The sequence below is a fragment of the Streptomyces sp. CBMA123 genome, assembly GCF_014596465.1.
GTDB lineage: Bacteria > Actinomycetota > Actinomycetes > Streptomycetales > Streptomycetaceae > Kitasatospora.
On the sequence record NZ_MECK01000024.1, the window covers coordinates 1 to 82,011 of the forward strand.

The window sequence follows — 82,011 nt, forward strand, 5'->3', positions numbered from 1 at the left end:
ACCGTCGCCGAACTCTGGCGCGCCGACGCGGCGCCGGCCGCGAGCGTGGCCGCCGCCTACCGGGCGCGCCGGGAGGCGCTGCTGACGGAACTGGCGGCGCGCGGCATCGAGGCGCACGGGGCGAGCGGGCTGAACGTCTGGGTGCCGGTGCCCGACGAGACCTCGGTGCTGGCGGCGCTGGTGCAGCGCGGCTGGGTGGCGGCGCCCGGGGCGCGGTTCCGGATCCAGTCGCCGCCCGGGCTGCGGTTCACCGTCGCCCGCCTCGACCGTGCGGGCGCGACGGAACTGGCCGACGATCTTGCCGCGGTGCTGGGAACGGGCGGGGCCGACTCCCGGCTGGTCTGAACCCGTCGGTAACAAAGCGGGAAACCTGCTGCACGTACCTAGCGGTAACCAGCGCGGCCATGTCATCTTCCTTGCGCCACCGGCCGGCGGCCTTCCCTCACCTACGCGTCCTCCCGCCCCCAAACCGCGGGAAGACCGAGCCGCAGGAGTTCCGCCGTGCCCGAAAACGGTTCGAGCGTCACCAGCAGCACCCCTCGACTCGGCCGACGGCTGCTCACCGCAGCCGCCGCCCTGCCGCTGACCCTGGCCGGACTGGCCCTCGCCACCCCCGCCTCGGCGGCCCCGGCCGCCGTTCCCAGCGGGCCGACCGCCAGCGTCACGCTCGGCGACAGCTACATCTCCGGCGAGGCCGGCCGGTGGAAGGGCAACTCCGCCGACTCCAGCGCGAGTCGGACCGGCACCGACCGGGCCTGGAACGGCAGTTCGTACGACCCCTCGCTGGTCTACGGCCCGACGGCGGCGAGCGGGTGCGACCGCTCCGACGTCTCCGAGGTGCTCGGCGCCCAGGGCATCGCGCAGAAGCAGATCAACCTGGCCTGCTCGGGCGCCGTCACCGGCAACATCTTCCGCGCCTCCAACGGCGGGCAGTCCCTGAAGGGCGAGGCTCCGCAGGCCGACCAGCTCGCCACCGTGGCGGCCCAGAACAACGTCAAGCTGATCACGCTGTCGATCGGCGGCAACGACCTCGGCTTCTCCAGTGTCATCTCGAACTGCGTCCAGGACTACCTGGTCTGGTACTCCTACTGCCACGACTCGCAGCAGTCGGCGATCGACTCGAAGATGCCCGCCGCGATGGCCGGGGTCGGCAAGGCGATCGACGAGATCCGGGCCGTCATGACCAACGCGGGCTATGCGCGGACCGACTACCGGCTGGTGCTGCAGTCGTACCCCTCGCCGATCCCGCGCAGCGCCGAGATGCGCTACCCGGAGAGCGGCTGGAGCCGCTCGGACACCGGCGGCTGCCCGTTCTGGGACGGGGACGCCGACTGGGCGCGCGACTCGATGGTGCCGCAGATCTCCAAGGCGCTGGCGGGAGTCGCGGCGTCCAAGGGGGCGCAGTTCCTGGACCTCTCCAACATGCTGCAGGGCCGTGAGGTGTGCTCCACCTCCGCGCAGCAGCCGACCGCGGGCTCCGGCCCGTCCGCGACCACCAGCGAATGGGCGCGCTTCCTGGACGGTGGCCTCAACACCACCCAGGGCGTGCTGCAGGAGTCGATGCACCCCAACTACTACGGGCAGCAGGCGCTCGGCGCCTGTCTGAGCCGGCTGTGGGCCCGGCCGACGGGCAACTACGCGTGCGACAACACGGCCGGGCAGGACGCGAGCGGGATGTACCTGACGGCGGAGTGAGGCGGACGTGCCGCCGCCCCTGGCCCGGGTGGGCGAGGGGCGGCGGTGCGGCTCGGGACGGCCTCCGGGGCGGCCCTGGGCTCAGCCCTGGCTCAGCTCTCGGCTCAGCCCTTGGCGAGCAGGGACTGAGCGTGGGCCCGTACCTGATCCTTCGTCAGATAGGCGTCGGTGTACTCGAAGTCCTGCAGCCGGGCGGGCTGGCGGGCCAGGAAGCCGGTGCGGACGAAGTCGTCCCCGGCGGTCGCGTTGAGCAGCCAGTTCGCGCTCACCCGGAACTTCGCCGCATTGGTCCGCATCGCCATCAGGTGGTAGCCGCGGGCCACCAACTGGGCGGGCACGCCACGCAGTTCGATACCGACCGGCTTGGACACCGCGTCCTTGCCGCCGAGGTCGACCACCAGGCCCAAGTCCTTGTGGTAGTACGGCTCCAGGGGCTGGTTGCGGAGCGAGGCGATCACGTTGTCGGCCACCGCGCGGCCCTGACGGGCCGAGTGCTGGGCGGTCGGCGGGCACACCGCGCCGTCGCCCTTGGCCAGGTCGGGAACGGCGGCCGCGTCACCGAGCGCGAACACGCCCTCGAACTGCGGCACCCGCATCTCCGCCGTCACCGCCAGCCGGCCGCGGACCGTCTCCGCGTCCAGGGTGCCGATCAGCGGGCTCGCGGCCACGCCGGCGGTCCAGATCAGGGTGCGGCAGGGGAGCACCCGGCCGTCGGTGAACTTGACCGACTCGGCGCCGACTTCGGCCACCGAGACCCCCAGTGACACGTCGATGCCGCGGTCGCGCAGCACCTCCAGGGCGGCGGTGCCGAGCGCGTCGCCGAGCTCGGGCATCAGCTTGGGGGCGATGTCGATCAGGTGCCACTTGATCTGGCGGGCGTCCAGCCGGGGGTAGCGGCGGGCGGCCGCGGTGGTCAGGCGCTGCAGGCAGGCGGCCGTCTCGGTGCCCGCGTAGCCGCCGCCGACCACCACGAACTGCAGCCGGGACTCGCGCTCCCGCTGGTCCAAGGTCGCTGAGGCGAGGTCGAGTTGGGCGATCACGTGGTCGCGGACGTAGGCCGCCTCGGCGAGCGTCTTCATGCCGCGGGCGTAATCGGTGAGCCCGGGGATGTCGAAGGTGCGGGTGACGCTGCCGGGGGCGAGCACCAGGACGTCGTACTTCTGCGCGACCACCTCGTCGGTGATCTTGCGGACGACGCACACCCGGGAGGCCGGGTCCACGCCGATGGCGCCGCCCGGGACGATGTGGGTGCGGCGCAGGCTCCGGCGCAGGGAGACCGCGACGGACTGGGGGGTGAGGACGCCCGCGGCGACGTGCGGGAGGAGGGGGAGGTAGAGCTGGTAGCTGAACGGCGTGACCAGCGTGATCTCGGCCTCCGACGGCGAGAGCTTGCGTTCGAGGCGGCGGGCGCACTCCAGGCCTGCGAAGCCGCCGCCCACGATCAGGATCCGAGGTCGTTCCATCGCTCATCCCTTTGCCGTACAGGTCGTACCGGAAGGCCCCCATTACTGTCCGCCACACTCGCACGGAGCAGCGGGGGCTGCCACCGGGGTGGGGCGGTGGGGGGAGGAGGGGAAGGAGAGGGTCGTGGGGTGGGGTTCGGGGCGGGTCGGGTTCGGTGGCGCGGGTTCGGTGGGTCGGGTTCGGCGGCGCGTGCGGAGACGAGCCGTCGGGGGTGTGGAGGCCGGGTGCGTACGGGGGTGGGTGGGGCACCGATAAGCTGTCGGGCGTGCTCCCCGAGGTGACGGCGGTCCGGTATGTGACCCCACTGCGAGAAGGCGGCTCGATGCCGGGCCTGGTCGAGGCCGACGACCGGCGGCTGTACGCGCTGAAATGGGTCGGCGCGGCGCAGGGCCGCAAGGCCCTGGTGGCGGAGGTGCTGGCCGGGGAGCTGGGGCGGCGGCTCGGGCTGCCGGTGCCGGAGCTGGTGACCATCGACCTGGATCCGGTGCTCGCGCGCAGCGAGCCGGACCACCAGGTGCAGGACCAGATCCGGGCCAGCGGCGGGACCAACCTCGGGATGGCCTTCGTCAGCGGCGCGCTCAACTTCGACCCGCTCTGCTTCGAGGTGGACCCCGAACTGGCTGGGCAGGTGCTCTGGTTCGACGCGTTGATCGGCAATGTCGACCGCTCCTGGCGCAACCCCAACCTGCTGGTGGCGACCGGCGGGCTGCGGCTGATCGACCACGGTGCCAGCCTGATCTTCCATCACAACTGGGCCGGCGCCGCCGCCTGGGTGCGCCGCCCGTACGACGCGTCCGACCATGCGCTGCTGCGCGCCCGGCCGGATCTGGCGGCGGCGGACAAGGCGCTCGCGCCGCTCGCGGAGGCGGCGATCGAGGCGGCGGTGGCGCGGATCCCCGAGGTGTGGCTGCTGGACGAGTTCGGCTTCGACTCGCCCGAGGACGTGCGCGCCGCGTACCGCTCCCAGCTGACCGAGCGACTGGCCGGTCCGCGTGACTGGCTGCCGGAGGTGCCCGCATGACCGAGCCGCTGTCCGCCGCGCTGCCGGCCGTCGTGGAACTGCACGACTACGAGTACGCCGTGATCCGGGCGGTGCCGCGGGTGGAGCGCGGTGAGTGCGTGAACGTCGGGGTGCTGCTGTACTGCCGGCAGCACGCGCACCTGGCCGCGCGCACCCACCTGGACCAGGCCCGGCTGCTGGCGCTGGACCCGGTGGCGGACGTGCAGGGGGTGCGGCGGGCGCTTCAGGGGATCGAGGCGGTCTGCCTGGGCGGCCCGGCGGCCGGTCCGGCGGCCTCGGACAGCCCCGGGCAGCGGTTCCGCTGGCTGACCGCGCCGCGCAGCGCGATCGTCCAGCCGGGGCCGGTGCACACCGGGCTGACCGCGGACCCGGAGGTCGAGCTGCGGCGGCTGTTCGACCAGCTGGTGCTCTGACCGTCCCCCGATCGGCGGTACCGTGAGGCGGCTCGCCGACGGTTGCCGTGGTCAAAGCTTGAGTTACTGAAGCACTCGGCCGTACGCTGACCCCATGGGTTCGACCTCGACGACGACCGTACCGACCAACGCCGAGCTGATGGAGGCGTTGGCCGCCGTCGGTGCCGCGTACTTCCAGGACTTCGCGGCGGCCGCGGCCCGGCACGGGCTGTCCTCCTCCCAGGCCAAGGCGCTGGGCTCGGTGCAGGAACCGGTCCCGATGCGGGCACTGGCCGGGCGCCTGGGCTGCGACGCGTCGAACGTGACCGGGATCGTGGACCGGCTGGAGACGCTGGGCCTCGCCAACCGGGAGGCGGCGGCCGGTGACCGCCGGGTGAAGATCGTGGTGATCACGGCCGAGGGCCGGGAGATCCTCAACCGCATCCGCGGCGAGATGGCCCGCACCCACCAGGCCTTCGAGGCGATGACCGACGAGCAGCGGATCGCCCTGCACTCGATCTGCGGGCAGGTCCTGCCGGTGCTGGCCGGCCGTTCCGGCGGCGCGCAGCAGTAGCGGCCGACAGGGGCGCAGCAGTAGCGGCCGGCCGGCGCGCTCGGCGCGCGTCGGCGAGTCCCGGGGGCAGCGACCGGTGGTGCGGCGGGGCGCGCAGGTGGCGCGGATGAGGGTGACGGACAGGTCCCCATCCGCCGACGTTCGGCGTGACCTCGGCTGTTAGGCTTGCGAAGCGTGAGCGCGAAGCCCCAGATCCCCAATGTCCTGGCCTCCCGGTACGCCTCGGCGACCCTGGCCCAGCTGTGGTCCCCCGAGCACAAGGTGGTCCTCGAGCGCCACCTGTGGCTCGCCGTCCTGAAGGCCCAGCAGGACCTCGGTGTCGAGGTTCCGGCGAACGCCGTCGCCGACTACGAGCGGGTGATCGACCAGGTCGACCTCGGCTCGATCGCCGCCCGTGAGCGGATCACCCGCCACGACGTGAAGGCCCGGATCGAGGAGTTCAGCGACCTCGCCGGCCACGAGCAGATCCACAAGGGAATGACCTCCCGGGACCTGACCGAGAACGTCGAGCAGCTGCAGATCCGCCAGTCCCTGGAGCACGTCCGGGACCGTACGGTCGCCGTGCTGGTGCGCCTGGCCGACCTGGCCGCCCAGAACTCCGAGCTGGTCATGGCCGGCCGCTCGCACAACGTGGCCGCGCAGGCCACCACCCTGGGCAAGCGCTTCGCGTCGATCGCCGACGAGCTGCTGGTCGCCTTCCGCCGCCTGGAGGAGCTGATCGCCCGCTACCCGCTGCGCGGGATCAAGGGCCCGGTCGGCACCGCCCAGGACATGCTGGACCTGCTCGGCGGCGACACCGGGAAGCTGGCCGAGCTGGAGCGCCGGGTCGCCGGCCACCTCGGCTTCGACCACGTGCTCACCAGCGTCGGCCAGGTCTACCCGCGCTCGCTGGACTTCGAGGTGCTCACTGCCCTCGTCCAGCTGGCCGCCGCGCCGTCCAGCCTGGCCAAGACCATCCGTCTGATGGCCGGCCACGAGCTGGTGACGGAGGGCTTCAAGGAGGGTCAGGTCGGCTCCTCCGCGATGCCGCACAAGATGAACACCCGCTCCTGCGAGCGCGTCAACGGCCTGGCCGTGATCCTGCGCGGCTACGCCTCGATGACCGGCGAGCTGGCCGGCGACCAGTGGAACGAGGGCGACGTCTCCTGCTCGGTGGTGCGCCGGGTCGCGCTGCCGGACGCCTTCTTCGCCTTCGACGGCCTGCTGGAGACCTTCCTCACCGTCCTGGACGAGTTCGGCGCCTTCCCCGCCGTGATCGAGGCCGAGCTGGACCGCTACCTGCCGTTCCTGGCCACCACCAAGGTGCTGATGGGCTCGGTGCGCGCGGGCGTCGGCCGGGAGACCGCCCACGAGGTCATCAAGGAGCACGCCGTCGCCTCCGCGCTGGCGATGCGCGCGGGCGCCCGGGAGAACGAGCTGCTGGACCGGCTCGCCGCCGACGAGCGGATCCCGCTGGACCGGGCCGCGCTGGACGCGCTGCTGGGCGACCGGCTGTCCTTCACCGGTGCGGCCGGGGCGCAGGTCGCCGAGGTCGTCCGCCAGGTGGCGGCCGTGGCGGCGGCCTACCCGGAGGCGGCCAAGTACGCGCCCGGCGACATCCTCTGACGCGCCGCTGAATTGACGTCGCGTCAGCTCTCGGCCGAGGGCCCCGCCGCCGTTCCGGTGGTGGGGCCCTCGGGCGTCCGGGGGCGGCCCGGGTCGAACGGCGGGGTGGTGGTGGCGCAGGGCCAGTCGCAGTTCGGCTCGGCCACCGGGTGCTCCTCCTCCGGTGCGAGCACGTTGCCCCGGATGGTGGTGAAGGCGATCAGCGCGCCGGTGGCCAGCAGGCCCGCGCAGATCAGCATCGCGGTGTGGAAGGCGGAGTCCACCGAGGACGGCACCCGGTAGGCGTCGCCGCTCAGCCCGGCCAGGGCCGGCAGCGCGGCCACCGCGAGCAGGCCGGCCGCGCGGGCGGCGGCGTTGTTGACGCCGCTGGCGATGCCCGCGTGCCGCACCTCGACGGCGGCCAGCACGGTCGCGGTCAGCGGTGCGACCAGCAGGGTCATCCCCGAGCCCATCACCGCGACGGCGGGCAGCACGTCCACCCAGTAGGAGGAGCCGGGGCCGATGCGCAGCATCAGCAGCACCCCGGCGGCGCACAGCAGCGGGCCGACGGTGAGCGGGAGGCGCGGGCCGATCCGCTTGCCGAGGCGACCGGCGCGCGCGGACAGGGTCAGCATCAGCACCGTGATGGGCACCAGGGCGAAGCCGGAGACCAGCGGGGAGAACCCGGAGACGATCTGAAGCTGCACCACCAGCAGGAAGAACACCCCGCTGAACGCCGCGTAGACGCAGAGGGTGACCAGGTTCACGGCGGTGAACAGCCGGGAGGAGAACAGTCCGAGCGGCAGCATCGGATAGGGCGAGCGCCGCTCGACGGTCACGAAGGCGGCGCCCAGCAGCAGGCCGATCGCGCCGGTGACCCAGACGGCGGGGGACAGGCCCTCCCCGGCGGCGGTGAGCGCGTAGGTGATCGCGCCGAGGGCGAGCGCGGCGAGCAGCGCGCCGGGCACGTCGAAGCGGCCGGTCGCGGACTCGTCCCGGCTCTCCGGGACGTAACGGGAGGTCACCGCGATGACGGCGGCGGCCAGCGGCAGGTTCAGCAGGAAGATCCAGCGCCAGCCGGGGCCGTCCACCAGCCAGCCGCCGAGGAAGGGGCCGACGGCCGCCGACACCCCGCCCAGGCCGGACCACAGGCCCACCGCCGCCGAGCGGTCGTCCGGGTGGAAGACGGCCTGGAGCATGGCGAGCGAGCCCGGGGTGAGCAGCGCCCCGCCGATGCCCTGGACGGCGCGGGCGGCGATCAGCACGTGGATGGTCGGGGCGGCGGCGCAGGCCGCGGACGCGGCGGCGAACCAGACCACGCCGATGAGGAAGACCCGGCGCCGCCCGTAGCGGTCGCCGAGGGCGCCGCCGAGCAGGATCAGGCCCGCCAGGGTGAGCAGATAGGCGTTCAGGGTCCATTGCAGGGAGGCGAGGGAGGCGCCGAGGTCGGCGCCGATCCGGGGGAGGGCGACGTTCACCACGGTGCCGTCGAGCATCGCCATGCTGGAGCCGAGCACCGTTGCCAGGAGAACCCAGCGACCCTGCGCGGTGCCCAGGCGCAGAGTTCCTGCTTGAGAGGTGGCCACCGGCTGATCCTGCGCCCGCCGGGGTGTACGTGACAAGGGTCACCGGGTGGTGTGTCGGCCCGTGGCGGTTCGTGACCGGACGATCGCGCAGGGGTGGCCTGGTCGGCGCAGGGTGCTGGATCAGTGGCGCGGAGTGAATGGATTGTGCACGTACGGTGCAGCGGATCATTCGGAGGGTGACCACTGCGCCGGGATTGGTTGCCGATTCAAGAGATCGACATTGCTTCACCTGAACGGATGAGTTTTAGTTCAGCGACCGCCCGGCCAGCCCGGACGGATCCACCGGGTGGAACGCCGAGTCCTGCCGCTGCCCGGTGGCTCGCACCGAACTCTGTACGGCAGGAGCGGGGGACCCACAGGTAAGTCGCCGGACCGGAGTTCGCGCCTTTTCAGGGCGTGGACGACCAGGACCGGCTTGGGGTGAAGCCGCGCATGCGGCCGGGCAACTCCAGCCCGAACCCGACAGCTCACCTCGCAGGCGTCGGAGAGGAAAATTCCATGCCTGCACAGGCTCGTCGTATCGCCCTGCCCCGTGCCGCCCGGATCGGCATCGCCACCGCCGTCACCGGCGCCTCGTTCGTCCTGCCGCTCGTGACCGCGATGGGCGCCCAGGCGGACACCTCCCCGGCTGCTCCGGCCGCCTCGACCGCTTCGGTCGCCTCGGTCGCTTCGCAGGACGCCGCTCCGGCCGCCGGGCACCAGAGCTACCGCGTCATCAGTGGCGACACCCTCTCGAAGATCGCCGACATCAAGGACGTCCAGGGCGGCTGGCACGCGCTGTACGAGCAGAACCGCTCGGTGGTCGGGGCCAACCCGAACCTGATCTTCCCGGGCCAGCAGCTGGCCCTCGTGGGCCACGCGGCTGACGCCGCGAAGCCCGCCGCGCCCGCCGCCCCGGCGAAGCCGGCCGCTGCTCCGGCCACCCAGGACGCCTCCGCCGCCGCGGACACCCAGGTGCAGGTCCAGACCGAGGCCGCCAAGCCGGGCGCCCAGCTGCAGACCCAGGTGCAGACCGCCGCCCCGGCCCAGGCCGTCACCGCCGCCCCGGTCGCCGTCACCACCGGTTTCGTCGCCCCGCTCGCCAACCCGGTGCTGGGCGAGGCCTACGGCGTGGCCGGCTCGATGTGGGCCTCCGGCCACCACACCGGCCAGGACTTCATCGCCTCCACCGGCACCCCGCTGCGCGCCGTCGCCAAGGGTGTCGTGGTGAAGGCCGCCAACGACGGCGCCTACGGCAACGAGGTCGAGATCAAGCTCGCCGACGGCAAGTACGCGCAGTACGCGCACCTGTCCTCGATCGGCGTGAAGGTCGGCCAGAGCGTCACCACCGGCCAGCAGCTGGGCCTCTCCGGTGCGACCGGCAATGTGACCGGCCCGCACCTGCACTTCGAGATCCGCACCGGTCCGGAGTACGGCTCGGACATCGACCCGGTCGCCTACCTGCGGGCGCACGGCGTCGCGCTCTGATCCCTGGTCCCTTCCACGGGACCGTGTGAACCACCGCTGATGCGGGGCGAATCGACCGCCCGGGATGGTCATGTCGGGTGACCGCTCGACCGGGTGATCGCCGCAGCAGTGGACCTGGGCGCGGGACACGCCCACGGCCGGCCCGGCCGCACGGGACAAGCTCTCGTGCGGCCGGGCCGGCCACCGCCGTTTCCGGTCCGTGGCGGTGTTCGGGGCCTCGAACGCGCCGTCAACCCGTTGGCTTCGTCGGATCATCAGCCGTACTCCGGGGCGGCCGTCGGCGCGCGATCCTGTCGGTCAGTCAGTGCCCGGCCGGTTCGGCGGGCGGCAGTGTCCGGGTGGACGAGGAGGCCGGATGACCGTCCGGAGCGGGGACGCGGTCGGTTCCGCCGGTGAGCGGGCCGGGCCGGGCGGGGTCGACCGGCTGAAGGCGGACTCGGTCGGCCTGGCGGGCGTGGTGTTCATGGCGGTCGCCACCGCGGCCCCGATCACCGCGATGACCGGGAACCTGCCGATCGTCATCGGGCAGGGCAACGGGCTCGGCGCGCCGGCCGCGTACGTCCTGGCGACCGCGGTGCTCACGGTGTTCTCGGTCGGGTACGTGGCGATGGCCCGGCACATCACGGCGGCCGGGGCGTTCTACGGCTACGTCTCGCACGGGCTCGGCCGGGTGGTCGGGATGGCCTCGGGGATGCTCGCGCTGCTGGCCTACATGATCTTCGAGGCCTCGGTCATCGGCTTCTTCGCGTACTCGCTGCGCGGGCTGGTCCGGTCGCAGCTGGGCGTGGACCTCGGCTGGGGCTGGTACGCGGTGCTCGGGATGACGGCGATCGGGGTGATGGCCTGGTTCGACCTGCATCTGACGGCGAAGGTGCTCGGGGTGGCGCTGGTGCTGGAGCTGGTGGTGCTGGGCGCGGTCTCGCTGGCCGTGCTGGTCTCCGGTGGCGGGCCGGACGGGATCGTCGGCGAGGCCGTGAACCCGTTGAACGGGCTCAGGGGAGCGGGGAGTTCGGGACCGGCGGCGGCCGGGTTGGGACTGTTCTTCGCGTTCTGCTCCTGGGTCGGCTTCGAGTCGACGGCGATGTACGGCGAGGAGTCGCGGGACCCGAAGCGGGTGGTGCCGCGGGCCACCATGGTGTCGGTGATCGGGATCGGGCTGTTCTACGTCTTCGTGTCCTGGATGATCCTGTCCGGCAACGGAGTCGAGCACGCGATCGCGGTGGCGAGCGGGGCGGTGCCGGGCAAGGACGGGAACAGCCTGTTCCTCGATCCGCTCGGCGCACACCTGGGCAGCTGGGCGGTCACGGTGTTCCAATGGCTGGTCGTCACCGGCTCGTTCGCCTGTGCGATGGCCTTCCACCAGTGCGCCGCACGGTACTTGTACGCGATCGGGCGGGAGGGGCTGCTGCACCCGGCGCTCGGCCGGACCCATCCGCGGCACGGTTCGCCGTACGTCGCCTCGGTCGCGCAGTCGGTGATCGCGGCCGGGCTGGTGTTGGCGTTCCTGGCGGCGGGGATGGACCCGTACGTCCATCTGTACACGCTGCTGGCGCTGTTGGGGACGATGGCGATCCTGGTGGTGCAGACGCTGTGCTCCTTCGCGGTGGTGGGGTACTTCCACGTGCAGGGCCGGCACCCGGAGACCGCGCACTGGTGCCGGACGCTGCTCGCGCCGCTGGCCGGCGGGGTGGCGATGGGCGCGGTGGTGGCGCTGCTGGTGGTCAACCGGGGTGCGGCGGCGGGGGCGGCGGCGGGCACCCTGCTGTTCCGGCTGACCCCGTACCTGGTGATCGGGGTGTTCCTGGGCGGGATCGGGACGGCGCTGGTGCTGCGGCGCCGGCGGCCGGAGCTGTACGCGCGGATGGGGCGGATCGTGCTGGAGGACGCGGCGGAGCGGTGAGCGGTCAGCGCCGGCGGGCGGGCAGGCCGTGCTCGGCGGCGGTGAGCAGCTCGTGCATCCGGTGGCCGAAGTCCTCGGTGTCGTCGGCGGGTTGGGGGAAGACCAGGCGGACGTCGCGGTGGCCGTGCGAGTGGTCCAGGCGCAGCACCAGGCCGTGGCGGTCCAGGGCGAGCGGGCGGACGGCCGGCCGGTGGGTGAGCAGGGCCGGGTCGAGCAGGCGGGTGAGCAGGTCGAGGGCGTCGGCGTGGTCGTCGGCCAGGTGGGTGAGCAGGGCGGCCTCGTGCCGGGCCAGCGGGTCGGGGGTGGCGAGGGTGAGCTCGGCGGCGGTGAGCGCGTTGGTGCCGTACGGGGTGGCGAGGACGGCGTGGGCGACGTCGACGCGCAGGTGGACGCCGAGGCCGTCGTCGGTGAGGTGGGCCAGGTGCAGCCGGCCGGCCAGGGTGAGCCGGGCGCGGATCCGGTCGCGGACGGCGACGGGGGAGACGTCGGTGACGTCGAGCACGACGGCCAGGCCGTCGCTGGCGCCGGCGGCGGCCGCGGTGAGCGGGGCGTCGAGCGGGACGCGCAGGCGCAGCCGGGAGCCGTGGACGGAGACCGGGGTGTCCAGCTCGTGGTGCTCGCCGAGGGCGCGCACGGTGAGTGAGGAGGTCGCGCTGAGCAGGCTGTGGACCCGGTCGGCGGTGGTGGGCTCCTCGGGCACCTGGGCGTCGCCGGTGGGCAGGCTCATGGACGGACCTCCTGTTAGTTAGGTGAGCCTAACCTAATGTCCGGGTGGGGGTGTGGCAAGTGCGGCGAGGGCCCGGACGCGCGGTGGCGTCCGGGCCCCGGGGGCGTTGGCGGTGGGTCAGGAGACGACGGCCTGGGCGTCGATCTCCACCAGCATCGGCTCCTGCGGCAGTTCGACGAAGACGGTGGTCCGGCAGGGCTTCACGCCGCCCGGCTCGATGTTCTCGTCGATGAACTCGGCGTAGACCTCGTTCATCAGCGGGAAGTCGGCGCGCTTGGTGAGGTAGACGTGGAACATCACCACGTCCTCGATGGTGGCGCCGCCGGCCTCGACGATGGCCTTGACGTTCTCCAGCGTGCGGCGGGTCTGGGCCTTCACATCGCCGTGGTGGAGGTACTCGCCGGTGGCCGGGTCCTGCGGGCCCTGGCCGGAGACCTGCAGGATCGGGCCCTTGCGGACGCCCTGGGAGAACATCCAGGCGGGGGCCGGGGCGCCGTCGGTGCGGATCTCGAGCTTGTCGGAGTCCATGGGGTTCCTTACGTGCGGTTGGTGACTGTCCGTCAGGATTGTTCGGGGCGGCCGCAGTCGGCCGAAACGGCGCGGGCGGTGGCGAGCAGCTGCGGCAGGAGGTCCAGCACCTGCTCGTACGGGAGGAGGACGTCCGGGACGGAGATCGACGCGGCGGCGACGACCCGGCCGCTGGCGTCCCGGATCGGGGCGGCCACGCAGTTGATGAAGGCCTCGTGCTCGGCGTGGTCCTGCGCCCAGCCCTGGGCGGCGACCTTCTCCAGCTCGGCGAGCAGCGCCTCGGGGGTGGTGAGGGTGCGTTCGGTGTGCGGGGTGAAGTCGATCCCGGCCACCACCCGGCGGCGTTCCGGCAGCGGGAGGTCGGCCAGCAGCACCTTGGAGACGGCGGCGCTGTGCAGGGCCGCGCGCAGCCCGATCCGGGAGTACATCCTGACCGGGTGACGGGAGTCGAACTTGTCGATGTAGACCACCTCGCCGCCCTCGTACGCCGCCAGGTGCACGGTCTGGCCGGTGGCGGAGTTCAGCTCGGCGAGGTGCGGGGCGGCGATCCGGCGGATGCCGCGCTGCTCCAGGGCGAGGCCGGAGAGGGCGAACAGGCCCGCGCCGAGGTGGTAGCGGTAGGCCGCGTCGCGGTAGACGAACCGTTCCTCCTCCAGACTCTGGAGCAGCCGCAGCACGGTGGTCTTGTGCACGCCGAGGACCTCGGCCAGCTGGTCGAGGGAGCGCTCGCCCTCGCCGAGCTGGGCGAGGATGCGCAGGGCGCGGGTGACGGTCTGGCTCATCGGGCTCGGGCTCCGGTCGGGTGGCTGGGGTTGACGCTCATTCGGCCCGGGCCGGGGCGGCGGGCAGGGCGGGGGAAGTGGGCAGGGCGGGGGCGGCGGGCAGGGTCGGCGAAGTGGGCAGGGCCGGGGAGGTGATGGCGGCGGCGGTGACCCGGGTGGCGGCCCAGTCGGCGGGCGAGGCGTCGAGCAGGGCGGTCACCACCGGGGCGGGCGGCAGGTCGGCCTGGTCGCCGTGGGCGGTCAGGGCGCAGGCCGCGGCCAGGTGGCCGAGCCGCAGCCGGCGACGCTGGTCCAGGCCGTGGAGGGTGCCGGCCAGGTAGCCGGCCGCGAAGGCGTCGCCCGCACCCGTGGCCTCGACCACCTCGACGGCCAGAGCCGGTTCGGCGATCACCGTGCCGTCCCGCTCCAGTGCGGTGACCAGCCGGGCGGCGTCCTTGACCACCACGGTGGCGGGGGACGGGAAGCGGCGGCGCAGCGCGGCCGGCTCGTCGGTGCCGAAGGCGGCCTGGGCCTCGTCGGCGCCGAGCAGCAGCAGGTCGGCGGCGTCCAGCAGAGGCGGCAGCACGGCCGGGTCGCGGTCCCGCCAGAGCCCGGGGCGCCAGTTGAGGTCGAAGCTGACCAGCCGCCCGGGGCGTCGGTCGGCGAGCAGGGCACGCAGCAGGGCCAGGCACTCGTCGGAGAGCGCGGCGGTGATGCCGGACAGGTGGAGCAGCCGGGCGCCCGCCAGCAGCCGGGCGGCGGCCGGGTCGGTGAGCAGGGCGGGGGAGAGTGCGGCGGCCGCGGAGCCGCGCCGGTGGTAGTGCAGGCGGCTGCGGCCGGGGCCGAGGTCGTGCCGGTGGCCGGTGGCGCCGCCGACCTCCTTCAGGTAGAGACCGGTCGGGCGGTGCGGGTCGACGGTCACGCCGGAGACGTCCACGCCGCGGGCGGCGACCTCGGCGAGCAGGCGGCGGCCGAAGCCGTCGTCGCCGACCCGGCTGATCCAGGCCGTCGGCACGCCGAGGCCGGCCAGTGCCCCGGCCACGTTGGACTCCGCGCCGCCGACGGACAGCCGGAAGGTGTCCACGGCCTCCAGTGGCCCCGGGCGGTCGGGCAGCAGGACGGCCATCGACTCGCCCACGCACACGGCCGTCGGGGGAGGACCGGGGCGGGCCGGCCCCGGGGTGTCCTGTGGCGGCATCTGCTGGGCTCCTCGTCTGCGGCGGTCCGGTGGCGTGCGGGCCGGCCGGGTCCGACCGCCAGTCGGTTCCGTTGACCGTGATCCGGCGCCGATGCTAGAACCGTGGTGCCAACATGTGCAACCCTCGTTGCACATGTTGCAATATGGTGGATGGAGGAAGACGGTGGAGCAGACCTTCGCAGACGGTGGCGACCTCGGGAGCGGTGCCTTCGCTCGTGGCGGTGCCCGCGCGAGCAGCGTGACCTTCGCGAGCCGCGTGACCGGGCCGGGGATCAACGAAGGAGCGGTGGCCGCCCTGGCCGACGAGACCCTCGACTGGCGGTTCAAGGCCGCCCCACCGGAGAGCTGGGGGCACACCGTCCGCGACTGGCTCGCCACCGGGCCCACCCTCTCCGACCTCGGCACCCCGCTGCTCACCCTCGACGCCGCGGCGCTCGACCACAACGTCCGCACCATGGCCCGCTGGTGCGCCGAGGCGGGCGTCGCGCTCACCCCGCACGGCAAGACCACCATGGCGCCCGAACTCTGGCAGGCCCAGCTCGCCGCCGGCAGCCACGGCATCACCCTCGCCAATCTGCCGCAGGTACGGGTCGCCCGAGCCTTCGGCGTCCAGCGGATCCTGCTCGCCAACACCCTGCTCGACCCGGCCGGACTGGCCTGGCTCGCCGCCGAACTGGCCGCCGACCCTGACTTCGCCTTCCTCTGCTGGACCGACTCCACCGAGGGCGTACGGCAGATGGACGAGGCGCTGCGCGCCGCCGGAGCCGAGCGGCCGGTCGAGGTGCTGATCGAACTCGGCGGCCCGGGCGGGCGGACCGGCGCGCGGGGCGTGGACGCGGCCGTCGAGGTCGCCGCCGCCGTACTGCGCGCCCCCACCCTGCGGCTCGCCGGCGTCGGCGGGTACGAGGGCGCCCTCGCGCACGACGCCACCGCCGAGGGGCTGGCCACCGTACGCGGCTACCTGAAGGCCCTCGGCGAGCTGCACGGACGGCTCGCCACGGCCTACCCGGACGGTGCGCCGCCGGTGGTGTCGGCCGGCGGCAGCGCCTACTTCGACCTGGTGGTCGAGGAGTTGGCCGCGCTGCCGGAGGCGCTGGTGGTGCTGCGTTCGGGTGCGTACATCGCCCACGACGACGGGTTCTACCGGGGCATCTCGCCGCTCGTCCGGGGCGCCGGGCAGGCCCCCTTCCGCGGCGCGCTGCACGGCTGGGCCCGGGTTGCCTCCCGGCCGGAGCCCCAACTGGCCCTGCTGGACGCGGGCAAGCGCGACCTGCCCTTCGACGAGGGCCTGCCCGAGCCGCAACTGGTGCGCGGGGGAGCGGCGTTGACGGGCACGTCGGCCCGGATCACCGCGCTCAACGACCAGCATGCCTTCCTCCGTGACGCGGGCGACCTCGCACCGCTCGGCGCGGTGCTGCGGCTCGGCGTCTCCCACCCGTGCACGGCCTTCGACAAGTGGACGGCGCTTCCCGTGCTGGACTCGGCGGACGCGGCCGAGCCGAAGGTGACCGGGCTGGTCAGGACGTTCTTCTGATGACGGACGCGGCGAGAGCGGCCGGCCGGGCAGTTGTCGCCAAGGGAGCAGCCGTCGTGAAGGGCGCAACCGTCCTCAAGGGGGCGACTGTCGTCGACGGGACCGGCGCCGGCCGCTACCGGGCGGACGTGCGGATCGCCGACGGCCTGATCACCGAGATCGGTGCGGGCCTCGGCGGGGCCTCGGAGGTGGACGCCGACGGACTGGTGCTCGCCCCCGGCTTCATCGACATGCACGCCCACTCCGACCTCGCCCTGCTGCTCGAACCCGAACACCCGGCCAAGGTCACCCAGGGTGTCACCTGCGAGGTCCTCGGCCAGGACGGCCTCTCCTACGCCCCGGTGGACGACACCACCCTGCCCGCGCTGCGCCGCCAACTGGCGGGCTGGAACGGCGATCCGGCGGACCTCGACTGGGACTGGCGCGACGTCGCCGGCTACCTGGACCGGATCGACCGCACCCGGGTCGCCGTCAACGCCTGCTACCTGGTGCCGCACGGCTCGCTGCGGATGCTCGCCATGGGCTGGGACGACCGCCCGCCCACCCCGGCCGAACTCGACCGGATGCGGCAGGTGTTGGCGCGGAGCCTGCTGCAGGGGGCGGTCGGGATGTCCAGCGGCCTCAGCTACACCCCCGGGATGTACGCGGACACCGCCGAACTGGTCGAGCTGTGCACCGTGGTGGCGGCCTACGGCGGATTCCACGCGCCACACCAACGGTCCTACGGGCAGGGTGCGTTGGAGGGCTACGCGGAGATGGTGGAGATCGCCCGGCGGTCCGGCTGCGCGCTGCACCTGACCCACGCCACGATGAACTTCGGCGTCAACCGCGGCCGGGTCGGCGAGTTCCTGGAGCTGGTCGACCAGGCGCTCGCGGACGGCGTGGACCTCACCCTGGACAGCTACCCCTACCTGCCCGGCTCCACCACCCTGGCCGCCCTGCTGCCGAGTTGGGCCACCGAGGGCGGGCCGGCCGCGACGCTGGCCCGGCTCGCCGACCCGGGCGCCCGGGAGCGGATCCGGTACGCGATGGAGGAGCAGGGCAGCGACGGCTGCCACGGCGTGGTCGCCGACTGGGCGACCATCCAGATCTCCGGCGTCCGCTCGGCGGAGCTGGCGCGGGCGGTCGGCCGGACGGTCGCCGAACTCGCCGCCGAGCGGGGGACCGGCGGGGCGGAGGTCTTCCTCGACCTGCTGCGCCGGGACGAGTTGGGCACCACCATCCTCCAGCACGTCGGCCACGAGGAGAACGTCCGGGCGGTGATGCGCCACCGCGCCCACACCGTCGGCAGCGACGGACTGCTGGTCGGGGCCCGTCCGCACCCGCGCGCCTGGGGCACCTTCCCGCGCTACCTCGGCCACTACAGCCGGGAGTTGGGCGTACTCACGCTGGAGGAGGCCATCGCCCGGATGACCGGTCGGCCCGCCGCCCGGCTGGGACTGGACCGGCGCGGCCGGATCGCCCCCGGGTACCACGCCGACCTGGTGCTCCTCGACCCCGGGCGGATCCGGGACGCCGCCACCTTCGAGCAGCCCCGGCTGCCCGCCGAGGGGATCGAGTACGTGTACGTCAACGGCACCGCCGTCGTCCGACAGGGACGCACCACCGGCGCCCGCCCCGGGCGTGCCCTGCGCCGCACCGACCGAGGAACTCTGGCCCCATGAGCGATCTTTCCGAGCTGTGGAACGACCCGGTGATCGCGGTGGTCCGCGCACCCCGGATCCCGGACGCCGCCGCGCTGTGCGCAGCCCTCGCGGAGGGCGGCATCGGCTTCACCGAATTCACCTACACCACACCGGATGTGACGGCCCATCTGATACGGGCCTCGGCGGCCGGCTGGCGGGTCGGGGTCGGGACGGTACTGACCGCCGAGCAGGCCGAGCGCGGGATCGACGCCGGGGCGTCCTTCCTGGTCACCCCGGGCTGCCGGCCCGAGGTCGCGGAGGCCGGGCGGGCCCGCGGGGTGCCGGTGGTGCTGGGGGCCCTCACCCCGACCGAGGTGGCCCGGGCGGTCGACCTGGGCGCGGCCGCCGTCAAGATCTTCCCGGCCCGGTCGTTCGGCCCCGGCTACTTCAAGGACCTGCGCGGCCCGTACCCGGACGTGCCGTTGGTGGCCTCGGGCGGGGTGAACGCGGGCAACGCGGCCGAGTTCCTGGCGCAGGGGGCGCTCGCGGTGTGCGCGGGGACGGACGTGGTGCCGCCGGCGGCGGTGGAGGCGGGGGACTGGGCGGAGATCACCCGGCGGGCGCGGGTGTTCACCCGGGCCTGTGCGGCGGGGGTGTCGTAACGGGGGTTCGGCGGGTTCGGGTGGCTCGGCGGGTTCGGGTGGCGCGGGTCCGGCGGTGGTTCCGTGAAGGAGCGACGGGGGCGTGGTCGGTGGTGCGGCGCGCGGGTCCGGCGGTGGTTCCGTGACGGTGTGAGGCGGGCTGTCGGGACGGCCGGGATTGGACGAGAATCGGTGGCACCCGGCTCACCCCGGCCCCTCGGCTCTCGGCCCGCGCGGCCCCCGGACCCGGCAGGAGGACCCACCCCATGACCTCGACCCGCCCCGGCCCCGACTGGCTGGCCGACGCCGTCCTGTACCAGATCTACCCGCAGTCCTTCGCGGACTCCGACGGCGACGGCATCGGCGACTTCGCCGGCATCACCGAGCACCTCGACCACCTCTCCTGGCTGGGCGTGGACACCGTCTGGCTCAACCCCTGCTTCGCCTCGCCGTTCCGCGACGCCGGGTACGACATCACCGACTACCTCACCCCCGCCCCGCGCTACGGCCGCACCGAGGACCTGGTCGCGCTGGTCGAGGCCGCCCGCCGCAAGGGCATCCGGATCCTGCTGGACCTGGTCGCCGGGCACACCTCCGACCGCCACCCCTGGTTCCTGGCCTCCGCCGAGGACCCGGCCGACCAGCGCTACATCTGGTCGGACCGCCCGGTGGACGGCTTCGTCGCCTCGCCCGGAAGCCGCCCGGGCTGGTACCGGCCGAACTTCTTCGACTGCCAGCCCGCCCTGAACTTCGGCTACGCACAAGGCAGTTCGGCGGAGCCGTGGCGTCAGCCGGTGGACGCCGAAGGCCCGCGCGCCAACCGGGCGGCGCTGCGCGACATCATGGCGCACTGGCTGGGCCTCGGCGTGGCCGGCTTCCGGGTGGACATGGCGTACTCGCTGGTCAAGGACGACCCGGGCCGGGTCGAGACCGCCAAGCTCTGGACCGAGCTGCGCGACTGGCTGGACCGCACCCACCCCGAGGCCGCGCTGTTCGCCGAGTGGGGCGACCCGGCCGCCGCCGTCGCGGCCGGATTCCACGCGGACTTCTTCCTGCACTTCGGCGGGGACGACCACGGCCTCGCGCTGCGCTCGCTGTGGAACAACGACGGCGGGACGGTGGAGGAGTTCTGGCGGCAGGGCCCGTGCTACTTCGAGGCCGAGGGGCGCGGCACCCCGCAGACCTTCCTGGACGCCTGGCGCTCCGCCGCCGAACTCACCGAGGGCAACGGGCACATCGTGCTGCCCACCGCCAACCACGACTTCTCCCGGCTCGCCACCGGGCCGCGCTCCGGCGCGCAACTCGCCCCCGCCTTCGCCTTCCTGCTCACCTGGCCGACCCTGCCCGCGGTGTACTATGGCGACGAGATCGGCCTGCGCTACCTGCCCGGGCTGCCGGACGTCGAGGGCAGTGTGCTGGGGCCGCGCTTCAACCGGGCGGGTTCGCGGACCCCGATGCAGTGGACGCCGGGCCCTTCGGCCGGGTTCTCCACCGCCGCGCCCGAGCGGTACTACCTGCCGCTGGACCCGGACCCGCGGCGCCCGGACGTGCTCTCCCAGCGGGCCGATCCGACCTCGCTGCTGCACACCGTCCGACGGCTGATCGCGCTGCGGCGCGCCCACCCCGGGCTGGGTGCGTCGGGCGGGGTGGAGGTGCGGAACGCCGGGTACCCGCTGGTGTACACCCGGTCCGGGCGGTACCTGGTGGCGGTGAACCCGCGCCGGGAGCCGGGGGTCGTCCGGCTGTCGGAAGGCTTCGGCGGTGCGGGCGGCGGTGCCGGCGGGGGTGCTGTGCGGCCGCTGGAGGTGCAGGGCGTGCGGGTGGTGGACGGCGAGCTGCGGGCGGACGGCTTCTCGTACGGCGTGTTCGAGCTGGGCTGAGCCCGGGGTCCGTGGCCCGGGGTCCGTGGCCCGGGGCTCCGGGTCAGGGGGCCGACGGGGTGTCGGCGGCCGGGGCGGGCTAGGGGTGGCCCGGCTTCCGAATCCTGTCAGATGGTTGTAAGCTACATCCATAGATGGTTGCATTTACCACCTGCATTGGTTGTATCTGCCACCTGGTAGGGAAGAACATCGGAGGACGGTACGAACGCCATGAGCACACCCCAGACCCCCGCCGCAGCGCCCACCCTGGGGCACTCGCTCAAGCACCTCGCCGTCCACCTGCTCACCCCGCTGCTGATGTGCCTCGGCATGGCGCTCGCCTACCAGGGCGCCTTCCACCAGCCGGAGCCCCACCACCTCAAGGTCGCCGTCGTCGGGTCCGGCCCCCAGGTCCAGGGCCTGGCGCAGACCATCCAGGGCAAGGCCGGCGACGCGCTGGACGTCCGGACCGTCGCCGACCGCCCCGCCGCCGAGCGACTGCTGCGCGACCGCGACCTGGTCGGCGCCTTCGTCCCGGACGCCAGGAACCCCGAACTGATCGTGGCCAAGGGCAACTCGGACACCTCGGTGGTCGCCGCCACGGCGGTGTTCACCAACGTCACCGACCGGCAGGGCGTCCCGCTGCACGTCACCGACCTCACCACCCCCGCCAAGGGCGACCCGACCGGCCAGGGCCTGTTCTTCCTGCTGGTCGCGCTGAGCATCGGCTCCTACGCCAGCGTCGCGGTGATCGGCGCCGCCGGCGCCGGGCTGAGCATGCGGATCCGGGCCCTGGTGGGCGTGGCCGTCTCGCTGGTGGTCAGCGTGATCGGGATCGCCACCGCCGGACCGCTCTTCCACGTCGTCGACCACGACTACGCCGCGATCTGGGCGCTCGGCTGGCTCTACTCCGCGGGCATCGTCCTGATCGGCATCGGGCTGCACAGCTTCCTGAAGAAGTGGACCACGCTCGCCCTGATGGTGCTGTTCGTGATGCTCAACTTCACCTCCTCCGGCGGCATTTACCGGCCCGAGTTGCAGAACGGCTTCTTCGGGGCCCTGCACGGCTTCTGGACCGGCGCCGGCTACCTGGAGGGCGCGCGCAGCATCATGTACTTCGACGGCGGCGCCGGCCTCGGCGGGCACGTGCTGACCCTGGTGGTCTGGCTGCTGCTGGGCGGGGCGGCCCTGGTAGCCGCGGCGCTGTACGAGGGCCGCGGGCGCCGAGCGGTGGAGAGGCCGGCCGAGGCCGAGGAGGAGATGGAGGAGGCGGTCGCGGTCTGAGGACCGTACGCCCGAAAGGACTTCACCCGGTGCGAGGGCATCGGAACCGGGTGGGGATCGGCGGCCCGCGCCCGGCCTTGGACAAGCCGGGCGCGGGCCCTTGTCCGCCGGTCAGCCCCGCTCCCGGCGAGCGGGCGGCCGGGTGAAGCAGCAGTCGCCGCAGAGCCCCGCGCCCGGTCCGGTTCGGTAGTAGAGGCAGCAACTGGTCCGCCGGAGCGTGGCTCCGCGCGGGCCGTCGAGCAGGGTGCCCGAACCCGCCAGCGGCGGACGCGCCAGCAACCGGGCGACCAACTCCGTTGCCCGGCCCGGCACTTGGGCGTCCAGCACCCGCAGCGTCCCGGCCAGCGCGGAGGCCTCGTTGCCGCGCAGCAGGCGCGCCGAGAGCGGCACGGCGGCGCGCACTGCTGCTGCCAAGGGCTCCAACCAGCCGATCATGACGGCCTCGTGGAGCTGGTCGACGAGCTCGCCGGGATCGGGGCGGGCCGGCTCCGGCGGCGTCCAGAGGTCGATCGGTCCCTGGTCAGGGATCCGCACCCAGGCGTGCTCCAGGGTCGGGACCGTCCCCAGCAGGACGGCCGAGCCGATGCCCACCGACCAGAACCGGGCGGCCAGCCCGAGGTGCAGGATCGAGGCGGCGACCCGGAGCTCGGCCGTGCCCAGCCGCCGCGCCACCACCCGCACCCGGGGCGCGAGCGGCGCGTCCGGCCCGGTACCGTACAGCTCCGGCAGTGGACGGAAGCCGGGCGGCGGGGTGCCGGTGGCGTCGCTGTCGAGGGCGAAGTACGGGCCCACGGCGGCGAGTCGGCCGTAGTCGGGCCGGGGCTGCTCGGTCTGATCGGACGCGGGGTTCAACGGCCCTCCCCGGTAAGGTCGTTGAACCCCGCGCCGGCTTCGGTCGACCGGAGTGCGGTCGGGTGGGCCAGGGCCGCTCTTTCGGGCCCTGCGTCCGGCGCGATCCCACAGAGCGGGCCTATGGCCGGGTGGGCGGGGCGCATCGGGGCCTCCGGGGGGTTCGGGGGAACGGGCGGGCGGTGACACCCCGGCCCGGTCGGGAGCCCGGAAGGCCCTGGTCGGGCGGTGGTCAGCCGCGCACGGTGAAGTCGCCACTGGTCGTGCGGATGAACGGTACCGTGCCCTGGCGGTCCGAGACCGGGGCGCCGAAGAAGCCCCAGACCCAGCCGACCCGGTCCCCGTGCCGGCCGTCGTCCTCGACCGAGAGCGCGACCTTCTGGCCGACCACCGGCCGGCCCGGGAACCACGGCACCTCGCCCTTGGTGACGACCCCGGTGGCGATCGCCTCCCGGCCGCCGACGGCCAGGCAGGTGATGTCCCCCTCGAAGTCGGCGACCAGCCGACCGTCGGTGTGCACATGGCGGACGTGGAAGTGGCCGCGGGTGGTGCCCGGGTCGGTGGTGTGGTCGGCGCGGGCGTCGACCGTGAGCTGGACCGGGTCTCCCGTGAAGCCGTCGAAGGCGGCGGTGAGGACCGTCCCAGCGTTCCCGCGCAGGACCACCGGACCGAAGCCGTCGGCGGAGGCCGGTGCCGCGGCGGTCGCCGGGGCGGCGGTGGCGACCGTCGCCGCCAGGAGGCAGAGCGCGGCAGCGGCGGTGGCGAGACGGCGGGTCATGGCGGTTCGGCCTCCTGGGCTGGGGTTTCCGGCGGTCGGTTGTCCCGGCGGGTGGTTGTCCTGGTGAGCGGTGGTTCCGACAGCATCGAGTCTGGCCCGCCAGGGCGGGGCAAACCTCCCGCTGGGGAGGGGAGTTGCCTCCTCCCGGGGGAGGAGTACCGCCTCCCCCGGGAGAGCGGCCCGTAGGCTCGGCGGTGTGCGCACCGACTCCCTGCGCACCGACTCCCTGCGCACCGACTCCCTGCGCACCGACTCCCTGCGCACCGACCCCCTGCCCGACCTGCCCTGCCCCGGCCTGCTCCGCCCCGACCGGGCGGTAGCGACGACCCGTACCCCCGGGCGTTCAGCGGGACGGGCGGAGCGCTGGTTTGAACGCGTTGCGGTCGAGGCCGCGTTCGCCGACCGGTCGGGCGCACCGCGGGCCGAGCCCGCGCGGGGTGGTGGGCGTGGTCAGTGCCCCCGGCCGCCGCCGCGCAGGCCCCGCGGGCGGGTCATGGTGGAGCCAGGGCCGAACTGCGGCCGGACGTCGCACCGGTGGACATCCGGAGGCCGCGACGGCCCGGTCCGGCGGGGAACGAGCGCGTCCACGGAGTCGAGGGGATGCTCCGTGGACGCGCGGAACCTGCGAGGCGGGGGTGGCCTCCGGACGTCACGTCCTCCGGCCGGTAGTTCGATCGTCGACCGAGGTAGTACCAGCGGCAGACCCTGATCCGTCTCGACCTGTCGCCACTGCCTCCTGCGGTCGAACTTCCTTCAGCTGCCTCGCAGGTCCACCTCCCATCATGCGCCTCCCACGGCGTGTGCACCAGGGGTGAACGGTCCGAATTCGGGCAAATCTCGCACGTCGGAGTCGACGGGCCTTACGGTTTCGGCCACCCGTCGACGAAGCTCAGTGTCCGGTGGTACGGCCCGTCCGGCCCGGTGCTGCGGTAGTCCTCGGTGCTGCCGCCGGTGCGGACGGTGCGGTCGCCGTCGTGGCGCCGTGCGGTGGGTCGCAGGGTGTGGTCCACGGTGGAGCGCTCGGTGACGTGGCCGCCGGTCGCGGCGGTGGCCTCGCGGTGGTAGCCGAGGTCCATCGCGGTGTTCTGGTCGGTGTTCCCGGCCGCGTCGTGGGTCACCTTGTACGTGACGTCCAGCGGTTCGCCCTCGTGCACGGTGGTGGTGCGGTGCGGTCCGCCGCCCCAGGTGCCGGTGGTGCGGGTGAGGTCGGCGCTGTTGTGCAGGGTCACGTCGTTGCCGCTGTCGCGCAGTTGCTGGGCGGAGCTGAACGCCAGGTCGTCGCGGACCTCGGTGGTGATCCGGCCGTGCGAGGTCTGCACCCAGCCGCGGGCGAGGTCGTGCCGGGCGGCGGTGACGGTCCAGTCGCCGCTGCCGCCGCCGTGGTCGGCGAGCTGGGTGGCGACGGCGGCCTCGGGGGCGACCCGGTAGTCGGTGAGCTGCCCGGAGGTGCGGTCGGTGCCGTGGTCGACCTCGGCGAACAGGTTGACCTGGCCGGTCCAGACGTCGTTGCTCTGCGCCTCGGCCGCGTTGACCGTGATGCCGACGCTGTGCGGGCGCCCGTCGAGCAGCAGGCCGACGTACGGGGTGAGGTCGAGCCGGTAGGCGGGCAGGTCGAAGGCGAAGACGCCCGGGACGGGCCGCCACAGCAGCGGGTCCCAACCGCCGGTGTAGATCACCGGGTACGGCCAGACCGCTCCGGCCACCCGGCCGTCCACGGTGAGCCGCAGCTCGCGGAACGGGCCCTTGCCGCAGGCGCCGATCGACGGGTTGGCGGCGACGAAGGCGTCCGGCGCGGAGGCGTACGCGAACTCCTCGCAGGCGCCGCCGCCCCGGGCGTAGACCTCGGCGGTCAGGCGTTGCAGGTTCCGCGGGAAGGTGACGTCCTTGGCGGTGCCCGGAGCGGCCTGGGTGAGCGAGAACGGGCCGGTGGTGAGGACCTGGTCGGCGCCGTGGGCGGCCGGCCAGCGGTCGTCCGCGGTGTAGAAGGTCAGGCTCGCCGAGAGCTTGTAGACGCCGGTGTAGGTGGCGTCGGTGACGTTGGCGAGGTCGAGCGAGAACGGCTGCGGCCCGGCCTCGAACAGCGGGGCGTAGCGGGTGAGATCGCGTTCGACGTTCCACTGGATGCCGTCCTTGGACGGCTCGGGGGTGGAGGACAGCAGCACCTGGACGCCGCCGATGCGGACGCTGAAGATGCGGTCGAACTGCCGCCCGGCGACCTGCCCGTGGAGGTCCAGGACCACCGCGGACCACGGCCCGGCGCAGTCGGCGGGCGGGGTGAGGGTGGCGGTGTACGGGGTGTCGGGCGGGTTGCCGTAGCCGTTGCGGAACTCGCGGTCGTGCATCACTTCGACGCTGCAGGAGCGGGTGTCGGGGCGGGTGAGCGGCTTGGTCGCGGTGACGGGGTCGTGGTAGCCGTCGCCGAAGTCGGCGTGGGCGGGCGCGGCGGCGGTGAGGGTGCCGGCGAGGGTGAGGGCGGTGGCGCCGAGCAGTCCGGCGAGGCGGCGCAGCAGGCGGCGACGGGGGCGCGGGGGGAACAGGGCCAAGGTGGATCCCCGGGTCGGGCGGCCCGTCGGCGCGCGCCGGGCCGGGTGGGTGATCCGGGCATCCTTCCGGCGCTGGCATGTGAGCGTCAAGAGTGGCCGTCGGGCGCTGCCGCGGGCCTTCCGGTTCCCGCGGCTTCCGCCGCACGTGGTGGCGCTACCACTCCTCCAACTCCGCGGCCTCCTGCCGGATCAGGTTGCGCAGCGTCGCCAGCGGGGGCCGCCGGTCGTCCGTGCGCCACTGCATCTCCAGCGGCAGGGTGGCCCGCCCCTCCAGCCGTACGGTGGCCACGTCCTCGGTGAGGTGGCCGGTCATCGAACCTGGCACCAGGGAAAAGGCGCGGTTGCGGGCGAGCAGGTAGAGCCGGGAGCCGACGATCCGCGGCGGGCTGACCAGTACCGGCGGGTCGACGCCGTGCTCCGCGCACAGGCCGAGCACGTGGTCGTAGTACCGGGGGTGCTGCTCGCGCGGCCACAACAGCAGTGGCAGGTCGCGCAGTTCGGCCAGTCGCAGGCTCGCCCGGCCGGTCAGCGGGTGGTCCCGGCCGAGGGCGACCCGGACCGGCTCGTCGGCGATCCGCTCCAGCCGGTAGCCGGGGACGTCCTCCAGGAAGCGGCCGAGGCCGATGTCGGCGAGTTCGCCGGCCAGGGTGGTGGAGACCTGCCCGGTGTCGACGGCGAGTTCGGCGGTGTCGAGCGCGGGCAGCTCCTGCTCGGCCCGGCTGACCACGGCGGGCAGCAGCCGGTTGACCACGCTCGGCGAGGCGACGATCCGGGCCGTCCCGAGCCGGGACTCCTCGTGCAGCCGGACCCGCGTCAGCATGGCCCCCGCCTGTTCGAGCAGCCGCGCGCTCTCGGCCGCCATCACCTCGCCCGCCTCGGTCAGCGCGACCGAGCGGCGGCTGCGGTCGAACAGCTCGACGCCGACGGTCCGCTCCAATCGGGCGACCTCCTGGCTGACCGTCGGCTGCGAGATGTGCAGGCGCTCGGCGGCCCGGCCGAAGTGCAGCGTCTCGGCGACGGTCAGGAAGACCTCCAGCTGTCGCAAGGTGAAGCCCATGCGGATCATCCTAGTGCGAACTGATAGGTGATCAGCTATCAGAAACCCCAGGACTCATTCTGGTTTCCGATCCGAACCGTCCCTACGCTGATCGTCGCGTTGCCCCGTCGCAGTGGCATCTCACAGGAAGCTCCCACCATGACCGGACTGCCCGTCAGCACCCCCGCCAGCACCCCTGCCGGCGCCCCCGCCATCCGGATCTCCGAGGAGGTCGCGCAGGCCGTCGCCGACGGCCGTCCCGTGGTCGCCCTGGAATCGACGATCTTCACCCACGGCCTGCCGCGACCGCGCAACCTCACCGTCGCGCTGGAAGCCGAGGAGCGGCTGCGCGGGGCCGGCGTCGTCCCGGCGACCATCGGCGTGCACGCGGGCGTCCCCACGGTCGGTCTGAGCACCGAGCAGATCACCGAACTCGCCGCCGCCGACGGCCTGGACAAGGTCAGCCTGCGCGACCTGCCGGTGGTCGCCGCGCTCGGCCGGCACGGCGGCACCACCGTCGCCGCCACCGCCTTCCTCGCCCACCGCGCGGGCGTGCGGGTGTTCTCCACCGGCGGCCTCGGCGGCGTCCACTTCGGCGCCTCCGAGAGCTTCGACGAGTCCGCCGACCTGACCACCCTGGCCGCCACCCCGGTCACCGTGATCAGCGCCGGCGTGAAGTCCATCCTCGACATCCGGGCCACCCTGGAGCGCTTCGAGACCCTCAACATCCCGGTCATCGGCTACCGCACCACCAAGTATCCCGGCTTCTACGTCACCGACTCCGGCCACGAGATCAACTTCGCCGTGCAGTCGCCCGAGGAGGCCGCCGGGATCATCGACGCCCGCGACCGACTCGACCTGCCGCAGGCCGTCCTGATCGCCAACCCGGTCGACCCGGCCAAGCAGCTGCCGCCGGAGGAACTGGACGGCATCCTGGCCCGCGCCTGGGCCGAGGCCGAACGCCGGGGCATCACCGGCAACGCCTCCACCCCCTTCCTGCTCGACCACATCCAGCGCGACACCGACGGCCGCAGCCTGGAGGTCAACGTCGAGGTCTACCGCGGCAACGTGCGCCTCGGCGGCGAGATCGCCACCGCCCTGGCCGCCCGGGCCGGTGGGTCCGCCGCCTCCACCGGGGCCTGACCCGTGCTCGGGGTGCTCGGCGACCTCGTCGAGGACATCGTGGTCTGGGTCGACGGCCCGCTGCGCCACGGCACCGACTCCGGCGCCCAGGTCTTCCGCCGGCGCGGCGGCAGCGCGGCCAACGTCGCCTGCTTCGCCGCCGGGCAGTACCCGGCCCGCTTCCTCGGCTGCGTCGGAGCGGACCCGGTCGGGGACGGCGTGGTCGCCGAACTCGGCGGCCACGGCGTGGACGTACGGGTGCAGCGGCACGGCCAGACCGGCAGCATCGTCGTGCTGATCGACCGGGACGGCGAGCGGACCATGCTGCCCGACCGCGGCGCTGCCAAGCTGCTGGAACGCGTCCCGGACGACTGGCTGACCGGCCTGACCCACCTGCACGTGCCCGCCTACTCCTTCGACGGCGAGCCGGTCGGCCGGACGGCGCTCGACGCACTCGCCCGGGTCCGGCGAGCGGGCGGCACCACCTCGGTGGACGCCTCCTCCACCGGGATGCTGGAACAGTTCGGGCGGGAGCGCTTCCTCGGCCTGCTGGCCGAGCTGGCACCGACCTTCGTGTTCGCCAACCGCTCCGAGTCCGCCTTCCTCGGGCTGCTGGTGGACGGCCTGCCGGGGCCGGAGCGCGCCCGGCTGGCGGCCACCACGGTGGTCACCAAGTCGGGGGCCGAGGCGACCACCGTCGACGTGCCGGGCGAGGGGCTGTTCACCGTGCCGGTGCCGCCGGTCGCGGAGGTGCGCGACCTCACCGGGGCCGGCGACGCCTTCGCGGCGGGCTTCCTGGCCGGCTTCCTGGACTCCGGGGACCTCCGCCTGGCGGCCGGGCTCGGGCACCGCAGCGCGGCCCGGGTGCTGGCCACGCCGGGGGCTTCGCTGGGGGAGGGGTAGGGCAGCTGCAGCAACCACGGCCGTAGCAACCACGGCCGTAGCAACCACGGCCGTAGCGACGGCGGACTACTTCCGCAGTGCGTCCTTGCGGAGGAAGTGCTTCAGCCGCTGCCACGTCCACGCGTTGATCACGTCCTCGGCGGTGAGCCAGCCGCGCTGCGCCGTACCGATGCCGAAGCGCGGGTAGGCGAGGTGGCCGGTGGCGTGGGCGTCGCTGTCGATCGCGAAGCGCACCCCGTGCCGCTTGGCCCGCAGGACGTCCTCGTCGCGCAGGTCGAGCCGCTGCGGGGAACTGTTGATCTCGATCGCGGTGCCGGTGCGCGCGGCGGCGGCGAACACCGCGTCCAGGTCGACGTCGATCGGTCCGCGCCGACCGATCCGGCGGGTGGTGAGGTGGCCGATGACATGGACGTACGGGTTCTCGCAGGCGCGGATCAACCGGCGGGTCTGGGCGGCGCGGTCGAGGGTGAAGTGCGAGTGCACGGAGGCCACGCAGACGTCGAAGCCGGCCAGGAACCCGGGCGGCCAGTCCACGCCGCCGTCCGGGCCGATGTTCAGCTCGGTGCCGTGCAGCAGGCGCAACTTCCTGTGGCGGTCGGCGAGCCGGCGCAGCTCCTCGCGCTGGGCGAGCATCTTCTCGTCGGTCATCCGCTGCATCACCAGGTCCGGCGCGTGGTCGGTGACGGCGTAGTAGGAGTAGCCGCGGGCCGCCGCCGTGTCGACCATCTCGGTGAGGGTGGCCAGGCCGTCGGTCAGGTCGGTGTGGGTGTGGAGGTCGCCGCGCAGGTCCGACTCCTGGATCAGGTCCGGGAGTTCACCGTCCAGCGCGGCCTCGATCTCCCCCCGGTCCTCGCGCAGCGTCGGCGGGATCCAGGGCAGGCCGAGCGCCGCGTACACCTCCTCCTCGGTGGCGGACACCACCTTGGCGCCCTCCGCCGCCTTGCCCTTTCCATCCCCCACGTCCTTCGAGCCTTTCGCGCCGCCCTTCCCGGTGTCGCCGCCGACCTCGAACAGCCCGTACTCGGAGAGCTTGAGCCCGGCCCGGACCGCCATCGTGCGCAGCTTGATGTTGTGCGCCTTCGACCCGGTGAAGTAGACCAGCGCGGCGCCCCAGTCCTCCTCGGGGACGACCCGCAGGTCCACCTGGATGCCCTGGGCGGTGCGGACCGAGGTCTTGGTCGGCCCGCTGCCGATCACCTCGGCCACGTACGGGAGTCCGGTGAGCGCGGCCATCAGCGGAGCGGAGTCGGCGGCGGTCGCCAGCACGTCGATGTCGCCCACCGTCTCGCGCATCCGGCGCAGCGAACCCGCGTACGCGCAGCGGGTGCAGCCGGGGACGGCGGAGAGCGCCGCGACCAGTTGCTCGGCCAGCTCGGTGGCGGCGTCGAGGAGGGTCCGGCCGCCGGACTGCCGCATCAGCTCGATGCCGTGCAGGATCTTCTCCCCGCTGCGCTCGCCGAATCCGGCCACACCGGACAGCTTGTCGGCGCGGATCGCACCGGCGAGTTCGTCCACCGAGGCGATGCCGAGGTCGCGGTAGAGGGCGAGGGCGCGCTTGGGGCCGACGCTGGGGACGGCCATCATCTCCCGTACACCGGACGGGATCTCGGCGCGCAGGGCCTCCAGCGCCGGGATCTCTCCGGTGGCGAGGTACTCGGCGATCTTCTCGGCCGTGGACTTGCCGACACCGGGGATCTGCTGCAGTCCCTTGACGTCCAGACCGGCCACGTCCTCGGGATGGCCGCCGACGGCTCGGGCGGCCTTCTCGTAGGCGCGGGCCCGGAAGGCGTCCCCGCCGGTGATGTTGATCAGGTCGGCGTACTCCTGGAGCAGTTCCCTGACCTGGTCGTTGAGCCGGGGCATGGGGCAAGTCTAGGTTCGGAGCCCTCCGTTCGCCGCGCGGTGCGCACTCCGCCGGGCGGTGCGCACCCCGCCGGGCGGGGTGCCGTGCGGGCGCGGGGGGCTGTGCGGGGTTCGCGCGGGGTCTGCGCGGGGTCTAGTCGTAGGCGACCGCGAGCAGCAGGACGACGGTCAGGCCGCCGCCGGGGGTCGGCTCGACCGCGAGGCGTCCGCCCGCCGCCACCACCAGGCTGTGCAGCGCGGGGCCCACCGGTCCGGTGGCCCGGACGCCCGCCGGCAGCCATTCGCGGGCCTCGGGCGGCTCGTACGTCCCGCGGTCGGATATTCGTATCTCGACCCGCTCCCGGCCGCGACCGGTGGCGCCCTGTCCGGTGGCGCCCAGTCCGGGCGTGTCCGGCCAGATTGCGCCGTGTCCGGTCGTATCCGACCCGGTCGTGTCCCGTCCGGTCGCGGTCCAGGGCGCCGCCGGGCCGGGGCGGGTGACGTCAGCCCGGACCAGTACCCGGCCGCCCAGCGGGCTGCGCCGGATCGCGTGGTCGAGCAGCCCGGCTATCGCGGCCTCCAGCCGGCGGGCGTCGCCGGCCACCACCGGTAGCCCGGGCGCGAGCCTGACCGTGACGGCTGCGGCCCGGCCGCCACCGCGCACCACCCGGCGCACCACCTCGGTGACCTGGACGTGCCGTGCCTGCGGCTCGCACCCGGCCTGCCGGTCGGTCCAGCTCAGCCGGTCGAGCTCCGTCCGGGAGAGTGGTCTGGGGCCGGCCATCGCCGTCGGCGGGAACGGCCCGAGGCCGTCCGGAGCGCCCCCGTCGCCCTTGCGTTCGGCGCCACCCGCGCCACCCGCGCCACCCGCGCCACCCACGCCACCCGTGCCACCGAGCGCACCGAGCGCCCGGGCCCCCGAAGCGACGTAGCCCCAGAGCTTCCCGCGTGCCATCGCCCTGCCCCTCGTGCCTGACCGGCGGCCGTCATCGATTCCGCGGCCGACCGGGGCGGGCCGCTTCCCGGGCCCTGGTGCCAGCCTGCGCCTCCGCCGCCCGGGTGACAATCCGGCTCCGGGACGCGAAGCGGGGCGCGGCCCCCGCCGAGCGGCGGGTGGGCGGGTCCTCCGACCGGCGGGGCGAGGCCCGGTCCGGTGACCGCAGAGAAATCTTCGCAAAAAACCCTTTGCAAACAGTTCTTTGCGATTCTACGCTCCTGGTCATGAGCGAAGACCGCGGCTGGAAGCACAGCGACGACCCGCACGTCGTCCTCACTGCCAAGGGCATGAGGGCCATGGCCCATCCCGTGCGGATGCAACTGGTCGAGCTGCTGCGCAAGCACGGCCCGTCCACCGCGACCAGGCTCGCCGAGCAGCTGGGGCTCAACTCCGGAGCCACCAGCTACCACCTGCGCCAGCTCGCCGCCGCGGGCTTCGTCGAGGAGGACACCGAGCGCGGCAACGCCCGGGAGCGGTGGTGGCGCTCGGCGCACCGGCTGACGGTCTGGACGGGGGAGGACATGGCGGACGAGGAGCCCGGGGCGGGCGTCGGCTTCCTGCGCTCCGTGCTGGCCGGGCACACCCTGACCGCCCAGCGTGCGCTCGACGCCTTCGAGACGATGCCCGGGGAGTGGCGCAAGGCGGTCGACTTCAGCGACATGCTGCTCCAGCTCACGCCGGCCGAGGCCGTGCAGTTGACGGCCGAACTGTCCGTGGTGCTCCGGCGCTACCGCCGGGTCGGCGCCGAGGGGCCGGTGCCGGAGGGCAGCGAGCAGGTCTCCGTCGCGGTCCACGTGCTGCCTGATCCGCAGCGACAGCCCGAATCGCAGCGACAGCCCGAACCACAGGGGCAGCCCGAACCGGGGGAGGGGAGAGCCGAATGACCGCCGGCACCGCCCATCCGCCGGTGCGCAGCCTGAGGCCGCTGGCCGGGGTGCTCGCCGCCACGGCGATCCCCCGGACCGGGAGGTGGATCTCGGCCATCGCCTCGCCCTGGTTCGTCCTGGCCACCCCCGGCAGCGCCACTCTGACCGGGCTGGTCCCGCTGCTGCTCACGGTGACGGTCCTGGCCGGCGTCACCCACCTGCTCGGCGCCCGGTTCACGACCGTCCTGCTCCCGGTCTGGGCCCGGGAGTCCGGCCGGGGCCCGCGGGAGCCACGGTCGATGGGCAGGCCCGGGCAGCAGGGGGCGCGGTGGAGGCGGCGCGGTCGTAAGGGCCGGGCCCGTCGGGCGGGCCGGACGCCGGCGTTCACCGACGGTCGGTGGGCAGGTGTCCCGCCCAGTGGAGCAGCAGGAGGCTGGCCAGGGCAGCGAGGGCACACCAGGTGGAGACGAACGCGAGCCGCCAGAGCAGGGCGCAGAGGACCGCGCCCACTCCGGTGAGCAGACCGAGACGGCGGAGCAGGCGGTCGCCGCTGATCAGGAGGGAGCCGACCGTGGTGAGGAGGTAGCCGGTGAGCAGAAGGGCCGGGTACGGGATGCCGATGGCGTAGCCGAGGGTGTGGCCGTGCCGGGTGGCCGTCACCGGGTGAGCGGCGACGGCGACCGCGAGCGGCACCGCCACCGCTGCGCCCAGCAGCGCCAGCAGGGCGAGTACGCGGCGTCGGCCGGGGCCAGCGGGGTGCCCGGGTTCGTGGGCCGCGCACCAGACACCGACGGGGACCAGGACGGGCAGCAGCGGCAGGGCGATCACCGCCCAGGCGGTGCGGGTCGCCCCGGCGAGGGCCGACGGCAACTCACCGTCCGTGCCGAGCCAGACCAGCGCCTCGACGAGCTGGTGCACGCCCAGCACCAGCGGGAGCGCGGCGAGCGGTAGTCGCTGCGGTCTCCCGGAGCGCCGGGCGCGGACCAGGCACGCCACGCCGATGCCCGCGACCGCCGCGCCGGCCACGGCGTCCGCCTGGGCGCTCCAGCACATCGGTCCGCCTACCCGTGCTCACCGTTCATGTCGATGTCATCGCCACCGCCACCGCCACCGCCGTCGCCAGCGTCTCGGTGAGGGCTGCCACCGCCGTCGCCGTTGTTACCGTTACCGCCGTTGTTGCCGACACCGGCGCCGTCAGGGCCGACACCGGCATCGCCACGACGCGGCTCCCGGCCGCCGTCACCGTTGCCGGGCTGGTCGCTCGGTGGCACCCCGATGCTCTCCAGGGTGTCGCGGACGCTGCTGCCGGGCATCGCCGGATGTCGGCCGATCACGATCACCCCGATCACGATCGCCACCAACCCGGCCGCCTGCCAGGCCAGCGCAGCCGGGGTGACCCGCAGTCGGTCGCCGAGGAAGCCGACCGCGCAGGCGATCCCGGACAGCGGCTGGGCGGCGGTCAGCGCCGGCAGTGACATCCGCAGCGGCGCGGCCTCGAAGGCGCTCTGCACCAGCAGCAGTCCGACCACGCCCGCCACCACCACCGCGTACGGCTGCCAGGTCCGCAGCACCGCCATCAGCCCGTCGTGGTCGAGGCGCTGGGTGGTGGTGCGGGTGAGCGCGTCCTGCAGGCCGTAGAGGAGTCCGGCGGCGAGGGCCAGCAGGGTGGCCTCCTCGAACAGCGGCAGCCGGCGGGCGAGCGAGACCAGCAGCAGGGTCAGCCCGACCACCGTGCCGACCACCAGCCAGTGCCGCAGCTCCCCGGCGGGCGGACCGCCGCCAGTCGGCCGTCCGGCCACGATGAACGCCGTCACCCCGAGGCCCAGCAGCAGCACCCCGGCCCAGCCGGAGCGGCCGAGGGTCTGACGGGTCAGCACCCGGGAGAGCGCCATGGCGAAGATCAGGTTGGTCGCCAGCAGCGGCTCGACCAGGGACACCTCGCCCTGGTTGAGCGCGAGCGCGGAGAGGAGCAGACCGCTGACCATGAACCCGGTGCCGAGCAGCCACTCGGGCATCCGCATCAGGTCCAGCAGCAGACGCCAGCGCAGCAAGTCGGCACGGGGGGCCCGTTGCGCCGCATGCTGCTGGAGGACGAAGCCGAGTCCCAGACAGCAGGCCGCGCTCAGAGCGAGGAGGAAGACCGCCACGGAGGGACCACCAGGTTGTCGCTGCCCCGTGCCGCGCCGGCGGTTCCGGGGGAGGGTTCGGCGGTCGCGGCACGCTTCCGTCAGCGTACCGCCGGGGCGGCGGCCGGACCGATCGGACGCGGCGGATCCGCACTGGTCGCCGCCGTCACCGCCGCGCTTGCCGCCACGGGTCGCGCGGGCGCACGCTGGTGTGAGTGGCCGCCACGGGCCCAGCGCCCGGGTCGGCCGGGACCGGCGTGATGGGGGCCGCCGCCAGGAGGTGTGGCATGCACAACCAGTGGGACGTGGAGCTCAGCTTCGACGAAGACGGCGTGCACACGGTGTGCGACGCCAGGTTGACGGGCGCGAGGGCGCCGGGCCTGAGCGCGCACGGCGAGGCCGAGAAGAGCGCGGAGGACCGCCCGCTCGCCAGGATCGGCGAGGAGGTCGCCGCCTCCCGGGCCCTGGAGGAACTGTCCCGCAAGCTGCGGGCCCAGGCCACCGGCGAGATCGAGGACGAGGGGCACCGCCCGGGCTACCTGATCTACTGACGGCGTCAGCGCGTCTGGTCATCCGGCCGTCCGGCCAGTCCGGCCAGTCCGGCCGTCCGGGACGTCCGGGGGCCTGGGGACGGCGGTGTGGGCGCGACCGTCCCGGCGCGGGTGCGGCCGGTCGGCTCCAGGGGTTGGCCGGCTGGTCGTCGATGGCTGTCCAGCAACCGGGTGCCCTGCCGGAGGCTGCCGGTGGCCCAGAGCGACCAACCCGCACCGTCGTGGAACTCGGCCATCGGCCATCCGCCGGTCGCCGCCGCAGCTGTCCGCGCACAGCCCGTCGCCGTGGTCGCGGCTGGTCGCGCCGGAGGAGCCCGCCGTCGGGCCGGGCCGCGCCGAGTTCCTCCAGCGCCTCGCGGAAGACCTGGTCGGTCCGGTCCCTCCGGGCCCGCCCGGCCAGGTCGCGCAGCGCGGGGGAATCCAGGCCGGTGACGAGCAGGTCGTCGGCAAACGTCGGCAGGTCCGCGGGCTGGACCGGTCCCGCGACGTACTGCCGACTCAAGGTGCGCAGCTGGTCCATCCCGGCATTCCGCCGAAGGTCCTCAGCTGCGCCACCAGGGGGCCCGGATCACGTCGTCCGGGTCGGTGGCGCAGTTGGTGCCGCTGACCACCTCACGGGCCGGGACGTCCCAGCCGACCACCCCCGGCGCCTGCCGGTCCAGCTCGACCAGCCGGGCCCGCTCGGGCCCCGAGCCGGTGTTCACGTCGCACCGCAGCACGCTCGTCCAGGCCCGGCCGTCCAGCGCGGCGGTGACGGAGAGGAGCGGCAGCACGACCAGGGCGAGCAGCAGCGAGGCGATCCGCACCGCCTCCGCGGCCCTGGTCCCGAAGGTCACGGCGGGCCGGCCGGTCCGGTGTCCGGTGTCGGCGGACCGCCCGCCCGTACGGTACTCGGCCACCACCCCGAGCCGCAGCACATAGCCCAGCACCCCGGCCACCGCCCCCCACCACACCCCGTTGAACGCCCCCACGACGACCCCCAGCGCTCCCGGCAGGATCGCCGCCCGTGCCGCCGTCTCGGCCAGCGCCCGCCCCCGGTGCCGCGCCGCTCCGCCCCGGGCGGCCGAAATCGCGTACGTGACCTGCGCGGTGACCGCCGCCAGCACGGTCGCCAGCACCGGCTCGGCCAGGAACATCCCGATGACGACATCGACCCAGTTGGTCGGCCCCATCGCCGACAACGCATCCCGCGCGGCGTCCCCGCCACCCAGCGTCCACGCCAACTTCAGCACCGGAATCGCGAACACCACCGCCGGCGCCATCACATGAGCCGCACTCACCTGCGATGCGCTCGTCGACGCCGTCTCAGCCACCCGCCAACGCTACGGTCGCCCCGCGCACACCCACCCCGCGACACCCCGACGCCTGCCGACGCCGCCACCGCGCGCAGGGCCGTCGATCCCGCCCCACCCGTCGGCGCCGGCGCCCACTGCGGCTCGGCTCGGCAGGCAGGCAGGTAAGCAGGCAGGCAGCACTGCACTGGACTCCTTCCGCGATCCGTCCGCCGGTCTGTCCGCGCCGGGTCATGGCTCGCTCTCGGAGCGCCCCGGGCAACACGGTCGCTGTTCGTACGATCGGCTCGGCTGGACCTGCCGGCCGCGCGACAGGCCAACTCCCGGCGAGACCGTTCGCGTCCGCCTGATTTCCGCAATCCGGCCCCGGACCGCCGATCGCTCTGGCATGCTCGCCCGAATGGCAGCAGGCATCGGGTAACCGAGGCCTCACTCAGCGTCAAGGGTGGGCAGTGCAGTACACGATCAGCGCGACCGCGTTCCTCGCCATCTTCATCGTCATCCGTCTCCGCCGCCGTACCGAGGCCCGCAGTCGGAGCGACGAGACGTTCACCGTCTTCACTGCGGTCGTGTTCGGTGTCCTGATCGCCGCCACGTCCTGGGGACATGCCATCCTCCAACTCGTCGGGATCGCCGTCGAGGCCACCCACTGACGCCACTCGGGCGGTCGGCGGATGGAGCGCGTATCGGAGGGCGGCCCCTCGCGATCCGTGACCTCGAATCCTCCATCGTCTCGAAGATCCGGGCCCGCCAGGTGAGTTCCGGGGGAGGTCGCACGCAATGGCGTCGATGGGCCATCCTGGTGTTCCCGGCCGGCCCTGGCCGGTTACGGCTGTCCTCCTACGTGGCGAGGTGTCCCCATCGGTAAGAAGAGCGGATCGGCACTGGCCACATGGCTGCGCGGCCTCGACGCACCCGAGTTGGAGCGGGTCCTGGCGGCGCGCCCGGATGTCGCGTCGGTTCCGGAGCCGCGTTCGGTCGGTGAACTGGCGGACCGTCTCCAGCGCCCGGCGTCGGTGGCGCTGGTCCTGCCCCGGCTCACGCTGCCGTGCCTTCAAGCGGCGGAGGCCCTCGCCGCGTTGACGGCCGCGTCGCCGGACGAGCTGGCAGGCCTCCTGGACGCGGCGCACGGGGAACGTGCCCACGGACTGGCCGCCGTTCTGGAGACGTTGGCCGATCGCGCGCTGGTGTGGCCGGACGGCAACGGCCTGCTGCGCATGGCGGCGCCGCTGCGGAGCGCGTGGGGCGCGCCGCTGGGGCTCGACGCACCGCTCGTGCAACTGCTCGCGGGCTCCAACTCCGACGAGCTGGCCCGGATGCTGGCGAAACTCGACGTCAAACCCGCCGCCCACCGGAAGGAGCAGCGGCTGGCGGCGCTGGTCGACCATCACAGCGACCCCGCCCGGGTCGGCGCGCTGGTGTCCAAGGCACCCGCGGCCACCCGGGAACTCCTCGAGCGGCGGGCCCGGGAGGCCTCGGATCAACCGGGCCTCATCATGTTCGGGAGTCCGAAGGTCGACTCCACGCCCGCCGAACGGTGGGCGGTGGAACGGGGACTGCTGATTCGGGACCGGTACCGGCACGGGCCGGCCCGGATGCCCGCCGAGGTGGCCCTCGCACTGCGCGGCGCCGACTGGCACGCCCCGTTCACACCCGTCCCGCCCGGCGTGCGGTCGGTGCCCGTCACCGCGTCGGAGGTCGAACGGGAGGCCGCGGCCGCCTCGATGGCGTTCGCCGCCCACGCCGCCTCCGTCCTCGGCGTGTGCGCCGCCGCCCCACCGGCCCGGCTCAAGGCCGGCGGTGTCGGCGCCCGCGAGCTGTCCCGGATCGGCAAAGCCGCGCAGTGCGACGAGCTCGTGGTCCGCCTCGTACTGGAGACGGCGAACGCGGCCGGGCTGCTGGCCCGGGACGGCGACCGGGTCGCGGCGACCGCCGCCTACGACACCTGGGCCGAGCGGGAACCGGCCGACCGGCTCACCGCGCTGCTCCGGGCCTGGTGGGCGCTCCCGCTGACCCCCGGCGGAAGCCGCGACGAGGACGGAAAGGCCCTGCCGGCACTCGCCGGGGCGGCGCCGTGCGGAGGCTGCGTCCAGGCCCAGCACGGGCTGCTCACCGCCGCGGCGCAGCTCCCGGCCGGCGAAGGCGCGGCGAATCCTGCGGACTTGGGGGAACTGGTCGGGTGGCTCCGTCCGCTCGCCGACGAACTCCACCAGGACGCCACGCCGTTCGCCACCCTGATCCGGGAGGCGGAACTGCTCGGCGCACTCGCGCTCGGGGCCGTGTCCCCGATCGGGGCTGCCCTGCTCACCGACGGCGTCGCCGGCAACGCCGACAGCGGCAACGACGCCGACAACGCCGACAACGCTGACGACGCCGAAGCACTGGGCGACGCCTGCCGACGGCTGCTGCCCGCCGCGAGCGGGACCGCCCGCTTCGGTAGCGACCTCACGGCGGTGGTCGCCGGCACACCGTCGGCGCACCTCCACGCACTGCTGGACTCCGCCGCCGACCGGGAGAGCGCCGGCGCGGCGTCCGTCTGGCGGTTCAGCCCGGGCAGCGTGCGCCGCGCCCTCGACGCGGGCCTCGGCCCCGACGCCCTCACGGCTGACCTGGCCGCCGTCGCCGTCGAGCCGCTGCCTCAACCGCTCTCCTACCTGATCCACGACACCGCGCGCAGCCACGGCCGGGTGCGCGTCGTCTCCGCGGCCTGTGTGATCCACGGCCAGGAGCCCGCCCTCCTGGCCGAACTCGCCGCCCACCGCAAGCTCGCCCCACTCGGCCTGCGGCAACTGGCACCGACGGTGCTGATCAGCCGGACCCCACCGGGCGAGACACTCGCGGCACTGCGGGCCGCGGGCTACGCCCCCGTCGCCGAGGAGACCGACGGGACCGTACGCATCGAACGGGCCCAGCACCACCGCGCGGCGAGCCCGTCATGGGTCCCGTCCCCGCGCCCGCCCGGCGGCAGGCCCCGCACACGGCGGACGGACACCCGCACCACGAAGCCGGGAACGCCCGTCGACCTGCGAGCCCTCGCCGCCCGGCTCCGCGACGCCCCGCAGGAGGTCCCGGAGCCCGACCCGTACGACGGCCGTCCCTATGCCAGCGACACGGAGGAGATCATCGCCGGGCACGCGCGCAACCTCTCCTTCACGGACGTCCGCCAACTGGCCCACGCCGTCGACGAGAAGCAGGCCATCACGATCGAGTACGTCGCCACCTCCGGCAACACCACCGTCCGCACCCTCAGCCGGCTGGGCCTGGACGCTCCCTACCTCCACGCCTGGTGCCACCTGCGCGACGACGAGCGGGTGTTCACCCTCTCCCGCATCCACGGGGTGATGCCCACCTAGCCCGGACGCGGCCAGCCCATCCGAGGAGCATGCGATGGAGGCACGCACGTCCCCGAGGTTCCGCATGACGCCGAGTCGGAGGGGCGGTCCTCGGCCTGACGGCACACGGCCCGGCCGGGGAAGGCGTGGGCGGTGTAGGGCATGGTGTCGGTCGGCAGTCGGTCGGCAGTCGGTCGAGCGGCCATCGGCGCAGTTCCTCGCATTGGTGCGGCACGGCGTTGCGTGCCTCCTCGTGGGGCGGGCCGCGCGGCGCAGCGAGGCCGGTCACCGGCTGGTCTGCTGGTCGTCGGGGGCGGGCAGGGTCCGTTGGGAGGGGAGGCCGGTGCGCTCGTTCTGGAGGTCCCACAGTTCCTTGAACCGTCCGCCCTGGTCGGCGACCAGTTCGGCGAAGGTGCCCTCCTGGAGGACTTTTCCGTTTTCGAGGACGAGGATCCGGTCGGCGACCGCGACGTTGGTGAGGCGGTGGGTGACCAGGACGACCGCCCGCTCCTGCGCGACCGCCCGCAGGTTCTGGAAGATCCGGTGTTCGGCGCGTGGGTCGAGGGCGGCGGTGGGCTCGTCCAGGACGAGGAGGCCGGCTTCGCGGTGGAACGCGCGGGCGATGGCGAGGCGTTGCCACTGGCCGCCGGAGAGTTCCTCGCCGCCCATCCACTCCACGGCCAGGAGGGTGGACAGGCCGCGGCGGAGCTTGGCGACGACGTCGGCGGCCCCGGAGGCGTCCGCGGCGCGCAGTACCGCGGTGTCGCCGTCGGCGGTGGGCTGGCCGAGGGTGATGTTCTCGCGGCAGGTGAGCGGCCAGCGCGCGTAGTCCTGGGGGACGACGGCGACTTGGCGCCACAGGGCGTGGGGGTCGAGGTCGCGGGTGTCGCGTCCGTCCCAGCGCACCGATCCGGTGTCGGGCAGGTAGAGCCCTGCGAGGAGTTTGGAGAGGGTGGTCTTGCCGGAGCCGTTCTCCCCGACGAGGGCGAGGATCTCGCCGCGTTCGACGTGCAGGCTCACCCCGTCCAGGGCCTTGCGGTCGGAGGCGGGGTAGGCGTAGCCGAGGTTCTCCACCGTGATCCGGCGCGGTGCTCCGGGGACTTCGGTGCCGCGCTCGGGACGGTGGCCGCCGGCGGTGTCGAGGAAGTGGGACCAGTCGTCCAGGTACATGCCGGTGCGGAAGAGGTCGGCGCCGTAGCCGACGATGCCGCGCAGGCCGGTGCTGACCGCGGTGAGGGCGAACACGGCCGCGCCGCCGCGCGGCAGGCTCATCCGGCCGGTGCTGACCAGCCACAGCATCGCCGCCCACACCACCGCGGTGCCCAGGCCGGACGCGGCTGCCCCGATCACCGACACCCGGGCGCTCCGCTGCGCCGCCTGCCGGGAAGTGGCGTCCAGGCGCCGGCCGACCTGGTCGTACTTGGTGAGCAGGAACTCGCCCATGGTGTCGGAGCGGACCTGGTCGGCGTTGCGCTTGAGGTGGATGTACCAGCGCAGGTTCGCCATGATCCGCCGGTCGCCGACCGCCGCGCGGTTCGCCAGGAACTGCACCCGGGCGGCGTGCACCGACGCGACTCCCTGGGGCAGTGCCGCCAGCACCAGCAACGGCAGGAGCGCGGGGTGGAGCACGGTCAGCACGCCGGCCGCGCCGAGGAGCGAGGCGAGGGAGGCGAGCAGGTTCTGCGCCTCCCCGACGATGTCCACACAGACCTCGGCGCCGCGGTCGGCGGCTTCCAGTTCGTCGTTGTAGCCGGCGTGGTCGTAGGCGGTCAGTTCGGCGGCCACGGTCGCGCGCAACACCGCGGCCTCCGCTGCCCGGGAGATGCGCGGCGACAGGTGGATGGTGATGGTGCGGATGGTGATGCCCAGGAGGGAGCGGGCGCCGGCCGCCGCCGCGATCACGAGGATCGACGGCGCCGCGTGGGTGAGTTTGTCGCCGACCCGGCCCGGGCCGAACAGCGCCGAGATCGTGCCGGTGGTCGCGAGCAGGCCCGCCGCGCCGAGCACCGCGGACACGGCCTGGCAGGTCAGCAGCAGCGCGACGGAGGCGCGGTCGATGCGCCAGCCGAGGCGGAACGCGCGGACGACGAGCGCGGGCAGGCGCCGGGCCATCGCGCTGACGCTGATCGCCTCGATGGCCTCGATGCGGCGTCCGTCGGCGAGCCACTGAAGTTCCTCGTCGGCGGCCCCGGTCGGGGAGGTAGCGGTGCTCACGCGTTCGCCTCCTTGCGTGACGTACGGGCCGCGGGGGCTCCCGGGGCGGGTGGGACGTGGATCTCCGGGGCGGGGGGACGGGCCACAGATCCTCCAGGGGCGGAGAGGGTTCGCGGACGTGGGGAAGTACCGCCCGGGGTCTGGCGAGATGGCTCAAGTGGCCTTTTCTCAGGCCGAGTTGACGGATCCGTTGCGGGCGGATGGCGTCCGATGATGGTGCTGTTCGAGTTCGGCGTTCAAGTGGATTGCCTCCGGGCGAGCCCGGGTCGAACGGGGACTTTTCGAGCACCATCGGGTCGCGGTCCAGGACGTCCTCCAACCGGTCGCGCACAGGCTCGGGAGGGTGGCGGAGCCCAGTGCGCAGGCGGCGAGAGCCTGTTCGAACGCGGCCGTCCGGCCGGGGCTGAGGTGGTCGTGGACACTCCTGTGCGCGAGGAGGTCACGTTGGGCGTGGCCGTCGCCCATTTCACCCGTTCGGCTGGACAGCCGCATGATCAGGTTTCGGGGTGCCCGAGGCCGGGGCGCACGCCCTTGGCGCCGATCCGATGGTCGTGGCCCCGCTCAGTTCGGCGGTCGGGATGTCGGTGACGATCAGCGGGGAGCCGGCGACCCAGGATGTCGGTCGCGCTGCCCACCGAGGGCGCGGTCCGATCCGCCGGGGGTCAGGGAACAGGGCTCCGCTACGCTGACGCGGTGCTGCTCCCCGCCGTCCCCCGTACCCGCCTGCGTCCCGCCGAACGGCCTGCCATCGAGACGCCGTTCGGCCCGCTGGTCTTCACCACGGTCGTGGAGAACACGGCTCTTCCGCCCGTGCCCGATGGACGGTTCGAGCTGCCGGGCGGCCGTACGGTGGCCCGCTGGGTCCGGCCCGAAGCCCGCGTCGAGCTGTTGCTGACCCCGTACGATCCCGGGCTGGACCCCGAGACCTGGGGGCCGCTGACCGGCTGCCGGGCGGCGGTCTGGCGGATCGACGCCCGCGCGCCGCTCGGGCGGGTGCGGTTCTCGGCGAGCCTGCCGGAACGGTTGGCGGACAATGCCGACGCCGGGTGGGACAGTGGGCAGTCGCTGGCCGCGATCACGGTCGACGACGACAGCACCAAGCTCACCGTCGGCGGCATGGACGAGGAGGCGATCTGCGGGGCGGCCGGCGCGGAGGTCCCCGCTCGGTGGGCCGAGCTGATCGACGAGGTCTACGACCGCTCGCACAGCACATGGGGTGTGGACTCCGGCCACCGGCACGGCATGACCTGGACGCTGCCCCCGATGGAGGCCGGCGAGCACTGCGAACTCCCGGTGGTGGCCGCCTGGGCTCCGGTCGCGGACGAGACCGCGAATACCTGGTTCGCCGTCCTGGCCTCGCCGACGGATCTGCTGCGGCAGGCTGCCGAGCGCAGCTGAGGCGGGGTGGCCGGTCCGGCCCCCTCGGGCTACCGGTACCAGTCGTCTCCGCCCGCGGCGAGCGAGCGCCCCAGGTAGTCCCGCAGATCGCGGGCGACCCAGCTGCGGCTGTCACTCTCGTGGTCCCAGGCGAAGATGTCCGGCCTGCGCGGCGTCCGTACGAAGGCGAACTGGTCACCTCCGCCGTTGTCCCCGAAGAACAGCAGGGCATCGAACGGCATGTACAGCTGGGCGATGGAAGCGTCCGCCCGGAGATGGAGGTTCCGCTCGACGATCCGCTCGACCGTCCAGACCGTGTCCACGCCGGTCCGGCCCACGATCCCGTTGCTCTCCAGCAGCAGTTCCGTGAGCTCGGCAGGCAGCTCGTCCCCGAGCCTGCTCTCCGCCTCGGCCAGGACCGACTCCCGGGCGGGATCCCTGAACCCGCTGCCCGGGAACGAATCGGCGGCCACCTGTGTCCACATGATCCGCAAGCCTAGGCGGTCTCCGATCCGCGGACCCAGGCGGGCGGGTGACCGCCCCGGGTGTGCCGGACCAGGCCGTCCGGCACGCACCCGGGGACGCCGCCGAGGCTTCGTCCGGCGGTGGCCGGTGGGGCGGGGAGGTCAGGGGCGGGGTGGGGTGAGGAAGGTGCGGACGTGGTGGTTGACCTGCGGTGCGGCGGCCATTGGGAGGGTGTGGTGGGTGGTGTCCGGGAGGGTGGTGACGGTGGCGTGGGGGAGGGTGTGGCGGGTGGCTTCGGCGGTGCGGTGGGGGTCGTGGGCGCGGGAGTGGGCGGCGTAGAGGGCGAGCAGGGGGGTGGTGAGGGTCTGGAGCCGGGCGGGGGTGGGGCGGGGGCCGGTGATGACGGGGGAGGCGGGGAAGTCGGCGTAGCCGAGGGCGTACAGCTCGCACCAGTCGGGGTCGAGCGCGGGGCCGGGCGCGGACTCCCAGTCGAGGTAGGAACGGGCGCGGGCCGGGGTGCGGCGGGGGAGGAAGAGGGGGAGGGCGCGCAGGAGGTAGCCGGGGCGGAAGCCGGCGAAGCACTGGGTGGGGTCGAGCAGGGCGAGGCGGCCGACCCGGGCGGGGGCGTGCAACGCGTACTCGAGGGCGATCCAGGCGCCGTAGGAGTGGGCGCAGAAGTCGGTCTCGGGGACGCCGAGTCCGTCGAGTACGGCGTCCAGCCAGCCGAGCAGGCCGGGGACGTCGCCGAGGGCGGCGCCGTCGTGGACGCTGCGGCCGGGGTCGCCGATGAGGTCGACGGCGAGGACGCGGTGGCCGGCCTCGGCCCAGGCGCCGGCGTTGGCGAACCACATGGTGGAGGTGGCGCCGCCGCCGTGGAGGAGAACGAGGGGGCGGCCGTCGGCGGGGCCGCAGGCGTTGATCCGGGTGGTGCCGTGGGCGGTGCGGACGGTGAGTGGTTCGACCGGGACGGGCCAGCGGGCGAGCATTCCGTCGTAGGCGGCGAGGAAGGGGGCGAGGCGCGGTGCGAGGTCGGGGGTGGTGCGGGCGGACATGATGGGCCTCCGCGGGGTGTGGTGTGATCGCGTCCGGGTCGGGCGCGGGATCACCGCTGGATCACTCGTTGAACAAGTATCTCGCTGAGCGAGAGAATAATGGCACACGAGTGCCCGAGGAAGGACGAGAGGGTGTCCGAGGTCGAGGAGCCGATGCGGCTGGTCCACCTGTTGCGCGGTCTGACGGTCGAACTGGATCTGTTCGGGGCCGAGTTCGCGGCCCGCAGTGGTCTGCATCCGACCGATCTGCGGGCGTTGATCCACCTGCTGGACGCCGCCCGGGCCGGGGAGGTGGTCACCCCGGGCCGCCTCGGGGAGGCGCTCCGGCTGAACTCGGCCGGCACCACCGGTCTGGCGGACCGGCTGGAGCGGCTCGGGCTGATCCGTCGCGAGCGCGATCCGCAGGACCGGCGGAAGGTGCGGCTGGTGGTGGAGGAGCGGGCGATGGAACTGGGGCAGGGCTTCTTCGGCGGGCTGATCGGGGACCTGGTCGCGGCCATGGGCCGGTTCGACCCGGCGGAGCTGGCGACGGCCCGGCGCTTCCTGGAGGCGATGACCTCGGTGGTGGCCGCCGCCCGGCAGGGGTGAGACCGGCAGAGGCGGGCCGGCAGAGGCGGGCCGGAAGGGGCGGGCGGGAAGGGGTGGACCGGAAGGGGTGGACCGGCAAGGGGCACAGACCGGTGGGGGCGAGACCGGCGGGACCCACCCACCGCTACGCGGGCCCCAGGCTCCAGGCGATCAGGGACAGGGTCGCCATCGACACCAGCGTCGACCAGAGCACGGTGTCCCGGGCGAGTTCGGTGCCCTGCCCGTACTCGCGGGCGTAGGTGTAGATGTTCTGCGCCGCAGGCAGGGCGGAGAAGAGCACCACGGTGAGCAGCTGGTGGGTGGGGAGGTGGAGCACCGGGCCGGCCACGGCCAGGGCGGCGAGCGGCTGGACCAGGGTCTTGATCGCGACCGTCACTCCGACCTCGACGCGGCGCGAGGGTCCGTCGGCGGGCGGGCGGTTGTGCAGCGACATGCCGAGGGCGACCAGGGCGGTCGGCACCCCGGCGCCGCCGAGCAGTTCGGCGGAGTGGTTGAGCTCGGCGGGCAGGTGCAGCCCGGTCGCGGAGGCGACGGCGCCGAGCGCGGTGGCGAGCAGGACCGGGTTGCGCAGCGGCAGGGTGAGCAGGGCCCGGCGGCCGGCCGCGCCGCTGTCCAGGACGGCCAGCACGGCCGGGGTGACCAGCAGGATCTGGAAGAGGATCACCGGTCCGACGAAGGAGGCGTCGCCGACGACCTGCATGGTCACCGGGATGCCGAGGTTCGCGGAGTTCACGTAGCCGGCGGCCATCGCGCCGATCGCCAGTTCGCCGCGCTTGCGGCGGAACAGCAGGCGCCCCGCGAGCAGCCCGAGGCCGGTCGCGACGGCGGCGCCGGCCACGAAGGCGAGCATCGACGCGTTGGCGAAGTGCCCGAGCGGGGTGCGGGCGATCATCAGGAAGAGCGCGGCCGGCATCGCTACGTGGAAGACGAAGCGGGTCAGCACCATCTCGGCCTGCGGCCCGAGTAGCCCGGCACGGGCGACGAGGTAGCCGACCGCGGTGAGGGCCCAGATCGGGGCGAAGGCGGACAGCAGCGGGTGGAGCGCGGGCATGGTTCCTCGGATCGCTCGGAAGGGTCTGCCGGGTGGCGGCGGGGATCGCCCGCCCGAGGGCCCTTGGAGCACCGGTAACGCCGAGAACCCCCCGACGGGAGTAAACCAGTGGCCGTGGGGGTGTTGATCAACGGACCCCGGAACGGGGGCGGGGAGCCCGGCCTGCGGAGGAGGTCCGGGAGGCGGCCCCGCGAACGGCGGAACGGACCGGGCCCTACGATGAGCCGATGGAGGACCAGTACCTGAGCCTGTCCGAGGTGGAAGCCGTCGCGCGGCGCGCCCACCAGGGGCAGGTGGACAAGAACGGGCACCCGTACGCCGAGCACATCGCGGCGGTCGCCGGCGGGACGGCGGCACGTGGCGGCAGCGAGGCGCAGATCGCGGCGGGCTGGCTGCACGACACCGTCGAGGACGACCGGCTGAGCCGGGAGTGGCTGGCGGGCGCCGCGCTGCCGGACGAGACCAAGGCGATCGTGGACGCGCTCACCCGCCGCCCTGACGAACCGGTCGAGGCGTACACGGCGCGGATCCTGGCCACGCCCGGCGCGCTGCTGGTCAAGCGCGCCGACCTGGCGCACAACTCCGATCCGGCCCGACTGGCCACGCTGGACCAGGCGACCGCCGAGCGGCTGGCCGCCAAGTACGCGCGGATGCGGGAGCTGCTGGGGCTCACCGGGGAGCTCTGAACCGGGGAGCGCTGAACGGCGGGCTCTGAGCCGGGGAGCGCTGAACCGGGGAACTCTGAACTGGGGAGCGCTGACCGGGGAGCTCTGAACCGTGCAGTAGCCGGGGCGCGCCGAGCTGCGCGGCAGCCGGGCAGAGCGGCCGAAGGGAAGCACGAGAGGGCCCGGGCCACGCGGATCGCGCGGGCCCGGGCCCTCTCGGGTCACCCCGGTGGTCCCTGTCCGACCCCCGGGGTGAGGGGGAGGTGGTCAGGAGACGGGTGGGAGGCAGGTAAGCCGGTGGTCGGTCGGCTTAGTACCAGTGGTGGTTCTGCCAGAAGTTCCAGGCGGCGTTCGGGCTGCCGTAGCGGGAGTTCATGTAGTCCAGCGCCCACTTGATCTGGGTGGCCGGGTTGGTCTTCCAGTCCGAGCCGGCGGAGGCCATCTTCGAGGCCGGCAGCGCCTGGCCCAGACCGTACGAGCCCGAGCTCGGGTTGGTCGCCGTCACGTTCCAGCCGGACTCGTGGGAGATGATCTGGCTGAAGGAGGCCAGCTGGTTCGCCGGGACGATCTGCGCGGCGATGGCCTGCGGGGAGGCGGTGGCAGCGTTCGCGGTGGCGGGCAGCACACCCGCGCCCAGGACGGTCAGACCAGCGGCGCCGGCGAGAATCGCGGCGGAAGTGCGCATACGGAGCTTGAAAGCGGGCATGTAGGTCAGGACCTCAATCAGGTTGGGCCGAGTCGCGCCCCACCCAGGACCACGGGCCGGACAGGGGCCGTTGCGGTTGTGGGGCGCGACTCGGCGGTAAGCCGTCGACCGGCGGGACAGGAGCCGGTGCGGCTGACGACGAGAGCCATTGTTGCCAGACGGGATCGGCCGTCGCCAAGACCCCCTCGTTACGACGCACCGTCGTACGCGCGGAGGTGGCCGTGGATTCGAAGGGGCGCCGGGGCGGGCCCGGCGGACGGGCTCGGAACCGGGCGGACACCCGGCGGTCGGCGGTCGGGCGACGGTCGGCGGGAGGGGGCGGCGAGGGCTCCGCGCCACCACTACCGTCCGTCGTAGGCGTGATTCGCCTGTGAGCGCACTCACCGTTTGGGAGCGGCGACTGTCACCCGACGGTCCGGTCACAGCACTTTGGGTACTGATGATCTGTGCCCGGCGCCACACGATCCGGTCGCGGTCGGCGGCCGTCCGCTCGCCGAGGGTTACCGGAGGCCGCCGAAGTTCATCGGAGGTCGCCCAGGCGCCGGTGGCGGAGTGCCCGGGCGGCGAGCCGGGCCGTCTCGCCGGTCGCGGACAGCTCGCCGAGCGCCGTGACGACCGCCGCGCCCAGGCGGGCACAGAAGGCCGCCGGCTCCTCGGAAGCGTCCGGCAGCTCGGGGACCACCTTGTCCACCAGCCCGACCTCCGCCAGCTGCCGGGCGCCGATGCCCTGGGCCCGGGCCAGCTCGGCGGCGTGGGCGCCGTCCCGGTGGACGATTGCCGAGGCGCCCTCCGGCGGCAGCGGCGCCAGCCAGGCGTGCCCGGCGGCGAGCACCCGGTCGGCCGGGAGCAGGGCCAGGGCGCCGCCGCCGGAGCCCTGGCCGAGCAGGACGGCGAGGACGGGGGTGCGCAGGGCGAGCAGGGTGGTCAGGCAGTGCGCGATCTCGATCGCGATCCCGTCCAGCTCGGCCTGGGCGGACAACTCGGCCCCGGCGGTGTCCACCACGGTCACCAGTGGCAGGCCCAGCTGCTCGGCGAGGCGGGCGCTGCGCCGGACGGCCCGCAGGTCGGCGGCGGTGAAGGGGCGTTCGTGTGCCGAGTCCTGCCGCTGCTGGCCGACGACCAGGACGGGGTGGCCGCCGAGCACGGCGAGTGCGCGGACCAGCGCGCCGTCGCGGCCGCCGGGCGCGTCGAGCAGCACCAGTTCCTCGGCGGTGCGGCGCAGCAGCTCGCGGGTGCCGGGGCGGTCCGGGCGTCGGGTACGGCGGACGGAGTCCCAGGCGTCCTGGGCGTCGGTGTCCTGGGTGCCGGTGTCCTGGGTGTCGGGGTGCCGGGTGTCGGAGTCCTGGGCCCCGGGCGGCGTGGTGGACCGCTCGGGGAGAGGGGTGTCCGGGGTGCCCCTATAAGTAGGAGGAGCGGTGCCGAGAACGGTGAGGGTGCGGCGGAGCAGCTCGCGCAGCTCCTGCGGCGGTACCACGGCGTCCACGAGGCCGTGCCCGGCCAGCGTCTCCGCCCGCTGGACGTCCGCCGGCAGCTCCACGCCGCGCAGTTCCTCGTACACCCGGGGGCCGAGGAAGCCGAGCCGGGCGCCCGGCTCGGCGAGGACCAGCTGGCCGAGGGTGCCCCAGGAGGCGAAGACCCCGCCCATGGTCGGGTTGCGCAGATAGGTGAGGTAGGGGAGGCCGGCCGCGCGGTGGGCCTGGACGGCGGCGGTGATGCGGAGCATGCAGAGGAAGGCCGCCGAGCCCTCCTGCATCCTGGTGCCGCCGGAGACCGGCAGGGCGAGCAGCGGGAGGCGCTCGGCGGTGGCGCGTTCGACGGCCCGGGTGATCCGTTCCGCGGTGGCGACGCCGATCGAGCCGCCGAGGAAGCCGAACTCGGAGGCGACCAGGGCGACCGGCCTCCCGTCGATCCGGCCGAGGCCGGTGAGCACGGCCTCGTCCAGGCCGGTGCGCTCGCGGGCCCGGTCGAGCGAGGCGCGGTAGCCGGGGTCGGCGGGCGGCGCGGACGGGGGTTCGTCCCAGCTGTGGAAGCCGCCCGGGTCGACCAGCAGTCCGACCAGCTGGTGGGCGGTCAGGGCCGCGCCCTTGCCGACGGGCGGGTTGCCCGCCGTGCCGGTGCCCGCCGTGCCAGTGTCCGCAGCCGTCGCTGTGCCCGCACCCGTGTCAGTGCCCGTGCCAGTGCCCGTGTTCATGTCCACCCCGTCAGAGATCGTTCCGGTCCGACATGATCCGTCACTCTATGCGGCGCGGACGGGGCGTTGTGGGAGTGCTGTGAAGGTGTGAGCGGCCCGACAGCGGGGCGTGCGGTTGTTCGATGGCGGTCGACCCAAGGGGGGTGCGGGCGGTTCGTGGACGGCCGCGACGAAGGGTCACCGAGGGGTGACGTACGGGTCAAGTCGCAGGTGGGAAAGGTGAGTTACCCGCCGGTTAACAGTTCGCCGGAGGCCTTCCGGAGTTGTCGGTGGCTCGCCACACTGGTGGACATGACTCGCACTCTACGCGCGTGGAAGACCCGCGCCGCCGCCATCACCGCCGTCGCCCTGATGACCCTCGCTCCCGTCGCCGTCGCCACCGAGGCGCACGCCGACGTGAGCGGCACGGTGTGCCTGTCCACGCTTCCGCCGGAGGCCACGGACACCCTCAACCTGATCGCCTCGGACGGGCCGTTCCCGTACTCGCAGGACGGCGTGGTCTTCCAGAACAGAGAGGGCGTCCTGCCCAGCCAGTCGTACGGGTACTACCACGAGTACACCGTCATCACCCCGGGCGCCCCGACCCGTGGTACCCGCCGGATCATCACTGGCGAGGCCTCCCAGGAGGACTACTACACCGGCGACCACTACGCCACGTTCTCCCTGGTCGACCAGACCTGCTGACGCCCGTCGGCGTGACCGTGGCCCCGGCGGGGAAGCCCGCCGGGGCCACGGGTCGTACGGCGCCACGGGTCGTACGGCGCCACGGGTCGTACGGCGCCGCATGTGTACGGTGCCACGGGTCGCAGGCGCCACGTCCTGGTCCTGTGGCTCGGACGCGCCCCAGTCGCTGACCGTCGGCTCGTCCCCCACCCGCAGCGTGCCCGGCCGCAGTGCCGAGAACGTGCTCCCGGTCGTGTTCCGGCGGCACCCGGACCAGCCCTGCACCGGGAAGCACCGCAACTCCGTCACCGCGGCCATGCCGCCCCCGTGCCTGCGCGGCCACCGTGGGCCGCTCTTCTCCGTGTCCCCGTAGGACAGTTGCCGGCCCGCCCGGGATCGTCCCGGCCGTCGCACCGGTGAACACCCGGCGGCCGTGCGGTTGCTAGGGTCTGCGCATGGCACCGAGCAGCGCGAACCCCCCGGGACGGCTCCGGCGCGACGCGCAGCGCAACCGGGACCTCCTGCTCGCCGCCGCCCGTGAGATGTTCTCCCGGCACGGCCTCGACGTCCCGCTGGACCAGATCGCCAAGGAGGCCGGCGTCGGCAACGCCACCCTCTACCGGCACTTCCCGACCCGCGAGGCCCTGATCGCCGAGGTGTTCGCGGACGCCGGGGCCGGACTGGCCACCGCCGGACAGGAGGCGCTCGCCGCCGAGGACGCCTGGACCGGCCTGGAACGCTACTTCGAGCGGATCTTCGAACTCGTCGCCGCCGACCGGGGCATCAACGACCTGGTCACCCAGGCCATCCCGAGCATCCCCGGCATGATCGAGATCAGCCGCGGCCACGCCGCCACCGTCGGCTCCCTCATCGCCCGCGCCCAGGACCAGGGCACCATGCGGCGCGACGTGGTCACCATGGACCTGCTGTTCCTGCTCGGCCCGCTCTGCCGCGCCCTGCCCGCCACCACCGAACTGCGCCCCGACCTGTGGCGCCGCTACCTCGCCCTGCTGCTGGACGGCTTCCGCGCCCAGGCCACCCACCCGCTGCCTGTCCCGCCGATCGGCGAGGAGCACCTGGACCGGATGTTCGCAGACCTGTGGGAGGCGCAGGCGCCGGAGCCGCCCGAGGCCTGACCCGCCCGAGGCCCGATCCGTCCGAGGCCCGATCCGCCCTGGGCGCGGCCGGCATCAGGGACGCGTACGGAACACCGGGCGGCGCGTCAGAGCCGTGTCAACGGGCCGGAGCGGACGGCGGCGGACCGCTTTGCTGAGGTGACCCGCCACGGTAGGGCGGCGCGAACGGAGAGGCAGGGAGGGCCATGTCGGACCCGGGTACGGACGAAGGCCGGATCGTGGTCGGCATCAGCGGCTCGCTCGGCAGCCTCGCCGCCCTGCACCACGCGGTGGCCGAAGCCCGGCGGACGGACGTCGAGGTGCTCGCGGTGCTGTGCTGGACTCCGCCGGGCGAGGAACTCGGGTACCGCCGCACGGTCTGCCCGCCCGTGGTCGACGCCGGCCGCGACGCCGCCGTCGCCCGGTTGCGGCAGGCGCTCGACGAGGCCTTCGCCGGGGGCTACGCGGGAGTTCGGCTGCGCTGCCAGGCCATGCGCGGGGAGACCGCCCACACCCTGCTGCGCTGCGCGGACCGGCCGGGCGACGTCCTGGTGCTCGGCGCCGGCCGCGAACGCGGCTGCCTCTCCCGGCTGATCCGGCCGTCGATCGCCGCCTACTGCGTCCGGCACGCGACCTGCCCGGTGCTCACCGTGCCGCGCCCGCCACTGCAGCGGGACCTGGACGCGCTGGAGCGCGGGCACGGGCTGGGCGACCTGGTCACGGGGAACTGAGCTGCCGGGCAGGCCGGTTGGACGGGCGGCTACGCGAGGCCGGCCGCCCGGGCGAGGACGGCGGCGGTCTGCCGGCCGGCCGCCACGGTGGCGGGGTCGGTCGCGGGCAGGCAGCGGCCGGCCTCCGGGCTGTAGGTGGTCATCACCACGCCGGCGTGGTCGGTGGGGAGTTCGAGCAGCTCGGCGGTCGGCAGGACGGCGTGCAGCTGATGGGTGAGCTCGGCGGGCACCACGTCGTCCGCCGTGCCCAGCACCAGCCGGATCGGCACCGGGGAGGGGCCGGCGGCCAGCAGGTCGAGCGGGCTGTCGCCGGTGGTCGCGGCTGGACGGCCGTAGGCGGAGGCGATGCCGACGGCGGCGGTGGGGCGCAGCTCGGCCGGGGTGTCCGGGTGGGTGGCCACCGCGACGGCCTCCCGGCCGCCGAGCGACCAGCCGGCCAGCACGAAGCGCTCCGGATCCCCGCCGTACGCGGCGGCGTTGCGGCGGGCGAAGGCGAGCGAGGCGAGCAGTTCGGCGCGGCCGCCGTCCTCCCGGTCGGAGCGCCAGTCCGGGACGAGCACCAACAGGCCCAGCCCGGCGGCCTCCTGGGCGACGGTGTGCAGCACGTCGCGCTCGTCGGGCCCGGAGCCGTGCCACAGCAGGACGACCGGGGCGGGCCCGGCGGTGGCGGCGGAGGTCGGGCGGTGGACGTCCAACAGCCGTCCGTCCGCGTACGGAACGGTCTCCGGTCGGGTGTTCGTCATGCCGGGTTCGCCTCCGGTTCGATGCATGATCACGGAGCTGGTACTGTACTTCCTGTCGCGAGGGAGACGATCCCTCGTCAGGCGTCAGTGGTGCTACCAGAGCACGTCCTACTTTCAGTAGGAAGAGTCCGTGCGATCCGGGCCTGGCGCTCCAAGGTCGGGCGGGGTCCGGCACCTTCACGGGTGTCGGGCCCCGTTCGCGTTTCCCGGGCCGCCCCGTCCGCATCTCCCGGCCCCGTCCGCGTTTCCAGGGTCGTGGCCAGGGCGGGCCGGGGGATGGTTCGTGGTTGGGTGCATGGGCGTTGAGCTGCTAGTGTTCTTCCTGTCGCGAGGGAGACGATCCCTCGTCAGGCGTCAGTGGTGCTACCAGAGCACGTCCTACTTTCAGTAGGAAGAGTCCGTGCGATCCGGGCCTGGCGCTCCAAGGTCGGGCGGGGTCCGGCACCTTCACGGGTGTCGGGCCCCGTTCGCGTTTCCCGGGCCGCGCCGTCCGCGTTTCCCGGGCGGGGCCGGGAAGTTCAGGACGGCTGGCGATCGGAGCCCAGTTCGCGGGAGATCCGCAGGCCGACCTGGGCGACGACCGGGCCGAGGGCGCGGACCCGGGCCGCGGTCATCCGGGAGGTGAGGCCGGAGACGGACAGTGCGGCCGTCACCTCGCCGGTGTGGTCGAAGATCGGCGCGGCCACGCACCGCACTTCGGGTTCGTTCTCCCGGTCGTCGATCGAGTAGCCGCGGGCACGGATCCGGGCGAGTTCGGCGCGCAGCCTGGTCTCGTCCGCGATGGTCCAGGCGGTGACCGGGCGCAGTCCGGCCGCGACCACCTCGGTGACGGCCTCCTCGGGCAGCCAGGAGAGGATCGCCTTGCCGGTGGCGGTGCAGTAGGCGGGTGCCCGGCTGCCGACCCGGGAGGCCATCCGGACGTTGGTCTCGTCCTCGACCTTGTCCAGGTAGACGATGCCGGGCGACTGCCAGACGGTCAGGTGGACGGTCTCGCCGGCCTCGCGCTGGAGCCGGCGCAGGTGTTCGGCGGCGACGCTGCGCAGGTCGAGGGTGGTCAGGTAGGCCTGGCCGAGCCGGAGCGCGCCGTGGCCGAGGCGGAACCAGCCGGTCTCGCGGTCCCGTTCGAGCAGGTGCTCGTCGAGCAGGGGGCCGGCCAGCCGGAGCACCGTGCTCTTGTTGAGGCCCAGGGCGTCGGCGAGTTGGGCGAGCGGGACGCCGCGTCCGTCGCCGTGCTCCCGGACGTGGCCGAGGACGGCGAGGGCGCGGCGCAGCGAGGAGGACTGGTTGCGTTCGGTCGTGGGCTTCGCCGCCGACGCGGCCGAGTCGGGTGCCTGCGCGGGCTTCTTGGGCGACGTCTCCGTCATGGGTCCGTTCCCTGGTCCGGGTTCTGCGGGTGTTCCCCCGCTGGTCGGCGGCGGTTGTCAGAACGTACCCCTTCGGGCCCGGATCATCGCATCCTCGATACAACGTTGTGCAGTGCAAAACTTCGTGAACCGCCTCTTGTTGGGGCCGATCGCCCCCGCCTAACGTCCCTGCCATCGAGCAGGCGGCGTCGCCCACCCGAGGCGCTGCGCCCTGCCGTCACCCCCATCACCCACCCACCATCGGCCCCGGTCAGGGCCTGCTTCGACGCGCCCGTCCGCAGCGGCCCGCGTCTCGGCGGCAGCTGTCGGGAGGGGAGGTCTCCACCCATGCGACTCACCAGTCGGGCCGCCGCCGCGGCCGTGCTCGCCGCCGGCTGCCTCGCCGCCACGGCCTGCGCCCCGGGCACCGCCGCACCGGCCGGCGACAAGGCCGCCGACGACCGGAGCGGCACCGTGCAGGTGTGGCTGTACAACGAGGCGGGCAACGCGGCCAAGGAGGCCGTGGTCACCAAGGCCGTCAACGAGTTCCAGGCCTCCCACCAGGGCGTCACCGTCAAGGTCAGCTACATCGACACCGACGCCTCGGCCCGCGCCGCCAAGATGAAGGGGGCCTTCAACGACCCCGACAGCGCCCCCGACCTGGTCGAGTTCGGCAACACCGACCTGCCCGGCTACGTCGCCGCCGGCGGCCTCGCCGACATCGGCGCCGAGCTGGACAGGTGGCAGGACAAGGGCGACCTCGACCCGGCGATCGCGAGGACCGCGGTGGTCGACGGCAGGACCTACGGCCTGCCGTGGTGGGTCGGGGTGCGCGCCCTCTACTACCGCACCGACCTGTTCACCGAGGCCGGGCTCAACCCGCCGGCCTCGTACGCCGAACTGGTCGCCGCCGGCCGGCGGATCCACGCCGCGCACCCGGACACCTTCGGCATCGCGGTCGGCGGCAAGTACACCTTCGGTGCGCTGCCCTTCGTCTGGGACGGGGGCGGCGACATCGCCGCGAAGAGCGGCTCGGCCTTCAAGGCCGCCATCGACTCGCCCGCCTCCCAGGCCGGGATCAAGCGCTACACCGACCTGTTCGGCCCGGACGGCTGCCCCGCCCAGCAGTGCGCGGACCTGACCGGCGGCAAGACCGTCGACCTGTTCGCGGCCGGGAAGTCGGCGATGGCGATCCTGGTCAACTCCAACCGCGGCAAGGTGGACGCGGGCGCGGTCAAGGGCAAGTACGGGGTGGTGCCGCTGCCGGGGGAGAAGGCCGGTTCGATCGCCCCTGCATTCGCGGGCGGGAACAACCTCGGGGTGATGAAGGCGGCCAAGCACCGGACCCTGGCCGTCGAGTTCGCCGAACTGCTGGCGAGTCCGGCGTACCAGGAGCAGATGTACGACGCGATGGGCAACCTGCCGACGCTCACGTCCGTCAGCGGCAAGGTCGGGGCGAAGGACGCCTTCCTGAAGCCGTTCACCGACACCATCGCGGCCGGCACCCGCTTCGTGCCGCTCGACCAGGCGTGGGCGCAGATCGACGCCCAGTCGGTGATCCCGACCATGCTGCAGCAGGTCGTCACCGGCAAGGCGGACGTGGCCAAGGCCTCGGCCGACGCCGCGGCGCAGATCAACTCGGCCTTCGCCGCGCGCTGAACCGCGCGCTGAACCGCGCCCTGACAGCCGTGCGCGGGCAGCCGTGCGCTGACACCCGCGCCCTGACCGTTGTGTGCGGAGACCCGCGCACCGACCCGCCGATCAGAGAGCAGGTCCCGCACGTGTCCGCATCCACCACGACCGCCCCGCCGGCGCCGCCTTCCCCGCGGCGCCGTGGGGGCAGGGCGCCGGCCGCACCCCCGGGCGGCCGGCGCCGCAGGCCCCCGCTGTTGCTGCTCCTGCCGGCCGCGGTCATCCTGATCCCGCTGGTCGCCTACCCGGTCTACCAGCTCGGGCTGCTGTCCGTGCTGGACTTCGGGCAGGCCCAGGCCTCCGGCGGCGTCCCGACCTCCTTCGTCGGCTTCGGCAACTACGCGAAGATCCTGGAGGACGGCCAGTTCTGGACGGTGCTGCTGCAGACCGTCGGCTTCGCCGGGTTCTGCGTGGTCGCCACCCTGGCCGTCGGCGCGACCCTCGCGGTGCTGCTGACCAGGGTCGGCCGCTGGCCGCGGCTGGTGCTGACCACGGCGGCGATGGCCGCCTGGGCGGCGCCCGCGATGACCGGTTCGACGGTGTGGAGCTTCCTGTTCGACACCAACCTCGGGCTGGTCAACCACACCCTGGTGAAGCTCGGGCTGAGCGGCTTCCACGAGTTCAACTGGTTCTACGACACGTGGACGGCGTTCCTGATCGTCGGCGCCGTGGTGGTCTGGCACTCCTACCCGTTCGTGATGGTCACCCTCTACGCGGGCATCCGCGCCATCCCGGAGGAGATCATGGAGGCCGCCGCGCTGGACGGAGCCGGCACCTGGACCACCTTCCGCCGGATCACCGCGCCGATGCTGCGGCCGATCCTGACCATCGTGGTGATCCAGTCGGTGATCTGGGACTTCAAGGTCTTCACCCAGATCTACGTCATGACCGAGGGCGGCGGCATCGCCGGCCAGAACCTGGTGCTCAACGTGTACGCGTACCAGAAAGCGTTCGCCTCCTCGCAGTACGGGCTGGGCGCGGCGATCGGTGTGATCATGCTGCTGATCCTGGTGGTCCCGACGGTCCTGTACATCCGCACCCTGCGACGGACGGGGAACGAACTGTGAGCACGGTGACGACCGTTCGGCGCCGGCCCGGCAACCTCCGGGCCCGGTGGCGGCTCGCCGCCAACACCGGCGCAATCGTGCTGGCGGCGGTCACCGCCTTCCCGATCTTCTGGATGGTGCTGTCGGCCTTCAAGCCCAAGGGCGAGGTGCAGTCGCTGGATCCGAGGCCCTGGACCGCCCACCCCACGCTGGAGAGCTTCCGGCAGGTGCTCAGCGTGGACGGCTTCGGCCGGTACTTCGTGAACAGCCTGGTGGTCGCGCTGTCGGTGGTGGTGCTCTCGGCGGTGGTGGTGTTCCTGGCGGCCGTGGCGGTGACCAGGTTCAGGTTCCGCTTCCGCACCACGATCATGGTGATGTTCCTGATCGCCCAGATGATCCCGGTCGAGGCGCTGACCATCCCGCTGTTCTTCATGTTCCGCGACGCCGGCCGGTTCGCTCCGGGCATCGGGCTGAACACCCTGGCCTCGCTGGTGCTGGTGCAGTTGGCGTTCTCGCTGCCGTTCGGGATCTGGATGATGCGCGGCTTCGTCGCGGCCGTCCCGGTCTCGATCGAGGAGGCCGCGCAGATCGACGGGGCGAGCCGGACCCGCATCCTGTGGCGGATCCTGCTGCCGCTGGTGGCCCCGGGCCTGGCCGCGACCAGCGTGTTCTCCTTCATCGCGGCGTGGAACGACTTCGTCTTCGCCAAGACCTTCATCATCAGTGCCACCCAGAACCAGACGCTGCCCTCGGCTCTCCTGGTGTTCTTCAAGCCGGACGAGAACGACTGGGGCGGGATCATGGCGGCGTCCACCCTGATGACGGTGCCGGTGCTGGTGTTCTTCATCGCGGTGCAGCGGAGGCTGGTGTCCGGGCTGGCGGGCGCGGTCAAGGACTGACGCCCGGCGGCCGGGCCGGGGCGGCCCGGGGGATCAGGAGACGAAGCCGATGACCCCGTACTCCTCGAACTCCCCTGCCGTGCGCAGCCATCCGGCGACCTCCTGGACGGCCGCGGCCACCTCGCGGTCCAACTCCGGGGCGAGGCCCTCGCGTTCGGCCCGCTCGAACTGGCGCAGGGCCTCCCGGCACCGCTCGGACGACCACTCACCGCAGGACAGTTCGGGGCCGTAGGGCAGACCGGCGGGGAAGGCGCTGCCGTAGTGGAAGTCCGAGAGCGAGACGGCGGTGACGCCGTACGCGCGCAGGCCGTCGTCGACCTCGTCCAGCCAGAGGCCGCGGAAGGGGCCGAAGGAGCGGTTGTCCAGGACCGTCGCGTCCGTTCCGCACAGGCGGCGGTAGGCGTAGCGGTACTGGAAGGCGTGTTCCTCCTCGTACGGGCCGCCGTACACCACCGCGCGCATCGCCTCGCGGGCGGTGGGGGCGCCGTCCTCGATCTGGTCGGCGAACTCCTGGTCGGCGTAGTCCAGGTCGGCGTCGAAGTACCGGAGGGCGTCCTGGAGTACGGCCTCGTCGGCGCAGCCGGCCAGGGTGTGCTTGTCGGCGATACGGGTCAGGTAGGTGGTCAGGAAGGAACTCATGAGGTCACCGTAGCGACCGTGACGGACAGTCGGCTCAGGCGGCCTCGATCTCGTCGGAGGGGACGGCGACCAGGACGAACTCCGCTCCGGCGTCGTCCCGGACGAGGGCCGAGCGGCCGAAGGGCGTCGGTGCGGGCCCGGTGCGGACGGTGCCGCCGAGGGCGCGCAGGGTGTCCGTGGCGCGGTCGGTGTCCGCCGTCCCGAAATGGGTGAGCCAGCCGGGGGCGCCCGCGGGCGGGGCGGCGGGGCCGATGCTGCAGGCGGGCAGGCCGGCGACCCGGGCGAGGGTGTGGCCCGATCTCGGGCGGTCGTAGCCGTAGCCGAAGACGCGGCGGTAGAAGGCGCGGGCGGCGTCCGGGTCGGGGGAGAGGTGCTCGTTCCAGGTGAGGGTGCCGGGTTCGTCGACCAGCCCGGCGCCCTCGACGGGGTCGCCCTGCCAGAGTCCGAACACCGCGCCGAGGGGGTCGACGGCGAGTGCGGCCCGGCCCTGGTCGGGCACCCGGTACGGCTCGCGGGCGATCCGGCCGCCGGCGGCCCGGACGGCGGCCACGGTACGGCGCAGGTCGCGGCAGGCGAGGTGGGTGGTCCAGCCGGCCGGCTCCGGGGCGGCGCCGATCGCGGCGACCTGCGCGCCGTGCCGGGTGGCGACCGCCTCGGCGGGGCCGGTCGGGACGAACTCCCAGCCGAACAGCGTGCCGTAGAAGCGCTGCGCCCGGGGGAGGTCCGGGGTGGTCAGGACGGTCCAGCAGGGGACGCCCTCGTGGTACCTGCCCGCCTTCGGCATCCCGGCCTCCTGGTCGCTGCGCTCCTGGCCCCCGGCAGCCGCACCCGCCACGCCGCCTCAGCCGCCCCGCCGGTCCATGCGGCAGCCTCCTCACCCGTCAGGCTGCGCGCCCGGTCGGTGCGTGGCAAACGGGGGGCTCAGGCGACCCCGCGCGGACGGAACTGGACGCTGATCCGCGGGCCGACCGGGCGGGCGGTCTTCGGGATCGCGTGCTCCCAGGTGCGCTGGCAGGAGCCGCCCATCACCACGAGGTCGCCGTGGCCGAGCGGCCGGCGGACTACCGCCCCGCCGCCGGAGCGCGGCCGCAGCGCGAGGACGCGCGGCTCGCCCACGGAGAGGATCGCCACCATGGTGTCCTCGCGGGCGCCGCGGCCGATCCGGTCGCCGTGCCAGGCCACGCTGTCCCGGCCGTCCCGGTAGTAGCAGAGCCCGAGGGTGCGGAAGGGCTCGCCCAGCTCCGGCGCGTAGTGCCGGCTCAGCGCCGTGCGGGCCTCGCCGAGGGCCGGGTGCGGGGGCTCGGCGTCGGCGGCGTAGGAGGCGAGCAGCCGGGGGACGTCGACGGTGCGCTCGTACATCTCGCGCCGTTCGGCCCGCCAGGGTACGGCGGCCGCCAGTTGTTCGAACAGCTGGTCCGCCCCGTGCAGCCAGCCGGGCAGCACGTCCAGCCAGGCGCCGTCACCGAGCGGCAGGCGTTGCAGGCCGTCGAGGGGGCCGAGCCGGATGTCGGCGGCTTCCTCGAACAGCGAGGGCTGGAGGTGGACGGTCGCGTGCATGGCTCTCAGCCTACGCCGCTAATCGAACATCTGCGCGAACACAAGAGTGGCCGCCAGGCCCTGTCCGGCGAGACCCCCAGAAGCCGCCGACCGGCCGGGCGGGGCCTAGCCTGCCGGTATGGCGATCAACGGCTTCGGGGTCACCGAGTTCCAGCTCTTCCTGCTGCGCCGGATGGCCGACTACCACCCCGAGCTGGTCGAGGACGCGCTGCGGCGGCTCGGCGCCACCCGGGCCGCGATGCGGGAGGCGAACAAGCGCTGGCAGGCGATGGTCCGGGCGCCCCGGTTCCCGCGCGGCGCCGCCCGGTACGCCGCCGTGCTGGGACCGGCGGAGGCGAGCCTGCCGCGCCGGATCGGGGACCTCGCGTGCACGGCCCGGCAGTGGGCGCTGCCGCTCTGGCCCGAGCTGCGCTTCGAGGTGCTGCTCGGGCCGGCCGAGATCGGCGCGCCGGTGCTGAACGAGTGGCTGGTCCGGGCGGCCGGCTCCCCGGTGCCGGTGCTGCGCACCGTCGACGAGCTGGCGCCGTGGGGCTGCGTGGTGGGCGATGTGGGGGCGGCCTTCCCGGGGGCCGTGCCGCGCGAGGGGAGTGCGCCGACCCGCTTCCGGCTGGACTTCGCGGCGCCGGGTGCGGACGGGCGGGTGCGCTCCTGGGTGGCCGACTTCACCTGGGGGCTGCTCCAGGAGGTCCGGGCCGACGGGATGGGCTGAGGGATGGTGATACAAGGCGATATTCAGTTAATGCCTTTGATTTGTAGGCCACGCTGCCGATGTGGCAGCATAATCACAGACACTGGATGGGCTTCACATCGGAAAGCGAAGGATCATGTCGGGCGACGCGCGCGTCATCGTCGGAGTCAGCGGCTCACTGCACAGCCTTACCGCCCTGCACCGGGCGGCGGAGGAGGCTCGGGCCCGGCGGGCCGTCCTCGTCCCGGTGCTCGCCTGGACCCCGGTCGGCGGTGAGCGCAACTACCGCGCCCGGCCCTGCCCGCCGCTGCTGCGCGCCTGGCAGGACGCCGCCGAGGCCCGGCTGGAGAGCGCGCTCGGACAGGCCTTCGGCGGGCTGCCGATCGGCCTGCCCGTGCAGCCGCTGGTGATGCGCGGCGAGGCCGGGCCGGTGCTGACCGCCATGGCCGACCGGCCCGGCGACCTCCTGGTGATCAGCGCCGGACGGCACGGCTCGCTGCGCGACCGGCTGCGCCGACTGCTGCGCGGCTCGGTCGCCCGGCACTGCCTCGACCACGCCCGCGGCGACGTGCTCGTCGTCCCGCCGTCCGACCTGTACGAGGACCTGCGCGCCCTGCATCGCGGCAGCATCGACCTGCGGGAACTCCTCCCGGCCTGACGTACCGTCAACTCGCGTGGGTGGTCACTCCGTTGACGACCGTACGCGTCGGCAGCAGCCCGCGCAGCGCCGCCGTCGGGCAGCTCAGCGGGTCGGCCGGCCAGAGCGTGAGGTCGCCGAGCGCCCCCGGCCGCAGGCTGCCGCGCTCGGCGCTCTCGCCGGTCAGCCGGGCGGCGTTCACGGTGTGCAGCGCGATCGCCTCGGCCCGTCCGATCGCGTGCTCCGAGCCGACCACCCCGGCCGTGGTGCCGCGGGTCGTCATGCCCCACACCGACACCATCGCGCCGTACGGGCCGACCGGGAAGTCCGAGCCGGCCGAGAGCTGTGCTCCCTCGTCCAGCCACTCGCGCAGCGGGAACAGCGCGGCGGTGCGCTCCTCGCCCCAGGCGCGCTGCTGGGTGAGCGCACCGTCGTGCAGCAGCGGGTGCTGCACCGTCACCGGGATGCCGAGCGCGATCGCCCGGGCCCGCTGGTCGGGCCGGGCCAGTCCGCCGTGCTCGACCACCAGCGTTCCCGGCGGCAGGCCCGGACGGCGCTTCAGCACCTGCTCGAAGACGTCCAGCAGCACCCGCAGCCCGCGGTCGCCCCAGGCGTGCACGCCGGCCCGCCAGCCCCGCCCGACCACCCGCTCCACCGCGGCGAGCAACTCCTCCGGCTCCCAGAGCAACCGCCCGTGGTAGCAGGGCTGCCCCTGGTAGGGCTGTTCCAGGGCGCCCGCCTCGAAGCCGCCGTCGATGCCGAACTTGACGCCCCACAGGCGCAGTCGCGCATCGTCCCGGCCGTCCGCGCGCCAGCCGTCCATCCGGTCCAGCAGGGCGTCCACCTGCTCGGGGGTACGGGCCGCGAAGCCGGACACCAGCGCCCGGACCCGGACGGCGAGCGCGCCCTCGGCCCGGGCCGCGTCCAGCACGTCGAGGTCCTCGACCGGGACGAGGCAGTCCCGGACGGTGCCGATCCCGGTGGCGGCGTAGTCGGCGGAGGCCGCGCGCAGCCCGTCGATCCGCTCGGCGAGGGTCGGGCGCGGCAGCACCCGCTCGACCAGCTCGGTCGCCCGGTTGATCAGCCGGCCGGTCAGCCGCCCGCGCTCGTCGCGCTCGATCACCCCGCCGTCCGGCGACTCGGTGGACTCGTCGATCCCGGCCAGCCGCAGCGCCGCCGAGTTGAGCACCATGTTGTACGCGCCACGGCGCACCAGCACCGGGTGGTCGGCGGTGGCGCCGTCCAGCTCCGCGGTGGTCGGCATCCGCTGCTCGGCGAGCAGCACCTCCTGCCAGTTGACCGTGGTGAGGATCCACTTCCCGGCCGGGGTGCGGGCGGCGCGCTCGCGGATCAGCTCCAGGAACCCGGCGAGGTCCCGGGCCCGGTGCACCGGGACGCCGTGGACGCTGTGCCCGGCCAGGATCAGATGGGTGTGGGTGTCGTCGAAGGCGGGCAGCACCGTCGCCGCCGGGTCGTCCACCACCTCGGTGCCCGGCCCGACCAGGGCGTCCAGGCCGTCCGGTGCGGCGGACAGGGCGGTGATCCGGCCGCCGGTGACGGCGACCGCCCGCTGCGGCGGCTCGCCCGGGACGAGGGTGTGCACGGCGCCGGCGCGGATCAGCAGGTCGGCGGGGGTGGTCATGGCAGCTCCTGGGGGTGGGGCGCTCCGGCGGGGTGGGACAGTCCGGTCACCTTCTCGACGTACCGCAGGCTCGGTTCGGCGAGCCGCCCGTGCAGCTCGGTGAACACGGCGCGGGCCGGGCGGGCGTTCCAGTCGGCGGGCAGCAGCGGCTCGGGCAGCCCGGGGTCGAGGTACGGCAGCCTGCGCCACTGGGTGAGCATCGGCACGTACACCCGGAAGGCCTCGGCCGGATCGCTTCCGGCCCGCCCGCGCGACTCCTCGGCGACCGGCCGCCAGGCGTCGGTGAAGGCCGCGTACTGCGCCTCGATCGCCGGGAGGTCCCACCAACTCGCCACCGCCGTACGGAGTTCGGCGAAGCCCGCGTACTCGGCGGAGAGGAAGAGGTGGACGTAGGCGCTCAGGCCCAGACGCTCCAGTAGCCGGCGGGCGTCCGGCAGCAGCCGGGCGGGGGCCAGCCAGACGCCGGGGGCGGCGTTGCCGAAGCCGAGCCAGCTGAGCCGGGAGCGCAGCTGGTGGCGGTGGGCGCGTTCGGACTCGGGCACCGAGAAGACCGCCACCACCCAGCCGTCGGCGAGTTCGGCGGGCTCCAGGCTGTGGAAGATCCGGCGGTCGCCCTCGTCGAACACCGGGCCCATCGCGGGCGCCAGCCGGTAACCGGTGGCCGCGCGGCGCTCCTGGAGGAGGGTGCCGGCCTTCTTCAGCCGGGAGATCGCCGAGCGGACGGCCGGGCCGTCGACGTCCAGCTCGGCCATCAGCGCGATCAGGTCGGCGATCGATATCCAGCCGCCGAGGCGGCGGACGAACTCGCCGTAGACGGTGTTGATCAGGGAGCTGGGCCGGGTGCTGCTCTGCGTGCTCTCCGGCATGCCTGGGCCCTCCTCCCCGACGGCTGGTGGTGATCATAACGGCCTCGGTGCTGGGCGTCCTCCGTGGTGGGTGCCCGCCGTGGTGGGCGTCCTCCGTGGTGGGCGCCGACGGCGGCGGGTGCCCTCAGCGGCGGGTGCCCTCAGCGGTACGCCCCGGAGAGCAGGTGCCCGGCGCCGGGGGCGACGGCGGGCAGGCCGAGCGCCCGCAGCAGTTGGTGGGCCGTGCAGATCGCGGCCGAGACCACCGGCTTGCCGAGCTGCTGCTCGGCCTCCTCGACGGCGGACAGCGAGGGCATCTGCACACAGGCGGAGAGCACCACGGCGTCCGCCCCGGCGTGCGCGAGGCCCTTGGCGATCGCGGGCAGCCGGGCCGGGTCGTGGGCGGCCACCTCCAGGTTGTCGGTGATCTCCAGGGCGGCGTGGTCGAGCACCTCGATGCCCTCCTGGGCGAGGTAGTCGACGACCGTCCGGGCCAGCGGGCGCGGATACGGGGTGACCATCGCGACCTTCTTCGCGCCGAGCGTGTGCAGCCCGGCGGCCAGGGCGCCGGCGCTGGTGACCACGGGCGCGGGCGCGCCGTTCTCGACGGTGCGGCGGTGCAGCCGCTGCTCGGCCTCGCGGTGGTAGCCGGGGCCGGTGGCCATCACCGCGACCAGGCACGCGTAGCCGATCACGTCGACCCGGGCGTCCGAGAGCTCGGTGGCGCAGCGGTCGGACTCGCCGTCCATGGCGCGCAGTTGCTCGGGGGTGACCCTGGTCATCCGCATCCGGCTGGAGTGGAAGGTGAACCGTTCGGGGGCGATCGCCTCGCGGGCCCGCAGTAGGGCGGGGACTTCGGTCTCCATGGTGACGTTGGAGCTGGGGACGATCTGGCCGATCCGGTACGTCGGCATGGGTTCGGTGCTCCCTTCAGCGGGCGTCGATCACGGGGTTGGCGAGGGTGCCGATCCGTTCGATGGTGGCCTCGACCAGGTCTCCGGGTTGCAGGAACTGCGGCGGGACCATCCCGGCGCCCACCCCGGAGGGGGAGCCGGTGGCGATCACGTCCCCGGGCTCCAGGGTCATGCCGGCCGAGATGTCGGCGATCAGCCGGGCGATGCCGAACAGCATGTGGCGGGTGTTGGAGTCCTGCCGCAGTTCGCCGTTGACCCGCAGCGAGAGGTCGAGGCGCTGGGGGTCGGGGATCTCGTCGGCGGTGACCACCACCGGACCGAACGGCGCGTAGCTGTCCTGGCCCTTGGAGAAGAACCACTGGCCGGAGCGGCGCTGATCGCGGGCGCTGATGTCGTTGACGATGCTGTAGCCGAACACGTGCCGCCAGGCGTCCTGTTCGCTCACCCGGCGGGCGGGTTCGCCGATCACCACGGCGAGTTCGCACTCCCAGTCGAGCTGCTTGGTGAGGTCGGCGTTGTGCAGGATCGGCTGCCCGGGGCCGGTGACGGCGGTGGCGGGTTTGCCGAACAGCACCGGACGGTCCGGGAGTTCGCGTTCGGTCTCCAGGCTGCGGTGCGACTCGGCCACGTGCTCCACGTAGTTGAGGCCGACGCCGACGATCTTGCCGGGGCGCAGCGGGGCGCACAGCGAGACCTCGGCGAGCGGCCGGGTGTCCTGCGCGGTGCCGAGCAGTTCGCGGGCGGTGGCCAGGGCGGGTGCCCCGGCCCGGATCAACTCCAGCAGGTTGCTGGGGAGTTCGGCCCCGGCTGTGGCGGCCAGGGCGGTCAGGTCGGCGATCCGGTCGGTGCCGATCCGGGCGCCCAGGCGCGGGGTGTCGTCGCCGTCGGCGCGGTAGGTCAGCAGCTGCATGGTGGTGAACTCCTGTTACGGGGTGGTGGGCTGGTGCCCGTCGTGGTCCGGGTGGGCCTCCTCGCGGTAGAGGCCGAGCGAGTGCATCACCGGGAAGTCGTTGAAGGAGAACAGGCAGGCGTCCTCGCTCTGGTCGAGGTTCGCGTGCTCGTGCCAGGCCCAGGACGGGACGACGAAGATGTCGCCCTGCTGCCACTCGAAGCGCTGCCCGGCGATCACCGAGACGCCACGCCCCTTGGCGGCGGTGTAGACCACCGAGCCGGTGTGCCGGTGGGCGCGGGTGGCCTGGCCGGGGCGGAGCAGCTGTAGGTGGGCGGCCATGGTGGGCATCACCGAGCCGCCGGTGACCGGGTTGGTGTACTCCATGATCACGCCGTCGTAGGGCGATCCTTCGGTGGCGCGGGCCAGCCGGCACAGCGCGTGGTAGCTGGGTTCCCAGGGCCAGCCGAGCAGCGGCGAGTACGGGCGGGTCCACTTCTCGACGCCGTACGGGAGCAGGTTGCCGCCGTAGCTGAGCAGCGAGGAGTTCGCCACCGGGCCGGGTCGCTGGTAGAGGTCGGGGTGGACTTCGTAGAAGTTGGCGTCGAGGGTGTTGACCAGCGGGATGTCCAGGCCGTCCTGCCAGATCACCGGGTGGTCCTCGGCCTCGTTGCCGTGCTCGTGCCAGGTGCTGTTGGGGGTGATCGCGAAGTCGCGCGGGCCGACCCTGAGCTTCTGCCCGTCGACGATCGTCCAGGCACCGGTGCCCTCGTGGACGAAGCGCAGGGCGGAGGCCTGGTGGCGGTGGGCGGTCATCGCCTCGCCGGGGCCCATGATCTGCAGGCCGGTGTACAACAGGCCGACGGCGGCGCTGAGTTCGCGCCGGCCGGGGTTGACCAGCATCACCACCCGGCGGCCCGCGTCGTCGGCCTGCACCAGCGGCAGGGCCTTGCGGACCAGCGGGCGCAGGTCGGCATAGCGCCAGAGCACCGGGACGGACTTCGGCTGGGGGTACCAGGGTTCGATCTCGTTCGCCACCGTCCACAGGGCGCCGGCCTCGTGCTTGGTCAACTCATCGTAGTAGGCGTGTAGTTCGGGGCTGTCCTGGACGCGGGCCCGGCCGATCCGGTCGTCGTCGTAGCTGCCTTGGTCGGTCATGCCTCCTCCTTGGTCAGGTCTCGTCGTGGGGGTGTACCAGGGGCCGCAGCGGGCGGTCGTCCACGTGCAGCCGGAAGACGTCGAAGCGGTTGTAGTGGCCGACGATGTCGTGCATCTGTTTGGGCTGGATGCAGCGGCCGAGGTCGATCTCGGCGTAGACGATGCCCTCCTCGTCCACCAGCGGTTCGGTGACCGCCCGCCCGTCCGGGCCGAAGATCCCGGACAGCGCGTTGCGGGGGCGGGCGAGTTGCTTGCGCACCTGCTGGTCCTCGCCGGCGATCAGGTCCACCATCTCGGGGGAGATGGTCGAGCAGGAGACCACGGTGAACAGCTTGCCCTCGAAGCAGTGGGCGGCGGCGCGCAGCGCGATCGCCTCCGCCATGTCGTAGTCCTCGGGGGCCACCGGCAGGGCGATGTAGCCGGCGGCGTGGACGAGTTCGCCCTGGGCCAGCAGGGTGAAGCGGGCCAGGGTGTTGGTGTTCTCGCCGCAGGCCAGCGCGCCGAGCGGGCCGACGGCCGTGCGGTGCACCTTCAGCGAGCTGCCGTCGCCCTGGGTCCAGGTCAGCTTCTCGGCCCAGGTCGGCACCAACTTGCGGTGCAAGCCGAGGAGTTCTCCGTCCGAGTCGATGATCAGCAGGGTGTTGTACAACACCCCGAGGCTGTGCCGGCCGCGCTCGTTGACGCCGATCACCAGCACCACCCCGGCCTGTCGGGCGGCGGCGCGCAGGGTGTCGACGTACGGCCCGGGGACGTCCACGGCGGCGCGGTACAGCCGTTCGTACCAGGGCGAGCCCTGGACGGGCGTCATCGTCCAGTTCCAGTACGGGTAGCCGGGCACGAACACCTCGGGGAAGACCACCAGTTCGGCGCCGTGCCCGGCCGCCTCCTGGATCAGGGCGACGGCCTTGTCCACGGTGGCGGCCGGGTCCAGGTAGACCGGGGCGGCCTGGACGGCGGCGGCGGTGAAGCGGGGCAGGTCCATGCGTCTTCTCACTCCTCGGCCGGAGTCGGGTCGGTGTGTCCGGTGTTACCGGTGCGTCCGGGGTGTCCGGCCTGTTCGGCGCGTCCGGCCTGTCCGGCCGGTTCGGGGTGCTTCGGCAGCCAGCGGCGGTGGACGGGCGGGGCGGCCTCGCGCAGCAGGTGCAGGCGCGGGGAGACCTTGTCGGCGCCCGGCCCCGGCGGCTTGCGGCGTCCGGCCAGCCAGGGCTGCGGCCAGGGCGCGCCGGGGCCGGTGTAGCCCTGGTCGGCGGCGGCGTGCAGAGTCCAGAAGGGGTCGTGCAGGTGGGCCCGGCCGATCGCGACCAGGTCGGCGCGGCCGGCCAGCAGGACGGAGTTGGCGTCGTCGTGGCCGGAGATCGCGCCCACCGCGACGGTCGGCAGGCCGGTGGCGGTGCGCACCAGCTCGGCGAGGGGCGTCTGGTAGCCGCGCCCGTACGGCGGCCGCTGGTGCGCGACCACCTCGCCGGTGGAGACGTCCACCGCGTCCGCCCCGGCGTCGGCCAGTGCCCGGCAGATCGCCACCGCCTCGGCCTCGGTGGTGCCGCCGGGCGCCCAGTCGGCGGCCGAGATCCGCACCAGCAGCGGCCGCCCGGCCGGCCAGACGGCGCGCACGGCGGCCAGCACCTCGACCGGCAGCCGCAGCCGGTGGGCGAGCGGGCCGCCGTAGCGGTCGGTGCGGCGGTTGGTGAGCGGGGAGAGGAAGGCGGAGAGCAGGTGTCCATGGCCGAACTGCAGCTCCAGCACGTCGAACCCGGCCCGGGCGGCGCGCTCGGCGGAGGCGGCGAAGTCGGCGGTGACGGCCGCCAGTTGGATGTCGTTGGCCTCGTGCGGGGTCGGACTGTCGGCGTCCCAGGGGATCGGTGAGGGGGCGAGCAGCGGCCAGCCCTCGGCGAGCGGGCGGCCGATGCCGTCCGGTCCGGGCGCGGTGGTGGCGCCCCGGCGCCCGGCATGGGTGAGCTGGACGCCGACCGGGGTGTCGCTCACCGCTCGTACCGAGGAGAGGAGTTCGGCCCAGGCGGCCTGCTGGCGGTCGGTCCACAGCCCGGGGCAGCGGTCGGTGGTCCGGCCCTCGGAGCTGACCGCCGTCATCCCGGCGATCACCAGCCCGGCGCCGCCGAGCGCGTGGGCGGTCAGCTGGGCCCGGTCGAAGGCGCTGGGCAGCGCGTCGGGGGAGGTGAAGGTGGCCAGCGGGGGGACGACGATCCGGTTGCGCAGCTCCAGCGTGCCCAGCTTCAGCGGCCGGAACATCGGCGGCGCCCCGGGCGGGCCGCCGGTGGCGGTGTCCACGGCGGCGGTGAAGTCCGGGTCCCGGGCGCGCAGATTGCCGTAGGTGACCCGGCGGCTGCGGGTGAGCAGGTTGAAGGCGAACCGGTCGACGTCCTGCCCGGTGCGGCGGCCGACCGTCTCGAACCACTCCAGGCTGGCCTGCGCGGCACGCTGGGTGGACTCCACCACCGGCCGCCGCTCGGCCTCGTAGGCGGCCAACGCCGCGTCCAGGGTGGGCTGTTCGGAGAGGGAGGCGGCCAGGGCGAGGGCGTCCTCCAGGGCCAGCTTGGTGCCCGAGCCGATCGAGAAGTGCGCGGAGTGCGCGGCGTCGCCGAGCAGGACGGTGTTGCGGTGGCGCCAACTGGCGTTCCGTACGGTGGTGAAGCGGATCCAGCGGGAGGCGTTGGGGATCAGCCGGTGGCCGTCCAGGTGCCCGGCGAGCAGCTCCGCGCAGCGTGCAACGCTCGCGGTGTCGCTCTCGCCGCGCGCCGACTCCCGTGCGGCGAGGTCCTCGAAGCCCGCGCGGCGCCAGGCGTCCTCGGCGATCTCGACGATGAAGGTCGAGCGGGTGGCGCTGTACGGGTAGGCGTGCACCTGGAGGGCGCCGAAGTCGAACTCCTCGACGATGAAGGTGAAGGCCTCGAAGACCCGGTCGGTGGCGAGCCAGATGTAGCGGCAGTGCCGCTCGTCCAGCTCGGTGCGGAAGGCCTTGGGGTGGGCGGCCCGGGTGGCCGAGTGGATGCCGTCGGCGGCCACCACCAGGTCGTATTCGGCGGCGAGCCGGTCGACCGGCGGGGCGGGCGTGCGGTAGCGCACGTCCACCGCCAGTTCGGCGCAGCGTTGTTGGAGGACGGCGCGCAGCCGGTTGCGGTCCAGGGCGGCGAAGCCGTGCCCGCCGCTGGTGCGGACCTGGCCCGCGTAGCGGATGTCGATGTCGCTCCAGCGGGCGAACTCGGCGCTGATCGCGGCGAAGACCTTGGGGTCGGCCTGGGCGATGCCGTCGAGGGTCTCGTCCGAGAAGACCACGCCGAAGCCGAACTCGTCGTCCCGGCCGTCGCGTTCGAACACGGTGATCTCGCGCTCGGGGGCCAACCGCTTGGCCAGGGCGGCGAAGTAGAGCCCGCCCGGGCCGGCGCCGATGACGGCGATCCGGCGGGCCGCCGCGGCCGTGTGCGGTGGACCGGCCGTCGTGCGGGGTGAGACGGCCGTCGTGTGCGGTGGACCGTCCTTCGTGCGTCGTGCACCGTCGGTCGTGTGCGGTGGACCGTCCGTCGTGCGTCGGGGCTCGGCCGTCGGGTGTCGGGGCCCGGCTGTCATGCGACTACCTCCGCCTGCTGTGGCCCGGCCTCGCTGAGCGCCCGGCGGACCGGCTCGGGCCAGGGCTCGGCGCCCTTGGTGCGCGGGGCGGCGTGCACCACCGACATCCGGCCGCTGGCGGCCAGGCCCTGCGGCCCGTGCACCTCGAAGGCGTAGTGCAGCGAGGAGCCGCCGACCCGGACCACCCGCAGCTCGGTGCGGACGACGTCCCCGAACCAGAGCCGCTCGCGGTAGTCCGCCTCGAAGTGCACCCGGGGGATCCGCCCGAACAGCTCGGCCAGCCCGAGCCGGCGCAGCAGCGCCGCCTCCGCCGCCTCCGCCCAGCGCTGCACGGCGGAGAAGTGGTAGTGCCCGGCGGCGTCGGTGTCCGACCACTCGACCCGGCGCTCGATGGTGACACTGGCGGGGTTCGGTCGCGGTTCCAGGGCGGCCCTCCTTCGGAGTTCGGCGCGCAGCAGCTTGCCGGTGGCGGTGCGCGGCAGCTCGGTGACGAACTCGACGGCGCGTGGGTACTTGTACGGCGCGATGGTGCGCTTGACGTGCTCCTGGAGCTCCTTGACGGTCTCCGCACCGGCCGAGGCGCCCCCGGCCAGCACCACGTACGCCTTGACCACCGTGCCGCGCCGCTCGTCCGGGGCGGCCACCACGGCGCAGTCGGCCACCGCCGGGTGGGCGGCGAGCGCCTGTTCCACCTCGGGGCCGGAGATGTTGTAGCCGGCCGAGACGATCATGTCGTCGTTGCGGGCCTGGTACCAGAAGTAGCCGTCCTGGTCGCGGAGGTAGGTGTCGCCGGTGAGGTTCCAGCCGTTGCGGACGTAGTCGCGCTGGCGTTCGTCGTCCAGGTAGCGGCAGCCGGTCGGGCCCTTGACGGCGAGCAGCCCGGGTTCGCCGTCCGGTACCGGGGCGCCCTGCCCGTCGAGTATCGCCGCTTGGTAGCCGGGGACGGGGCGGCCGGTGGAGCCGGGCCGGATGTCGTCCTCGGCGGCCGAGATGAACACGTGCAGCAGCTCGGTGGCGCCGATGCCGTCGATCAGGCGGCGGCCGGTGGCGGCGTGGAAGGCCGCCCAGACGGCGGCGGGCAGCGGCTCGCCCGCCGACACGCAGTGCCGCACGCCCGCCAGCCGGTCGGCCAGCCCGGCGGCGAGGATCGCCCGGTAGGCGGTCGGCGCGGTGAACAGCACGCTCACGCCGTGCCGTCGGACCAGCTCGGCGAGCTGTTCGGGGGTGGTCTGCTCCAGCAGCAGGCTGGCGGCGCCGGCCCGCAGCGGGAAGACCAGCAGCCCACCGAGGCCGAAGGTGAAGCCGAGCGGCGGGGTGCCGGTGAAGAGGTCCTCGGGCGTGGGGCGGAGCAGGTGGCGGGAGAAGGTGTCGGCGTTGGCCAGCACGTCGCGGTGGAAGTGCAGGGTGGCCTTGGGGCGGCCGGTGGTGCCGGAGGTGAAGGCGATCAGGGCGACGTCGTCGGCGGCGGTCGGTACGGCGGTGAAGCCGGGGCGATGGGCGGCGCAGCGGGCGGTGAGGTCCTCGGGGCCGGGGCCGCCGAAGGCCAGGACGCGCAGGCCGGGGGTGTCGGCCCGGTCGAGTTCGGCGAGGAAGCGGTGGTCGCACAGGGCGAGGGTGGGGCGGGCGATCCGGGCCAGTCCGGTCAGCTCGCCCGCGCGCAGCAGCGGCATGGTGGTGACCACCACTCCGCCGGCCTTCAGGACGCCGAGCCAACAGGCGGCCAGCCAGGGCGTGTTGGGGCCGCGCAGCAGGACGCGGTTGCCGGTGGCCAGGCCCAGCTCCTCGGTGAGCAGCCGGGCGATCCGGTCGGCGTGGTCGCGCAGTTCGCCGTAGCTCCACCGCTCGGTGGTGGTGAGCAGGCAGCGGCGGTCGGGTCCGAGGCGGGTGATGGTGTCGTCGAGCAGGGCCGCCGCGCAGTTCAGGCGGTCGGGGTAGGCCAACTCCGGTAGTTCGAAGAGGAGTTCGGGCCACTGGTCGAAGGGCGGCAGATGGTCTCGGCAGAACGTGTCCACGTGCGCCGAGGGGGAGAGCTCCATGGGCGGGCACCTCGTCGTGCGAGCGGGAGTGAAGCCAGTATGGCGCGCTCGTGACGCCAGTCAAGAGAGCGATACATGCATTCGGGCGACGGGGACGGGAGGTGCGGCCGGGGTGCCGGGGCAACGGGAACGCCCCGCGGGCCGGTGGGGCCTGCGGGGCGTGGCGGGATCGCGGCGGCTCAGACGCCGGAGTGGAAGACCGCGTCCGGGGCGTGGCCGTCTTCGGCCTGCCGGGCGCGCTCGGCGAGCAGCCGGGCGAACAGGACCAGGGCGGGCGTGGTGGCGGCCGCGCCGGGCCCGTCGTCCTGTACGGACAGCAGGGTCGAGCCGACCCGGACCACTGCCTCCGCCTGCGACGAGCCGTGGGTGCGGGCGGCGCTCTGGTCGCCGATCGACGGGATGGTCACCGTGGCGGCGGCGCCCTCGCCGTCCGCCGGGTCGAGGCTGCTGCCGAAGGCCCGGCCGGCCGCCTCGGCGGAGGCGAAGGTGACCACGGTGAACCGCACGGTCTGGACCGGAACGGCACGGAACGTCACGGTGGCGTAGGCGAGTTGCTGGTCGCAGGCGTCCGGGAGCAGGCGCGGCGCGTCCGGCCCGCTGTCGGCCCCGGAGCGCGGCCCGCTCTCCACCTGCCAGCCGCCCGGCATCGCCGCCACGTCCGGCAGCACGCCCCGCACCTGCGCGGGGTCGCGGATGGTCCGCGCGGCGTGCGCGAAGTCGGGCCCGGTGGGGCGCAGCAGCGGGCGCGAGCCGAGGTTGATGCCCAGCGCGACCAGCGCGGCGATCAGGACCAGGGCCAGCGCGACGATGATCGCGACGTTGCCGCGTCGGGCGGCCAGGGCCTGGGCGCCGGCGGCCGCCGGATCCACCCGGAGCTGGACGGTGCTCGGGCCGGACTCCGGGCCGGTCCGCAGCTGGACGGTGCGTGGATCGGCCTCCGGGTCGGTGCGCAGGTGGACGGTCCGGGGGTCCGCCTCCGGACCGGTCCGCAACTGGACGGTGCGCGGGTCGGCCTCCGGGTTCGTCCGCAGTTGGACGGTGCTCGGATCGGTCGGCGTGCCGAGCACGGTGGTGGCCAGGTACTGGGCGAACCCCCGGTCGGTGGCCAGCAGTTGGCCGACGGCCGAGGTCAGCGCGGCGTGCGCCCGCGGATCGTCCGGGCCGCCCTCGACCGCCGCCAGGGCCCGCGCCCCCTCCGGCATCAGCCGCAGCCGGGCCCGCACCACCTCGGCCACCGCCTGCCCCGACCCGCCCGTCGCGCCCGTCGCGCCCCGAGCCAGCCGGACCAGCGCCCCCACCACGCCCGGTACCAGCTCCTGGCCGTCCCCCATGGCAACTCCCCCCGCCGCATGAGCCGTTGCCACCAGGCTCCCGGACCATCGGCCACGACACACCCCTACCGGACTGAACGGAGACTGAACTGCAACCACCCCCGGACGCGCCGGGCACCTCGCGGCTGCCTGGGCGTACGGGGGTGGTCCTCGCCGCCCGGCCCCCGCGTGCGGGACGCGGGGCCGGCAGCCTCGGTCGAGGGGGTGGTCCTCGCCCCTCGGCAGCGGGTCAGCGCACGGGTGTCGACATGTAGACCGCGCGGCGCCCGTAGCAGTCCGGGACGGCCACCTCCCGGTGGGCCCGGTAGCCGAGCAGCCGCAGCAGGATGTCCGCACCGCGTACCGCGACCATCGAGATCCGCTCGAAGCCCGACTCCTCGGCCTGCGCCCGGAAGTGCCGCATGATGTCCAGTGCGACGTCCCGGCCGCGCAAGTCCTCGGCGATCACCAGGTCGTGCACGTGGAGGTTGGTGGAGGCGTACGCGGTCTCCTCGGGCCGGGTGAGGTCCGGGCAGCGCAGCGGCGGGTAGGGCAGGCTGAGCAGGTAGCCGCGGACGACGCCGCGCTGCTCCAGCACGAAGCAGGTGCCCGGCGAGCTGCGGGCCCGGGACTGCAGCGCCTCCCGACCCTCGGACAGGCCGTCGGCCGCGTAGGCGTCGTGTTCCAGCGCGACCACGGCGTCCCAGTCGTCGTCGGCCAGTCGTCGGATCCGGAGGTCCTCGCTCACCGGGCCGGTACCTCCGCGTCGGCGTCCGGGCCCGGGGCGCCGGTGTCCAGCCCCTGTGCGCGGGCGGCGGCCACCAGTGCCCCCCAGGCCTCCACCAGCACAGCCCAGCGCTCGGCGTCCTGCTGGGCCTCGTCCAGGAGCTGCTGGCGCCGCCCGGCGACCACGTCCGCGAGTTCGGCGTACTTGCCGCCCAGCTTGCGGTAGGAGCGGTCCAGGACGTCCAGGCAGTGCACGTTCCCGGTGCGGTCCCAGTCGACGCTGCCCCGCACCAGGTCGAGGATCGGTTCGGCCTTCAGCGCGTGCCGCTCGTCCAGCATCCCGCGGCCGAGGTCGATCATCCCGCCGTAGACCGGGTACAGGTACAGCATCGAGAGCAGGAACTTGACGAACCGCATCTGGTAGTTGATGAAGCCGGCGCCGATGCGGCGTTCGGGCGTGTAGTAGTTGACGATGTGGCGGTTGTGGACGACGCCCGGCAGCCGGGAGTGGACCAAGGCGTGCAGCAGGGCGTAGTCACTGCCGATGGTCTCGATCGAGGGCAGCAGCGGCAGCACCTCGTAGGCCCGGTGGTCCAGGGCGATGTTGCACATGTAGACGTCCCAGATGTCGGGCACGCCGAGGACGGACTCGTCGGTGCTGAACGGCTCGGAGCCGGCGCCCTTGAAGGAGACGTCCACCATCGCGTCCCGCTCCTCCTCGGACCACACCGGCGGGGTCCACAGGCGCACCAGGTCGCGGTAGACGGCCGGGTCCAGCTCGTGGATCTCGCCGATGTCCACGTTGAGTTCGCCGATGAAGGAGCCGCTGACCAGCATCACCGGCTTGTCCGCGTCGGCCGCGTCGAGTTCGGAGCGGGACACGCCGGCCACCGCCTCGCCGGCCGGTCGGCCGATCGAGAGCAGCTCGTGGTGGATCGGGAAGATCTTCCGGCCGTCGACGACCTGGAAGTCGGCGTCGTCGTTGCGCAGGTGCGCCGAGGTGCAGCCCAGGGCGGCCGCGCCCAGGAAGAGCCGGTTGACGCAGGAGCCGTACGCGACGGCCCGGGGGAGCATCAGGTCGAGCAGCAGGTCGGGGTCGGCGGCGCCGGAGCCCTCGGTGACCCGGCGCAGGAAGTGCCGCTGCCGGTCCTCGCCGAGGTGGTGGACGACCACGCCGGCAGTGGGGGCCAGGGCGGCCACGGCGCGCGCGTTCTCCGCGAACCCGGCGGCGTCGGTGGTGTCGAGGACGAGGAGGTGGACCTCGACCCCGAAGTTCGCGACGGCGTAGGCCGCCTCCTCGGCGAGTTCCGCGATGGTCTCGGGGCAGGGACGCATGGTGGGCAGGGCGAGGCAGACTCTCTGCATGGCGCTGGTTCTCCGTCGGTTCGTCAGAATCGTTGCGGCAATGGCGATGTGAGGGCTACGAGCTCACCACCGTGGACTAGACCACTGCCCGAGTCAACGATTGACAGGGCGGCTGCGGCGAGGTGGAATGCGCCCCCTCCCGGCGGCTTCCGGGGCCTCCCGGGCTTCCCCGGGTCCATTTCCGGGCAGGACGCAGTACGGAGCCGGCGGCGCGCGCCGCGGGCCCCCGGCTCGCACGCCAGGACGAACTCCCCTCGATGATCCGAACGGCCGTGCGGGCGCCGGAGGTTCAACGCCGCCAATCCCGCCGTCGGGGTCAATCCCCGACGCGGACCTGCCGATACCGGCAACGACGCCACTACGCCGTTCGGAGGAGCCATCATGCCCGAGCTGTGGCTGCCCGGTGCCGAGATCCACGACCTCGGCGACCACGCACCGACCGACCACCAGTACCCGCCGAAGGCCATCGCCCACATCACCTGGGACCGCAACGCCACCGCCGCCGCACCGCAGGACTGGTGCTCCTACGAGGACCTGGTCGGGTACTTCACCGGCCCCGGCGCCGGCGACGCCCCGCACCTGGTCTGGGACCCGTTCACCGGCCGCGCCACCCAGCTGTTCCCCGCCGACTCCCGCTCCAAGAGCCTGCTCAGCCCCACCCAGAGCCCCACCCGCACCAACCGGGCCGGGCTGGTGGTGATCCAGATCGAGGCGGTCTTCTTCCCCTACTGCCGCCACCAGGGCACGGTCTACCCGCGGCTGGTCGACACCCCCTGCGCGGGCTGGGACCGGATCCACGCCTGGATCTCCACCTGGGGCGTGCCCGACCTGTGGCCGATGGGGCGGCCGACCGACTTCTCCGAGCACCGCGACGAGCGGGTCTGGGAGACCGTCGGCGGCTGGTACGCCCACGCCCACGTGCCCTTCAACGACCACGTCGACCCCGGCTCCTGGCCCGCCTTCACCGTCGGCCCCGGCTCGCCGACCCCGCCCTCCCAGCAGCACCCGGTGCCGCCCGCCGACCCCACCCCGGCCCGCTACCAGGCCACCATCAACGGCCTGGCGTACGGCTACGGCGCCCACGGCTACCAGGTCACCGCGGTCGGACGGGCGCTGGTCACGGCCGGCTTCGGCAGCCACTACCACTCCGGGCCCGGACCGGACTGGACGGACGCCGACACCGAGAACTACGCCGACTACCAGGCGAGCCTCGGCTACTCCGGGCAGGCCGCGGACGGCGTGCCGGGCGAGGGCTCGCTGCGTCGGCTGCTCGGCTACCTGCCCGGGCCGCGTACCGTCTCGCTCGCCCACGTCGTCGCGGCGGCGCACAGCGACCCGGGCGCCGATCAGGGGCACCGGACGTACGGGGCCGAGGTGGCGATCGTCGAACAGGCCCTGGCGGACGAGGGGTTGCTCGAACAGCGCTGGGTGGACGGCTCCTACGGCACCCTCACGGTCACGGCGTACGCGGGCTGGCAGCGGCGGTGCGGCTACACGGCGGGGGCCGCGGACGGCATCCCCGGATCGGACTCGCTGCACCGGCTGGGCGCGGCCCAGGGTTTCGCGGTGACGGACTGACGGACTGGTGGACTGGTTGACCGGCGGACCGGCGGACCGGCGGACCTGTTGGGGGGGTTGGGCGTACTCCCAGGGGAGTCGGTCGGCCACGGCTGCTCCCGGGCGCGTACTCGGCCGGGAGTAGCCGAAGTTACCTCCACCGTCAGATGCCCGATGAGAGGCGGGCGGGGGAGTCTGGGCGCGTCCTCGTGACCCGACTCGAAGGAGGTGCCCGTGCGCCCGTCCCCCGGAGCCGTCCCGTCCCCCGGCGCGGGGCGGCGGTCCGCCGGCCGCCGCCTGTCGCCGGGGGCGCGCAAGCGACTGGTGGTGTTGCACGTCGTCGTCTCGGTGAGCTGGCTGGCGCTGATGCTCTGCCTGCTCACCCTGGCGGTGACGGCGCTGACCACCGACGACGCCGACCGGCTGAGAACTGCCTACCGGGCGATGGGCCTGCTCGGCGATCCGCTCATCCTGCCGCTGAGCCTGCTCACCCTGCTGAGCGGGGTGGCGCTGGGGCTCGGCACGTCCTGGGGCCTGTTCCGGTACTACTGGGTGAGCACCAAGTTCTGGCTGACGCTCGGAGCGATGGCCGCCTCGGTCTTCGCCCTCACCGACCGGCTGCACGACGCGGCCCGCGTCGCGGACGCCCACCCGACCGGCCCGATACCGGTGGCGGACCTCGGCTTCGTCCGCTACAACACGGTGATCGTCCCGGCGGTCGCGCTCTCGCTCTACCTGTTCAACGTCATCCTGTCGGTGTACAAGCCCTGGGGCCGTCGTAGGACGGCGGTCGTACGCCCGGGCCGAATACCGCGGGCGGGCGCGGGGGCCGAGGCCGGGCCGGGGTCCGACGGGCGGTGACGGCGGCACCCTTGGGCGCAGGCCCGGGGAATGCCCACCCGGCGGGCGGCTGTTGTCCACCCACGTGACCAGCGCTACGCCCGCGACCAGGCTCTCCGTCCTCGACCGCTCCCGGACCAGACAGGGCGAGGAGCCGGCGCAGGCGCTGCGGAACACGGTGGCCTTCGCCCGCGAGGTCGAGCGGCTGGGCTACCACCGGTTCTGGGTCTCCGAGCACCACGGCGTGCCCGGGGTGGCCGGATCGGCGCCGACGGTGCTCGCCGCGGCGGTCGCGGCGGCCACCAGTCGGATCCGGGTCGGCACCGGCGGGGTGATGCTGCCCAACCACCAGCCGATGGTGGTGGCGGAGCAGTTCGGGGTGCTGGCGGCACTGTTCCCGGGGCGGATCGACATGGGTCTCGGCCGCTCGGTGGGCTTCACCGACGGCGTCCGGCGGGCGCTCGGTCGGGAGAAGGACGCCGCGGACGACTTCGGCGGCCAGCTGAGGGAACTGCTCGGCTACTTCGACGGCTCGCAGCAGGTATACCGGGACGTCCACGCCCGCCCGGCCGAGGGCCTGCACGTGCCGGCCTTCGTCCTGGCCACCGGCGCGGGCGCAGACCTGGCCGCCGAGGCCGGGCTGCCGCTGGTGATCGCCGCCGCGCGCGGGGAGGACCGGATGCTCGCCGCGATCGACGCCTACCGCAGCCGCTTCCGCCCCTCCGCCCAGGCCGCCGAGCCGTATGTGGTGGTCTCGGGCACGGTCGCGGTGGCCGACACCGAGGAGCGGGCGCGCGAGCTGCTCGTCCCGGAGGCCTGGGCCGGCGCGTACTCCCGCACCCATGGGGAGTTCCCGCCGCTGGCCCCGGCCGCCGAGATCCGGGCGCGGGCGATGAGCGAGCGCGAGCGGGCCGCGTTCGAGCAGTCGCTCAAGGGCCACATCGCGGGGACTCCGGAGCATGCGGTCGCCGAGCTTGCCGCCCTGGTGGCGCGCAGCGGCGCGGACGAGTTCCTGGTCGCGACCAGCAGCTACGACCGCACCGCGCTGCTGGACTCCTACCGGCTGCTCGCCGAGGCCGTCGGCCAGGCCTGAGCCGCCCGCCCTTCTGCCCCGGGCCGAGCGGCCGGCCCGTCCCCGGCCACCTGAGCGGATTTCTGACCAGGCGTGATGACCTGCTACTGTTCTTCTTGTCGAGGGGAAATGATCTTCCGAAACGAAGACTTCTCGAACATGCGTCAGCGGTGCTACCAGAGCACGTCCTACTTTCAGTAGGAAGAGTCCGTGCGATCCGGGCCTGGCGCTCCACCCGAAGGGGCCCGTTCCGTCCAACGGAACGGGCCCCTTCGTCATGCGCGCTTGATCGTCCTGGCCGTCCTGACCGTCCTGGCTCCCCCGCCCGTCCGTGCGCCTGGCTGCCCATGCCCGGTCGCCGACGTCCGGTCGCCGACCAGTGGGCCCTCTTATCGCACTTCGGCCCTCGAAACCCGCGGCTGCGATCCGGTATCGGCCAAGGTCCCGTACCAGGTGGCCGATGAGCGATACGCCGCGACGCCCGACCGGCCAGCGGGTTTGCTCGTCGGATAGATCTGACGCTCCCTCATACCTTGGCTTGAACTCGCCGCATCTGGTGTGAATATGCCATTGGAATGTTCGTCATATGGAATCCGGCAGTAGCCTTCCGTGTCGAACCTGCCACTGCTGGTGGCGACCCGGCCGGAGTCGCGCTGCGCCCGGCCACCCAGACCCCCCTCGAAGGAGCCGGTGTGCCGGGTATCGACGAATGCCTCTCCGGAGCGATGGCGATCGCCGGAGCCCGCTCGGCGAGCCTGGTCGACTGGAGCAGCGGACTTGCCCTCGGCAGCCTCGGGGACAGCCCGGTCGGCGAGCACGAGACCGCGGCCGCCGAGGCAACCGACCTGGTGCGCGCGGCAGTTGAGAGTCAGACCTTCACCGTGGCGGAGGACCGGCGTTCCCCGCTGGAGGACATCATCGTCACCGCGGGCCGCAGCTACCACCTGATCCGCTTCATCGACACCGTCTTCGACAGCCGGCTCGTCCTGCACCTCTGGCTGGACCGGGAGTCGGGCAACCTCGCCGTCGCCCGCTTCCGTCTCCAGGCCCTCGCCGAGGAGCTGGTGCTGGGGTGAGCGCGAGGCCCGCACCGACCGCCGCATTCCGGCCAGCCGACCACGCCGCCCCGACGGCCGTGACCGCCTCGGCCGCCCCGATCACCGTGGCCACCTCAACCGCCTCGGCCACCCCGACCACCGTGGCCACGTCGATCACCGTGGCCACCCGGCGGTGGCCCGCGTGACCGCCGCACCGCCGCTGGCGGAACCGACCGACCGGGCCGGGTCCGCCCCGCCCAGGACCCCGGGCGAGGCCGTCGCCCTGCTCGCCGCCCGCCGGGCCACCGGCGCCCTGTGTGGTCCGCTCGGCAACGTCTACCTGGTCGACGGTCAGGTGGCCGCCGCCGAGTCCCCGCGCGCACCCGGGCTGGCCGACCTGCTCACCGGCTGCGGCCGGATCACCCCCGGGGACTGGGCCGAGCTGCTGCACCGCCATGGTCCGCAGCGGCGGGTCGGCGAGGTACTGGTCGAACGGCAGCTGCTCACCCGCGGCGAACTCGAACTCGGCCACCTGGGCACGCTGTTCGACGCCTCCTACTTCGTCCTCGCCGACCGGGCGGGCGGCACCTGGCGGTTCGAGCCCGACGCCCGGCACTGGCTCGGCCCCGTGGCGCTGGTCGACCCGGCGCGGCTCGGCCGCGAAGTCGAGCGCCGCCACCAACTCCTCGACCGGATCTGGCCCTGGCCGCAGCTCGACACCGCGCCGGTGCGTCCGGTCGAGCACGGCCGGCGCCCCTCGCACCGCCCACCCGGCCGACGCCGACGCGAACTGCTCGACCACGCCGACGGCCGAAGAACCCCGGCGGACCTGGCCCGGCTGCTCGGCCGCTCCGGCTTCGGGGTGACGGCGGACATCCGTCGGCTGGCCGCCGCCGGAC

General features: G+C 73.8%; 71 protein-coding genes, 4 pseudogenes and 1 riboswitch. Of the genes and pseudogenes, 37 read left to right on the forward strand and 38 right to left on the reverse strand.

Features of this window, described 5'->3' with window-relative positions; all coding sequences use genetic code 11:
* Together BG452_RS04675 and BG452_RS04680 are read left to right on the forward strand one after the other, a co-directional pair.
* Nucleotides 1–345: pseudogene (locus BG452_RS04675) on the forward strand (GntR family transcriptional regulator); the annotation flags it as partial.
* Between the two features lie 156 nt (nt 346–501).
* A complete protein-coding gene (locus tag BG452_RS04680) occupies nt 502–1,695 on the forward strand; it encodes a GDSL-type esterase/lipase family protein (RefSeq protein WP_317620900.1) in 1,194 nt (397 codons plus the stop codon).
* 104 nt (nt 1,696–1,799) lie between these two features.
* Here BG452_RS04680 and BG452_RS04685 read toward each other — a convergent pair whose 3' ends face one another.
* Nucleotides 1,800–3,158, reverse strand: a complete 1,359-nt coding sequence (locus BG452_RS04685) for an NAD(P)/FAD-dependent oxidoreductase (protein ID WP_188302871.1) — start codon at nt 3,156–3,158, stop codon at nt 1,800–1,802.
* 266 nt (nt 3,159–3,424) lie between these two features.
* Between BG452_RS04685 and BG452_RS04690 the strand changes: the two genes are divergently transcribed.
* From BG452_RS04690 to purB, 4 genes are all read left to right on the forward strand, one after another.
* On the forward strand, nt 3,425–4,180 hold the full coding sequence (locus tag BG452_RS04690; protein ID WP_188302872.1) for a HipA family kinase: 756 nt from the start codon (nt 3,425–3,427) through the stop codon (nt 4,178–4,180).
* On the forward strand, nt 4,177–4,593 hold the full coding sequence (locus BG452_RS04695; RefSeq protein ID WP_188302873.1) for a DUF3037 domain-containing protein: 417 nt from the start codon (nt 4,177–4,179) through the stop codon (nt 4,591–4,593). Before BG452_RS04690 ends, BG452_RS04695 begins: the two co-directional genes overlap by 4 nt.
* Before the next feature lie 94 nt (nt 4,594–4,687).
* Nucleotides 4,688–5,146 carry a MarR family winged helix-turn-helix transcriptional regulator gene (locus tag BG452_RS04700; RefSeq protein ID WP_188302874.1) on the forward strand — a complete coding sequence of 153 codons (459 nt, stop codon included), beginning with the start codon at nt 4,688–4,690 and terminating at the stop codon, nt 5,144–5,146.
* A 165-nt stretch (nt 5,147–5,311) separates the two neighbouring features.
* On the forward strand, nt 5,312–6,751 hold the full coding sequence (purB, locus tag BG452_RS04705; RefSeq protein WP_188302875.1) for an adenylosuccinate lyase: 1,440 nt from the start codon (nt 5,312–5,314) through the stop codon (nt 6,749–6,751).
* A gap of 23 nt (nt 6,752–6,774) precedes the next feature.
* Here purB and BG452_RS04710 read toward each other — a convergent pair whose 3' ends face one another.
* Complete coding sequence (locus BG452_RS04710) at nt 6,775–8,316, reverse strand: MFS transporter (protein ID WP_317620901.1); 1,542 nt, start codon at nt 8,314–8,316, stop codon at nt 6,775–6,777.
* A gap of 312 nt (nt 8,317–8,628) precedes the next feature.
* Nucleotides 8,629–8,812: riboswitch (cyclic di-AMP (ydaO/yuaA leader) on the forward strand.
* Between the two features lie 2 nt (nt 8,813–8,814).
* Between BG452_RS04710 and BG452_RS04715 the strand changes: the two genes are divergently transcribed.
* Nucleotides 8,815–9,783, forward strand: coding sequence for a LysM peptidoglycan-binding domain-containing M23 family metallopeptidase (locus BG452_RS04715; protein ID WP_188302876.1), 969 nt, complete (start codon nt 8,815–8,817; stop codon nt 9,781–9,783).
* Nucleotides 9,784–10,138: 355 nt separating this feature from the next.
* Nucleotides 10,139–11,683 (forward strand): APC family permease, encoded by a 1,545-nt coding sequence (locus BG452_RS04720; RefSeq protein ID WP_188302877.1) that lies wholly within the window; start codon nt 10,139–10,141, stop codon nt 11,681–11,683.
* Nucleotides 11,684–11,687: 4 nt separating this feature from the next.
* Here BG452_RS04720 and BG452_RS04725 read toward each other — a convergent pair whose 3' ends face one another.
* The 4 genes from BG452_RS04725 to BG452_RS04740 form a co-directional block, all read right to left on the reverse strand.
* Nucleotides 11,688–12,410, reverse strand: a complete 723-nt coding sequence (locus BG452_RS04725) for a DUF2470 domain-containing protein (protein WP_188302878.1) — start codon at nt 12,408–12,410, stop codon at nt 11,688–11,690.
* A gap of 117 nt (nt 12,411–12,527) precedes the next feature.
* The gene (locus BG452_RS04730; RefSeq protein ID WP_188302879.1) at nt 12,528–12,938 is read right to left on the reverse strand and encodes a RidA family protein; all 411 of its coding nucleotides are present in this window, start codon (nt 12,936–12,938) and stop codon (nt 12,528–12,530) included.
* 32 nt (nt 12,939–12,970) lie between these two features.
* The gene (locus BG452_RS04735; protein ID WP_188302880.1) at nt 12,971–13,720 is read right to left on the reverse strand and encodes an IclR family transcriptional regulator; all 750 of its coding nucleotides are present in this window, start codon (nt 13,718–13,720) and stop codon (nt 12,971–12,973) included.
* Between the two features lie 37 nt (nt 13,721–13,757).
* Nucleotides 13,758–14,897 carry a sugar kinase gene (locus tag BG452_RS04740; protein ID WP_188302881.1) on the reverse strand — a complete coding sequence of 380 codons (1,140 nt, stop codon included), beginning with the start codon at nt 14,895–14,897 and terminating at the stop codon, nt 13,758–13,760.
* A gap of 163 nt (nt 14,898–15,060) precedes the next feature.
* On the opposite strand from BG452_RS04740, the gene BG452_RS04745 reads away from it, so the two are divergent.
* From BG452_RS04745 to BG452_RS04765, 5 genes are all read left to right on the forward strand, one after another.
* The gene (locus tag BG452_RS04745; protein WP_317620902.1) at nt 15,061–16,431 is read left to right on the forward strand and encodes an alanine racemase; all 1,371 of its coding nucleotides are present in this window, start codon (nt 15,061–15,063) and stop codon (nt 16,429–16,431) included.
* A 56-nt stretch (nt 16,432–16,487) separates the two neighbouring features.
* Nucleotides 16,488–18,095 (forward strand): D-aminoacylase, encoded by a 1,608-nt coding sequence (locus BG452_RS04750; protein WP_317620903.1) that lies wholly within the window; start codon nt 16,488–16,490, stop codon nt 18,093–18,095.
* Nucleotides 18,092–18,718 (forward strand): bifunctional 4-hydroxy-2-oxoglutarate aldolase/2-dehydro-3-deoxy-phosphogluconate aldolase, encoded by a 627-nt coding sequence (locus tag BG452_RS04755; protein WP_188302884.1) that lies wholly within the window; start codon nt 18,092–18,094, stop codon nt 18,716–18,718. The genes BG452_RS04750 and BG452_RS04755 overlap by 4 nt, the downstream gene beginning before the upstream one ends.
* 245 nt (nt 18,719–18,963) lie before the next feature.
* Nucleotides 18,964–20,577, forward strand: coding sequence for an alpha-amylase family glycosyl hydrolase (locus BG452_RS04760; protein WP_188302885.1), 1,614 nt, complete (start codon nt 18,964–18,966; stop codon nt 20,575–20,577).
* 210 nt (nt 20,578–20,787) lie between these two features.
* Nucleotides 20,788–21,840 (forward strand): hypothetical protein, encoded by a 1,053-nt coding sequence (locus BG452_RS04765; protein ID WP_188302886.1) that lies wholly within the window; start codon nt 20,788–20,790, stop codon nt 21,838–21,840.
* Nucleotides 21,841–21,951: 111 nt separating this feature from the next.
* Here BG452_RS04765 and BG452_RS04770 read toward each other — a convergent pair whose 3' ends face one another.
* From BG452_RS04770 to BG452_RS04785, 4 genes are all read right to left on the reverse strand, one after another.
* Nucleotides 21,952–22,692 (reverse strand): (2Fe-2S)-binding protein, encoded by a 741-nt coding sequence (locus BG452_RS04770; RefSeq protein ID WP_188302887.1) that lies wholly within the window; start codon nt 22,690–22,692, stop codon nt 21,952–21,954.
* 229 nt (nt 22,693–22,921) lie between these two features.
* Nucleotides 22,922–23,467, reverse strand: coding sequence for a hypothetical protein (locus BG452_RS04775; protein ID WP_188302888.1), 546 nt, complete (start codon nt 23,465–23,467; stop codon nt 22,922–22,924).
* An 860-nt stretch (nt 23,468–24,327) separates the two neighbouring features.
* Nucleotides 24,328–26,010, reverse strand: a complete 1,683-nt coding sequence (locus tag BG452_RS04780; RefSeq protein WP_188302889.1) for a peptide-N4-asparagine amidase — start codon at nt 26,008–26,010, stop codon at nt 24,328–24,330.
* A 154-nt stretch (nt 26,011–26,164) separates the two neighbouring features.
* Nucleotides 26,165–27,067: a LysR family transcriptional regulator gene (locus tag BG452_RS04785; protein WP_188302890.1), complete on the reverse strand. Its 903-nt coding sequence runs from the start codon at nt 27,065–27,067 to the stop codon at nt 26,165–26,167.
* 138 nt (nt 27,068–27,205) lie between these two features.
* Here BG452_RS04785 and BG452_RS04790 point away from each other — a divergent pair, with 138 nt between their 5' ends.
* Both BG452_RS04790 and BG452_RS04795 read left to right on the forward strand, forming a co-directional pair.
* Nucleotides 27,206–28,189 (forward strand): pseudouridine-5'-phosphate glycosidase, encoded by a 984-nt coding sequence (locus BG452_RS04790; protein WP_188302891.1) that lies wholly within the window; start codon nt 27,206–27,208, stop codon nt 28,187–28,189.
* A gap of 3 nt (nt 28,190–28,192) precedes the next feature.
* On the forward strand, nt 28,193–29,071 hold the full coding sequence (locus BG452_RS04795; protein WP_188302892.1) for a carbohydrate kinase family protein: 879 nt from the start codon (nt 28,193–28,195) through the stop codon (nt 29,069–29,071).
* 66 nt (nt 29,072–29,137) lie between these two features.
* Here the strand turns inward: BG452_RS04795 and polX are convergent, their stop codons facing one another.
* Nucleotides 29,138–30,934, reverse strand: a complete 1,797-nt coding sequence (gene polX / locus BG452_RS04800; protein ID WP_188302893.1) for a DNA polymerase/3'-5' exonuclease PolX — start codon at nt 30,932–30,934, stop codon at nt 29,138–29,140.
* Nucleotides 30,935–31,067: 133 nt separating this feature from the next.
* Nucleotides 31,068–31,868 carry a hypothetical protein gene (locus BG452_RS04805; RefSeq protein ID WP_188302894.1) on the reverse strand — a complete coding sequence of 267 codons (801 nt, stop codon included), beginning with the start codon at nt 31,866–31,868 and terminating at the stop codon, nt 31,068–31,070.
* A 266-nt stretch (nt 31,869–32,134) separates the two neighbouring features.
* On the opposite strand from BG452_RS04805, the gene BG452_RS04810 reads away from it, so the two are divergent.
* Nucleotides 32,135–32,794, forward strand: coding sequence for an ArsR/SmtB family transcription factor (locus tag BG452_RS04810; RefSeq protein WP_188302895.1), 660 nt, complete (start codon nt 32,135–32,137; stop codon nt 32,792–32,794).
* A pseudogene (locus tag BG452_RS45310) lies at nt 32,791–32,952 on the forward strand (MFS transporter); the annotation flags it as partial. The gene BG452_RS04810 and the pseudogene BG452_RS45310, both read left to right, overlap by 4 nt.
* A 208-nt stretch (nt 32,953–33,160) precedes the next feature.
* Here the strand turns inward: BG452_RS45310 and BG452_RS04815 are convergent.
* Together BG452_RS04815 and BG452_RS04820 are read right to left on the reverse strand one after the other, a co-directional pair.
* Nucleotides 33,161–33,829 (reverse strand): DUF6629 family protein, encoded by a 669-nt coding sequence (locus tag BG452_RS04815; protein WP_188302896.1) that lies wholly within the window; start codon nt 33,827–33,829, stop codon nt 33,161–33,163.
* Nucleotides 33,830–34,083: 254 nt separating this feature from the next.
* Nucleotides 34,084–34,923: pseudogene (locus tag BG452_RS04820) on the reverse strand (DMT family transporter); the annotation flags it as partial.
* A gap of 266 nt (nt 34,924–35,189) precedes the next feature.
* On the opposite strand from BG452_RS04820, the gene BG452_RS04825 reads away from it, so the two are divergent.
* Entirely contained in the window at nt 35,190–35,453 is a 264-nt protein-coding gene (locus tag BG452_RS04825) for a dsRBD fold-containing protein (RefSeq protein WP_188302898.1), read from the forward strand.
* Nucleotides 35,454–35,995: 542 nt separating this feature from the next.
* On the opposite strand, the gene BG452_RS04830 is transcribed toward BG452_RS04825, so the two are convergent.
* Nucleotides 35,996–36,733, reverse strand: coding sequence for a hypothetical protein (locus BG452_RS04830; RefSeq protein ID WP_188302899.1), 738 nt, complete (start codon nt 36,731–36,733; stop codon nt 35,996–35,998).
* Nucleotides 36,734–37,197: 464 nt separating this feature from the next.
* On the opposite strand from BG452_RS04830, the gene BG452_RS04835 reads away from it, so the two are divergent.
* The gene (locus tag BG452_RS04835; RefSeq protein WP_317620904.1) at nt 37,198–37,398 is read left to right on the forward strand and encodes a hypothetical protein; all 201 of its coding nucleotides are present in this window, start codon (nt 37,198–37,200) and stop codon (nt 37,396–37,398) included.
* A 267-nt stretch (nt 37,399–37,665) separates the two neighbouring features.
* The gene (locus BG452_RS04840; RefSeq protein WP_223241756.1) at nt 37,666–40,098 is read left to right on the forward strand and encodes a helicase C-terminal domain-containing protein; all 2,433 of its coding nucleotides are present in this window, start codon (nt 37,666–37,668) and stop codon (nt 40,096–40,098) included.
* A gap of 264 nt (nt 40,099–40,362) precedes the next feature.
* Here BG452_RS04840 and BG452_RS47580 read toward each other — a convergent pair whose 3' ends face one another.
* The gene (locus BG452_RS47580) at nt 40,363–42,291 is read right to left on the reverse strand and encodes an ABC transporter ATP-binding protein (RefSeq protein WP_317620905.1); all 1,929 of its coding nucleotides are present in this window, start codon (nt 42,289–42,291) and stop codon (nt 40,363–40,365) included.
* A 693-nt stretch (nt 42,292–42,984) separates the two neighbouring features.
* On the opposite strand from BG452_RS47580, the gene BG452_RS04850 reads away from it, so the two are divergent.
* Entirely contained in the window at nt 42,985–43,689 is a 705-nt protein-coding gene (locus BG452_RS04850) for a hypothetical protein (RefSeq protein ID WP_188302900.1), read from the forward strand.
* A gap of 29 nt (nt 43,690–43,718) precedes the next feature.
* On the opposite strand, the gene BG452_RS04855 is transcribed toward BG452_RS04850, so the two are convergent.
* Both BG452_RS04855 and BG452_RS04860 read right to left on the reverse strand, forming a co-directional pair.
* Nucleotides 43,719–44,153: an SMI1/KNR4 family protein gene (locus BG452_RS04855; protein WP_188302901.1), complete on the reverse strand. Its 435-nt coding sequence runs from the start codon at nt 44,151–44,153 to the stop codon at nt 43,719–43,721.
* Nucleotides 44,154–44,294: 141 nt separating this feature from the next.
* Nucleotides 44,295–45,185 carry an alpha/beta fold hydrolase gene (locus tag BG452_RS04860; protein ID WP_188302902.1) on the reverse strand — a complete coding sequence of 297 codons (891 nt, stop codon included), beginning with the start codon at nt 45,183–45,185 and terminating at the stop codon, nt 44,295–44,297.
* A 153-nt stretch (nt 45,186–45,338) separates the two neighbouring features.
* Between BG452_RS04860 and BG452_RS04865 the strand changes: the two genes are divergently transcribed.
* Complete coding sequence (locus BG452_RS04865; protein ID WP_188302940.1) at nt 45,339–45,773, forward strand: MarR family winged helix-turn-helix transcriptional regulator; 435 nt, start codon at nt 45,339–45,341, stop codon at nt 45,771–45,773.
* A gap of 124 nt (nt 45,774–45,897) precedes the next feature.
* Here the strand turns inward: BG452_RS04865 and BG452_RS04870 are convergent, their stop codons facing one another.
* Nucleotides 45,898–46,824 carry an AEC family transporter gene (locus BG452_RS04870; RefSeq protein ID WP_188302903.1) on the reverse strand — a complete coding sequence of 309 codons (927 nt, stop codon included), beginning with the start codon at nt 46,822–46,824 and terminating at the stop codon, nt 45,898–45,900.
* Between the two features lie 227 nt (nt 46,825–47,051).
* Between BG452_RS04870 and BG452_RS04875 the strand changes: the two genes are divergently transcribed.
* Complete coding sequence (locus BG452_RS04875) at nt 47,052–47,510, forward strand: HD domain-containing protein (protein WP_188302904.1); 459 nt, start codon at nt 47,052–47,054, stop codon at nt 47,508–47,510.
* A gap of 289 nt (nt 47,511–47,799) precedes the next feature.
* Here BG452_RS04875 and BG452_RS04880 read toward each other — a convergent pair whose 3' ends face one another.
* A complete protein-coding gene (locus BG452_RS04880) occupies nt 47,800–48,174 on the reverse strand; it encodes a transglycosylase SLT domain-containing protein (protein ID WP_223241757.1) in 375 nt (124 codons plus the stop codon).
* Between the two features lie 541 nt (nt 48,175–48,715).
* Nucleotides 48,716–50,386 (reverse strand): carboxyl transferase domain-containing protein, encoded by a 1,671-nt coding sequence (locus BG452_RS04885; RefSeq protein ID WP_188302906.1) that lies wholly within the window; start codon nt 50,384–50,386, stop codon nt 48,716–48,718.
* Between the two features lie 291 nt (nt 50,387–50,677).
* On the opposite strand from BG452_RS04885, the gene BG452_RS04890 reads away from it, so the two are divergent.
* From BG452_RS04890 to BG452_RS04900, 3 genes are all read left to right on the forward strand, one after another.
* On the forward strand, nt 50,678–51,070 hold the full coding sequence (locus BG452_RS04890; RefSeq protein WP_188302907.1) for a ribonuclease: 393 nt from the start codon (nt 50,678–50,680) through the stop codon (nt 51,068–51,070).
* A 434-nt stretch (nt 51,071–51,504) separates the two neighbouring features.
* The gene (locus tag BG452_RS04895; protein ID WP_188302908.1) at nt 51,505–52,185 is read left to right on the forward strand and encodes a TetR/AcrR family transcriptional regulator; all 681 of its coding nucleotides are present in this window, start codon (nt 51,505–51,507) and stop codon (nt 52,183–52,185) included.
* Between the two features lie 185 nt (nt 52,186–52,370).
* On the forward strand, nt 52,371–52,895 hold the full coding sequence (locus tag BG452_RS04900; RefSeq protein ID WP_188302909.1) for a universal stress protein: 525 nt from the start codon (nt 52,371–52,373) through the stop codon (nt 52,893–52,895).
* A gap of 29 nt (nt 52,896–52,924) precedes the next feature.
* Here the strand turns inward: BG452_RS04900 and BG452_RS04905 are convergent, their stop codons facing one another.
* The gene (locus tag BG452_RS04905) at nt 52,925–53,638 is read right to left on the reverse strand and encodes an alpha/beta hydrolase family protein (RefSeq protein WP_188302910.1); all 714 of its coding nucleotides are present in this window, start codon (nt 53,636–53,638) and stop codon (nt 52,925–52,927) included.
* Between the two features lie 518 nt (nt 53,639–54,156).
* Nucleotides 54,157–55,002, reverse strand: coding sequence for an IclR family transcriptional regulator (locus tag BG452_RS04910; RefSeq protein ID WP_188302911.1), 846 nt, complete (start codon nt 55,000–55,002; stop codon nt 54,157–54,159).
* 327 nt (nt 55,003–55,329) lie between these two features.
* On the opposite strand from BG452_RS04910, the gene BG452_RS04915 reads away from it, so the two are divergent.
* The 3 genes from BG452_RS04915 (at nt 55,330) to BG452_RS04925 (ending at nt 58,618) form a co-directional block, all read left to right on the forward strand.
* Entirely contained in the window at nt 55,330–56,640 is a 1,311-nt protein-coding gene (locus tag BG452_RS04915; protein ID WP_188302912.1) for an extracellular solute-binding protein, read from the forward strand.
* A 122-nt stretch (nt 56,641–56,762) separates the two neighbouring features.
* Nucleotides 56,763–57,740, forward strand: a complete 978-nt coding sequence (locus tag BG452_RS04920; RefSeq protein ID WP_188302913.1) for a carbohydrate ABC transporter permease — start codon at nt 56,763–56,765, stop codon at nt 57,738–57,740.
* Nucleotides 57,737–58,618 carry a carbohydrate ABC transporter permease gene (locus tag BG452_RS04925; protein WP_317620906.1) on the forward strand — a complete coding sequence of 294 codons (882 nt, stop codon included), beginning with the start codon at nt 57,737–57,739 and terminating at the stop codon, nt 58,616–58,618. The genes BG452_RS04920 and BG452_RS04925 overlap by 4 nt, the downstream gene beginning before the upstream one ends.
* Nucleotides 58,619–58,651: 33 nt before the next feature.
* Here BG452_RS04925 and BG452_RS04930 read toward each other — a convergent pair whose 3' ends face one another.
* From BG452_RS04930 to BG452_RS04940, 3 genes are all read right to left on the reverse strand, one after another.
* Nucleotides 58,652–59,257 carry a hypothetical protein gene (locus BG452_RS04930; RefSeq protein ID WP_188302914.1) on the reverse strand — a complete coding sequence of 202 codons (606 nt, stop codon included), beginning with the start codon at nt 59,255–59,257 and terminating at the stop codon, nt 58,652–58,654.
* Between the two features lie 34 nt (nt 59,258–59,291).
* Nucleotides 59,292–60,041 (reverse strand): VOC family protein, encoded by a 750-nt coding sequence (locus tag BG452_RS04935; RefSeq protein WP_188302915.1) that lies wholly within the window; start codon nt 60,039–60,041, stop codon nt 59,292–59,294.
* A gap of 137 nt (nt 60,042–60,178) precedes the next feature.
* Nucleotides 60,179–60,814 (reverse strand): alpha-ketoglutarate-dependent dioxygenase AlkB, encoded by a 636-nt coding sequence (locus tag BG452_RS04940; RefSeq protein ID WP_188302916.1) that lies wholly within the window; start codon nt 60,812–60,814, stop codon nt 60,179–60,181.
* A 118-nt stretch (nt 60,815–60,932) separates the two neighbouring features.
* Between BG452_RS04940 and BG452_RS04945 the strand changes: the two genes are divergently transcribed.
* Both BG452_RS04945 and BG452_RS04950 read left to right on the forward strand, forming a co-directional pair.
* On the forward strand, nt 60,933–61,523 hold the full coding sequence (locus BG452_RS04945) for a hypothetical protein (RefSeq protein ID WP_188302917.1): 591 nt from the start codon (nt 60,933–60,935) through the stop codon (nt 61,521–61,523).
* Between the two features lie 115 nt (nt 61,524–61,638).
* Entirely contained in the window at nt 61,639–62,160 is a 522-nt protein-coding gene (locus BG452_RS04950) for a universal stress protein (protein WP_188302918.1), read from the forward strand.
* A gap of 7 nt (nt 62,161–62,167) precedes the next feature.
* Here BG452_RS04950 and BG452_RS04955 read toward each other — a convergent pair whose 3' ends face one another.
* The 12 genes and pseudogenes from BG452_RS04955 to BG452_RS05005 all read right to left on the reverse strand — a co-directional run bounded on the left by BG452_RS04955 (nt 62,168) and on the right by BG452_RS05005 (nt 76,606).
* Entirely contained in the window at nt 62,168–63,781 is a 1,614-nt protein-coding gene (locus BG452_RS04955; protein WP_188302919.1) for an amidohydrolase, read from the reverse strand.
* Complete coding sequence (locus BG452_RS04960; RefSeq protein ID WP_188302920.1) at nt 63,778–64,647, reverse strand: PaaX family transcriptional regulator C-terminal domain-containing protein; 870 nt, start codon at nt 64,645–64,647, stop codon at nt 63,778–63,780. The genes BG452_RS04955 and BG452_RS04960 overlap by 4 nt, the downstream gene beginning before the upstream one ends.
* 140 nt (nt 64,648–64,787) lie before the next feature.
* Nucleotides 64,788–65,540 carry an Asp/Glu racemase gene (locus BG452_RS04965; protein WP_317620907.1) on the reverse strand — a complete coding sequence of 251 codons (753 nt, stop codon included), beginning with the start codon at nt 65,538–65,540 and terminating at the stop codon, nt 64,788–64,790.
* Between the two features lie 16 nt (nt 65,541–65,556).
* Nucleotides 65,557–66,450 (reverse strand): fumarylacetoacetate hydrolase family protein, encoded by an 894-nt coding sequence (locus BG452_RS04970; protein WP_188302921.1) that lies wholly within the window; start codon nt 66,448–66,450, stop codon nt 65,557–65,559.
* 15 nt (nt 66,451–66,465) lie between these two features.
* Complete coding sequence (locus BG452_RS04975; protein WP_188302922.1) at nt 66,466–67,587, reverse strand: cupin domain-containing protein; 1,122 nt, start codon at nt 67,585–67,587, stop codon at nt 66,466–66,468.
* Nucleotides 67,588–67,600: 13 nt separating this feature from the next.
* Entirely contained in the window at nt 67,601–68,569 is a 969-nt protein-coding gene (locus tag BG452_RS04980; RefSeq protein WP_188302923.1) for a carbon-nitrogen hydrolase family protein, read from the reverse strand.
* 8 nt (nt 68,570–68,577) lie between these two features.
* The gene (locus tag BG452_RS04985) at nt 68,578–71,169 is read right to left on the reverse strand and encodes an FAD-dependent monooxygenase (RefSeq protein WP_188302924.1); all 2,592 of its coding nucleotides are present in this window, start codon (nt 71,167–71,169) and stop codon (nt 68,578–68,580) included.
* Nucleotides 71,166–71,501: an acyl-CoA thioesterase gene (locus BG452_RS45320; RefSeq protein WP_411292879.1), complete on the reverse strand. Its 336-nt coding sequence runs from the start codon at nt 71,499–71,501 to the stop codon at nt 71,166–71,168. The genes BG452_RS04985 and BG452_RS45320 overlap by 4 nt, the downstream gene beginning before the upstream one ends.
* Before the next feature lie 93 nt (nt 71,502–71,594).
* A pseudogene (locus BG452_RS04990) lies at nt 71,595–73,205 on the reverse strand (AMP-binding protein); the annotation flags it as partial.
* Nucleotides 73,206–73,384: 179 nt separating this feature from the next.
* Nucleotides 73,385–74,536, reverse strand: coding sequence for a hypothetical protein (locus BG452_RS04995; protein WP_188302926.1), 1,152 nt, complete (start codon nt 74,534–74,536; stop codon nt 73,385–73,387).
* 229 nt (nt 74,537–74,765) lie between these two features.
* Nucleotides 74,766–75,263 (reverse strand): GNAT family N-acetyltransferase, encoded by a 498-nt coding sequence (locus tag BG452_RS05000; RefSeq protein WP_188302927.1) that lies wholly within the window; start codon nt 75,261–75,263, stop codon nt 74,766–74,768.
* A complete protein-coding gene (locus BG452_RS05005; protein WP_188302928.1) occupies nt 75,260–76,606 on the reverse strand; it encodes a DUF6271 family protein in 1,347 nt (448 codons plus the stop codon). The genes BG452_RS05000 and BG452_RS05005 overlap by 4 nt, the downstream gene beginning before the upstream one ends.
* 381 nt (nt 76,607–76,987) lie before the next feature.
* Here BG452_RS05005 and BG452_RS05010 point away from each other — a divergent pair, with 381 nt between their 5' ends.
* The 6 genes from BG452_RS05010 to BG452_RS05035 form a co-directional block, all read left to right on the forward strand.
* Nucleotides 76,988–78,184, forward strand: coding sequence for a peptidoglycan-binding protein (locus tag BG452_RS05010; RefSeq protein ID WP_188302929.1), 1,197 nt, complete (start codon nt 76,988–76,990; stop codon nt 78,182–78,184).
* Nucleotides 78,185–78,397: 213 nt separating this feature from the next.
* On the forward strand, nt 78,398–79,024 hold the full coding sequence (locus BG452_RS05015; RefSeq protein WP_188302930.1) for a DUF2269 domain-containing protein: 627 nt from the start codon (nt 78,398–78,400) through the stop codon (nt 79,022–79,024).
* Between the two features lie 64 nt (nt 79,025–79,088).
* Nucleotides 79,089–80,096 (forward strand): LLM class flavin-dependent oxidoreductase, encoded by a 1,008-nt coding sequence (locus BG452_RS05020; RefSeq protein WP_188302931.1) that lies wholly within the window; start codon nt 79,089–79,091, stop codon nt 80,094–80,096.
* A gap of 671 nt (nt 80,097–80,767) precedes the next feature.
* Complete coding sequence (locus BG452_RS05025; protein WP_188302932.1) at nt 80,768–81,151, forward strand: hypothetical protein; 384 nt, start codon at nt 80,768–80,770, stop codon at nt 81,149–81,151.
* Nucleotides 81,148–81,318, forward strand: a complete 171-nt coding sequence (locus BG452_RS05030; protein WP_188302933.1) for a hypothetical protein — start codon at nt 81,148–81,150, stop codon at nt 81,316–81,318. The genes BG452_RS05025 and BG452_RS05030 overlap by 4 nt, the downstream gene beginning before the upstream one ends.
* Nucleotides 81,315–82,011, forward strand: a 697-nt coding sequence (locus BG452_RS05035; protein ID WP_188302934.1) for a hypothetical protein, incomplete at its 3' end; no start/stop codon positions are given. The genes BG452_RS05030 and BG452_RS05035, both read left to right, overlap by 4 nt.

What these genes read in the sequence shown, in the direction of transcription:
- BG452_RS04980 (WP_188302923.1), bottom strand. Translation starts at nt 68,569, where the DNA reads ATGGACCTGCCCCGCTTCACCGCCGCCGCCGTCCAGGCCGCCCCGGTC.
- BG452_RS04890 (WP_188302907.1), top strand. Translation starts at nt 50,678, where the DNA reads ATGACTCGCACTCTACGCGCGTGGAAGACCCGCGCCGCCGCCATCACC.
- BG452_RS04715 (WP_188302876.1), top strand. Translation starts at nt 8,815, where the DNA reads ATGCCTGCACAGGCTCGTCGTATCGCCCTGCCCCGTGCCGCCCGGATC.
- polX (WP_188302893.1), bottom strand. Translation starts at nt 30,934, where the DNA reads ATGCCCCGGCTCAACGACCAGGTCAGGGAACTGCTCCAGGAGTACGCC.
- BG452_RS04825 (WP_188302898.1), top strand. Translation starts at nt 35,190, where the DNA reads ATGCACAACCAGTGGGACGTGGAGCTCAGCTTCGACGAAGACGGCGTG.
- BG452_RS04885 (WP_188302906.1), bottom strand. Translation starts at nt 50,386, where the DNA reads ATGAACACGGGCACTGGCACGGGCACTGACACGGGTGCGGGCACAGCG.
- BG452_RS04880 (WP_223241757.1), bottom strand. Translation starts at nt 48,174, where the DNA reads ATGCGCACTTCCGCCGCGATTCTCGCCGGCGCCGCTGGTCTGACCGTC.
- BG452_RS04685 (WP_188302871.1), bottom strand. Translation starts at nt 3,158, where the DNA reads ATGGAACGACCTCGGATCCTGATCGTGGGCGGCGGCTTCGCAGGCCTG.
- BG452_RS04940 (WP_188302916.1), bottom strand. Translation starts at nt 60,814, where the DNA reads ATGCACGCGACCGTCCACCTCCAGCCCTCGCTGTTCGAGGAAGCCGCC.
- BG452_RS04755 (WP_188302884.1), top strand. Translation starts at nt 18,092, where the DNA reads ATGAGCGATCTTTCCGAGCTGTGGAACGACCCGGTGATCGCGGTGGTC.
- BG452_RS04695 (WP_188302873.1), top strand. Translation starts at nt 4,177, where the DNA reads ATGACCGAGCCGCTGTCCGCCGCGCTGCCGGCCGTCGTGGAACTGCAC.
- BG452_RS04725 (WP_188302878.1), bottom strand. Translation starts at nt 12,410, where the DNA reads ATGAGCCTGCCCACCGGCGACGCCCAGGTGCCCGAGGAGCCCACCACC.
- BG452_RS04720 (WP_188302877.1), top strand. Translation starts at nt 10,139, where the DNA reads ATGACCGTCCGGAGCGGGGACGCGGTCGGTTCCGCCGGTGAGCGGGCC.
- BG452_RS04985 (WP_188302924.1), bottom strand. Translation starts at nt 71,169, where the DNA reads ATGACAGCCGGGCCCCGACACCCGACGGCCGAGCCCCGACGCACGACG.
- BG452_RS05010 (WP_188302929.1), top strand. Translation starts at nt 76,988, where the DNA reads ATGCCCGAGCTGTGGCTGCCCGGTGCCGAGATCCACGACCTCGGCGAC.
- BG452_RS04735 (WP_188302880.1), bottom strand. Translation starts at nt 13,720, where the DNA reads ATGAGCCAGACCGTCACCCGCGCCCTGCGCATCCTCGCCCAGCTCGGC.
- BG452_RS04810 (WP_188302895.1), top strand. Translation starts at nt 32,135, where the DNA reads ATGAGCGAAGACCGCGGCTGGAAGCACAGCGACGACCCGCACGTCGTC.
- BG452_RS04815 (WP_188302896.1), bottom strand. Translation starts at nt 33,829, where the DNA reads ATGTGCTGGAGCGCCCAGGCGGACGCCGTGGCCGGCGCGGCGGTCGCG.
- BG452_RS04805 (WP_188302894.1), bottom strand. Translation starts at nt 31,868, where the DNA reads ATGGCACGCGGGAAGCTCTGGGGCTACGTCGCTTCGGGGGCCCGGGCG.
- BG452_RS04730 (WP_188302879.1), bottom strand. Translation starts at nt 12,938, where the DNA reads ATGGACTCCGACAAGCTCGAGATCCGCACCGACGGCGCCCCGGCCCCC.
- BG452_RS04910 (WP_188302911.1), bottom strand. Translation starts at nt 55,002, where the DNA reads ATGACGGAGACGTCGCCCAAGAAGCCCGCGCAGGCACCCGACTCGGCC.
- BG452_RS04700 (WP_188302874.1), top strand. Translation starts at nt 4,688, where the DNA reads ATGGGTTCGACCTCGACGACGACCGTACCGACCAACGCCGAGCTGATG.
- BG452_RS04900 (WP_188302909.1), top strand. Translation starts at nt 52,371, where the DNA reads ATGTCGGACCCGGGTACGGACGAAGGCCGGATCGTGGTCGGCATCAGC.
- BG452_RS04875 (WP_188302904.1), top strand. Translation starts at nt 47,052, where the DNA reads ATGGAGGACCAGTACCTGAGCCTGTCCGAGGTGGAAGCCGTCGCGCGG.
- BG452_RS04960 (WP_188302920.1), bottom strand. Translation starts at nt 64,647, where the DNA reads ATGCCGGAGAGCACGCAGAGCAGCACCCGGCCCAGCTCCCTGATCAAC.
- BG452_RS04935 (WP_188302915.1), bottom strand. Translation starts at nt 60,041, where the DNA reads ATGCCGAAGGCGGGCAGGTACCACGAGGGCGTCCCCTGCTGGACCGTC.
- BG452_RS04955 (WP_188302919.1), bottom strand. Translation starts at nt 63,781, where the DNA reads ATGACCACCCCCGCCGACCTGCTGATCCGCGCCGGCGCCGTGCACACC.
- BG452_RS05005 (WP_188302928.1), bottom strand. Translation starts at nt 76,606, where the DNA reads ATGCAGAGAGTCTGCCTCGCCCTGCCCACCATGCGTCCCTGCCCCGAG.
- BG452_RS04785 (WP_188302890.1), bottom strand. Translation starts at nt 27,067, where the DNA reads ATGGGCTTCACCTTGCGACAGCTGGAGGTCTTCCTGACCGTCGCCGAG.
- BG452_RS04765 (WP_188302886.1), top strand. Translation starts at nt 20,788, where the DNA reads ATGAGCACACCCCAGACCCCCGCCGCAGCGCCCACCCTGGGGCACTCG.
- BG452_RS04740 (WP_188302881.1), bottom strand. Translation starts at nt 14,897, where the DNA reads ATGCCGCCACAGGACACCCCGGGGCCGGCCCGCCCCGGTCCTCCCCCG.
- BG452_RS04855 (WP_188302901.1), bottom strand. Translation starts at nt 44,153, where the DNA reads ATGTGGACACAGGTGGCCGCCGATTCGTTCCCGGGCAGCGGGTTCAGG.
- BG452_RS04905 (WP_188302910.1), bottom strand. Translation starts at nt 53,638, where the DNA reads ATGACGAACACCCGACCGGAGACCGTTCCGTACGCGGACGGACGGCTG.
- BG452_RS04870 (WP_188302903.1), bottom strand. Translation starts at nt 46,824, where the DNA reads ATGCCCGCGCTCCACCCGCTGCTGTCCGCCTTCGCCCCGATCTGGGCC.
- BG452_RS04975 (WP_188302922.1), bottom strand. Translation starts at nt 67,587, where the DNA reads ATGACCGACCAAGGCAGCTACGACGACGACCGGATCGGCCGGGCCCGC.
- BG452_RS04915 (WP_188302912.1), top strand. Translation starts at nt 55,330, where the DNA reads ATGCGACTCACCAGTCGGGCCGCCGCCGCGGCCGTGCTCGCCGCCGGC.
- BG452_RS04995 (WP_188302926.1), bottom strand. Translation starts at nt 74,536, where the DNA reads ATGGGGGACGGCCAGGAGCTGGTACCGGGCGTGGTGGGGGCGCTGGTC.
- BG452_RS04930 (WP_188302914.1), bottom strand. Translation starts at nt 59,257, where the DNA reads ATGAGTTCCTTCCTGACCACCTACCTGACCCGTATCGCCGACAAGCAC.
- BG452_RS04760 (WP_188302885.1), top strand. Translation starts at nt 18,964, where the DNA reads ATGACCTCGACCCGCCCCGGCCCCGACTGGCTGGCCGACGCCGTCCTG.
- BG452_RS04970 (WP_188302921.1), bottom strand. Translation starts at nt 66,450, where the DNA reads ATGCAGCTGCTGACCTACCGCGCCGACGGCGACGACACCCCGCGCCTG.
- BG452_RS04950 (WP_188302918.1), top strand. Translation starts at nt 61,639, where the DNA reads ATGTCGGGCGACGCGCGCGTCATCGTCGGAGTCAGCGGCTCACTGCAC.
- BG452_RS04865 (WP_188302940.1), top strand. Translation starts at nt 45,339, where the DNA reads ATGCGGCTGGTCCACCTGTTGCGCGGTCTGACGGTCGAACTGGATCTG.
- BG452_RS04860 (WP_188302902.1), bottom strand. Translation starts at nt 45,185, where the DNA reads ATGTCCGCCCGCACCACCCCCGACCTCGCACCGCGCCTCGCCCCCTTC.
- BG452_RS04775 (WP_188302888.1), bottom strand. Translation starts at nt 23,467, where the DNA reads ATGACCCGCCGTCTCGCCACCGCCGCTGCCGCGCTCTGCCTCCTGGCG.
- BG452_RS04945 (WP_188302917.1), top strand. Translation starts at nt 60,933, where the DNA reads ATGGCGATCAACGGCTTCGGGGTCACCGAGTTCCAGCTCTTCCTGCTG.
- BG452_RS04895 (WP_188302908.1), top strand. Translation starts at nt 51,505, where the DNA reads ATGGCACCGAGCAGCGCGAACCCCCCGGGACGGCTCCGGCGCGACGCG.
- BG452_RS04790 (WP_188302891.1), top strand. Translation starts at nt 27,206, where the DNA reads ATGACCGGACTGCCCGTCAGCACCCCCGCCAGCACCCCTGCCGGCGCC.
- BG452_RS04965 (WP_317620907.1), bottom strand. Translation starts at nt 65,540, where the DNA reads ATGCCGACGTACCGGATCGGCCAGATCGTCCCCAGCTCCAACGTCACC.